This window comes from Aquamicrobium lusatiense (assembly GCF_014201615.1).
Classification (GTDB): Bacteria; Pseudomonadota; Alphaproteobacteria; order Rhizobiales; family Rhizobiaceae; genus Mesorhizobium; species Mesorhizobium lusatiense.
In genome coordinates, this window is sequence record NZ_JACHEU010000003.1 from 115,344 (window position 1) to 230,686 (window position 115,343).

Sequence of the window (115,343 nt, forward strand, 5' to 3'; positions counted from 1 at the left end):
TGAGGAACACGGTGACGACCGCGACGCCGACGACCGAGGCCGCGAGATTGCCGCGACCTCCGATCATGACCATGGCCCAGATGATGATGGTGACGGTGGGCAGGAAGTCGGCCGGCGAAATGAAGGTCAGGTAATGGGCATAAAGCGCGCCGGCGAGCCCGATCAGCAGGCCGCCGATGGCGAGCGCCCGCACCTTGATGGAGAACACGGGCTTGCCGAGCGACAGGGCCAGATCATTCTCCTCGCGCACCGCCTTGAGCACGCGCCCGAACGGCGAGGATACGAGAAGGCGCAGCGCCAGATAGCATGCGATCGCCAGCAGCCAGACCAGCCCGCAGAAGGCCGCCGTCTGATATCCGGCCGGCACGATGGCATCGAGCGGGCGCGGTATGCCGACCAGACCGAACGAGCCGCGCGTCAGCCAGTCCTCGTTGAGCAGGATGAGGCGGATGACCTCGGCCAGCCCCACTGTGGTGATCGCCCAGTAGTGGACGTTGAGACGCTGCGTCGGCAGCGCGATCAGTGCCGAAACCAGCCCCGCCATCAGCGCACCGGCGAGCAGGCCCGCCCAGACCGGCACCCCGGCAAGGGTGAGCAGGCCGGACGTGTAGGCGCCGATGGCGAAGAAGCCGACGACGCCGAAATTGATCAGCCCGGCGATGCCGTACTGGAAATTGAGGCCGATGGCGGCAATCGTGTAGATGCCGATCATGGTCGCGAAATAAAGAACTATATCGGTCATCAGTCGCCACTCGTTCCCTGGAAGAGGCCGCGCGGCCGCAGGATGAGCACCGCCACCATTACGAGGAAGGCGACGGCCAGCTTGTATCCGGTATCGATGTAGAGCGGTCCGGATGCGAAGGGCAGGAACGACCAGTCGATGGCCAGCACGATGTTCTCGGCCAGCCCGATGATCAGCGCGCCCAGCATCGCGCCATGCACCGAGCCGATGCCGCCCAGAACGGCGGCCGCGAAGGCGGGCAGGATGACGCTGTAGCCCAGCTCCAGCGAAATCACCGTTTCCAGCCCGATCAGCGCGCCGCCGAGGGCTGCATAGCTGCCGACGATGAACCAGACCCTGGAGATGATCGCCTCGACGCGGATGCCCCGCGCCCGCGCCAGCTCGCTGTCGTCGGCCAGCGCGCGCATCGCCCGGCCAAGCCGCGTATGCGAAAGCAGCAGGTGGAAGCACAGCATGGCGATGACGCTGACGACGAGGATGGTGACCTGCGTGGAGGTTATGAAGCCGCCGGCGAAGGAAAAGCTGCGCGCCAGCGAGCCCTCGAAGGAATAGGATTTCGTGCCCCAGATCGCGCCGACGATGTTCTTGAGAAACAGCGAAAGCCCCATGGATGCGACCAGCAGCACAAGGCCCGGCGCGGTGCGCACGCGGGCGAACAGCGCCTTGTCGATGGCGACCGCGATGAAACCGGTGGCCACTGCGCTGACCGGAATGGCCAGCCACAGGTCGAGCCCCGCAGCGGACAGCGCATAGGCGAGATAGGCGCCGATGAGGGCCAGCTCGCCATGCGCGAAATTGGCGAACCGCAACAACGAGAACACCAGGGTGACGCCCATGGCGATCAGCCCGAGTTCGCTGGCGCGCACCAGCGAATTGATGAGTATCTGGGTGAGATTCATGTCGACGTCATTTTCCCGTTACGTCTTCCCTGCGTCCGGCCCCTGCAGCAGGTTCCGGGCGGGCGGCCTTTGTGCAAGGCCGCCCGCAACCGTTCAGTGGGCCGTATAGGGTTCGAGCTTGCCGGCCTTGATGACGAAGCTGCCATACTCCTGATTGTGCTGGATACCGTCCGCGTCGACGGACATGTCCGCATCCGAGACGCCGCGATAGATCTCGAAAGCCTTCGGCAGCGCGGCGGAAATGGCCGCGGGTTCGGCGGAATTCGCCAGATCCACGGCAAGCGCGGTCACCCATACGGCATCGTAGCCCACGCCGATGAACCAGTCGATGACCACATCGGAGCCCACGCGGGTCTCAAGCGAGGTCCTGAGCTGCTGGAAGCGTTCGCCGCGATCGGCCGCGATATCGAGCCCCTTCACGTCCTCGCAGGCCTCGGCGATGCAGGCGTTCACGATCTCGGCCGGATAGGGCTGATACCATGCGCCCTGCACGGTCTGCATGAGGCCCATTTCATAGGCCTGCTTGGTCAGCAGGCGGGCATTGTCGCCCCAGCTCACCGCAAGCACGATCTCGGGCTTGGGCGAGAACAGGCGCTGCAGCTCGGCGCGGTAGTCCGGCTGGCCCGCCTCGTAGCGGACTTCGGAGACCACCTCGCCGCCATTGGCGGCGACCGCTTCCTGCATGCGCCTGGCAAGGCCGACGCCATAGGCGTCGTTGGCCACGATGATGCCGACCTTTTTCTTGCCGGTGTCTTCCATGGCGAATTTGGCAAGGGCCGCGCCCATCACCTCGTCCGTGGCGATGATCGAGAAGTAGCCCTTGCCGAGCGAACGCACATCCGGCGACGAGGCGGTGAGGCCGACATGCGGAATATTCTTCGACAGCGAGTAGGACGCGGTTGGAATGGTGGTGGCGCTGCCGACGGTTCCAAGCACGACCGGAACCTTGTCGACGTCGACAAGCTTGCGGATGCCGTCCATGGCGGCCTGCGGGCTGGACTCGTCGTCCTCGATGACGAGCCGGAACTGCCGCGAGGGCGACAGCGCGTTCACTTCTTCCAGCGCCGTCTGCATGCCGAGCACGACGTTGTTGCCGCCACGGCCGAGGCTGCCGGTCATGGACAGAAGCACGCCGATGTCGACCGTCTGCGCATCCTGCGCCTGAACGGCCGGTGTGGTCATAAGCATCGGCAGGGAGATGGCTGAGAAGGCCAGTGCCTTCAAAATGGATCGTCTGATCATGTCAGTGTTCCCTCATAGGTTCGATATCTGGCAGTGCGGTCCGTTGAGGACTTCTTGTTGCCTGCGCCTAGAGCACGCTCTCGGCAGTCAGGAAGTATTTCTTCTCGAAACGATCGAGCGAAAAATCCGCCCTTGGCAGCGAGCAGGCGCCGGTCTGCGCCAGTTCGGCCGCCATTTCGCCAAGCGCCGGGCCGGCGCCGAAGCCATGGCCGCTCAGGCCGGAGATCAGCACGATGCCGGGATGCTGCGGGAGCTGGTCGACGACCGGCAGGGCATCGGGCGTAACGTCGATCCGGCCCGCCCAGCGCCGCGCGATGCGCAGTTCCGCACCATAGCCGAAGCGCCGGCGCAAGGCGGCCATGCAGCGGTCGATGATGGCGGCGGTCGGTTCCGGCTCGGGCACGCGGATCGCATCGTAGCGCGAAGCGTCGTCGCCACGATAGGCGCTGCGCCGGCGCGGATCGTCGATGAAGTGACGGCCAAGGTTGATGCGCACGCCGGAGGGGCGCTTCAGCAGCGCCGGCACGAAGCGGGGCGCCAGCCTGATGCCGCGCGGGCTGATGTCGAAATCGAAAGGCCCGTCGGTGCCCGGACCGATGGTGAGCCCGCCATCCTTGCGCGGCCGCGCCAGCACGTCGGGCAGCCAGATCGGATGCGTCAGTCCATGATCGAAGGGCTCGGTGCTGGCAAGCGAAACGCGCAGATCGTTGAGCGGAAGCGAAACCCTGAACGGGGCGAGAAGGTCGGCGGCCCACACGCCGGCGGTCACGATCACACGCCCGGCCCCGATGAAACCGGCCTCCGTCTCGATGCCGCTGACATGCCCGCCCTGCGTGACGATACGCTTCGCGACGCAACGCTCATGGACGACGACGCCGCGCGACCGCACCAGCCCGGCCAGCGCCTCGGTGGCGAGGTCGGGCTCGGCCCAGGCGTCGTCTGCCGTGAACAGGCCGCCCTCGTAATTGCCGCGCAGCCGGGGCACGAAGGCCGACACCTCCTGCCGTGACATCACCTGCGAATGGAGCCCGGATTGCGCGGCAAGGGCTGCCCAGCGGCGCATCTTTTCAAGCTGTCCGGCGTCGGAGGTCGGGGCCAGAATGCCATCGTCGTGGAAGCCGATGTCGGTCGCGACCTCGGCGCTGATCTGCCGCCACAGCGCCAGCGCCCGCCGCGCCATCGGGATTTCCCGAAGATCGCGGCCCTGCTGGCGGATGAAGCCCGCGTTCCGGCTCGACTGCTCGCCGCCGATACGGCCCTTCTCAAGCACCGCCACGCGCAGGCCCTGCCGGTTGAGCAGCCACGCTGCCGAGCAGCCGACAATTCCTGCGCCAATGATTGCGACGTCGTAGTTCGACATGGGTGCTCTGTGACTTGTTGCTTGTTATAACAAATTGCAGGATGGGCGATTGCTGTCAACCCGGATTCCGCAGCGTCAGCTGTGCAGGATCAGAAAAACCGAAAACCGTGACAGGATCTGCCGGCAACCCAAGGGCTGTTCGCGGGGTCGAAACGCGGCGCAGGCTGCGTTCGTCCGCCGAACAGGAAGCCCGCTCAAGCATGCGACCACGCCATCGCGCATGCATTTGGCCGATGCGGGCCCGCACGGGCCAGGCTGAAAACAGCAACGGCCCGTCGCTTCATGCGCGACCGGATGTGCAGCTCCGCTTGTGATCGAGCAGGAAGCCCGGTGGGGGCACGGCGCACCGGCCGGGCTTGCCTGTCATGTCTCAGCCCGCTTCCCCTATCGATGCGCACAGGTCCGACAGGAACGCCGCCGCGGGGGCGCCGTCCACTGCCTGATGATCGAAGGTGAGCGACAGTCCCATGGATGTGCGCCAGATGAGCCTGTCATCCTCACCCCGGCAGGCGACTTCCTGCATGCGCCCGATGCCGAGTATGGCGATCTGCGGCGTGTTGAGGATGGGCGTGAAATAACGCACGCGCGACAGGCCGAGATTACTGACCGTGAAGGTGCCTTTCGTCATTTCGGGCACGGTCAGTCTGTTGGCCCTTGCCCGTTCCGCCAGATCGCGCCGCGCCGCGGCGCGCGCCTGCAGATCCATGGCCCCGGCATCGAAGATGGCCGGCGCCACCAGCAGGTTTCCCGGCAGCGCGATCGCCACGCCAAGGTGTATCGCCGCCGAAAGGTGCACCGCACCTTCCGACAGCGTGCCGTTCATATGCGGATGCCGCGCCAGCACCGTCACCACGGCATCGAGGATCAGATCCTCGACCGAGACCCGGACGCCATCCTTCTCCAGGGCGGCCTTGCGTGCCAGCAGAGCGTCGGCGAAGCAGTCCGCATGGTGGGTGAGCTGCGCCGTCTCGGCGAGGCTGCTGCGCATCTTCTGCGCGATCATGGCGCGCGCGCCGCGCAGCGGCACCACGCGGTCGGCGAGCCCGTGCGGATCGGATGACGTCTGCGTCATGGTCTTACCCGATCCTGCCTATGACATCGCCTTTGGAGACGATGTCATCGACCTTGCTGATGATGGTCAGGGGCCCGTCGGCCGGCGCCCTGACCTCATACTGGATCTTTGCCACCATGATCTCGGCCAGCAGCATGTCCTTCGTCACGGCGGCCCCGTCCGAGGCGAACCAGTTGGTCACCACGGCCTGCTCGTCGCCGTCCCACATGTCGTCGGCGATGGTGATGTCCGTTGCCATGCTCAGGCTCCTGCGATGGTGTCGAATGCGGCGACGATCTTGTCGGGGTTGGGCAGGCAGAACTGCTCCATCGGCCGCGAGAACGGGATCGGTACATCGGGATAGGCGACGCGGCGCGGCGCGGCCTTCAGCACCGAAACGTCGCGCTCGCACACCGAAGCAATGATTTCTCCCGAAACGCCGAAGCTGTGATAGTCCTCGTCCACGACGATCAGCCGGCCGGTCTTCTTCACCGAGTTGAAGACGGTGTCGCGGTCGAGCGGCACCAGCGTGCGCAGGTCCACCACTTCGGCGCTGACGCCCCTCTTCGCCAGCAGATCGGCCGCCTTGAGCGCATTGTGCACGCCCATGGCGAGCCCCACGATGGTCACATCCATGCCCTCGCGCACCACGGCCGCCTTGCCGAAGGGCACTTCGTAGCTCTCTTCGGGCACATTCACGGTGGCGCCCGGCTCGGTGCCCAGCCAGCCCATGCCCTGAAGGCCCTTGTGATACATGAAGATCACGGGGTTCTCGTCGCGGATCGCCGCCGTCATCATGCCCTTGGCGTCATAGGCGTTGGAGGGTGACACCACCTTCATGCCCGGCAGATGGGCGAAGGTGCCGTAGAGGCATTGCGAGTGCTGGCCGGCATCCGAATAGCCGCCGCCGGTCGAGGTCATCAGCACCAGCGGAACCTTGACGGACCCGCCGGAAAAATAGGTGTTCTTGGCCATCAGATTGTAGATGGCGTCCATGCACACGCCGAAGAAATCGACGAACATCAGCTCGACGATCGGCCGCATGCCGTCGGAGGCCGCGCCCACCGCCGCGCCGATGAAGCCCGTTTCGGAAATCGGCGTGTCGCGCACCCGCAGCTTGCCGAACTCCTCGACTAGGCCGCGCGTGTTGCCGAACACGCCGCCCAGCGTGCCGATGTCCTCGCCCATGACGAAGACGCGCTCGTCGACGCGCATTTCCTGCGCGATCGCCTCGGCCATGGCGCGCGCTATGGTCAGGCGCCGTTCATTGGTGGCGGAAACCTTGTCGTTCATTGTCTCTCTCCCGAAAAATCCGTGACTGGAAGCCGGACGCAGCCGGCGGTCATGCGAAAACCCGATCCAGCGCCTCTTCGGCGGCCGGATAGTCGCTGTTGCGGGCAAACTCGATCGCTGCATCGACGCGCGCCCGTGCCTTTGCGGCAAGCGCTGCATCGTCTTCTGCGATCAGGTCGCCGGCGGCGATCAGCCTTTCGCGCAGCCGCGGGATCGGATCCTTCGCGAACAGCGCGTCCTTCTCGCCCTTCGGACGGTAGCCTTCGGCATCGCCCATGAAATGGCCGGCGAGCCGCCAGGTCTCGATCTCGATCAGCGTCGGCCCGCCGCCCGCACGCGCACGCGCAATGGCCTCGCCGGCTGCCTCGAAGATGGCGAGGGGATCGTTGTCGGCCACATACACGCCCGGCATGCCGTAGGCGGCGGCGCGCACGTCGTTGCGCGGCACGGCGGTGGCGTCGGCCTTCGGCACGGAAATGCCCCAGGAATTGTCCTCGATCACGAAGATGACCGGCAGCTCCCACACCGCCGCAAGGTTGAGAGATTCATGGAAGGCGCCCTGATTGGCCGCGCCCTCGCCGAGAAAGGCGACCGCCACGCCCTCCCTGTTCGACATCTTGCGCGACAGGGCCGCACCGACGGCGGGCGCCATGCCCTGCGCGATGATGCCGGAACAGGAAAAGTTCACGGCCGGGTCGAAGATGTGCATGTGGCCGCCGCGTCCGCCGCTCAGGCCCGTCTTCTTGCCGAATATCTCGGCCGCCATGCGGTCGAGATCGACGCCCTTGGCGATGGCGACGTGATGCGGGCGATGCGTGGACGTGACGATGTCGCCGGCGTTCAGATGCGCGCATACGCCGACCGCACACGGCTCCTGTCCGTTCGACAGGTGCATCTCGCCCGGGATCGGGCCGTTGGCCATGTTGAAGGCCGGCGTCTTGCCCTCAAGATAGATCTTCTCGATGGTTTCCTCGAAATAGCGGCTGACGAGCATGTGCTCGTACATCCACAATTGCTGTTCCCTGTTCGGCTGCATATCGCTCTCCTCCAACAAACCGCACCCTGCCGCGGATGCGCTGCCTGTCGGAAAGCGAGATGCGTGCCAGTTCGAGAAAAGCCGGAAACCCTTGCGGTTTTTCTCCGGGCACCATCCATGGCAGGCGCAATCCTGCGACCTGTGTCGCGGAACTGAGACAGGACTGGCGCAACCGTGCGACGCGGGCCCGGAAGCGGCCCTGAACCTGAAGCGGTCAGCCGTTCGGGCGTGCCAGTTCGTATTCCTTCATGCGGCGATGCAGGGTCGCACGGCTGATGCCGAGGTGCCGTGCGGCCTTAGAAACCGCCCAGTTGCACTCGTGCAGCGCCTGCAGGATGCGCAGACGCTGAGCCATGTCGCTGGCGTTGCGCAGGCTGTCCCCGGTCGCGTCGGCCGCGTCGGCCGGGCCGTCCTCGTCCGGAGAGGCCGGCTGCCTTCCCGCCCGGATTTCTTCCGGCAGGTCGTGGACCCCGACGATCCCGTCGTCGCAGGTCAGCGCCAGCAGGCGCAGCACGTTGGACAATTGCCTGATATTGCCCGGCCAGGGGTGCGACACCAGCCATTCCAGAGCTTCGGCCGACAGCGACAATGGCCCGGCGGCGCACTTGTGCCCTGCCGCCAGCGACTGGATAAGCTCGCGCAGATCGCTTCGTTCGCGCAGCGGCGGCAGCGCGATGCGCACGCCGTGGATGCGGTAGTAGAGATCCTGCCGGAAGCTGCCTTCCGCGACCATGCGTTCCAGATCGCGGTGGGTGGCGCAGACGATGCTGAGCGCGACCGGAACAGGCTCGACCGCCCCCAGCGGCGTCACCTCGCGCTCGGACAGCACCCGCAGCAGGCGGGTCTGCAATTCCAGCGGCATGTCGCCGATCTCGTCGAGGAACAGCGTGCCGCCGCTCGAAGCCAGAACCTTGCCGGTCTTGCCCTGCTTCAGCCCGCCGGTGAAGGTGCCGGGCTCATATCCGAACAGCTCGCTGTCGAGCAGGGATTCGGGGATCGCCGCGCAGTTGACCGCCACGAACGGCCGCTCGCTACGCGCGGAATGCATGTGGATGGCGCGGGCGAAGGCCTCCTTGCCGGTGCCCGTCTCGCCCTGCAGCAGGATGGGCAGGTCGGCATCCGCGACCCGGCGCGCCAGTTCGACATTGCGCTGCATGCGCGGCTCACCGCCCGCGAGGCGCTCGAAGCCGGGCCCGGCCGCCGGCTGCCGGGCTGGCCCGCGCAGCCTGACGCCGGGCGCAGGCGGCTGGACGATGACGCTGCTGCGTCGGCCATTCGGAAACGCGTAGGCATATTGCGCATCGCCACCCTGGGCGTCGAGCCGTTGCAGGCGTCCGGCGCCACTTTCCAGCGCCCGCAGGGGAACGCCGAGCAACTCGCTGACGGGCTGGCGCAGCACATCGGCGCGCGCCGCGCTCAGAAGCCGCAGTGCGCTTTCGGACGCGCCCGCGACGAAGCCGCCGTCATCCACCGCCAGCAGGGACTGGAAAACCTCGCCATTGATGTCGGGCGCCTGTGCCAGCCCGATCAGGAAATGGCTGCGGAAGCGGTTGCGGAACAGGGCCGTCTCGGTCCATCCGGCCGAGTCCCTCACCAGCCGGTGCAGCAGCTTCGCCTCGCCCGGCTGGATGCCGGCATTGCCCGCCAGCGTCAGCACGCCGAGAATGTCGCCTTCGGGATCGACCATGGGCGTGGACACGCAGACGAACTTCTTGAGCCGGTTGTGATAGTGATCGGAGCCGATCACGAAGGTGCCGTGGCGCTCGACGAGCGTGGTGCCGATGCCATTGGTGCCGACGACGGATTCGTTCCACACCGACCCCTGCGCCAATCCCTTGTCGCGCAGGTGATGCGCGGTCTCGGAATCGCAGAAATCCTTGACGACGACGCCGAGCCGGTCCGCGAACAGTACGCTGTAGCCGGTGTCGCGGACCACCTTGCGCATGTGGATCATGGCGCCCGAGCCGAACTCCACCCGGTCGAGCGTGCGCTCGAACCGCTGGCGGATCTCGCTGTCGGTCAGCCGCGCGGGCGGGAACGCCCCGTTCGGATCGAGATTGTAGTCATCCCGGCAGCGTTGCCATGAGGCGGCAAGCGCCGAGGCGGTTTCCACCGAAGCCATGATGCCTCCCAACAACCAGCCTCCTCGTCCCCACAGTGTGCGCCACCCTTGCCGCATCGGCAAGAGGCCTGACGGCGGGAAGCGCAGTGCCCCGGTTCAGGAAGAGGTCTCGGGGGTGATGCCCTGCTTCAGCAGGCAACGGCTTCGATGCCGCCATGAGCGCCATGGATAAGGCGGAAGAGCGCTCGATGGAGCGCACTCTTCCATACCTCATGATCAGGGCTTGTCTCAGACCTTATAGGTCATGGTCCGCACGATATCCCGCGCGGGGCGCTTTTCGCCGGCCAGCACCTCGAAATCGAGCTGGTTCTCGGCAGGCGCCAGCGGGCAGGTGACGAAGTTGGTGAAGGCGCAGGGCAGGGCGACCGCATAGTTGAAGTCGATCCAGTCGATACGCGTCTTCGCCTCGTCGGCGAACTGCAGCTCGATCACCCGGCCCGCACCATAGGTCACCGGGCCGCTGGTCCTGTCGCGTATATGCGCCACCGGCTGCACGCCGGCCGGCGTATCCTTGCCGATCAGCACGAGGCTGTAGCTTTTGCCATTGTGCTGGAAGGTGAAGGTGCCGATGCGCGGGGTCGATTCACGCACCCCCGCTTCCACGGTTTCCGCTTCATATTCGGTCTTCGGGGTCGGCGTGTAGACGCCGGGAATGCGCCATGCGGGATCGTAGTCGAAAGCCGAGACGCCGGCGTCCTCAAGACGTGCCGCCTGGCGCGGATCGCGCACGCGCACGCCATAGAGCGGCTTGCCGTCCTGCGTGGTGCGCAGGATCGCCTCGACCTCGTTGAGGCCGAAATAGACCGGCAGGCTCTTGCCGTGGCCATAGGTCTGGTTGCGGCCGGGGATGATCTCGACCGGGGCGGCGGGATATTCGCCATTCACCGACAGGGTCGGGCCGGAGGTGGGCGGGGTGAACATGATGCGCCCGCCTTCGACCGACCAGAGGCCGGGCAGCATGTCGAAGCTGACATCCCTGTCACCCTCTTCCAGCCAGTACTGGGCAACCAGCGAGGTCCAGCCATAGGGGCGGAACATGGTGGCGACATGGGCATAGCGCCATTCGCGCCACTGGCCTTCCAGATGTTCTGTCGTGGGCATGTTGCTCTTCCTTTCCAGGGAATTCAGGTGTCGGCCGGGGCGTTGGGAAGCTTTCCGGTGGTGCCGGTGACTTCGCCCAGGAATTCGAGAACGCCGCGCCATGAGCCGACATCGGCCGCGGCATTGCCGGCCGGCGTGCCGCCATTGGTGTAGGGCACCTTCGAGACCGGATGCTCGCGGGTCAGCTGCGTCGACGGCACGACGGGAATGTTGATGGCGTGGCCGGCATCGTCGAAATCGAGATGGCGCACCAGATGCGGATGGTTGTGCCGGCGCAGCGTCGACACCACCATGCGCGAATAGAGGCTGGAGGGCCATGCGCGGTCGTCGCGGCCGGAAATCAGCAGCACCGGGCCGGCGATCTTTTCGACCGGAATGCGGGCGCGGGCCGCCAGCTCCGTATCCTTCAGGCCCTCGAAGAACACCGAATGATGGCGTGTCGGCGGCACCGCACCCGCCCATGGATGCCAGTGCACGGCGCTGTTGTTGTCCCACAGATGCGGCAGGGCCTCGCCGTTGCGGGTCCATGTCACGCCCTGCCAGCCGCCGCGCGCCGGATCGCCGGCCCCCTGCGCGCCATGGACCATGGCGCCGGGCACGAAGGCGATGACCGCCGACACAAGATTGGGGAAGGTGGCGCCAAGCAGCAGCGCCAGCTCGCCGCCGCGCGACTGTCCGCTCAGAGCGACGAAGCCGTCCTTTGGCGCGAGCTTCGCATGCGCATAGCGCAGGCCGGCTTCCAGATATTCGAGCGGCGTTTCGGTGATGTAGGGCGACAGGCCCGGCGCCTTGAAATAGCCGAGCGCGAAGGCGGTGTAGCCTCGCGAGGCAAGCAGGGCCGCGCGCGGTTCGTTGATGCCGCCGCCCGAGCCGTTCAGCACCACCACGACCGGATGCGGGCCGGGCTCGGCCGGGGTGAACAGGGTTCCCACCAGCCCGTCCTCGCGAATCTCGCGGCGGCCGATGCCGACAGACGCGAAACGCTGCAGAAGTTCTGCATCGGCGCTGGCCCCATCGACGGTTTCGACGGTGAGCAGGGTGCGCAGCGGCACCATGACATCGATGGGGAAGATTTCATTGCTGGTGCCGTCGACGGGTTGCTGGCTCCAGACCGGCCCCATCGGCGCGACGCGGGCATAGTCGCCGCCGACCGGGGCGTCGCGGCTGAGATCGACCACGCCATCGGCATCGGCCATGAAGCTTGCCTGGCTCATCCATTCGACGCCGTTGCCGCGCAGGGTGCGGGCGGAAATGGCGACGCGCTCATCGGGCACCAGACCGGAAACGACGATGCGGCGCGGCTCATCGATCAGCGCATCGACGGGTTCGATCGAAAAGACGGGTACGGAAACAGGTTTCGTCGTCATCGGGATCACCGTGTGTTCATGCGCGCGAGATGGGCGTCGAAGCGCCGGGCAAAGTCGTCGTCCAGAACGGTGTCCGGCAACACCGCGCCGCCGCGCGGCCAGTAGCCGCCGCCGCCGGTCCAGTCGCTTTTCAGGGCGGCGAGCTTGTCCTGCCAGCCGGTGCGTTCTTCCGCGGCTCCCGGATCGAAGGCGAGGAGGAAGACGCCGCGCCCCTTCGGATCGCCCCGCCCGGCACCGGCGACGCCGGCCATCAGTTCGACGACGAGGCCGAGCAGCGAGCCGATCTGGCCGCCGCGCGGCAGCAGCGCGGCCACCTCGGCGGCAATGGTCGTGGGCCTGCCTTCGCCGTCCACCGCGATGCCTTCGCGCACCGGCGTGCCATCGGTGCGGGCGTTGCGGATGTCGGCCATGGTGGCGGAACTGCTGGCAATGTCGATGATGACGCGGTCATCGCCGTGGCCCATGGCCAGCGCGAAAGGGTTGGTGCCGATCACCGGCCGCGCGCCGCCATGCGGGGCCACGAAAGGCGGGCCCTCGGCCCCCGCCATGCCGACAAGGCCGGCATCGGCCAGATGGCGCACGAACGGAGCGAGGCGGCCAAAACCCCGCACGCCGCGCAGGAAGATGGCAGCGATGCCCAGCCGGCGCGTGGCCTCGGCCAGATCTAGCGTCGCGCTGGCCACGGCGAGCGGCGCAAAGCAAGCGGAACAGTCGAGCCAGCTTACGGCCTGCGGCGCGACGGCTTCCGGCACGGCGGAGGCTTGCGCCGTCCACTCGTCGAGCATGGCGATGCCGAAGCGCGGCAGGCCGAGCGCATCGGCCTCGACCAGCGCCGAGGCTGCAAGCTTCGCGGCCGCACTGCCGCCCAGAGCCGCCGACAGGCGCTCCACCGCATCGTGAACCCGGATCATTCGCCTGCGCTCCGCCCGGTTCCGCCGGTCTGGATTTCGTTCCGGGAGAGATAGCCCAGCGTCATCAGGCGCTCGATCAGGAATTCCCGGCTGCTCCTGATATGGGCGGTCTCGATCGCGGCCGCGCGCTCGCCGTCACCGGCCTCGATGGCATCGACCAGCGCCGTATGCTCGTCGGAATGCTCGCCGGTCTTGACGGTGAAATCGATGGCGAAGCGCAAAAGCCGCTCCAGTTCGTCGAACAGGTTTTCCGAAAGCGCGACCACGCGCCGGTTGCGGCTGCAACGGGCGATGGCGATGTGGAAGCGGCGCGCGACCTGCTGCATGGCACCGATGTCGAGCGGGGCGGCATATTCCGAAACGATCCGGCGCAGCGTCGCGATGTCGGCGCTGGTGGCGTAGCGGGCCGCCTGCCTTGCCGCGTGCGGTCCGATCGCAGCGCGCAGGTCGAGGATTTCATGCACGGCCTGAAAGGTGATCGGGGCGACGCGATAGCCGCTGCGCGGCAGGATCGCGACCAGCCCGTCGGCGGCAAGCTTCTGCATGGCATCGCGCACCGGCGTCTTCGAGACCTCGTAGCGCTGGGCGATCGAAGCCGCATCGAGCGTCGTCCCCGGCGCGATCTCACAGCGCATGATCTCCTGCCGCAGCGCAGCATAGATGCGCTCCGAAACAGGTGCATTTGCGATGGGAGTGGGGTCAGCGGCGTCGATGGTCATGGGCTTGCGATCCTCAGCCCGTCAATGCCTGGCCCAGGGCACGAACCGCCGCTCCAGCGCCTCAAGCGCCAGAATGGTGAGGTAGCCCATGACCGAGATCACCACGATGCCAACGAACATGCGCGACACGGCGAAGGTCTGCCACGATGCCCAGATGAAGAAGCCGACGCCGCTGCGCGCGCCGAGGAACTCGGCGGCCGCGATGATGATGTAGGAGGAGCCGGCCGCGAGCTTCAGCCCGGTGAAGATGCTGGGCAGCGCGGCGGGAAAGGCGACGCGCCAGAAGGTCTGGAAGCGGGTTGCGCCGGCGTTCCTTGCCACATCCATGTAGATCTGCGGCGTCTGCATCACCCCGCCCATGGTGTTGTAGAACATCAGGAAGAACACGCCGATGGCGATGACCACGAACTTCGAGGCGTCGCCGACACCGAAGATCAGCAGGATCAGCGGCAGGATGGCGATTTTCGGCACGGGATAGAGCGCCGCGAAGATGGGGCCGAGCACGCGGCGCACCGGCTGCGACAGTCCCAGAATGAGCCCGATGACGATGCCGGGAACCGCGCCCATGAGGTAGCCGATGCCCACCCGGCGCAGCGTCGCGCCGATGTGCTGGAACAGCTCGAGGCTCACGATCATGCGCCATGCCGTATCGGCAATGGCGCTGGGTGCGGGAAAGAAGCGCCGGTCGATGAGGTTGAACTGGCTGGACAGCTCCCACAGCAGCAGGAGCAGCAGCGGGCTGAAATAGGAGGCGATGCGGAAGATCCGCTCGCGGCGGGCGGGCGCCTTGAGCCTGCGCCATTCATCTTCGGTCAGATGGACGGAGGTTTTGGTGGAAACAGCGCTCATCTTCATGCCTCCACGGGCGAGGCCAGCAGGCGCCAGACCTCATAGGTCAGATCCCAGAAGCGCTTGTCGCGGCGCATCTCGACGACATCGCGCGGGCGCTCGAACGGCACCGCAAGGTCGGCCACCAGCCGGCCGGGACGCGGCGACATGACCAGAACGCGGTCGGCCAGCGTCAGCGCCTCATCGACGCTGTGGGTAATGAAGACGACAGTCTTGCCGGTGGTTTCCCAGATGCGCAGCAGTTCCTGCTGGAGCACGAGACGGGTCTGCTCGTCGAGCGCGCCGAAGGGCTCGTCCATCAAAAGGATCTCGCGGTCGTCGACCAGCGCGCGCGCAACCGAGACGCGCTGCTTCATGCCGCCGGAAAGCTGGTGCGGGCGGGCCGTGGCGAATTCCGTGAGGCCGGTGAGCGCCAGCATGTCGCGCACGCGAGCTTCCTTTTCCGCGCGGGCAACGCCCTTGAGGCTCAAAGGAAAGGCGATGTTTTCCGACACCGTCAGCCACGGCAAAACCGAAGCTTCCTGAAACACCATGGCCGGCGGCGTGGCGCTGTGCAGCTTCACCGTTCCGCTGAGCTGCTCTTCAAGGCCGGCAAGAATGCGCAGCACCGTGGTCTTGCCGCAGCCGCTGGGGCCCACGATGCAGACGAACTCGCCGCGCTTGACGGAAAAGCTGACGTCGGAGACGGCCACGGTGACGCGGTCGCCTTCGCTGTCGTAGAAGGCCTTTGTCAGGTGGCTGACCTCGACGGCCGGTTTCGTTTCCTGCGCCGCCGCCGGGCGTGCTGCCTCATCCATCGCTGGCCTCACGGCTTGCTTGCGAGCAGGTCGTTGGCACGCTTGAGAAGATCGACGCGGTAGACGCTTTCGATGTCCACCGGACCGTCATATTCGAGCGCGCCGCGCTTGCGGAAGAATTCCTCCTGCTCGCGCACCGAGGCCATGTCGATGGCCCCGTCCTCCGAGCGCACGGTATAGGGAATGCCGCGCAGGGCGTCGGGCTCGGTGCCGGTGTATTTCGCCACGACGTCGAGGATCTTCGCGTCCTCCCATCCGCCATTGTCGAGCAGGCGGGCAGCCTTGAGATAGGCGGCCATGAACTTCACCACCGCATCCTCGTTTGCGGCGACGAAATCCTGATTGAAGGCGATCAGGCCGAGTTCGGTGCCGAAAGTGTGGTCCTCGACCAGACGGCGGCCGAGGCCCTGCTTTTCCAGCTGGCCGGCGAAAGGCTCGATGCTCCAGCCGGCATCCAGCGCGCCGTTGGCGAAGGCGGCGGCGGTCGCGGGCGGCGGCAGGAAGACCGGCTCGACGTCGTCGAAGGTCAGGCCGCCCTTTTCAAGCGCCTTGCCGACGGAGAACATGCCGAAGCCGCCGGGGCCGGGAATGCCGATGCGCTTGCCCTTGAGATCGGCGACGGAGCGAACGCCGGCGTCCCACGCGGTCTGCGAAACCATGAAAGGCGAGGGGGAAGGCACGGTCCAAGGCATGCGGGCCGAGGTGGCGATGATCGCGACGGTGGCGCCGCGATCCAGCGCGTTGAACAGGCTGGAGGCCCAGGTGGCGGCGCCGGCTTCGATGTTGCCGGAAGCGAGCATCTGGATGGTTTCGGCCGTGTCGCCCTTCGGCGAGAGCGTCACGTCGACACCGAAGTCGTCGAAGTAGCCAAGCTCCTCGGCGACGAAGAAGGGCGCATAGTCGGCATAGGGCGAATAGAGGAATTCGATCTTCGGCAGGTCCTGCGCGAAGGCCGGGACGGCGAACGAGCCTGCCAGAGCCGCTGCGGCAGCGGCTGCGATGAGATCACGACGGCTGATTGATGACATGCGCGAGACTTCCTTTCGTGCGCCAGTGCGTCCTTGCGGCGCCGGCATCCCACATCCCGTCACGGCCCGGAGGCGAAGACCTTTCGCGCGTGATCAGATGGTCCAACCGGACACTGTGATGTAACTCTGATGCATCAGTCTTGCAACCAGATATTCCAAAGCAACGGCTGCTTTGGTCTGGCATGCAGGATGAGCCGGCCTTGTTTTCGGGCCTGCTCTTGCAACAGGCTGCTATCTGGCTGGAAGAGTGCTTGCCACGGAAGGAAAAACCTTCTGTTCTTTTGCTCAGGGCGGAAATTTATTCCGGCCTGGGTGGGGAAGATTTTCACCCGATCGACAGTCAGACCTTAAGGGTTTGCGCGTATGGAAAGCGGCAACGGCCTGTTGTGCGATCTGTGCGGTGCCTGCGGCGGCAGGCGGCAGGCGCCGGCCACCCGCAATGATGTGAGGGGAACGTGAAGAAGCTTTATTCGGTCCAATATCTTCGCGCCTGCGCCGCGCTGCTGGTTCTGTTCGCGCATGCGTTTTCCCACCAGATTGGTGCGGACGATCCCGTGATCATCGCCGCGGGTCGTCTGGGCGTGATCCTGTTCTTTGTGATCAGCGGCTTCATCATGGTGTATATTTCGGGAAGCGGCCCCTTTTCTGCGCCGGTGTTTCTGAAGCGACGGGCCATAAGGATTGTGCCGCTTTACTGGATTTTCACCAGCCTTGCGGCGCTGCTTGCCGCCCTTGCGCCGGACCTTTTCCAGACAACTGTCTTTACGTGGTCCCATTATCTCCAGTCGCTCGCCTTCATTGTTCACGAAGCGCCCGAACGAGGCGGCGCGAGCCCGATTCTGTCTCTCGGATGGACCCTCAACTACGAAGTCTATTTCTATATCGTGTTCGCGGCGCTGGCGTTTCTTGGCCTGAGCGCGCGGGTCTATGCGCTGACGGTCTTTTTCGTCGCGATGTGGCTGGCGGGACTGCTGCTTGCGCCCTCCAGCCCTGTCCTTGAATTCTATCTGGGGGTATCGCCGCTGGCATTCGTCATCGGCGCATGGATTGGCCGGCGATATCTCGATGGCGGTTTTGCTTCCGAAGCGGGGCACGTCCGGCTGCTGGCATTGGTGGCCATAGCCGGCGTGGCACTTGTCTTCGTTGATGACGGCACACCGCTCCTGAAACAGATCGGCTTTGCCGGACAGGTTCTGTGGGCGGCAAGCCTGCTGTTGCTTGGCCTCATTCTGGAACCGAAGATCAGGCATCTGAAGCTGCTCGAACAGCTCGGCGATGCTTCCTACGCCCTTTACCTGTCGCATATCTTCGTGATCGGTGCCGTGGCCTATCTTGCAAAACGCTTCGTCGGCTATGAGCATCCCGCCACGGTGTTTCTGGTCTCGCTGGTCAGCATCGTGACAGCATGCATCGCCAGTCTGGTGATCCATGAGCTTGTCGAGAAGCCGGTGCTTCGCATCCTGAACGGCAGGAGAAAGGTGAAGGGCGCCGCCCATCCTCATGCCGCTACAGGCAACAGGTAGAGACGCTTCCGGGGCCTGCATTGCAGGGCCGGGGGGCTTGGCAGGGCAAAGGGCTTGTCCCGCTATGCTGCCGACAGCGCCCGCTCGACGGCTTCAGGTTCGTTGCGGATGATCGTGAGAAGGATACGCGAGGGAGCATCGACCGGCGAGCGGCCCTGCTCCCAGTCCCGGATGCGGCCGAAGGAAAATCCGTATCTGGCAGCAAATTCCTTCTGGGACAGCCCCGTTTGCCTGCGAATAGCGCGCACGTCCACCTGCGGAGGGATGTGTACCTTGTAGTCGCTGGCGCCGGCTTCGCCACTGGCAAAGGCAAGCGCTTCGCGTGCGCCCTGCAAAATTCGTGATCCGGCCTTGCTCATTTCCTGGCTCCTGTTCTTCTTTTGCCTGCGCAAGGAAGACGGACGTGGATTTTCCGGAGACGATCCGGCCCCGTCCCCTTTTCGTTCGCTGGCAAACAGGTTGCGGAAGGAGGAGCATGATGGCGGCGCTCTTCCTTCCGCTTTGCAGGCTCAGCGGGTCAGCAGCCCTGCATCGAGCACGAAGCCGGAACCGGTCACGAACCGGCTCTTTTCGCTGGCCAGAAACAGCACCGCTTCGGCCACGTCTTCCGGCTCGATCCACGGCACAGGCAGGAGATTGCCGGCCGAGCGCTCCGCGATTTCTTCCGGCGTCGCGCCTTCCATCGCCGCCAGCCCGTCATTCATCGGCGTGTTGACGCCGGTGGGGTGGACGGTGACCACGCGGATGTTGTCCGGTGCCAGTTCGATGGCCAGCGACTTCGCCAGCCCGACGAGACCGAACTTCGATGCCGAGTAATGCGACAGCCGGTTGAGGCCACGCAGGCCGGCAATCGAGGAATTGAACAGGATGACGCCGCTGCCGCGCGCCTTCAGGTGCGGTATGGCATGCTTGGCGACCAGCCAGTTGCCCTTGAGGTTGATGTCGAGAACGGCATCCCATTCGTCCTCGCTGAGTTCATGGGCGAGCCCATATGCCGCGATGCCCGCATTGCCGAACACGATGTCGAGGCCGCCGAAGGCCTCCACCGTGCGTTCGATCGCGGCACGCACGTCGTCCTCTCTGCGCACGTCGCCGGTGAGCGGCAGGAAGGCGCCGCCTTCGGCTGCGATTTCGCGCTGCACGCGGGCGAGCGCTTCCGATGCCTCCGTGACATAGGCAGGGTAAGCCGGTTTGCTGCCGAGGTCGAAACCTGCGACCCATGCGCCCTCGCGGGCGAAAGCGAGCGCTGCGGCCTTGCCCTGTCCGTTGGCCGCGCCGGTGATGAAGACGACCTTTCCGTCGAAGCTGCCGGCCATGTCAGGCTTTCCTGTAGGGTTCGAGTTCGGGATCGGGGCTGACCTCCACGACATTGTTGAAGATGTTGGTGGCGATCATCAGTCCGGCAAAGGCCACCAGATCGACCCGCGTCTTCTCGTCGTAGCGTTCGCTGATCCTCGCCCATATCTCCGGCGGCACCGCATTGGAGTTGCGCGCGATCGCCTGTCCGAAATCGATCAGCAGCTGTTCTTCCTCGTCCGGCTGGAACTCCTCGGGGGAGAAGCCCGCATCGATCAGCGCACGGCGGAAGAACAGCGTGCAGATCAGACAGTCGCTGGCCGCGGAAATGGCATGCGAGTAGAGCCAGAACGCCCGATCCGGCAGCGCTTTCGCAAGCTCGTCGCGCAGCGTGTACCATTCCATATAGGCCCGGTAGGCCGGCGGCGAATGCAGGAGCGTGCGCTTCATGTTGGTGACATGGCCGCGCGCGCGAACCTCCTCGTCATGCGCCTCCCGGATGTCGGGTGCGGCCGTCGTGTAATCGATCTGGCTGATATGTGGCATCGATGCTCTCTCCTTGTGCGAGGGCATTCTAGCCCCGGTGAGGGCCTCGCCCGAGCAAGCCACCGCTCGCTGCCTTGTCCGTTCGGAGAAAAATTCTCCGGGCGCGCGCACTTCCCCGCACGTCGTTTCCCCGCAGCGGAAAACGGATTTGCTTCGCCTTCGGGCGACGGCGGGTGAAATTTTCCCTTCTCGCCGGGTGCTTTGGTTTTCGCAGGCTTAAAAAGATGCGCTGCTTTGTGTGATCGTAATGCAAGTCAACGCAATGAGCATCCGACGATGAGCGGTTTTATTAAGCGAATATATTCTGCGATTGTAAGCAGTTTGGAAATTGAATCTTCAAAACGTGACGAATGTCGGTGCTCATTCGGTGATGAATTACATTCATCAGATATAAATTTTCTTATTTCCAGTCAGGACGGATCTCAGATCCTGCACACGTTTCTGGAGCCTGAGCCGATCATCTGGACGGTCAGCCCACGCTTTTCGCGACCTGCCTGAACTTTCCCATCCGAAAAATACGAAGAAGATCATGAGCATTGAAAATCTGAAGCCTGAGACTCTGGCCCTGCACGGCGGCACCTATCGGTCCGATTCCGCCACCGGCGCGGTTGCAGTGCCGATCTATCAGACCACGTCCTACCAGTTTCGGGACACCGATCATGCCGACAAGCTGTTCTCTCTGGATGAGGATGGCCATATCTACACCCGCGTTTCCAACCCCACGCAGGATGCCTTCGAGCAGCGGCTGGCGGCTCTGGAGGGTGGTGCTGCGGCGCTGGCGGTGGCGTCCGGCCAGACGGCCTCGGCCTACTCCATCCTCAATCTTGCCGGCGCCGGCGACAATGTGGTGAGCGCCACAGATCTCTATGGCGGCACATGGGCGCTGTTTGCCGCAACGCTGAAGCATTTCGGCGTCGAGGTTCGTTTCGTCGATCCCTCCGATCCGGAGAATTTCCGCCGGGCGACCGATGAGCGCACCAAAGCCTATTATGCGGAATCCCTGCCCAATCCGAAGCTCAACGTCTTCCCGATCCGCGAAGTGGCGGATATCGGGCGGGAACTCGGCGTGCCGCTGATCGTCGACAACACGGCCGCTCCGCTCATCATCCGGCCTCTGGAGCATGGTGCCGCGGCTGTCGTCTACTCGGCCACCAAATATATCGGCGGTCACGGCACCTCGATCGGCGGCGCCATCGTCGATGGCGGCAACTTTCCGTGGGAGGAGCATGCCGAACGCTTCCCCACGCTGAACCAGCCGGACCCCAGCTATCACGGCAAGGTGTGGGTGGAGGCGGCGAAGCCTCTCGGGCCGGTTGCCTATGTGCTGCGCGCCCGCACCGTGCTGCTGCGCGACGTGGGCGCCGCCATCAGCCCGTTCAACGCCTTCCAGCTCATTCAGGGGCTGGAGACGCTGCCGCTGCGCATCCGCCAGCACAATGAGAATGCCGTGAAGGTGGCCGAGTACCTGCAAGGCCACCCCAAGGTCTCGAAGGTCATCTTCCCGCGGTATGCGACCGGCGAGGAAAAACGGCGGGCCGAGGCCTATCTGAAGCCCGGAAGCTATGGCGCGCTGCTCGGCTTCGAGCTGAAGGGCGGGCGCGAGGCGGGGCGCGGCTTCATCAACGCGCTTCAGCTTTTCTATCACGTCGCCAATATCGGCGATGCGCGTTCGCTGGCCATCCACCCGTCCACCACCACGCATTCGCAGCTTTCGGAGGAAGACCAGCTCGCGACCGGCGTGACCCCCGGCTATGTGCGCCTGTCGATCGGCATCGAGGATGCGGACGATCTGATCCGCGATCTTTCGCAGGCTCTGGAACAGGCCTGAGCAGCTTCACAAAAATCGAGAGGGACGGCTATGAGCGGCACATCCGAAATCAGGGCGAAAGGCATCTCCCGCCGGAAATTCCTTGGCGCGGCGGGGGCGCTGGGCGCGGGCGTGGCAGCAGGTGGCGTGCTGTCGCGCCCGTCGCCGGGCTTCGCCACGGCGGGCAATCCCACCAGGATCAGGCTGTCGTGGACCGAGTTCGCGGCCTGCCATTCGCCTGTCGCCTATGGTGTGTCGGAAGGGGTTTATGCAAAGCACGGGCTCGACGTGGAGCTGTTCTATCAGGGGGCCAGCGGGCAGACGCTGATCCAGTCCATCGCCACCAACAAGACCGATGCCGGAGCGGGCCTGCTTTACGACTGGGTCAAGCCACTGGAGCAGGGGCTGGACGTAAAACTGTTCGTCGGCTCGCATGGCGGCTGCACGCGGCTGCTGGCCTCGAAATCTTCCGGCATCACAAGGCTGGAAGACCTGAAGGGAAAGAAGATCGCTTCCTACGATGTGGCGAGCCCGCCCAAGCACTCGTTTCAGGTGGCGCTGGCCAAGGCAGGGCTCGACCCCGAGCGCGACGTGGAATGGCTCAACGTGCCGTTCGATCTGGTCGGCGAGGTGGTGGGGCGCGGCGAGGCCGATGCGCTCGCCCATCTCGATCCATGGGCCTATGCGCACAAGAAGAAATTCGACCTGCATGAGGTCCACAACACCCAAAGCGGCGTGTTCGAGGGCGCGGTGTGCTGCGTTCTGGGCGTCAACTCGAATTTCCTTGAAGCCAATCGCGATGCCGTGCGCCGGCTGGCAGAGGCCAATATCGAGCTGCACGAATTCGCCGCCGCCAATCCCGACAAGGTGGCAGACTGGTTCGTGAAGAACCTCAATCCCGGTTTTCCGCTGGAAGACATTCACGACAACATCGCCTCGTGGGACCTGCACAATCACCCGGTCGGCAAGGAACTGGTGGAGCAGGTGAAGTGGGCGGCGGATGACCTTTCGCTGATCAAGGTGCTCGATCCGACCACCGACAGCCGCGAACTGGCCGATCGCGTCACCATCGACATTCTGGCCTGAGCAAGAGGCCGGGAAATTGAGCAGCGTGACGGAAAACGCGCGGTCCGACGGTTATGGAAGCGCTGTAAATGCCCGGCAGCTGTGGCGGCCGGGTTTCTATGCCGCCGCGGCCTGGCTGCTGGCGGCCGCGATCACCATCGGGCTCCCCGACGTCGTGCCATGGGGCAGCGCCAATGTCTTTGCCGGGCTGCTGGTCGGCGGGGCTGTAATTTTCGCCCTGCTCGGCTTCGGAATCGATCGGCTTGGCCGGGCGCGTGATCCGATCGCCTGGTATGGCCCATGGGCGATCGCGCTGGGGATCTGGTTCGCGCTCTGGGAACTGATCACCGCCAAGCTCGGCTGGATGCCCAAGCCGTTCTTCTCGCCGCCGCACGGCCTGCTGCACGTCTATATCGTGGACTGGGAGCGTATCCTGATCTGCATCGCCTATACGGCGCGGCTGTGGTCGATCGGCTTCTTCTCAGGGATTGCCGTCGGCTTTGTGATCGGTGTCTCCCTTGGCTGGTCGAAGAGCTTTTCCTACTGGGGCATGCCGGTGCTCAAGCTGATCGGCCCGGTGCCCGCCAGCGCGTGGATCCCGGCGACCTTCTTCCTGTTCCCGACGACCTTTCAGGCCAGCATCTTCCTCGTCGCGCTGGCGTCCGGAATCCCGGTGGCGATCCTCACCGCTTCAGGCGTCGGTCAGGTCAACCGGGCCTATTACGACGTCGCCCGCACGCTGGGTGCGGACAGCCGCTTTCTGGTGTTGTGGGTGGCCATCCCGGCGGCCCTGCCGAATGTCTTCGTCGGCCTGTTCATGGGGCTCTACTACTCGTTCGCCGTGCTGGTGGTGGCCGAGATGCTCGGCGCGAAATACGGCCTCGGCTGGTATCTCCAGTTCCAGACCGCCTATTCGGCCTATGCCAATGTCTACGCCATGCTGATCATCATGGCGCTGCTGTGCTCAGGTCTGGTCAAGCTGCTGTTCGTGGTGCGCGACAGGGTGCTCGACTGGCAGAAAGGGGTGGTGCAATGGTAGCGGCCGCGACTGCCGCCAGTGCAGCCGAAACCGTGTCCGGTCTTGCGCTGAGCTTCCGTGGCATTTTCCATGAATTCAGGCTGGATGGAAAGCCGCTGCCGGTGCTGGCCGGCATCGATCTGGAAATCACGGCGGGTGATTTCGTGGCGCTGCTCGGGCCTTCCGGCTGCGGCAAGTCCACCTTGCTGCGTCTGGCCGCCGGTCTTGATATCCCTGCATCGGGTGTGGTGCTCGCCGACGGGGACGCTATCACCGGGCCTGATCCGGCGCGTGTTCTGGTGTTTCAGGACCCGACCTTGTTTCCATGGCGCAGCGTGCGCGACAATGTCGCCATCGGACCGCAGGCGAGAGGCATCGTGCGGGAAGCACAGGCGCGCATCGATGCGGCGGTGGATCTGGTCGGGCTTTCCGACTTCGCCGGCGCCTATCCGCATCAGCTTTCGGGCGGCATGGCGCAGCGCGCGGCGCTTGCCCGCGCGCTGGTCAACGATCCGCGCCTGCTGCTGCTCGACGAGCCGCTCGGCAAGCTCGATTCGCTCACGCGCCTTGCCATGCAGGATGAGCTGCTTCGGCTCTGGCAGAGTGCGGGCTATACCGCGCTGCTCGTGACCCACGATGTCGAGGAAGCTCTGCTGCTCGCCAACCGGGTGATCGTGCTGAGCGACCGTCCAGCCGCGATCAGGGCGGATATCGCCATCGATCTGCCGCATCCGCGCCGGCGCGACGATGCCGGCATCGTGCGCCTGCGTCACGATATTCTCTCCATCATGGGATATGGCGCATGAGGCTGTTCGTTCTGCCCGGCAGGCTGGTCAAGCTGCTGGAAGTCCTCGGGCCCGCGCTGATTGGGCTTGCGATCGTGTGGTGGGGCGTCGTCTACGGACAGGTGATCGCCAATACCGGCATGGCGCCGCAGCGCACTCTGCCATGCCTGCTCCAGACCTCGGACCTGTGTTCGCTGGCCATGTCGCTGTGCAAGGAGTGGCATTTCCTCGGCATCAAACGCTACTCGGCCGAACTTCTGTGGATCGGCACCGGCATCAGCTTGCTGGCGCTGGCTGCCGGAACGAGGAAAGATGGCGGCGGGCAAAATGCCGGCCTGAGCGATCACGCGCACGACTAGCCGGACTTGCCATTACAGGAGGCAAGGGGACGGCCTTGTTTCTGCCGTTCGTTCGATACGCTCACGAAAATTCCATGTCCTGAATCCGGTGCGGGGCCATGATGTTCCGACCGGAAACCATAGGGCTGATGCAGGTGCAGGACGTCTGAAGGCAGACAGAAATGGCGCATCCGCGACATTTCCAGGGCGCCTGAGGTGTCGGTGCGCATGCGTGCATCCGGTCGCCCGATGCTCATCCGCAGGTCTTCCGGGTGCGGATTTTTCGTTTGGGTACAGGTCGCGCCAATAGCCACGCGGTAACGGGTTTGCGTCCGGCCCGGCATAGCGGGCTATCCTATCTATCCCCGCCTCCGCCGGCGACATTTGTCGCCGATACCGTCGCTCCGTTTTCACTTTCCACAGGCTTGAGGCTGGCAGAGTGGGGCGGGTTTTCCTGTCTGCAGCGTTCGCCATGTTTGCATCGGCAGCACCCAACGCCGGATCTCTTCGCTGCACCGGTTGCCGCAGTCTGCCGCAGCTCTTTTCGGGTGAGCATTTTTTCCCTTGACAAAACAAGCCGAAACCTCCTGAATATTCATTATTAGGGAAGAGGATCTGGATCATGCTCTGGCGGCTGTCGCATCCGGTTTTGTTGGCGCGGGCTCTCCGCGGCTGTGCCTTTGTGGGTTTTGCCGGCAAAGCAGCGGCGGCTGGCAGGTTCGGAACTTCGGCATGACGTGGGAAATGCAGACCGCACTGCGGTTCAGGGATTTCGATTATCTGGGCCATATGACGGCGACGTCCTATCTCGCCTTCGTCGAGGAGGCGCGGGTCGCGTGGCTGAGCCAGGCCACCAACGGCGAGCCGCCCGCCTATGTGGTGGCGACGCAGACGCTTGATTTTCATCGGGAGATTTTGCCCGCCGACGGTCCGATCCGTATAATGATCGACGCGCAGCTGATCTCGCCTCGGAAGGTCTCAGTCTCGGAGAAGCTTGTCGGAGTTGATGGGCATCTCCATGCCAGTTCCAGCGCCATACTTGTGGGATGGGATACTGCGGGCAGGTGTCCGAGACCTTTTACCGAAGCCGAGAAACTGCTTTTTTGTGACGTTGCTGACGGTGACCGCTCGGTAACAGAAGCCGGGGATGATAAAGGCGTATAAAGCGCCAATCATGAGGGGAAAATCCATGAACGCCTCCAACCGGCCCGACAGCGAAACGCGCGAGATGATCCTGCGTACGGCCGCGACCCTGTTTTTTGAACGTGGCTATGCCAAAACCAAGGTGATGGACATCGCCAGGGCCGTGGGCATCACGCCTGCCGCGCTCTACTGGCACTTCGCATCCAAGGAAGATGTTCTGTTTGAATATCTGCAGGGTGCCATCGAGACCTTTAACGAGCGCATCCGGGAGGCGATTGAGGGTATCGAAGACCCCGTGGACCGCCTCAGGACGCTGGCGATTGCGCACACCACGCTTCAGCTTGAGTTCCGCGATCAGGCGCAGGCCGTCCACTCGCTCACCTATGCCTCGGCCGAGCTTCTGTCGGCGCTCTCGCCCGAGCGGACGACTTTGGTGAACCAGCGGATCCGCGTCCATGTGGACCGGATAAAGGAGATCGTTGTCGCGGGAATGGCCGCGGGGCTGTTTCACGCCAGGGATGCAAGCACCCTGACGTTCGCCGTGCTGAATGTGTGCGAATATTCGGCCTTGTGGTTCCGTCCGGAAGGCGCGCTGTCGATCCGCGACGTGGCGCTTGCAAATGGCGAGTTCGCCGTACGCATGGCGACTGGCTCCATGAGCCCTGAGCAGGACGGGGAGGCGGTCTGACTGCTCTGGCCGGTTTCCCCTGTGCGCGCCGCTGGCCAGCCGACAATTCGCCTGTTCTGATCTGTCCGGCCCTTTGCGTGTGTGCCGGCACAAGCCCGATGGCGAAGCGCAAAGAGGAGCGCGCGATGTAATCCGCGCTCATAATCACCAGGAAAGGTAATCCATGAAGATCGTAGTTGTTGGCGGCGCCGGGCGCGTCGGTGGCCGTGTTGTGTCTGAATTTGCGCCGCACAAGCACGTTTCCGTCATTGTCGCGGACCGGGTTAAGCCTCAGGACCCGGCCCGGCAGTTCATCGCCATCGATCTTGCGGACCCGGCATCCCTGCGGGCTGCCTTTGCCGGTTCCGATGTCGTCATCAACACCTCCGGGCCGTTCGACCGCTGGGGCTCGGTGGTGCTGGATGCGGCCATCGATACCGGCACCAACTACATCGACGTGTGCGATGATCCCGAACCGACACTTGAAATGATAGGGCGCGACGCCGCCGCGAAGAAGGCAGGCATTCGCGCGGTCATCGGTCTGGGCGTCAGCCCCGGCCTCACCAACTATCTGGCCATGGTGGCCGCGCAAGATCTCGACACCGTCGATCTTCTGACGACCTTCTGGGGCGATTCAGCCGAAGGCCGCTCGCGTGAGGAGGCGGTCGAGCGCGCGCTCGGGCTTGCCCACTCGTTCGAGGAAGGTCGGGCCGCCTACACCCACCTCATCGTCCAGACCTCGTCCGAAGTTCAGGTGTGGCGCGATCATGCCCCGGTGAAGGAACGCGCCTGGCGCAAGGCCTATCGCGTGACCACCTCGCGTGGCGAAACCGGCATCTACCGGGTCATCGGCCATCCCGAGCCCGTCACCCTGCCCAACACCGTCAGGACCCGCGATTGCCTCAATATCGGCACCGTCGACGCCGGCGCGGACCGGCTGATGCTGCCTGTGCTCGATCGCGTTATCGCCGGTGAAATCGATGCCGGGCAGGCGCTTCTGGAAATGGCGCGTCAGTTGCGCGAGAAGCCCGAAAGCATCATGACCGAGCGGCGTGGCGAACAGCTGCCGCGCAAGATCGGGGCTGCCGCGGTCGGCGAACGCAATGGCGGGCGCGATGGCGTGGTGGTCTTCCCGGGCGGGCCGATCCCCGGCTCGATGAGCCTGATCACGGCGCGCCCCGCAGTGGTAGGAGCGTTGCACATCGACGAAGTGCCGGTCGGCGTGCATTCGCCGGAAGACGCATTCGATGCCCGAACCTATCTTGAGCACTACGCCCGCCTGTACTGGGGTGCCGGAACGGAGCCTTTCGTCCTCGACCGTGCCGGTGCTTCCGCTGTCGTCGAAGCCGACTCCTGAATCCGTTGCGAGGAAGGCCCCGTCGCTGAAAGGGAGGGACAAGACCATGACGGCCAGTGCGAAAGCGTCTGAAGGAAACCCGATTGTCGGCCTTGCGGGCTGGCTCAATCATTGGGCCCGGCTGCAGCCGGAGCGGCCCTTCATGACGTGGCAGGGCACCTGCATCACCTACGCGCAGGCCGATCGCCTCGTGCGGACGGCGGCGGCCTCGCTTGCCCGCCTTGACAGGCAGAACGGCGCCACCGGGCGGATCGTGCTTTATTCCCAGAACTGCCCCGCAGCCATCATCGTGTGGCTCGCCGCTCAGGCTGCGGGGCTGGTTCCGGTGACGCTGAACAGGGCGCACCGGGGCACGATACTGGCCGATGTCGTGAGCCGCTCGGCTCCGTCCGTGGTGGTCTGCGATCCCGAGGGCGTGGACATACTGAAGGAGAGCACCGGCGAGGGGAAGTTGCACATCGTTTCTCTCGGCATGTCCACGGCCGACGAGCTGGGCGAGCTGCTGACGGAAGCAGGCAGGGCCATCGACGTTCCGTTGCGGCCCGATCCCGGCAGCGACGGCACCATCATGTTCAGCTCGGGAACCACGGGCCGCTCCAAGGGCGTCGTCATCCCCCATGGCATGTTCGATGCCGGGCCGAAGCAGTTGCAGGAAGCGTGGGCGGTAACGGAAACGGATGTGTTCCATTGCTGGGCGCCGTGGTTTCACATCGCTGCGCAGCTCGACGTGTTCGCGCTCGCATTGCGCAGCGGCGCCAGCGTTGCCCTTTTCCAAAGCTTTTCGCTGTCCCGCTTCTGGGAGCAGATCAGGGATTCCGGGGCGACCATCTTCGGCGGCTTTGTCTCCATTCTGGAGATGCTCTACGCACAGGAGCCCGACCCCCGCGATCGCGACCACCGGCTCCGGTTCGGCATTGCGGGCCACATTCCGGCGGCACTTCGCAGCAATTTCCAGAACAGGTTCGGGGTGCCGATGCTCGATGCCTACGGCATGTCGGAAGCGGAGCCGCTGAGCATCCCCCGGCCCGACCGTCCCGTCCCGGATGGCAGTTGCGGCCGCGCGAACCCGGACTTCCGTGTCGAGATACAGGACGAGGAAGGGCGCACCTGTCCCGCGGGCGAGGAAGGGGAAATCGTTTTCCGGCCGCTGTCCGATCACGTCATGATGAGCGGCTATCTGGACGAGCCGGAACGCTCCCGCGCAGCCTGGCGCAACGGATGGTTTCTGACCGGCGATCTGGGCACCATGGACAGCGACGGCAACATCTTCTTCCGCGACCGCAAGTCGGAGTTCATCCGGGTCAAGGGCGAGAACGTGTCGCCTCAGGAAGTGGAGTCCGTGCTGATGGGCCATCCGGGCATCGCCGAAGTGGCGGTGGTGGGGGTGGCTTCCGAACTTGGCGAGCATGAGATCCTCGCCATCGTCGTTCCGCGCGCCGATCTCTGCGCTGCCGATCTTCAGGAATGGTGCGCATCGCGCATGGCAAAATTCATGGTTCCGCGCCATATCCGCATCGTGGCGGAACTGCCGCGCACCCCGACCAGCAAGGTTCAGCGTTCGGAGCTGCACAAGCTGCTGGAAACCAGCCCTTCGGCAAGCTGACCGACAGGTCATGCCCTGCATGGCGCGCGCGATTTGCGCGCGCTGCCGTTTCAGTGGCTGTAAGATCAGCCAACGTCTGCGCTGCCGGCAGGTGCGTCAGTCTTTTCAGAAAGTCTGAAATCAGCCGCGTTGTTCAACCCCCACATCCAGCACTTTGAAAGCGATAGCAAAGGACAAGCGGACAGGCGATAATTCTCGCTGTCCGCCTGCCTTGCCATCGCTACGCTGGCTTGTACGCGGTCAGAAGGAGCGGCGGAAGCGCAACCAGCCGCCCATGGAATCGGAATTGCTGGTCTTGAAATTGTCCTTGTAGGAAATTTCCGGCTGGATGTAGAAGCCCGGCGTCACGTTATAGAGGACGTTGGCCACCAGCGCGAAATTCTCATTCTCATCGTAGCCGAGGGCTATGTTGGCGCCCAGTTTCGATGAGAGCCTGGCGCTTCCGCCACCCCATGCGGCCCAGTTGCCGCCCCACGGCTTGTAGACGCTGTTGGCGATGTGGTCGTCGGTGCCGTAACCCACCATCGCCCACAGAGCGATGCTGTCGGTGGGCTGAAGATCGACACGAATCTTGCCGGCCCATTCCTCATAATTGGAATCATAGCCGACAACGCCGCGAATGGATCCCCATTTCTGCTGGAAGGCAGCGCCCGCGACCATGTGGGGCACATAGGAATCGATTGTGTGAACCAGCCCGTCGCCATGCTCCAGCGACATCGCTGCCGTGAAGCCGTTTCCTGCTTCATATGTATAGGAGATCAGGTTAGTCGATCGCGGTCCGAAGGGAACCAGTTCTTCCTGAATGACCCTGCCTGCATGCAGCGTCATCGTCTTGTACAGCGAGTGCGTATAGCCTGCGCGCCAGCCGCCCAGGTCCATGAAGGCTTGCTTCATCTCATAATAATGCTCTTTGCCGCTGTAGGGCGGCACGTTGGTGGAACGATGATCGAACCAGATTTCGGTATAGCCCCGCAGGGTCCCGAGGTCGGTTTCGGAGCGGGCGTCGGCCTGCAGGGCGAAGCGCGCACGCGAGTAGTAAGTCTCGTTCTTTTCCAGACCTGTCTTCTTGTCCAGCGAGGTGCGTCCCAGAAGCTCGCCGGCGGCCACGTCATACTGGACGAAACCTGAAATCCTCAGGCAGTGCTCGGTGCCGGGAATGTAAAAAAAGCCGACGCCGTAGGCATCGCAGACGCGAACATATTCCGCAGGCTCGGGCTCGGCCACGACGATGGCGTCGGCCGCGTAGGACAGCGATGCCGACGTCACGAGCAACGTGGACATGATTGCGGTTGTTGAGATAGTTTTCAAAACGAGTTCCCCCACTTGTTGATTTTCCGATCCGGTTGAAAGACAAAATTCCTCCCCTCCCGGGTCGGAACCGATCCGGGTCTGGCTTTTCACAGGACATAGTTCGGGTGTTCAGACGATCGCTACATCTCGTCCTCCTGAGTTAAGACTATGATTTATCGAGTATTTTTATGAGGCGATCATCGGCGGCAGGCGTTTGTGCCAGTTGCTGATCCGCTCGTAGAGCAGGGTCGCTTCAAGAACACTGCGGTCGCCGCGCGGGCGCCCCATGATCTGGAAACCCATCGGCAGGCCGTTTTCGTTGAAGCCGGCGGGAACGCTGATGGCCGGGCAGCCGGACATGGTTGAGCCGATGACGACTTCCATCCAGCGGTGATAGCTGTCCATTTTGCGGCCGCCGACTTCCTGCGGCCAGTCGATGCCGGCCCTGAAGGGAAACACCTGCGCCGAGGGCAGAACCAGAAAATCGTAGCGCTCGTAAAGGCGCAGCAGCGCCAGATACCAGGACGTGCGCACGACGCTCGCATTGTAGACATCGAGGCCCGACTGTCCGAGGCTGCGCTCCACTTCCCAGATCGCCTCCGGCTTGAGCAGGCTTCTGGTTTTCGGGTTCTGATAGGCCGCATGCAGCTTGCCGCCGACGCGCTGGCTGCGCAGCGTCATGAAGGCCTCCCAGAGCTGGGCCATGTCGAAGAAGGGCTCGACATCCTCGACCACGGCGCCTTCTTCGGCAAACAGGCTGACGGCCTTTCTGGTCAGTTCCAGAACGCCCGGCTCGAAGGGAAGATGGCCGCCGAAATCGCCGAGCCAGCCGATGCGCAGCTTCTTCGGATCGGCAGGGGCCAGTCCGGAGAGCCAGCCCTGCGGGTTGTCCAGCGAAAGGGCGGCGCGCGCATCATAGCCGGCCTGCACCGACAGCAGCATGGCCAGATCTTCGACCGAGCGCCCCATTGGCCCGACGACGGGCATCTGGCTGTAAAAAACATCGACGCCTTCGATCGGGATCAGATCCTGCGAAACCCGGAAGCCGTAGACATTGTTGAAGGCGGCGGGATTCCTGAGGGACCCGCCCATGTCGCTGCCGTCGGCCACGGGCAGCATGCGCAGCGCCAGCGCCACGCCGGCGCCACCGCTCGATCCGCCTCCCACATGGTCGGGATCATAGGCGTTGCGGGTCAGCCCGAAGATCGGGTTGTAGCTGTTGGAGCCAAGGCCGAGTTCGGGAACATTGGTTTTTCCCATGATGATGGCACCGGCTTTGCGCATGCGCGCAACGAAGATGGAATCTTCCTCGGGAATGTGGTTTTCAAACAGCAGGCAGCCGAGCGTGGTGCGCAGGCCCCTGGTCTGCGCAAGGTCCTTGATCGCCTGCGGAATGCCGTGCAGCGGGCCAACCTCCTCGTTTCTCGCCAATGCCAGATCGGCCTGCTCCGCCTCCGCCAGCAGGTCCTCCCGCGGCCGCAGCGAGACGATGGCGTTGACGGCCGGGTTCACGGCGTCGATGTGGTCCAGATAGGTCTTCATCACCTCGACGGCCGAGACTTCCTTTCTGCGCAGCATGGCCGCCAGAGGCACGGCCTCGAATTTGCAGAGTTCGGGAAGCGTGTAGTCCTGTTTCATGGTGCTCTCACTCATTTCCACTTTGCCTCATAGAAACGGGGCAGTTCGTCGGGTTGCGCCTGGAATTCGAGATCGGCGCTGAAGGCATAGTTCATGACCGAAGTGTACAGCGGTACGATATAGGCCATTTCCATGGCCCGGTTGAGCACCTTGCTGTAAAGGGCTGCCCGCTCATCGTCATCGATGGCGCCCTTTGCCTCCGTCAGATATTTCAGGATTTCCTCGTCCCGCGCATAGTCGTCGGGATCGCCGCTGAACAGCTTGTTCAGCGATGCGGAAACATCCATAACCGAATAGCTGCCCCAGCTTGCCAGATAGAGGGGTGTCTCGCCCTGAGCGTTCTTCTGGATGGCCGCGGCGGCCAGCAGAAACTCCACCTCCAGTTTGATGCCCACCTTGCCGAGAAAGCCCTGTATGGCGGCGAGAATGTTCGGCGAAAGGAAGCTGACCAGCTTTGTCGAAAATCCGTCCGGATAGCCCGCTTCGGCAAGCAGTGCGCGCGCCTTGTCGGGATCGTAGGGATAATCGACCGCATCGTCGGTGTTGCAGCCCTTCTGCAGCGGGAAGCAGGTCGCGCGCGGCACTTCGGCGGCGGGGCTGATGAGCTGGCGGGCAAGCGTCGGCCGGTCGATCGCGTGGAAGATCGCCTGCCGCACCTTGATATTGGTCAGCGGATTGTCCTTGCCGGTCACGCCGGCTGCATCCATGCGCAGATAGGCTATGCGCATCGAGGGCGTGCGCAGCACGTTGAAGCGCGGCACGCGGGCGAGGTTCTCGATCTGGTCGTTGGAGACGTCCCAGATCCAGTCCGCATTGCCGGACAGGAGCTCGGTGAGCTGGGTGCCCGCATCGGTGACGAATTTGAGGCTGATCCTGCCGATGGCGGGACGGCCCTTGGCGCTGCCTTCATAATAACCGTCGAACAGTTCCATATCGGCGGCCACGCCGGGCTCCACCCGGGTCAGCCGGTACGGTCCGCAGCCGATCGGTTCCTGCGAGAATTTCGTATCGCCGACGGCTTCCATATAGGCTTTGGGCAGGATCGGAACCGCAAGCGCAAGGTAGTCCAGCGCCGCCGGAAGCGGGTATTTCAGGTTGATGCGCACCACATGGTCGCTCACCTTCTCCGCCCCCGCCATCCAGCGCACATTGGAGGGAACCGAGACCTTGGCATCGGGGTGCGAAACCTTGTTCACGGTGAAGACGACGTCATCGGCCGAGAACTTGTCGCCGTTGTGGAAGATGACGTCGTCCCGAAGCTTCAGCTCCAGCACGGTTGGCGATATCCACTCCCAGGATTTCGCCAGCAGCGGCTCGTGCTCATAGGTGCTGGAATTGCGGTGAACCAGCGTGTCCCACACGTGATGGGAAACGGTCAGCCCGGTGCGCTGCAGGTTCATATAGGGATTGATGTCGGGAATGATCTGGCTGAACAGCACCCGCAACTGGTTGTTGCCCGACTGGGCGAAAGCCGGCAGGGCGGGCAGCGCCACTGCAGAGCCAAGTATCCTGATGACGTCTCTTCGGTTCATGCCCGTTCTCCTCCGGTTGTTCTGGCCCTGTTGTTCTGGCCCTGTTGTTCTGGCCATGTCGGCGCTTATGCGAAATGACACTCGGCGCTGCCGATGCCCGACAGGCGCTCAGGCGCGCTGACCCGGCAACTGTCCTGCGCGGCCGCACAGCGGGGCCGGAAGCGGCAGCCTGCGGGAATGTTGGACGGGTCCGGCGGCTCACCCAGAATGTTGAGGGGTATTCCCTTGCCGGTTTCCGGCGTCAGCACCGAATTGAGCAGCGCCTTGCTGTAGGGATGGCGGGAACTGCGGAACAGGTCGTCAGCGGTGGCGTATTCGACGATGCGGCCAAGATACATCACCGCCACCTCCGTCGAGACATATTCGACGACCGACAGGTTGTGGCTGATGAACACCAGAGTGAGGTTCAGCTCCCGCTGCAATTTCGCCAGCAGATTGAGGATTTGCGCCTGAACCGAGACGTCGAGTGCGGAGGTCGGCTCGTCGCACACCACCACGCGCGGGTCGTTGACCAGAGCGCGCGCGATCGCCACCCGCTGGCGCTGGCCGCCCGACAGTTCGGCCGGATACCGGTCGCCCATGTCGGCGCGCAGCCCCACGCGCTCCATCATCTCGCGGACGCGCTCCATCTGCGCCTTTCCGGGCAGTTCAGCCTGCGTCGTCAGAGGCAGGGCGATGTTGTCCCTGATCCGCCGCTTCGGATTCAGGGAGGAGAAGGGGTCCTGCGGAACGAGCTGGATCAGCTTCGCCCGCTTCCTGCGGTCCATGGCGGCAAGAGACTGGCCGTCCACCAGGATGCGCCCGCTGGTGGGCGCAAGCAGGCCGACGATCATCTGGGCAAGGGTGGATTTGCCGCATCCGGATTCGCCCACGATGCCGAGCGTGCTGCCCGCCCTCACCGAGAGGCTGATATCGTCGACGGCGACGAGGTTGCGGGTGGGGCGCGCAAACCCTGCCGAAACGGCATAGCTTCGCGTGACGTTCTCTATCAGGATCGCTGCATCCGGGTTCATTGGCGCACTCCCCCTTCCGGCTGGTTGAGGTGCCAGCCCGCCGGCAGGGTGCAGCGCACGCCCTGACCTCCCGGTGCCTGCCTGATGTCGACGGGCCGGGCGCAGATTTCGGAGGCGAGGCGGCAGCGGTCGCGAAAGCCGCATCCCTCGAATTTCGGCGACAGGCGCGGCACTGTGCCGGGAATGCTGCCCAGCTCTTCGCCTTTGATCCGCTTTTCGGGGCGGGGGATGCAGTCCAGCAGGCCGCGCGTATAGGGATGGGAGGGATTGTCGAACACCGCTTCGACCGGGCCGGTCTCGACCACTTCGCCCGCATACATCACATCGATGTAGTCGGCGATGCGGGCAACGATGCCGAGATCATGGGTGATGAGCAGAATGGACAGGCCAAGGTCCTTCTGAAGGTCTTTCAGCAGACGCAGAATCTGGGCCTGAACGGTGACGTCCAGAGCGGTGGTGGGCTCGTCCGCGATCAGCAGCTTCGGTTCGCACATCAGCGCCATGGCGATCATGACGCGCTGGCGCAATCCGCCGGAAAGCTGGTGCGGGAACTGGCCAAGCCGCATGCCCGCCGCCGTCACGCCGACACGGCCCAGAAGATCTTCCGCGCGCGCCATGGCCTGTGCCCGCGTGCCGCCGCGATGGCGAAGATAGCCTTCGGTCATCTGCGAGCCGATGGTGTAGGCCGGATTGAGGCTGGTCATCGGGTCCTGAAAGATCATCGCGATCTCATTGCCCGACAGCCGCCTGATCTCGCGGTCCGGCGCGCGGATGAGGTCGACGTCGCGATATGTCAGCCGGTCGGCCGAAACGCTCGCATTTCGGGTCAGCAGCCTGAGGATCGAGAGCGCGGTGATCGATTTTCCGCAGCCGGATTCGCCGACGAGGCAATGGATGGTGCCTTCATGAATCTGGAGCGACAGCCCGCGAACGGCGGCGATCTCCGGGCCGAAGGAGATTTTGAGGCGGGAAATGTCAACGAGTGGAGCCATTACCATTCCAATCCGAGAGCCTGGCCACACCGTCGCCAACGAGATTGACCGCCACGACCACGAGCATGAGAGCGATGCCGGGAAGGGTCACGATCCATGCGTTGAAGTACATCTGGTCCTTGCCTTCGGCGATCATCAGCCCCCAGGACGGCAGCGGCGGCGGAACGCCCAGTCCGAGAAATGACAGCGAGGCTTCGACGAGGATGGCGAGCGTGATTTCCAGCGTGGCGACCACGATCAGCTGCTCGGAAATGTTGGGAAGAACCTCCCGCCACAAAATCCATGAGGTGGAGCAGCCCGAAACGCGCGCCGACTTGATGAAGTCGAGATGGCGGATCTGCATCGTCGTGGTTCTGGCGACCACGGCGAAGCGGTCCCACAGCAAAAGGGCGAGAATGGAGACCACGATGGCGAGGCTGCTGCCGACCATGCCCACCACCGCCAGCGCCACCAGAACGGTGGGCAGCGACAGGCGCACGGTGATCAGGAACAGCACGATGCTGTCGACAATCCCGCCGAAATAGCCGCCCAGCACGCCGAGCGTGATGCCGATCACCCCGGCAAACAGCGTCGCCCCCACGCCGATCAGCAGCACGATGCGCGCGCCATAGAGCAGCCGCGCCAGATAGTCCCGGCCGAGCTGGTCGGTGCCCAGAAAATGCTCCGGGTCATGGCCGTCCATCCAGAAGGGCGGCAGCATGCGTTTCATCAGGTCCTGGGAGAACGGGTCGTGACCCGATATCTGGTGGGAGAATATGGCCGCGATGGCGACCAGCGACAGTATCAGCGCGCCGATCAGGAAGTCGGCCCGACCCCGGTTCAGATGCATGTCCGGAACGCCCTCATGAAAGCCTGATGCGGGGATCGAGCATGGCGTTCATCACATCGGAGATGAAGGTGATCACCACGTAGATGATGGAGAACATCAGCACGCTCGCCTGAATGACGGCGACGTCGGACTTGATGATGCTCTCCCATGCCAGATGGCCGACGCCATGCAATGCGAACACGCTCTCGATGACCACGGATCCGCCCAGCGCATTGCCGAACTGGACGGCGGCGATCGCAACGATGGGGATCGCGGCGTTGCGCAGCGCATGCTTGACGATGATGGAGAAGCTGGAGAGACCCTTCGCGCGGGCGGTGCGCACGTAATCCGATGCCAGCGCCTTGATCATGCCCGAGCGCGCCAGCCGCGCCAGCGCCGGCAGCACCGAGAGCCCCAGCACGAGCGTCGGCATGATGAAGTGGCGCCAGCTGTCGGCGCCGGTGGTCGGCAGCCAGCCAAGATGAACCCCGAACACGATGATGAGCATCAGCGCCAGCCAGAAGCTCGGCACAGCCTGATTGGCGCTTATCAGGAGCTGGATCGCGCGGTCGATGAAACGCCCTTCATAAAGGGCGGCGAGGATACCGAGCGGAAGGGCCAGCGCCAGACCGACCAGCATGCCGAAGACGCCAAGCCGGAAGGTGGTGGGCATGCGCTCGACAATGAGAGAGGAGACATCCTTCTTGAAGTAGAAGCTTTCGCCAAAATCCCCCCGCACCGCATGCCCGGCCCAGTCGGCGAGCTGAACCGCAAGCGGCCTGTCCAGACCGTAAGCCCGGCGCACCTGCTCGATATCGGCCTGAGTGGCTTCCGGCCCGGCGATGGTCGTGGCCACGTCGCCGCTCATCCGGGTAAGCGAAAAGCTGATGAGAAGGACGCAAAGGCACACACATATGGATATGAGGATTCTTCGCAGAACAAAGAAAAGCACGTGATCTCCCCCGACGCGTCATCACCCTGCAGAGCGCTTTGCAGCGGCCGGGTCTGTTGAACCCCTGGCTGCCCTCACGGAAATCTCATCATCGGAACCAGCAGAGAAATTGGCCTCCAATGATTTTCCAAGCGACCGATATTTTGAGTGTGAACTCTTGTTATTGCTCCAGAATAACGGATATTCAGGACTTTGGAGCGCGGATTGTCAAGGAGAAAAATTGATTTGCCAGTGCGGCCGGATTTTTCTCCCGCGCAGCGACGGCGGGAAGCCGGCTCATGCGGCGCGCTCCCATGCGCGGCAGCTTTGAGGCCTTACGCGTACGGAATCTTCGCGGATCAAGGCGTTGCTGCCGATAGCCTCTTTCCGTCGCGTCGCGCGAGCTGCAATTGTGACGCGGTCACGCGAGCCACGCGGCAGCCGAGCCTGCGCCGGGTGTTACTCTCATCCCCGTGACAGGGAGATGTCATGCCACGCTCCCGGGCGATGTATTTTCCGGCAGGGGCCGGACAGCCGGTCATCAGGCGCGGGATCCTTGCCGGCGTCGGAAACTCCGGAAAAATGAGAAACGCGCGTGGCGTTCATCTGCCGGTCGTCATGGCTGCGTAGTTTCAGGTTTCACTTGATGTCCGGGAAGGGGGCCTGCGCTGTGCCAGTGCGGTATCGGGTGACGCGGGCTGGCCGCGGAGCGCGAGTGATACGCGCTGCCGGTTGCATGTTTCGCGGTTCCCGCAGCAGACCGCCATCGCGCTCTTCATGTCAGGCCGGAAACGATGATAGTTGTAACGGATGGTGGACGGGGCCGCCCGCCTTCTTTAACACCCATTGGCTTCAGGCGCGCTGACCCGACATCACGACCCGGGGCGCTGCGCCAGCCGCAGATCACAGACCAGTAAGGGAAGACAAGATCATGACCTCCGCACCTTTTCCCGCCGCGATGGAAGCCACGCTGGCGGAGATTCTTCCCGCGCTTCGTGACATCCGTCAGGATCTGCATCGCCATCCCGAGATCGGTTTTAAGGAAGTGCGCACCGCCGCCATGGTGGCTGAGAAGCTGCGCGCTCTGGGGCTGGAGGTCACCGAAGGCGTTGGCGGCACCGGTGTTGTGGGCACGCTGCGCGCCGGCACCGGCAACCGCGCCATCGGCTTTCGCGCCGACATGGATGCGCTGGCGATGACGGAGGCGACCGGGCTGCCGCATGCCTCCACCATCGATGGCATGATGCATGGCTGCGGCCATGACGGCCACACCACCATGCTTCTGGGCGCGGCCGAGGTTCTGGCCCGCAATCCCGAATTTTCCGGCACCATCCATTTCATCTTCCAGCCGGCTGAGGAAGGGCTGGGCGGTGCGCCGGCCATGATGCGCGACGGTCTGTTCGAGCGCTTCCCTGTCGATGCGGTCTATGGGTTGCACAACAAGCCGAACCTTCCCGAAGGCTCGTTCAATGTCGCGATTGGCCCGATGCTCGCCGCCGCCGACATCTACACCGTGACCTTCGGCGGGCAGGGCGGCCATGGTGGTTCCGGCCCGCATCTGTCGATCGATCCGACGCTGGCCGCCGCGCAGTTCGTCATGAACCTCCAGTCGATCGTCGGCCGCAACCTGTCGCCCTTCGATCAGGGCGTGGTCAGCGTCGGCCATATCGGCGGCGGCAACTACGATGCGCCCAACGTCATCCCCTCGAAGGTGGTTATCCGCGGCACCACGCGCTCCTTCAAACCCGAGACGCGCGACCTGATCGAGCGCCGGCTGAACGAAATGGCGAAGGCTGCCGCCGACGCCTACGGCACCACGCTGGAGGTGGATTACAACCGCATGTTCCCCTCGCTGCACAATCCGGAGGAATCGACAAACCGTATTTCTGAGGCGCTGCGTCAGCGCTTCGGCGATGCGCGCGTCGATGACCGCGCATCGCCGGGCATGGGCGCGGAAGACTTCGCCTATATGCTGGAGCAGTCGACCGGCTGCTTCTTCTTCCTCGGCGCCGGCGACGGTCCGGCCCTGCATTCGGACCGCTATGATTTCAACGACCGGCTGATCGGCGACGGCGTGCGCTACTGGCTGACCGTGGCGCTCGAAGAGCTGCGTGCATGAACCAGCGTCAGCTGATGGCGTTTCGGGCCGCAATGATGCACGGCTCGATCACGGCGGCTGCGAAACGTCTCAACGTCTCGCAGCCGGCTGTCAGCCGGCTGATCGCGGATCTGGAATTCAGCCTCGGTTTTACGCTGTTCACGCGCCAGACCGGGGGCATCGTGCCGACGCGCGAGGCGCAGGAATTCTTCCGCGAAGTGGACATGATGTTTTACGGCCTCGACCGCCTGACCATGGTGGCCGAGGAAATCCGCACCCTGTCGCGGGCGACGGTGCGCTTCGCCACCCTGCCGATGCTGAGCTTCGAGGTGGTTCCGCAGGCGCTGATGCGGTTCCGCGCGCGCCATCCTCAGGTGCATATGCTCCAGGATGTCTACACATCCGCCCGGGTTCTCGAACTGGTCGCCTCGCGGCAGGTCGAGCTTGGCGTGGCGCAGACCCACAAGCGCCGCGACGACATCGAAATCCTGCACACCTATCACGCGCGCTGCGTGTGCGTCATGCAGCCCGGCCACCGGCTGGCCTCGCGGGAGCTGATCACGCCGGAGGATCTGGAGAACGAGCCGCTGATCATGCTGGCGCGCCACACCATCTCGGCAAGCTATATCGCCAACGCCTTTGCCGACCACGGCATTTCGCCGACCATTGCTGCCGAAAGCCAGCCCTCCTTCGCCGCCGGTTCGCTGGCTGCGGCGGGCTGCGGAATCGCATTTGTGGATGAGCTGACCGCCATGGCGCTGCGCGGCAGGGTTTCCGCCGTTGCCTTCGAGCCGGAAGTGCCGTTCGATATCTGCATTCTCAAGCCGCGTGAGACGCCGCTTTCCCGTGCGGCGGCGGGCTTTCTGGCGGAACTTGTCGCGGGAATCGAAACCGCGCTGGCCGCCCGTACGACCCCATAATATTCAGTTATGGGGTCCTGCACTTATTCTATTTGCCCTGTGCCAGCCGCGCCGCCACAGTTAGCCAACTCTGGTGGTTTGAAGCGGAATTCCGTGTTGGGAGGCAGAAATGGCGCATAAGAAACCCGAAGGCTCGTTCGTCGCGCTCGTCACGCCGATGAATGGCGATGGCAGCATCGATTTCGAGGGCTTTCGCACGCTGCTCGACTGGCATCAGTCGCATGGCACGTCCGCCGTGCTGATCATGGGCTCGACCGGCGAAGTGTCGATGCTGTCGCCGCAGGAGCGCCGCGAGATCGTCGAGAAGACGGTGGCGATGAAGCCGGGCGACATGCAGATGTATTATGGCTGCACCGGCAACAACACCGAAACCACCATCGATTATGTGCGCCATGCCAGGGCCGCCGGCGCGGATGGCGCGATCGTTGCGGCCCCCGCCTATATCGGCGCCGACAACGATGCCATCACCGATTTCATGTTCGAGGTTCTCGACAGCGCCGATCTGGCGATGGGCTTCTACAACAACCCGCCGCGCGTCAAGACGGACCTCCACTGGAGCGATCTGCTGAAGCTCGCCCGCCACGACAACATGGTGGTGCTGAAGGAATCGACCACGCGCGTGGGACAGGTGGCGCAGGTCTGCGCGGCGAAGCCCGACATGTCGATCATGTGCTGCTGCTCGCCCAATCTCGGCCTCGTCGTGCCGACCATGTCTCTGGGCGGCCATGGCACGGCCAACATGACCGGCAACATCATTCCCGCCGAAATGGTGACGATCTCGACGCCATGGCGCGCGGAAGGCGATGCGGCTGCGTTCCGCGAAGCCTATCTTCGCAACCTGCCGATCCTGCATTTCGTCTATTCGGCCATCAATCCGGTGGCGACCAAGACCATCATGCGCGCGCTCGGCCTGCCTTCCGGCCCGCTGCGCAAGCCGCTCCAGCCGCTGGCGCCGGCGGCGCTTCAGGCCGGTCTCGACGCTTACCGGGCGCTCGGCCTGGACAAGAAGTACGGCCTCTCGATCAGTCCGGCTGCGATCGCGGCCGAATAACCGCACACCGGCCGCTGCGCGCCGGGAAGGGGAGCACGACATGGAACTCGGACTGGCTGGCAGGAAGGCGCTGCTGTCGGGAGCGAGCAAGGGTATGGGCAAGGCCTGTGCGCTGGCCGTCGCCCGCGAGGGCGTCGATGTCACCATGGTGGCGCGCACCGCCGGGACGCTGGAAGCCGCCGCCGCCGAAATCCGTGCCGCGACCGGCGCGAAGGTGACCACCGTCGTTGCCGACATCACCACCGAGGAAGGCAGGGCGGCAGCGCTTGCCGCCTGCCCCGAGCCGGATATCCTTCTCAACAATGCCGGCGGCATGCCGCCCGGCGATTTTCGCGAGTGGAACCGCGACGACTGGATCAGGGCGGTGGACATGATGATGCTGCCGCCCATCTTCATGATGAAGGCGACGGTCGACGGCATGATGGAGCGCGGCTTCGGCCGCATCGTCAACATCGCCTCGCGCAGCGTCAAGATCGCCCATGCCGAGCTTGGCCTGTCCAATGGCGCGCGCTCCGGCCTCGTCGGTTTTTCCGCCGGCCTCGCGCGCCAGACCGTGGGCCGCAACGTGACCATCAACACGCTTCTGCCCGGCATTTTCGACAGCGACGGCCAGCGCGCGCATGTGGCGCGCATGGCCGAGACCAGCGGTCGTGCCTATGACGATATCTGGGCATCGCGGGCCGCGGGAAATCCGGCCGGACGCTTCGGGCGGCCGGAAGAGATCGGCGCCTATTTCGCTTTCCTCGTCAGCGCGCATGCCGGTTTCATCACCGGCCAGAACCTGCTGATCGACGGCGGCGAGTATCCGGGAACCTACTGACCATGCGGCGCGGGGCAGGGTCATGAGGATTGCGGTCGCCGGTTTCCAGCACGAAACCAACAGCTTTGCCGGCACGGTTGCCACGCGCGCCGATTTCGACCGGCCGGGCGGCTGGCCGCCCTTCTGCACAGGCGCGGACATGGCGGCGATCATCGCGCCTTCCGGCACCCCGGCAGCAGGGGCGATGGCGGAGGCAGCACAGTCCGGCGTCGGGGTCGTACCGCTTTTGTGGTGCATCGGCCTGCCCTCCGGCCCGGTCGAGGACGCCGCCTTCGAGGATATTGCCGCCGACATCTGCGCGCGCTTTCGCGGGGCGCTGGATCAGGGGCTGGACGCGCTTTATCTCGATCTGCACGGCGCCATGGTCACGCCGTCTTTCCCCGATGCGGAAGGCGAGCTTCTGGCGCGGTTGCGGCGCATCGCGCCGGCGCCGTTCCCCATCGCAGCCTCTTTCGATCTGCATGGCAACATTTCCGAAAAGATGGTGCGCGACTGCACCCTGCTGGAGTGCTACCGCACCTATCCGCATATCGACCTGCGCGAAACCGGGGCGATGACCATGCGCCGGCTGATCGGCGTGCTGAAAGGCGCGCCCGTGCCTGCCATGGCCTACCGCGCCGTGCCTTTCCTTGCCTCCATCAACGATCAGTGCAGCTTCGTCGAGCCGGTGCGCAGCCTGCTTGAGCGCGGTGCGCAGTTCGAGAAGGCCGGCAAAGTCGACCGGGTCAGCCAGTTCTTCGGCTTTCCGCTGGCCGACATCGCCATCTCCGGCCCGTCCATCGTGATTCAGGGGCCGGATGCGGCAAAGGCGGAAGCCGTTGCCGACGCCATGCTGGCGGCGTGGATGCAGGCCGAGGCGCGTTTCGCCACGCGCCTGCCTCAGGCGTCTGAGGCGGTCGCGGAAGCAAAGCGTCTGGCCGCCTTGCCCGGCACAGGCCCGGTGGTTATTGCCGATACGCAGGACAATCCCGGCGGCGGCGGCACCGGCGACACCACAGGAATGCTGCGGGCGCTGATCGAAGGCGGGGCGCAGGGTGCCGTGCTGGTTCATATCGCAGACGCGGATGCCGCCGAGGCCGCCCATGCGGCGGGCGAGGGCGCTGTCGTGGATATCGCCGTCGGTGCATCGCTGTCGGCCCGTTTCGGCGCGCCGGTTGCGGGTCCATGGCGGGTTGTGAAGCTTGGCAGCGGCAGTTTCACCGGCGTCGGCCCCATGTACAAGGGCAACGCCATCGCGCTCGGCAAGGTGGCGCTTTTGGAGCGGCGGAGCGTGCGCGTCATCGTCGCGCCGCGCAAGATGCAGGCCTCGGAGCCCGGCCTGCTCCTGCATCTCGGCCTCGATCCGCAAACGCTTCCCATTCTGGTGGTGAAAAGCTCGGTGCATTTTCGTGGCGCCTATCAGACGATGGCGCGCGCCATTTTGCCGGCACTGGCGCCCGGCGCAGTCGAGGCCGACCTGTCGCGGCTCGATTATCACAACGTCCTGCGTCCCCCGGCGCGCAATCACAGTCACTCAACAGAAGAGGTCAGCCCGCTATGACGATTTTTCGCAGCTTCACCCGCGCCCTTGGCCTCTGCACCGTGCTGGTTGCAGGCGCTGCCGTGACCGCTCCGGCACAGGCAGGCCCGGAAGACAAATCCATCACCATCGGCATGGGCGAGGATTTCCCGACCCTCGACGGCTATGTGAACACCTCGCGCGATGGCGTGGTCATCACCATGCATCTCTATGACGGCCTCATCTATCGCAATCCGAAGACCTTCGCCTATGAGCCGCTGATCGCTACCTCCTGGGAGCGCATCGACGATCTGACATGGGAATTCAAGCTCCGCGAAGGCGTGACCTTCCATGACGGTTCGCCGCTGACCGCCGAAGACGTCGTCTTCACCCTGAACTACTGGGCAGACCCCGCCCATGGCGCGCGCTCGCAAGGCTCGGTGTCGTGGATCGACCGCGCCGAGGCGGTCGACGACCTGACTGTCCGGCTGATCTCCAAGACGCCGTTCCCGGCCGCGCTCGAATTCGTGGCCGGTTCGCTGCCCATCTATCCGTCGGATTATTTCCAGTCCGTGGGCCCGGAGGTTTTCGGGCAGAAGCCGATTGGCGCCGGCCCCTACAAGCTGGCTTCCAACGAAGGCGGCACCATCAGGCTGGTGGCGCATGAGGGCTACTACGAAGGCGGCGCCAAGCGCACGCCGTCCATCACCACCGTCAACTGGCGTATCATTCCCGACACCGCAACGCGCATCGCCGAAGTGATCAGCGGCGGCGTCGACTGGATCTGGAACGTGCCGTCCGATCAGGTCGAGCAGCTGGAAGTCGTGCCGACGCTAGACGTGGCGCTCGCCTCCACGATGCGCATTTCGATGGTAGCGCTGGATGCGGCCGGGCGCACCGGCGATACGCCGCTCAAGGATGTGCGCGTGCGTCAGGCGATCAACCACGCCATCGACCGCAAGACCATCGTCGAAAACCTCGTCGGCGGCGATGGTGAACTGCTCAACGCGCCGTGCCACCCTTCGCAGTTCGGCTGCGACCAGTCGGCGGCGGTGGTCTATGACTACGATCCGGAGAAGGCGAAGGCGCTGCTGGCCGAAGCCGGCTTCGCCGACGGCATTACGGTCAAGCTCGGCAGCTACCGCGACCGTGCGCGCGCCGAGGCGGTGCAGTCCTATCTGGCGGCTGTCGGCGTCAGGGCCGAACTCGAAATGCTGCAGGCGAGCCCCTCCTTCTCAAGCTGGCGCGAGGGCAAGGTAGGCATGTGGTATGGCGACTGGGGTTCGTTCTCGATGGCCGACAGCTCTGCCTCCATCGGCTCCATGTTCGACGGATCGAGCAATGACGGCGCCCGCGACGAGAAGGTGATCTCGCTGGTCAAGGAAGCGTCGTCGGAGCTTGATGAGGACGCCCGCAAGGCGAAATATGCCGAGGCGATCCGCATCATCACCGAGCAGGCCTACTGGGTGCCGATGCACACCATCGTCATGGGCTATGCCTATACCAACACGCTTGCATTCGAGCCGACGCTGGATGAACTGCCGCGTTTCTTCGACGCAAGCTGGAAATAGGCGCTGACAAGGGCGCATGGCCGCGCCATAGGGCTTCGGGCGTGCGCAGCGCGTGCGCCCGATTGACCATCTGGCCAGACCGGCAGGGGCAACGCCTCTGACCCTGCCAGAGCATCGGGCCGACGCGCGGTGATTGCGTCGAAGCATAAGGCCTGAACGTTTCTGCGTTTCGAGTGAAATCAGAAAGTCCAGGCGGCGTGATTGCGGCCCCAGGCAAGAGGAGACGGCAAGCGGGATGCTGACCTATCTGATGAGGCGGGCCACCATGGCGGCGGTGGTGATGGTGATCGTATCGGTCATCTGCTTCGTGCTGAGCAACGTGGCTTCGGACCCGGCGGTCGGCATTGCCGGCGCGCAGGCGACCGATGCCGACCTTGCGGTGGTGCGCCAGACCTACGGCCTCGACCGGCCTTTGCCGGTTCGCTATGCCGAGTATATCGGCAATCTTTTGCAGGGCGATTTCGGCACCTCCTATCTCGCCAAGCGGCCGGTGCTGGAGATGATCCTTGAGCGGCTGCCGGTGACGGCGCTGCTGGCCTTCCTGTCGATGGCGCTGGCGCTGGCCATCGCGCTGCCGCTCGGCTGCGCGGCGGCGCTGTGGCCGAACACGCTGGTCGACCGGCTGTCGCAGGTTCTGGCCGTGACCGGCCAGGCCATTCCCAATTTCTGGGCCGGCCTGCTGCTCATCGTCGTGTTCGGCGTGCAGCTGCGCTGGCTGCCCATTTCCGGCTCCGACACGCTGGCGCATTTCGTGCTGCCGGCGATCACCCTCGGCACCTTCGCCATGCCACCGCTGATGCGGCTGATCCGGGCCGGCATGATCGAGGTTCTGGCTTCCGACTATATCCGCACCGCCCGTGCCATGGGCATCCGGCCCTTCGCGCTGACTTTCAAATATGCGCTGAAGAATGCCGTTTTGCCGGTCATCTCGCTGGCGGCGGTTCAGCTCGGCTTCATGCTCGGCGGCTCGATCGTGGTGGAATCGATCTTCGCCCTCAACGGCGTCGGCTATCTGGCGTGGCAGTCCATGTCGCGCTCCGACATGCCGGTGATCCAGGCGATCGTTCTGCTGATCTCGATGATCTACATCGTGCTGACGCTGGCCGCCGATCTGCTCAACGGCATCATGGATCCCAGACTGCGGGGAGCGCGCAAATGACGGCGCTGTCCGCGGCACCGGCCCTGCCGGAAGAAGAGCTTGTCCGCCGGCCGGGTTTCTGGGCGAAGGCGCGGCGTCATCGCACCTTCGTTTTTTCCGGCATCATCCTGCTCGCCATCCTGCTGATCGCGGTCTTCGCGCCGCTGCTTGCGCCGCATGATCCCTTCATGCAGGGCATCGCGCTGCGGCTGAAGCCGCCCTTCTGGCATGACAAGACGGTAGCGGAGCATTTGCTCGGCACCGATCAGCTTGGCCGCGATTATCTCAGCCGCCTGATCTATGGGGCGCGCATTTCGATGGCCATCGGCATTGGCGCGACGCTGATGTCGGCGCTCATCGGCATCACGCTCGGGCTTCTGGCCGGCTATTATGGCGGCTGGATCGACACCGCGATCTCCACCGTCATCACCACGCGCCTGTCGATGCCGATCATTCTGATCGCGCTGGCGGTGGTCGCCATCGTCGGGCCTTCGCTCACGGTCGTCATCGTGGTGCTGGGGCTGCTTTTGTGGGACCAGTTCGCGGTGGTGACGCGCGTGGCCACCCAGCAGGTGTGCACGCGTGACTATGTCACCTCCGCCCGCGTTCTGGGCTGTTCCGTCGGCCATATATTGTTTCGCGAAATCCTGCCCAATATCCGCGCCCCGCTGATGGTGGTGGCGACGGTGGAAATGGCGCATGCCGTGCTGCTGGAGGCGGCGCTGTCCTTCCTCGGCCTCGGTGTTCAGGCGCCGCTGCCCTCATGGGGGCTGATGCTGTCGGAAGCCAAGACGGCGATGTTCTTCAGCCCGTGGCTGATCGTGCTGCCCGGCGCATGCCTGTTCATTCTGGCGCTGGCCATCAATCTGATGGGCGATGCCATGCGTGACCTGACGGCGGGAGGGCGCGGCTGATGCTGCTCGATGTGCACGACCTTCACGTCACCCTGCCCGATCAGGGCCGCAAGCTGCGGGCGGTGCGCGGCGTCGACCTTTCGGTGGCGGCGGGCGAAACGCTGTGCCTCGTCGGCGAATCCGGGTGCGGCAAATCGATGACGGCGCTCGCCCTGATGGGGCTCCTGCCGCGCAGGGCCGAACGGCGCGCGGCGCGTCTGCGGCTTGGGCTGACCGATCTCGGCGGCCTGTCGGACGGCGCCATGTCGGCGCTGCGCGGACGGCGCATGTCGATGATCTTTCAGGAGCCGATGACGGCGCTCAATCCGGTCTTCACCATCGGCGACCAGCTCTGCTCCGTCTACCGGCGGCACACCCGCGCCAGCGGAGCCGCGGCGCGGGCGCGCGCCATCGACGTGCTGGAAAGCGTTGGGCTGACCAATGCGGCGCTGCGCATGCGGCAATATCCGCACCAGCTTTCGGGAGGGCTGCGCCAGCGCGTGCTGATCGCCATGGCGTTGATCTGCGAGCCCGAGCTGATGATCTGCGACGAGCCGACCACGGCGCTCGACGTGACCACGCAGGCCCAGATCCTGCACATTCTGAAAGAGGCGCAGGCCGCCCGCAACATGGGCATGATCTTCATCACTCATGACCTTGGCGTCGTTGCCCGCATCGCCGACCGGGTTGCCGTCATGTATGCCGGGCGCGTGGTGGAGGAAGGCACTCGCGAAGCGGTGCTGCGCCATCCGGCCCATCCCTATACGCGCGGGCTCATCGCCTCGGTGCCGAAACCGGGCGGCGGGGAGCCGGGCCAGACGCGTCTGGCCAGCATTGCCGGCAATGTGCCCGCCTTCCATCAGGAGGATGCGCGCTGCCCCTTCCTGTCGCGCTGTTTGCAGCGCATGGATGTGTGCGCCGAAACGCCGCCTCCGGTCCGGCAGGCGCCGGCGGGCCAGAGCTTTGCCTGTCATCTGCTTCCCGGATGGGTGGAAAGCCGGGCGGCAGGCGTGGAGAAGCGCGCATGACCATGCTTCTCGAAGCCCGCGACCTGACCCATGTCTACACGATCCGGCAGGGGCTGCTCGGCAGGCCGGCTCCGCTGCGCGCGCTCAACAACGTATCGCTCAGCATAAAGCGGGGCGAAATCCTCGGCATCGTCGGCGAATCCGGCTGTGGCAAGAGCACCCTGGCCCGCATTCTTCTGGGCCTTGAGGCGCCGACCTCCGGCACGGTTCTGCTCGAAGGGCGGCCGGTCGGCGACTATCCGCGCCGCGAGCGCGCGCTGGCGGTGCAGCCGGTGTTCCAGGATCCCTATGGCTCGCTCAATCCGTCCATGTCTGTGGAGGAGCTGATCGCCCTGCCTCTGCATGTGCATGGCATCGGCAGCCGCTCAGAGCGGCGCAGGCGCACCGCCACCATGGCCGATCAGGTCGGCCTGCCGCGCCGCGCTCTGGCAGCGCGCCCGGGCGAGCTTTCCGGCGGCCAGCGCCAGCGCGTCGCCATCGCGCGCGCTCTTGTCGCCGGGCCGAGGCTGGTGATCTGCGATGAGCCGACATCGGCCCTCGACGTCTCGGTGCAGGCGCAGATCCTCAACCTGCTGCTCGACCTGCGCGCCGAGCACGATGTCGCCATGCTGTTCATTTCGCATAACCTGTCGGTCATCGAGCACATGGCAGACCGCATGATGGTGATGTATCTGGGCCGGGTGGTGGAAACCGGGCCGACGCGGGCCATCTTCGCGCGCCCTCACCACCCCTACACGACCGTTCTGCGCGATGCGGTGTTCAGCCCGCAGGATGATGGCGGCGTGCCCGATCTCGGCCTGCGCGGCAATTTCCCCAATGCGATGGATGTGCCGTCGGGCTGCGTGTTTCATCCGCGCTGCGGCTTCGCGCATCAAAATTGCAGCGAGGTGGAACCGATGCTGAAAACCCATGGCGGCGATGACCGGGCCTGCGCCTGTCATTATCCCCTGACTGCCGGCCCCTGATCCGCCGGCCCTTGATCCGCCGGCCCTTGATCAACGGGGTAGTGCTTCAGGCAGACTGCGCTGCGGATCGGCTCAGGCTTGCCGGCAGGCGCTGCCGCAACCGCGCATCGACGCTTTGAACAGAGGCAGGACGGCCGTTTCGTCGCCTGCCGCAAACGGGTTTTTGCATGATCGACATGGTTCTCAGTTGGCCGGGTCTGGCGGCGGCAATCGCCTTGCTTGCAGCCGGCGCCATTCAGGGCTCGACCGGCTTCGGCTTCAACATGCTGGCCGCACCGCTTCTGGCCCTGATCGACCCCGCTCTCGTTCCCGGCCCCATGCTGATGCTTGCCACCATCGTCAGCATCGGCGGCGCATGGCGCGAGTTCGATGACGTCAACCGGCGCGACCTCGGCTATTCGCTGAGCGGCCGGGTTGTGGCGGCGTCGCTGGCCGCTTTCTGCATCGGCCTGATGTCGCCGCAGGTGTTTTCGGCGCTGTTCGGGCTGGCGGTGCTGGCCGCAGTGGTGCTGAGCCTGAGCGGGCTGAACATCTATCCCACCCCGCGCAATCTTTTCACCGCGGGCACCGTGTCCGGTTTCATGGGCACGCTGACCTCGATTGGTTCGGCGCCGATGGCGCTGGTCTACCAGAATGCCGAAGGCGCGCGGATGCGCGCCACGCTCAACGCCTTCTTCGTCGTGGGCGGGCTGATCTCGATTGCAGCACTTGCGCTGGCCGGACGCTTCTCATGGCATGATGCGGGCATCGCCCTGCTGCTGACGCCGCCTGCCATGCTGGGTTTCCTGTTTTCGGGCTGGACCCGGCGGCTGGTCGACAAGGGGCAGGTGAAGCGGCTGGTGCTGGCCGTGTCCACGCTGTCCGCCGCAGTCCTTCTGTGGCGGGCGATTTTCTGAAGCACGCCGCAAACAGCCGGAATTTTGCTCAAATGCAGCATTCGCGAAGGTCCGTTGGTTGCCTGAAGGCTTCGCAGCCGCATGCCGGCTATGGCTGTCGTCGTCCGTCGGCACACACCTCGCGCACGATGCCGCGCAGCCAGCGGTGGGCGGGATCGGCGTCGAGGCGCGGATGCCAGGCGAGCGAAATCGCCAGCGCATCGGTTTTTACCGGCAGATCGAACGTATGAAGGCCGATCCGGGCCGGCGTGGTCAGCCGTGCAGGCACCGCCGCCACATGGTCGGAGGTGCGCGCGATGGCCAGCGCATCGGCGAAGTTCGCGACGGCGATGGTCACGCGGCGGCTGAGGCCGAGCGCTTCAAGCGCCGTATCGATAGGCCCTGAAAAGCGTCCGCGCCGGGAGACGGAGATATGGGGAAAGCCAGCGAAAAGCTCCGGCGTCACCGTGTCGGTCAAGGGATGGCCGGAGCGCACCACGCCGACGAAACGGTCGTGAAACAGCGCCTGAAGGCGGATTTCCGGCCCCGCCGCGCCGATCACGCCAATGTCGACATCGACGCGCCCTTCACGCAGGGCTTCTATATCCTCCTTGTCCTGAGGAGCGAAGCGCAACCGTACGCAGGGCGCTTCGCGGGCAACGCGGGCGGCGAGCCCGGCGCCGAAACTCAGCACGAAACTGTCGCTGGTGCGGATGACGAAACTGCGCTCCAGCCGCGCGAGATCGAGCTCGTCCTCACCGCGCACCAGCGCCTCGGCCTCGGCGACCAGCATGCGCAGCCGTTCGCGCAGGGCTTGCGCGCGCGGCGTCGGCACCAGCCCGCGGCCGGCCCGCACCAGAACCGGATCGCCCAGCAAATGGCGGATGCGGGCAAGCTGGCGGCTCATCGCGGGCGATGAGAGGTTGAGCCGCTGCGCCGCGCCGGTGACGCTGCCCTCGGAAAGCAGGGCATCCAGCGTCACCAGCAAATTCATGTCGGGCGGCGCGCTGCGGCGTGCTGAACCGGCTTTCGTTGGCATGGCGGGCACCGTCAATTCATGCGTGTTGCGCAATTTTATAGCGGAGGGATTGCGTGCTGCGCAATTGGGGCTATGCGACTGACACAGGAAGATCTTAGCCGTCTTGCATGCGTTTCCGCCACTGGCGGGGTTTTCAGAACGCGGGGTCAGGAAAATGAAATTGCCTGTGCAGAAAACAATCTGGAAACTGGGCAGGCCTTGGGGAGGAGGCAGCGCCTGTTCTCCTGTGGTCGCATTCTTCGCTGCCTGGGCGAGGATCTGCGTTGCCTAAGGGGAGGATAGACATGTCCGCAAAAGAACCGGCTCAGGCCGTGGCTCTGCATCGCTTCAGGCTGACTCAGGAAGGCGTGGTCTCGCTGATCGCGCTGACTTTGTTCGTCGCCTTTGCGCTGTTCCTCAACAATTTCCTCACCCAGGGCAATCTTCTGACCCTGCTGAAGAATGTCGCCATTCTCGGCACGCTGGCTGTCGGCATGGGCTTCGTGGTGGTCGGGCGCGGCATCGACCTGACCATGGTTGCCGTGATGGTGGTGGGCGTTGCGTTCGCCATCTGGCTGACAAGTCAGGGTTTCGGCTTTGGCCAGGCGGTGCTGATCGGCGCCGTGCTGGTCGCCTGCTGCGGGCTGATCACCGGCATCCTGATCGCCATCGCCGAAGTGCCGCCGATCTTCGCCACCCTTGCCATGGCGTCCATCGTCTATGGCGGCGGCCGCGTCGCCTTCAGTTCGGACGTGCTTTATGCGCCGGGCGGGATCGGCTGGCTGATGGCCATCGGCTCGGGCACCTTTCTCGGCATTCCCTATTCCATCCTGATCCTTGCCGGCATCGCGGCGCTGATTGCGCTGTTCCTCAGCCTCACCCGCTTCGGCCGCTTCATCTACGCCACCGGCGACAATCCCCACGCCGCGCGCACCATGGGCCTGCCGACGCGCCCCGTGCAGATCAGCCAGTATGTGGTGGCGGCGCTCATCGCCTATGCCGCCGGCATTCTGATGACCGGCCTCGTCTCGGGCATCAACACGCGGCTCTACAATTCAACCCTGATCTACGATGTGCTGCTGGTGGTGGTGCTGGGCGGCATCAGCCTCTCGGGCGGTCAGGGCGGCGTGCGCAACGTTCTGGTCGGCACGGTTCTGGTCGGCATTCTGATCAACGGCATGACGATCATGAATTTCAGCTACACCAGCCAGAACCTGATCAAGAGCGTGATCCTGCTGGCGGCGCTGGCACTGGATGCGGTGATCAATCCCCGTGATGAGCAGACGTCGCAGAGCGGCGACATCTGACCGCAATCTGACCGCACGGGCCTTTCAAGACAAAATCAGTGAGGAGAAAAAGCATGTCTGTTCTGAAGAAAACCGCGCTTGCCGGTCTGGCCGCCGCTGCGCTGTTTATGGGAATTCCCGCCAAGGCCGCCGAAATCGAGCAGGTCGGCCGCGCCGCCTATCTGGAGGCCATGGCAGGCAAGAAGGTGATCTTCGTGCCGCTGTCGCAGGGCATGGACCTCAACCAGGCCTGGACCGCGGTCTGGCAGCGTCACGCCGCCCGCTACGGCTTCAGCTTTGAAGTGCGCGATCCGAACATGGACACCGCCGCCGGCATCCGCGCGCTGCAGGGCGCGGTCGCGGAGAAGCCGGACGTGCTGATCGTGCAGAACCCCGACGTGCAGACCTATGCGCGGGCGCTGAAGCAGGCGCAGGATGCCGGCATTAAGATCCTGCAGATCAACATGCAGTCGATCACCCAGACCGACAGCTATGTCGGCAATGACTGGATCGAGATGGGGCGTCTGGAAGCCGGCGAGCTGGCCCGCACCTGCCTCGCGCCCGGTGCGCCTTCGGGCAAGATCGTCTGGCTGGCCGGCGTCCAGACCGGCGCAGCCAACATCTATATGCGCGAGGGCCTGAACCAGATCCTGGCCGAGAATCCGGGCCTTGAACTGGTGTCCGACCAGCCTGCCGATTACGACAGCGAAAAGGCCCGCCAGATCACCGAAACCGTGTTGCAGCAGCATCCGGACCTGTGCGGCATCATGGGCATCTGGGACAATGCCGAGGTGGGCGCCGGCGCTGCCGTGCTGGCGGCCGGCAAGCAGGATCAGGTGACCATCGTCACCAATGGCGCGGGCGCGCACACCGCTTGCGAGAGCATCGAAAAGGGCCTGCTCGACGTCGTCTACAACTTCAACGCACCGATCCAGGCCGAGATCGCGGCGCAGCAGATCTCCGAGTTCCTGCAGAACCCGGATCGTGTCGCCGGCTCGGAAAAGACCGTCTTCTTCGGTCCGATCACCCGTGTCGACAAGTCGAACGCCAGCGGCCGCAACTGCTGGACCATCGATCAGCTGAAGTAAGGACGAGGGCAGAATGAGCCTCAGCGAAAGCCTTGTCCGGTTGCGTTACCGGGTGTTTCCCGATCACGTTCTGGGCGAGATTCTCACCAAGAAATGGGTGGACAGCGCAATCCCCTTCGCCGCTCTGGTGCTGGTGATTGCGATCTTCGGTCCGATCGTGCCGCGCTTCTTTCAGTTCGGCACGATTTCCCTGCTCTCGGGCGAGATGGCCGAGCTGGGGCTCATCGTCCTTGGCCTGACCGTCGTGATGATTTCGGGCGGCATCGACCTGTCGGTCGGTTCCACCTTCGCGCTGTGCGTCACCACCGCGCTCTACATGATGAACGTGCAGGGGCTCAGCCTCGGCGGCGGGCTGGCTGCCACGCTTGCCGTCGGCGCGGTCTGCGGCGCGATCAACGGCTTCATGGTCGGCATCCTGAGAATGCGGGCGTTTCTCACCACGCTGGTGACGCTGATCATCTTCCGGTCGGTGTTCGATATCGTCTTTCCGCAGATCTCGACCGACATCGTGATGAACTATCCGCAGTCGCCCGCCTATGACGCGCTTGGCATGGGGCATCTGCTCGGCCTGCCGATCTCGTTCTGGGTGATGGTCGCCGTGGCGCTGGTGCTGCACATCGTGCTGTCGCGCGGCCGGTATGGCTGGCGTCTTCTGGCGGTGGGCGGGGCGCGCCGCTCCGCGCATAATGCCGGCATCAATGTGCGGTGGACGGTGTTTTCCGCCTATGTGCTGTGCTCGGTGCTGGTGGCGCTGGGGGCCTACCATTTCTCGGCGCGCATCGGCTCCGCCGCCTCCGACATCGGCGCGGGAATGGAGCTTCAGGCGCTGACCGCCACGGTGCTTGGCGGCATCTCGCTCGGCGGCGGCCGCGGCTCGGTGTCCAAGGCGCTGATGGGCGCGCTGTTCGTGCTGATCCTGTCGACCTCGCTGCTGGCGCTGGCCATTCCGGGACCGGTGAACGCGCTGATCCTCGGACTGGTGCTGGTGAGCGCGGTGTTCCTCGACGTGCGCTGGGTCAAGAACCGCCACAAGCTTCTGCGCGCGGTCTATATCTCGCCGACCTTCAACAAGCTGCCGCCGGCGATCTCGACCACGGTCGGCCCGCTGGTGCCCAACGACCGGCTGCGCGCTTCCGAGCCGATCGGCCTTGGCATCATGGATGGTGCGGAGGATGCGATCTTCGACCGCGACGGCAATCTCTACACCGGCTCGCGACATGGCGACATCATGCGCTGGTTCGGGCCCGACTACACACGCTATGAAATCTTCGCCCATACCGGCGGCGCGCCGCAGGGCATGGCCTTCGACGCGACGGGCAATCTCGTCGTGTGCGTGGGCGGCATGGGGCTCTATCAGGTCTCGCCCGAGGGCGAGGTCAGGCTGCTGACGGCCGAGACCAACCGCAGCTGGACCTCCATTGCCGATGACTCGGTGATGAAGCTGGCCGACGACTGCGACATCCTCCCCGATGGCCGCATCATCTTCTCCGAAGCCACCGTGCGCTTCGAGATGCATGACTGGTACGCCGATGCGCTGGAAAGCCGGGGCAATGGCCGCCTCATCGTCTACGATCCGAACACCGGCACCACCCGCACCATTCTGAGCGATCTGATTTTCCCCAACGGGGTGTGCACCTCCTATGACGGCGAGTCGGTGCTGTTTGCCGAAAGCTGGGCCTGCCGCATCAACCGCTATTACTATGCCGGGCCGAAGAAGGGCCGGCTGGAGCGTGTGATCGAGGGTCTGCCGGGCTATCCCGACAACATCAACCGCGCTTCGGACGGCACCTACTGGCTGGCGCTGATGGGCTCGCGCACGCCGGCGCTCGACCTGTCGCTGGAAATGCCGGGCTTCCGCCGCCGCATGGCGCGCCGGGTCTCGCAGGACGCCTGGCTGATGCCGAACCTGAACACCGGCTGCGTGCTGAAGTTCAACGAAAAGGGCGAGATCCTCGAAAGCTTCTGGGATCTGGGCGGCACCCGCCACCCGATGATCACCTCGATGCGCGAGCATCGCGGCACGCTCTATCTGTGCGGCATCTTCAACAACCGCATGGGTGCGCTCAAACTGCCCGATGCCGATCAGAACTGGTGCGGCGTCGACAGCTACTGGGGGAAGCCGGCATGAACGCGATCCGCCGTTTCATCGACCGTCGTCTTGGCCGGGGCGAAGCCGCGATCACCGTGCCGGTGCTCGACGGGCCGCTGATGCCCAATGCGGCGCTGGACGAGGCCGGAATTTTCGCCGAGCTGGCTGGCGCCGACAACATCGTGCTGTGCGGCAAGGGGCTCGTGGCCTCCTCGGGCGGGCGCGTGCTGCGGCTGGGTCCGGCCGGGCAGGAGGGCGAAGAGCTTTTCGCGTTCGACAACGACGTGTCGGCGCTTGCCTGCGGCAAGGGCATGCTCGCCATCGGGCTCGACGGCAAGGGCGTGACCATTCGCGGCGGCAGCCATGACGGCAGGACCTACGACATGGCCGAAGGGCCGCGCCATCCGACCTCGCTGGCCTTTCTCGACGCCGACACGCTGCTGGTGACGGAGGGCGCCTCATCGCGCCGCGCCCGCGACTGGCGTCGCGACCTGATGGAAAAAGGCGCTTCGGGCAGCCTGTGGCTGCTCAGCCTTGCCAGCGGTGAAGCCACGAAAATTCTCGGCGGGCTGCGCTGGGCCGGCGGCGTCGCCGCCACCGGCTCGCAAAAGGTGTGGCTGGCCGAAAGCTGGCGTCACCGCATACTGTCGGTCGATCTCAGCAGCGGACGCATGGAGCCTGCCCTCGAACATCTGCCCGCCTATCCGGCGCGGATTGCGCCAGCGGTGGATGCCGGCTTCTGGCTGAGCTTCTTTTCCGTGCGCAACCAGCTTGTCGAATTCATCCTGCGCGAACCGGCCTATTGCAGGCGGATGCTGGCCGAGGTTCCCGAGCCGTTCTGGATGGCCCCGGCGCTGGCTTCGGGCCTGTCCTTCTCAGAGCCGATGCAGGGCAGCCAGCTGCGCCGCATGGGCGTGACCAAGCCTTTCGCCGAAACGCGCTCCTACGGGCTGGTGGTGCACTGCTCTGCGCAGATGAAACCGCTGCGCAGCTTCCATTCGCGCGCCGACGGTTCCGCCCATGGCTGCGTTGCGGCGGTCGAGCATGGCGACGATCTGTTCGTCGCCTCGAAAGGTCATGGCAAGGTGCTGCGCCTTGCCGGCGCGGCGCGGGAGGCCTGAAGATGGAAACCGTGGTCGAACTCACGAATGCCACGAAAAGCTTCGGCGGGATCGCGGCCTTCCGGTCGATGGATTTCACCCTGCGCCGTGGCGAGGTTCACGCGCTTCTGGGCGAGAACGGCGCCGGAAAATCGACGCTGACCAAGGTGATCGCCGGTGTCTACCGGCTGAGCGAGGGGGTGATGACCCTCGACGGGCGCGAGGTGAATTTTTCCTCGCCGGCCGAGGCGCTGAAGAACGGCGTGGTGATGGTGTTCCAGGAAACCAATCTGGTGCCGGCGATGACGGTCGCGCAGAACATCTATCTGGGCGACGAAAAGATGTTCAACCGCCTGCGCGGCCTCTACATCGAGGCGCGCCAGTTTCTGGTCGGCATGGGGTTTCAGGTCGATCCGACCGCGCAGGTCTCGACGCTTGGCGCGGCGCAGAAACAGATGGTCGAAATCGCGCGCGCCGTTCACCACAATGCCCGTGTCATCATCTTCGACGAGCCGACCGCCACGCTGACGCCGGAGGAAAAACGGCATTTCTTCATGCTGGTGGAACGGCTGAAGGCAAAGGGCGTCGCCATCGTCTTCATCACCCACGCGCTGGAGGAGGCGCTTGAGGTTTCCGACCGCATCACCATCCTGCGCGACGGCTTGCTGGCGGCCACCGGCGCGGCCAGCGAATTCACGCGTGAGAGCATCGTTCACGCCATGGTCGGGCGCAATCTCTCGGCCAGCCTCCACGGCAGCGGCAGGCGCAAACCCCGGCCGTATGGCGAGAAGGTGCTGAGCGTGGAGAACCTGTCCTGCGGGGCCATGGTGCGCAACTCCTCCTTCTCGGTGTTCGGCGGTCAGGTGACGGGCATTTTCGGCCTCGTCGGTGCCGGGCGCTCCGAAATGGCCAAGGTGGTGGCAGGCGTCCTCAAGCGCGACTTCATGCATGGCGGCGAAGTGCGTCTGAACGGCCGGCCGGTGCGCTACCGCGTTCCGCGCCCGGCCATGCGCGACGGCATCGTCTACGTCACCGAGGACCGCAAGTTCGACGGTTTCTTCGAAACCATGACGGCCGGGCAAAACATCCTGCTTGGCGAGCTGTCGAAGAAGTCCAATCCGCTGTCGGTGGTGTCGCCGCGCCGGGCGATGGAGCTGGCGAAGGAATGGGGCGAGCGGCTGCAACTGAAGCAGATTTCCGACCGTGCGCGCATGATCGAGCTGTCCGGCGGCAACCAGCAGAAAGTGGTGATCGCCAAGTCGCTGATCCAGGAGCCGAAGCTGATCATCTTCGACGAGCCGACGCGCGGCGTCGATGTCGGCGCCATCGTCGAGATCCACCAGCTGATCCATGATCTCGCCGATCAGGGTCTGGCCGTGGTGGTGATTTCCTCCTATCTGCCGGAGATCATGGCGGTGTCCGACCGCATTCTGGTGGCCAAGCGCGGCAAGATCGTCGAGGAAATGATGGCCCTTGACGCGGATGAGGAAAAGATCATGTTCGCGGCCGTTCACTGAGCGGTCCTGCATACGGGCTGCCGGCGGTCGGATTTCGTGATCCCGGCCTGAAGACAGGGAGCCCGCCATGGCCGCGAATAACGTCAATCTGAAGCTGCTGCAGACCTTTCTGCTGGCCGCCGAACATGGCAGCTTCCGCCGCGCCGCCGAGGAGAGCAACCGCTCCCCGTCGGCCGTCTCCATGCAGATCCGCGATCTGGAGGCGCAGGTGGGCATGAGCCTGTTCATCCGCACGCCGCAGCGCGCCAATCTGACGCCCGAGGGCAGGGTGCTCTACGAGCAGGTCAGCAACGCCATGGCCGAAGTGCAGGCGGGGCTGGCGCGGCTGTCGGAAGTGGCGGCGCAGCGGCGCGGCCATGTGAAGATCGCCTGCGCGCCCACCCTTGCCTCGACGCGGCTCGGGCGCATTCTGGCGACCTTCAAGCTGCGCTATCCCCGCAGTCTGGTCGACGTGAAGGAAACGCCGCCCACCGCCGCCCTGACGCTGCTGCAGGAGCAGGAGGTGGAGCTTTATATCGGGCCGGAAGTGCCCGGCCTCAGCGATTTCCAGTTCGAGCCGATCCTCGAAGATCATCTGGTCGCCTGCGTGCCCGCCGATTTCGATGACGGCGCGCAGAGCTTTCTTCTGTCGGAAGTGGCGAACTATCCGCTCATCCTGCTGGACCGGCAGACCGCCAGCCGCGCCCTCATCGATCGCATCAGCGCCGATCAGAACCTGACGCTCAACATGCAGTATGAGGTGCAGAACGCCTACACGGCGATCGCGCTCGCCTCGGCCGGGCTCGGCGTGGCGCTGGTGCCGGAAATCGCGGTGCCGATGTTGCCGGCGGCCGAATTCCGGGTCGTGCGGATCGCCGATCCGCAATCCAGCCGCTCGGTCGGCATCCTGACCGCCAAAGGCTATGTACAGCACAGCTATTCGGAACAGCTTATCGAGCTGATCCGCACCGAGCTTTGCCGGCCCTGATGGCGGCAGCGACGTCCGCGCGCTGGCAGCGTTCGCGGCTCAGTCGGTGTTGATCCAGATCGCCTTGGTCTGGAGATATTCATACATGTGCTCCAGCCCGCCCTCGCGGCCATAGCCGGACATCTTCATGCCGCCGAAGGGCACTGCCGGGTCGATGGCGTGGTACATGTTCACCCACACCGAGCCGGCGCGGATGCGCCGCGACAGCTTGTGCGCGGTGCCCAGATGGTTGGTGAAGATGCCGGCGGCGAGACCGTAGGGCGTCGCATTGGCGCGCTCCACCACCTCGTCCAGCGTGTCGAACGGCATGGCGGAGATCACGGGGCCGAAGATTTCCTCGCGCGCGATGGTCATCGCATCGGTAACGCCGCCGAACACGGTCGGGGCGATGTAATGGCCGCCCTCCAGCCCCGGTGCTTCATGGCGCGCACCGCCGGTGAAGGCGCGCGCGCCTTCCTCGATGCCGAGGCCCAGAAACCCTTCGATGCGCTGGCTCTGGCGGGCCGAGATGATCGGGCCGATCTCGGTGTCAGGGTCGATGCCATGGCCTATGCGCAGCCTGCCCGCAAAGTCGGCGACGCGGGCGACGAATTCGTCATGGATCTCGCGGGCGACGAAAAGCCGTGAACCGGCGATGCAGATCTGGCCGGAATTGGCGAACACCGCCATGGCGGCTACGGGCACGGCCTTGTCCATATCGGCATCGCGGCAGACGATGACCGGGGATTTGCCGCCCAGTTCCAGCGAAACATGCTTCAGCGTGCCGGTGGCGGCGCGGGCGATGGCCTGACCGGTGGCGGTGGAGCCGGTAAACACGATCTTGTCGACGCCCGGATGCGCGGCCAGCGCCGCGCCCGCATCGGCGCCATGGCCGGTCACCACATTCAGCACGCCGTCCGGCAGGCCGGCCTCGGCCATCAGCCGGGCGATCAGCAGCACCGTCAGCGAGGCTTCTTCCGACGGCTTGAGAACCACGGTGCAGCCGGTGGCGATCGCCGGAGCGATCTTCCAGACCGAGCCGGCGATCGGCGCATTCCACGGGATGATGGCGCCGACCACGCCGATCGGCTCCTTCACCGTCTGCGACAGGATTTCGCCGGGGAACGAGTTCGGGATGGTCTGGCCGTGGATGGCCACCGCCTGTCCGGCATAGAAGCGCAGCATGCCGAGAACCCGGCGGGAATTGGCGAGCGTGCGCGCAATCGGCATGCCCATGTCGAGCGTGTCCGACAGGCACAGCGTTTCCCATTCCGCCTCGAAACGCTCCGCGATGCGCAGCAGAAGGGCCTGCCGCTCAAAGGGGGTGAACTTTGACCACGGGCCATCGAAGGCGCGCCGCGCGGCCGCGACGGCGGCGTCGATGTCGGCGGCGGCCCCTTTCGGCACCGTTGCCAGCAACTCGCCATTGGCGGGGTTGCGGGCATCCATCACCTCGCCGGAAGCCGCCGGCACCCATTTCCCGTCGATGAACATCGGACGGAAGCCGCCATCGTAAAGGGCGGCGGCGCGGCTTTTCCAGTCAGTCATGTTTTTCCCCGGAGCACGGCATTATCGGTGCAACATGAGCCACGCGGGCGCGCATCTCAAGGAAGGAAACCTGATTGCGCGTTCAGATAATGCGACTGTTACCGGCCATGGCTTTCCAGCATTCTGAAGGTCGGTTTTTTGCGTGAAGACGACCCGCAGGAGTGAGGATGCGACTGACAGGAAAAATTGCCGTGATCACCGGTGGGGGATCGGGCTTCGGCGAAGGGATCGTGCGCAAGTTCGTCGCCGAAGGCGCGAAGGTCGTGCTGATGGACCGCGATCAGGCCAATGCCGAGCGGGTCGCGCAAAGCCTCGGCGATGATTGCCGGCCGCTCGTCGGCGATGTGGCGACGGCGCAGGGCATGGAAGCGGCCCGCGATCTGGCGCTGTCCGCCTTCGGCGGGCTGAACGTGCTGGTCAACAATGCCGGCGTCGGCCATGTGCCGACACCCCTCGACGATATCGACGAGGCGACCTTCGACCGTATCGCCAACGTGAACATGCGCTCGATCTATTACGGCGCGCGCGCCATGGTCCCGCATTTCAAGGCGCAGAAAGCCGGGGCGATCCTCAATGTGGCTTCCACCGGCGGCGTTTCGCCCCGGCCGAACCTGACCTGGTACAACGCTTCCAAGGGCTGGGTCATCACCGCCACCCGCGCCATGGCGGTGGAGCTTGCGCCTTTCGGCATCCGCGTGAACGCGATCAACCCGGTGGCCGGCGACACGCCGCTTCTGTCGACCTTCATGGGCGCGGACACCCCGGAAATCCGCGCCAAGTTTCTTGCCTCCATCCCCATCGGCCGTTTCTCGACGCCCGAGGACATGGGCAATGCCGCCGCTTTCCTCTGCTCGGAGGAAGCCTCGATGATCACCGGCATCGCCATGGAAGTCGATGGCGGACGCTGCATCTGAGGCCGGGACCATGAAAGATACATATGAAATTGCCGTCGTACCCGGCGATGGCATCGGCCCGGAAGTGGCCGATGCGGCTGTGCGGGTGCTGCGCGGGGCTTTCGGCAATGATTGCCCGCTGCGCTTTTGCGATCACCCGGCCGGGGCGGAGCTTTACCGCCAGACCGGAGAGAGCTTTCCGCAAGCCACGTTCCGCGCCTGCGCGCAGGCCGATGCGGTTCTGCACGGGGCGGCCGGCATTCCCGGCGTCGTGCATCCCGACGGCACCGAGGCGGGTCTGGATTTCACCCTGCGGCTGCGCTTCGAGCTGGATCTCTACGCCAATATCCGCCCGATCCGCCTGTATCCGGGCATCCGCTCGCCGCTGGCCGATGTGAAGGCAGGCGAGATCGACTACATCATCCTGCGTGAAAACAGCGAAGGCCTGTATGCGGCGCGCGGCGCCGGCGCGCAGCTGCGGGGCGAAATGGCGGTCGACACGCTGGTTCAGACCCGCAAGGGCGTGGAACGGATCGTGCGCAAGGCGTTCGAGCTGGCGCGAGCCTCAAATGGCGCGCCAGCCGACGGCGTTCGCCGTGTCACCTGCGTCGACAAGGCGAACGTGCTGCGCAGCTACGCCTTCTTCCGCTCGATTTTCGATGAGGTGGCCGCGGATTATCCCGATATCGAGGCCGAGCATGGCCTGATCGACGCGATGGCGATGTATCTCGTCACCCGTCCGGGTCATTACAATGTGATCGTCACCGAAAACATGTTCGGCGATATCCTGTCCGATCTGGCCGCCGCCACCATCGGCGGCATGGGGCTCGCCCCTTCGGCCGAGGTGGGGGAAAGGCAGGGCCTGTTCCAGGCTGCCCACGGCTCCGCTCCCGACATTGCCGGCAAGGGCATCGCCAATCCCTATGGCACGGTGTTGTCGGCCGCCTCGATGCTGGAATGGCTGGCTGCAAACCATGACGACGATCGTCTGGCGCGGGCCGCATCGCGCATCCGGGAGGCGGTGAGCGCGGCGATAGAGGCCGGGCTGATCAGCCGCGACCTTGGCGGCGACAGCGGCAGCGCACTGATCACCCAAGGGTTGTGCGAGCGCTTGCGCTGATCCCGCTGTGACCACCACCCTGCGGGAATCTCGCAGGGCAGCGAAACAGGGGCCGGGGGTAAAACCCTGTCAGCAATGCAACATGCCGGCAGGGTAAGCCGCCGGCATGATCGTTGGGAACGGAAGACGCTGCTTTCGTCAGAACCCGATGCGCACCACGCTCTCGGCGCCCTTTTCGCCATGGCCCTTCTTGACCGTGACGAACAGCGCGTTGCGTTCGCGGTCGAGCGCCAGGCTGTTGGGGTGGACCGGCAGGGCGATCTTCTCCAGAAGCTCATAGCTCTTGGTGTCGAAGACGCTGACCGTGCCGTCATCCCTGTTGGTGACATAGAGCCGCTCACCGCCGACCAGCGGCGCCACCGGGCCGGCTCCCGTCGGCAGGTGGCGGATCGTCCTGCCTTCGCCATCCATCACCACGACGCGGTTTCCCTCGCCCCTCAGCTTGTAATTGGGCAGAACGTCTGCGCGCATCTTGTCGATGAATTCATTGCCCTGATCGGTCGCGAAGATGCGTTCTCCGGCGGCATCGAGAGCAAGGTTCAGAAGCTGGTCGCCCTCCACCTCGGCGGTGGCGAGCAGTTCGGGGCCTGCGGTGTTCAGAACGAAGAGCTGTCCCTGAAGGTTCGAGACGTAGAGCCTGTCACGCGCGGCATCGAGCACGGCGCCTGCTACCCCGGCCCCGAAGCCGGGGATCACCTTTTCCACCCTGAGGGCCGCCGTATCGACGACGTAGAGCGCGCTGTCCTTCGCCGCCAGACCGGGGGCATAGAGGCGGTTGTTCTCAGGATCGAGCACCAGTTCGCGGAAATTGTGGGGGTATTCCGGCTTGCCCTTGTCGGTGGTCACCTTTTCAGCCAGCTGCACGGTGCCGACCACGGCATCCGTTCTGGTGTCGATGACGGTGATCGAGGCGCTGGTGGTGTCGCCGACATAGAGGCGGCCGGCAGCATCGTCGAGTGCGAGGCCGAAAGCCCGGCCGGACAGGACGATTTCGCCCTTTTTCTCAAGGCTGCGTGGATCGAGCCGCAGGATGCGGCCGGCCTCGGCCCCTTCGCCGAAGCCGCCGGCGGAAGCCACGAAAACGGCGTCCTGCGCGGGCGAATAGACCAGCTCGTAGAGAGCCGGCGCGACCTCCATGCGCAGGATGCGGGCCGAAGGTTCCGCAACCGTGGCCGCGGCCGCGCCGGCCGCGAAGGCGGATGTCGCCAGGAATGTGGCTGCCAGCAGTGCCGACAGGCCGAGGGTCAGTCTTTTCATCGGGTCTTCTCCTTGGGTCAGAAGTCCATCGTGGCTGAGAACAGGAAGGTGCGGGGTGCGCCATAACCACCGGAAAGATCACCGCCGGCCCAGTAGGATTCGTTGGTCACGTTCTGCACCATGGCGCGAAGGGTCAGCGGATTGTCGCCGATCCGCGTGGTGTAGCGCGCGCCCAGATCCAGCGTTGTGAAGTCCGGCACCGTCAGGGTGTTGGTGTTGTTGGCATAGCGCTTGCCGGTATAGCTGATATTGCCGAGCAGGGTCAGGCCCTCAATCGTCCCGACATCATATTCCAGACCGAGCTTGGCCATCACCGAAGGCACGCCGGTGGCGTGTCTGCCCTGCGTCTCCGCCTTGTCCGACTTCGTCACCTTCGCATCGGTATAGGCAATGCCGCCCAGAAGGCGCAGGCCAGACCTTATTTCACCATAGACGCTGAGCTCGACGCCCCGGTTGCGCTGTTCGCCATAGACATCGTAGATCTGGGTGGCCGGATCGATATAGGCGCTGGGCTTCTCGATCTGGAACAGGGCGAGCGACGTGGTGACGCTGCCCATATCCCACTTGGCCCCGACCTCATATTGCGTGGTCTTGTAAGGCTTGAGAATGTCGCCGGAATTGGCTGCGTTGAGCGGCGCGGTGGAGCCCGGGCTCAGACCCTCGATGTAATTGGCGTAAAGCGAAATGCTGTCGGTCGCCTTGTAGACGATGCCGATGCCGGGGGTGAGCCGGCTGGACTCATAGCTGGAAGCAAGCTGTCCGTTCGGCAGATAAAACTGTTCGCGCTTCACGTTCTGGTATCTTGCGCCCACCGTGACCTGCAAACGGTCGTCGAAGGCCTTCATCGTGTCGGAGAAGGCATAGCTGGAGAGATGCTGTTCGATCGCTCCATTCGGCAGAAGCGGCAGGTCGGGCGCCGGCCCGAAATCCAGATCGTTATAATTGGTGTTCCAGAAATTCCGTTTGGCGTTCGTTTCAAACTCGATCCTGGATTTGAAGCCGCTGGCGGACAGGTTCCATTCATGCGTAACGCCGCCCAGCGCAAAATTGCCACGCAGACCCGCCTCGCCGGAATATTGCGTGCCATCCGTCTTCTGGCGGGTGGCCGAAACCGAGATGTCGCCGGCATTGTTCAGCAGCGTCTGAGAGGTGATCAGCGCATCGTAGCCGCCCGAGCGGCGGCCGACGGCGGCATAGGCGGTGATGGAGTCGGTGAGATCGACCTCGCCGCGCAGCACCACGGCATCGGTCTCCGTCGAGTTGAACGCCCATGGAGCGGCCAGCGAATGCTTGCCGTTGCGCGCAGACGGGATTTGGGTGACGGCCGGCGACAGGGAAAGGCCGAAATAGTTGACCCCGTCCATATCTTCCTTCTGCTTGTAGTAGTCGACCGAGAAGCGGGCACGCTCGCCGCGCCAGTCGAGGCCGACCGAGCCGATCTTCATGCCGTGCTTCTCGTCATCGACAGCCGTGTGGCCGTCCCTCAGCACGCCGTTGACGCGGATGCCCCATTCCTTGTTCTCGCCGAAGCGGCGGCCGATATCGGCATGCACGCCCCACAGGCTGTCGGACGAATAGCTGGTCGTCAGCCGGGTCAGCGGCGTGTCCTCGGCCCGCTTCGGAACCAGCGAGACGATGCCGCCGACGCTGCCGGCCGGCGGCATGCCATAGAGGAAGGTGGAGGGGCCTTTCAGGACCTCGATCCTGTCGGCGAATTCGGTCGAGCCGCGCATGTTGGGCGCCATGCCCGCCAGACCGTTGAAGAGCACGTCATCGGCCGAGCTTGAGAAGCCGCGGATGTAGAAGGTCTCGAATATGGTGCGCTTGCTCGGCACATAGACGGAAGGGTCGGTGGCGCCGATCGCCGCTCCGATGTCCTGCGCCTCGCGGTTCTTCACATGGTCGGATGTGTAGGAAACGGTGCTGAAGGGCGTGTCCATGACGTCCTTGTTGCCGAGCAGGCCGACGCCGCTGCCGGTGGCCACCTGCCCGCCCGCATAGGCCGGCGGCTTGCCGCCCTTGCCGTGGATGAGAACGGTGTCGAGGTTGATGGTGCCGTCCTCGTTCTCCTGCTGCTTTTTCGGCGTCTTCTCCGTCTTTTCCCCGGCAGCGGGTTTTGCAGTCCGGCTTTGCGCCATGCCCGGGCCGGTGGTGATGCCGATGGCAAAGGATGAGGCGAACGCCGTGGTCAGAAGCAGCCGCGCGGTGCGCGCGCCAAGAGAGTGTCGTGCAGTCAGGCAGTACATTATGGGGGTCCCCGCGAGAATTAGTTCATACCCATTAACTTAATTGACAAAACCAGTCAACTTTTCCGGCATCAAAACGCAACACACAGAAATCATTGTGAAAATTTGTTTTTCTGGTATATCCGGCTCAAGTGCCCGTGCTTTTTGCTCAGGCACTCAGGTGGGGAAAGGAGAGCCATGATCGGGAGCCATCCTGTAACCGCGAGAGGTCGTCCAAGGACCATCACGCGGGAGCGCCTGAGCGATGCCGGCATCGAGATCACGCTTCCCAATGTCACCATTCTGGGCATTGCCGCGCATCTCGGCGTCAGCGCCAAAGCGCTCTACAAGCATGTCTCCGGCCTTGAGGAGCTGAAGCAGCAGATTGCGGAGGATTTGTTCCTGCGCTGGGAGCTTCCGCCGCCCGCACCCGATGGCGGGGAGGGGCTTGAAAGCTTCATGCTGTCGTTCAGCCAGTCCATGTGGATGCTGGTCGAGCAGCATCCCGGCATCGCGCCCTATATCCTTCGCGAGGACCTGATAACGCCGGCGATGATGCAGAAGATGGAAGAGCACCAGCAAGGTGTCGCGCGCATCTTCGGCATTCCCTTTACGCGGGCGAACTGGCTGTTGTTCATTGTTGCCTATTTCTGCGTTTCGGTCGCCGATACGGTGCTGCCCATCAAGGACGGGCAGGAGGTTCTCCCGCACAGGGGCGGAATGAGGAGAGCAGACTGGACCAAGGCCCAGTACGACCTCGGCGCAAGGGCGCTTATCGTCGGTTCGCTGGCGACCATGGACCAGATTCCGGAAGGCTGACCGGCAGCCGCGCCGACATGCTCACCGCTTCCAGGCCACACATCCCCTGTTGAGTGTCGACACCTCTTGTGCCAACCTGAAGGCGGAGGAGAAAGATCATGGTGTCGGCGCTGTCGCACATCAGGGAGATCGAGCGCGTTGCCATGGGCAGGCCCTCGAACCGGGATCGCCCTGTCATTCAGTCATGGCTGCGTTGCCTCAACGACTACCAGCTCAATCCCGCGCGCCCGCAGGAAGCCTATATCGTGCCCGCCACCCAGTTGCGGGAACATCGCGAGCAGTCGGAAGAGCTGATCCGCATCGGGCGAACCGGGCTCGAAGGGCTGTTCAGGCAGGTGGCAGACCAGAACTACGTGCTTTTGCTGTCCGATGCGCGCGGCGTCACCGTCGAGTTCATGGGCGATCCCACCTTCGACAACCAGCTGCGCAAGGCGGGGCTGTATCTCGGTTCCGAATGGTCGGAGGACCGGGCGGGAACCTGCGCAGTCGGCGCCTGCATCGTCTCGGAAAAGCCCGTCATTATCCATCAGGATGATCATTTCGATGCCTGCCATATCGGCCTGACCTGCACGGCCGCGCCGATCTTCGATACGTTCGGGGACCTGTCGGCGGTGCTCGACATTTCGCAGCTGCGCTCTCCGACCGAGAAGGCCAGCCAGCAGCTCGCGCTGCATCTGGTCGCCTCCACAGCGCGCCGCATCGAGCTTGCGAACCTGATGACGCGGGCGCGGGAAGACTGGGTTCTGCGGCTGGCGCGGCTGCCCGATTTTCTCGATGTCGATCCCGATGCCGCGATCACTATCGACGGCAACGGCATGATCACGGGCATGACCCATGGCGGCTTCGGCGCGGTCGCGCGCTCCATGAACCAGAATACGGTGCCCACGCGGGATTTCATCGGCAAGCCGGTCTCCGACATCTTCGACATCGACATCGACCAGCTTCCCGCCCTGATGCGGGGCAGGCCGAATGGCGAGCGCATGGTGCGGGCGCGCAACGGGCTGGCGCTGTTCGCCAGCGCCATCGCCCCCGTCAGCAGCTTCCGCACTCCCTCGACGATCATCCCGGCACGGCTGCCCGCCGCCCTGCGGCATCTGAGTTTCGGCGATCCGGCCATGGAGGCGTTGCAGGCGCGGGCGGCGAAACTGGCGGACCGCAACCTGCCCATCCTCATCCGGGGCGAAACCGGCAGCGGCAAGGAATATCTGGCCCGCGCCATTCATGACAGCAGCGCGCGATCCGGTCCCTTCGTCGCCGTCAACTGCGCGGCCATCCCCGAGCAGCTCATCGAATCCGAACTGTTCGGCTATGCGCCCGGCGCCTTCACCGGCGCTATGCAGAAGGGCAAGATGGGCCTGATCGAGGCGGCAAACGGCGGAACGCTGTTTCTGGACGAGATCGGCGACATGCCGCTTGCCCTGCAAAGCCGGCTTTTGCGGGTGCTTTCCGAAAACGAAGTGCAGCCGGTGGGAGCGCTCAGGCCGAAGCCGGTCCGGTTCCGGCTGCTTTCGGCATCGCACCGCGATCTTGCCGCCATGGCTGCCGAAGGGCGCTTCCGGGAGGATCTGCTCTACCGGCTGAACGCCGCGACGCTGACGATTCCGCCCCTGCGCCAGAGGCGCGATTTCGACGGGCTCGTCGATCATCTCCTGCGCCGTCACGGCGAGGAGGAGGGCGAGACCATCACCATCGACCTCGCCGCCCGGCGGGCTCTGGCGCGCCATGACTGGCCGGGCAACCTGCGGGAGCTGGACAACACCTTGCGGGTGGCGGCGGCGATGGCGACGGATGCGGCCATCACCGCCGAGTGTCTGCCGGAGCATTTTCAGGCCGAAGCTCTCCCCGGCGGCGGGCAGGTAGACAATGAGGCATTGCGCCGCCAGCTCGGCGAATGCGGCAACAATGTCTCCGAGCTGGCGCGCCGGCTGGGCGTCAACCGCTCCACCATCCATCGCCGGCTGAAACGCCTGCACTGACCCTGCAACAGGTGCAACACCTGTTGCAGCCGGCCTGTTGCATCGTGCGCGCGGGCAATTTTCTGGTTGTTGAGAATATAGAGAAAACAATCGTTTAGGTGTTGGCCTGCATCTGGCACGGCCCTTGCTAACTCTTCCATGGGAGAAAATGGAGGAGACATGCATGCGTGCGTTGCGCTTTTATGCGGCGAAGGATCTGCGGGTGGAGGAGGTAGCCGCGCCGCCCGATCCCGGCCCGGATCAGGTGCTGATCGAAAACCGCTTCTGCGGCATCTGCGGCACCGATCTGCATGAATATGCCTATGGGCCGATCTTCATCCCCACCGAGCCGCATCCGTTCACCGGGGCAAGCGGCCCGCAGGTTCTGGGGCATGAGTTCGGCGGCGTGGTCAAGGCCGTCGGCGCGGATGTGACACATGTGAAGGTGGGCGACCGCGTCTCCGTGCAGCCGCTGATCATGCCGCGGGCGGGAGACTATTTCGCCGATCGCGGGCTTTATCACCTGAGCACCAGCCTCGCGCTGGCCGGTCTCTCCTGGCATTCGGGCGGCATGTCCGGTCAGGCGCTGCTCAACGGCTACAATGTGCAGCCGATCCCTGACGATCTGAGCGACGAGGAGGCGGCACTCATAGAGCCGACGGCCGTGGCGGTCTATGCCTGCGACCGCGGCGGCGTCACCGCCGGCAACAGCGTGCTGGTCACCGGCGCCGGCCCCATCGGCATCCTGACCGCGATGGCGGCAAGGGCGGCCGGCGCATCACAGATCTTCCTGTCCGACCTCAACGACACCCGCCTGCAGCTTGCGCGCGAGAAACTGGGCGAGGTCCGCACCATCAATCCGAAAACCGAGAATGTCGGCGATGTGGTTCGGGCCGAAACGGAAGGGAACGTCGGCTGCGACGTCGCCATAGAATGCGTCGGCAACGAGCACGCGCTGAAGAACTGCACCGATGCCGTGCGCAAGCAGGGCGTCGTGGTGCAGACCGGCCTGCACCCGCATGAGAACCCGCTCAACTGGTTCGATGTCACCTTCAAGGACATCGATATAAGGGGCTCGTGGGCCTATCCCACGCATTACTGGCCGCGTGTGGCGCGGCTGATCGCCAGCGGCCAGATACCGGCGGCCAGAATCGTGACCGCCACGATCGCATTGGAGGATGCGGTCGCGGAAGGGTTCGACCGGCTGCTCGACCCGGCCGGCACCCAGCTCAAGATCCTGATCGATCTGAACAGATAGACACATTTCACGGCCGGTTCCGGGAGGGCCGGCACAACTTTGCATGGGAGGAAATTGCAATGCTTGAGAAAACCCCGACAGTGCGCGTGCAGGCCGTTCTCGACAAGTTCGGCGCGGCGCTGGAAGGCGGCCGCATCGATGAAGCCGTCTCGTTGTTCGCCGACGAATGCTACTGGCGCGATCTCGTCGCCTTCACCTGGAACATCAAAACCGTTGAAGGCCATGACGAGGTGCGCGACATGCTGCAATCCCAGTTGCAGCAGGTGAAGCCAACCAACTGGCAGGTAGCGGAAGGCGAAACCGCGACCGAAGCCGACGGCGTCACCGAAAGCTGGATCTCGTTCGAGACCGAAGTTGCGCGCGGCTATGGTCTCATTCGCCTGAAAAATGGCAGGATCTGGACACTTCTCACCGTCATGTCGGAGCTGAAGGGGCATGAGGAAAAGGCCGGTTTCACCCGGCCGCTCGGTGCCAAGCACGGGCAGAACCTCGGTACGAAAACATGGAAGGAAGAGCGCGAGGAGGAAGAGCGCATGCTGGGCTACGAAAAGCAGCCCTATGTGCTGGTCATCGGCGGCGGGCAGGGCGGCATCGCGCTGGGTGCGCGGCTGCGCCAGCTTGGCGTTCCGACGATCATCGTCGAACGCAACGACCGGCCGGGCGATTCCTGGCGCAAGCGCTACAAGTCGCTCTGCCTGCACGATCCGGTCTGGTACGACCACCTGCCCTATATCGACTTTCCGAAGAACTGGCCCGTCTTCGCGCCCAAGGACAAGATCGGCGACTGGCTGGAATTCTACACCAAAGTCATGGAGCTGAATTACTGGACGCGCTCCACCGTCAAGTCCGCCAAATGGAATGAGGCAGACAAGGAGTGGACGGTCGTCATCGACCGCGATGGCGAGGAAATCGTGGTGCGACCGAAGCAGCTCGTGTTCGCCACGGGCATGTCCGGCAAGCCGAACATCCCGACCGTGAAGGGACAGGACCGCTTCAAAGGCGAGCAGCATCATTCGTCCCGCCATCCGGGCCCGGATGGCTACAAGGGCAAGAAGGTGGTGGTCATCGGCTCCAACAATTCCGCCCATGACATCTGTGCCGCCCTTTATGAGGCCGGCGTCGACGTCACCATGGTGCAGCGATCCTCTACCCATATCGTGCGGTCAGAACCGCTGATGGAACATGGGCTCGGGGCGCTTTACTCAGAGCAGGCGCTGCAAAATGGCGTGACCACCGCCAAGGCGGACCTGATCTTCGCCTCGCTGCCCTATCGCATCATGAACGAGTTCCAGAAACCCATCTACGACAAGATCCGCGAGATCGACGCCGACTTCTACGCGGCGCTCGAAAAGGCCGGCTTCCAGCTCGATTTCGGCGCCGACGGGTCGGGCCTGTTCCTCAAATATCTGCGGCGCGGCTCGGGATACTACATCGACATCGGCGCTTCGCAGCTCATCATCGACGGCAAGATCAGGCTCGCATCCGGCCAGATCGAGGAGATCACCGAGAATTCGGTGAAGCTCGCCAATGGCACGGAGCTGCCCGCCGACGTCATCGTCTATGCCACAGGCTACGGTTCGATGAACGGCTGGGTCGCCGACATCATCGACGCGGAGACGGCGGACAAGGTCGGCAAGGTGTGGGGGCTGGGTTCGGACACGCCCAAGGACCCCGGCCCGTGGGAAGGCGAGCAGCGCAACATGTGGAAGCCGACGCAGCAGGAAGCGCTGTGGTTCCACGGCGGCAACCTGCACCAGTCGCGCCACTACTCGCAATATCTGTCCCTGCAACTGAAGGCGCGCATGGAAGGCATACAGACGCCTGTCTACGGCCTGCAGGAAGTGCATCACACGAAGTGATGTCTTTGGCCGGCGCATGGGTTCAGCCGAACCCGTGCGCCGGTTTCCCGCCCGGCCAGCAGCCATGGGCGGGAGCTTTGTCCTTCTGGGGAGAACTTCCCTGTCGGTACGGATGCGGGGAACGGTCCGCAAGCCTGACTGGCCTGCGGACCGTTCCGTTATCTTCCGAACGGGTTTTATGCCCAGTGGCGGCGCAGCGGCGCGGCTTGCGGCAGTTCGCGCGGCAGGTCTTCGGCCGCCACCACTTCCGCATCCAGTTCGCGGGCGAAGCGATGGCCCCAGTAGGTCGCGGCCTGAATGGTGGAGGGAGCATAGACGTCGCCGATGCGGCGCAGCGTCGAGATGCCGGCTTCCTCCAGTTTTTCGGGCGCTGCCGCCAGTTCCTCGTAAAGCCCTTCGCGCGGCAGGCGCGCGGTGACGGTCACGATGCCGCCGGCCTTCAGCCTGCGCGTGGTGCCGGGCAGATAATCGAGGATCTCGACGCTGTCGGTGCCGAAGGAGGTGACCGTCGCCGAGGTGACGACGGCAATGCCCTGACGCGCCAGCCGTTTGGCGATGTGACCCTGCTCCAGCGTGTTCACGGTCCAGGCGGAGGGAATGTTGGCGGGGGTGACCAGCGTCACCTCCAGCCCCCATGAGCGGCACAGTTCCGCCAGCACGCCGCCCATATAGTAGTGGTCGTCGTCGAACACCACGACCGGACCTTCGGGGCGCTTGCCGTTCATCAGGTCGTCTGGCGTGAACACGCGCGGATCGTCGAAGCCGGGAATGGGCGCGCCATGGTCGCGGCCGACGCCGTCGCGACGCCATTCGGCGCCGGTGGCGATGGCGACATGGCCGGCGCCGAAGGCCAGCACGTCTTCAGCGGTCAGCGGGCTGTCGCGGTAGATATGCACATTGGGCATGACGGAAAGCTGGGTGACGCGCCAGTCGCGCACGCGGCCCCATTCGGAAAGGCCGGGCAGGCGCGCTTCGCGGCTCACCCGCCCGCCAAGCTCGGTGCCGGCTTCGGCCAGATGCACCTCATAGCCGCGGCGGCCGGCGGCAAGGGCCGCCTCAAGACCGGCAGGGCCGGCGCCCACCACCAGCACGGTGTGGTCCGATCCCTTCGGCGCGATGCGTTCCGGGTGCCAGCCGCGCCGCCATTCCTCGCCCATGGTAGGGTTCTGGGTGCAGCGCAGATTGGTGTTGGTGTAGTCCGACGACACGCACATGTTGCAGCCGATGCATTCGCGGATTTCGTCGAAGCGGCCTTCCTCGATCTTCTTCGGCAGGAAGGGATCTGCAATCGAAGGACGCGCCGCGCCGATGAAATCGAGCACGCCGGACTTCACCAGGCTGACCATGCGGTCGGGCGAGGTGTAGCGGCCGACGCCGACCACCGGCTTCGTGGTCACCGACTTCACCCAGCGGGTGAAATCCTCCTGATAGCCTTCCTTCTGGAAGCGCGAGGTGGCGCTGTCGTTCGACCATGTCGAGACGTTGACGTCCCACAAATCCGGCAGTTCGGCCAGCCGCTCGACCACGTCGCGGCCTTCGCCGTCGCTGGTGATGCCGTCGGCGCCGATCATCTCGTCCACGGCGAAGCGCAACGCCACCGCGCAGCGGTCGCCGACCGCTTCCCTGGTGTCTTCCAGCACCTCGCGCAGCAGGCGCACGCGGTTTTCGAAATTGCCGCCATATTCGTCGATGCGGTCGTTCTTGCGGGCCTGCAGGAAGTGCATCGGCAGGCTGAGATCATGCGAGGCATAGACATAGATCACGTCGAAATCCGCCTTCTTCGCCCGCAGCGCCGCCTCGCGGTGCCAGCGGCGGAAATCGGCGATGTCGGATTTGTCCATGCGCCGCGCCTGCACCGGCGCGTAGTAGATGATCGGCCGGTGCGACGGGGCCAGCGGCATCTCGCGCGACGACCAGTTGGCCGAGGATGCGCCGTGATGCATGATCTCCACGGCGGCCAGCGAATTGTGCGCATGCACCGCCTCGGCCATCAGCGCCAGCGCCGGCACATCGGCATCCGACCACAGGCGGCCCTCGTGGAATGGCTCGCAATCGCCGGTCGGGTGGATCTCCACCTCTTCCGTGCTGACCACCGCCCAGCCGCCTTCGGCCTTCACGCCGCGCAATTCCGCCAGCGCCTGCGGCTGCGTCCATCCCATGCCGTTGCAATGCGGCACCTGATAGAAGCGGTTGCGGGCGGTGACGGGTCCGATGCGGACGGGTTCAAACAGGATATCGTAGCGGGGATCACGCGCCATCTTACTACCTTGTGTAATACTGGGTTTCAGTTCACTGCCGCGAGTGCGGCGTCCACGGCCTCGCCGAGGCGCGAGACGATCTCTTCAATGTCAGAGGTGGTGACGATGTAGGGGGGAGCCAGCAGGATGTGGTCGCCCGCGCGGCCGTCGACGCAGCCGGCGCCGGGATAGACCATCAGCCCGCGTGCAAAGGCTTCCGCCCTGATGCGCTGGTTGAGCTTCAGGGCGGGGTCGAAAGGCGACTTTTCCGCCCGGTCGCGCACCAGCTCGATGGCCTGAATGAGGCCGCGCCCGCGAATGTCGCCGACATGGTGGTTGTTGCCGAAACGGCCATGCAGGGCGCGGTTCAGGTCTTCGCCGCGTGCGCGCACATTGGCCAGAAGATCGTCGCGCAGGATCACCTCCTGCACGGCCAGCGAGGCGGCGCAGGCCACAGGATGCGCGGAATAGGTCAGGCCGTGCTGGAATACGCCCGAGCCGTTGTAGAAGCCCTCATAGACCTTGTCGGAGCAGATGACGGCGGCGATCGCCTGATAGCCGCCGCCCAGACCCTTGGCGAGGGTGACGATGTCGGCGGCGACGCCCTCGGCATGGGCGGCGAGGAAGGTGCCGGTGCGTCCGGCCCCGCACATCACCTCGTCGAGGATGAGCAGCACGCCATGACGGTCGCAGATCTCGCGGATGCGCTTCAGATAGCCGGGTGCGGGCGCAACCGCGCCGGTGGTGGCGCCGACGACCGTTTCGGCGATGAAGGCCATCACCGTTTCGGGACCCAGTTCGACGATCTGCTTTTCAAGGGCTGCGGCGGCGCGTGCGCCATAGGCTTCCGGCGTCTCGCCGGGTCCCGCGTGGCGGTAGAAGAAGCAGGGCTCGATGAAGGAGGCATCGGCCAGCAGCGGCGCATAGGGCTCGCGCCGCCAGCGGTTGCCGCTCACCGAGAGCGCGCCCAGCGTGTTGCCGTGGTAGCTGAAATGGCGGGAGATGACCTTCGTGCGCTGCGGCTGGCCGCGTTCCAGCCAGTACTGGCGCGCCATCTTCAGCGCGGTCTCGGTGGCTTCCGAGCCGCTGTCGACGAAATAGACGTGGTTGAGGTCGCCGCCGCAGTTTTCCGCCACGCGCGCGGCCAGCTTTTCGGCGGCTTCCGTGGTGAAGAAGGAGGTGTGGATATAGGCCGCCTGCTTCGCCTGCGCGGCCATGGCCTCCAGAACCGCCGGATGGCCGTGGCCGAGGCAGGAAACGGCAGCGCCGCCGCAGGCGTCGATATAGGTCCGGCCCTCCGCATCCCTGAGCGTGATGCCGTCACCACCCGCCACATAGGGCAGGGCGGATTTCAGGGCGCGGTGAAAGACATGCGTGGTCATGAGTTATTTCCGGTGGTGGGGGGAGGACTTGATTTCGATGCAATGCCGGGAGTGGGGCTGCGGGCGTTGGCCGCCACATAAGTGTCGGCGGCGTAGAGGCTTTCCTCCACCCGGGTCAGATGCTCGGTCGCCCTGACGCCCAGATGGCGCATCATGCCGGCGGTCAGCGATTCAGCCAGTGCGGTGGCTGCGGTGATGGTGGGGAAGAAGGAGGGGCTTGCCGTCTCGAACAGCAGAACATGCTCGGCCACATCGCTCAGCGGCGTGACGCGGCTGTCGGCCAGCGAGATCAGCCCCGCGCCCGAGCGCTTCACGGCACCCGCCACCAGCAGGGAATCGCGCGAATAGGGGCTGAAATTGATCGACAGCACCACGTCCTTCTCGTTGAGCGTGGCCAGCTCGGTGACCAGCGAGGAGCCGGACGCTTCGCTCAGATGCACACCGTCGCGGAACAGGCGCGAAATATAGGTGAAGGTCAGCCCCGGCGCGCGGCAGGACAGGAAGGCGGCGACATAGATGCGCGGCGCTTCGGCCAGCCGGCGCACCGCCGCATCGAAGGTGGCCGCGTCGTTGATCAGGCCAAGGCGCGTCGTATCCACTGCCAGCGTGCTGGCCATGCGGCCAAGCAGGCTTTCCTCGTCGGCGCCTTCGACCAGCGCCGAGGCGCCGCGCGCATAAAGCCCCGGCGAGCCGCGATAGGAGGCGACATAGATTTCGCGCAGCGACGACCAGTCCGGGAAGCCGAGCGCCCGGGCAAGGCGCACCAGCGTTGCCGGGGCCACGCCGATCGACATGGCGATGTCGCGCATCGAGGATGTCACCACCACGTCGGGGTGATCGAGAATGAAGCGGGCGCCGGCGGCAAGCTGTGCCGGCATGGCCGGTATCTGCTCGTGGATGGTCGCGGTCAGCTCGTCCATCGACATGGTTGCCGAAAGGTCGCGCTCGTTGTTGTCTTTTGCCATGTTGCGCCTGCTCCTCGTCATGCTGCGCCGGGGAGGTGGCGGGACAGGTGTCTTTCCAGATAACCGAACAGACGCGCCATGATGGCCACGACGATGAGATAGATCACCGCGATCGCGATATAGGCCGTGACGTCGTAAGTGCGGGAAAAGATCCTGTTGCCCACTCCCATCAGGTCGAGCAGGGTAACGGTGGAAGCAATCGCAGTCGCCTTGAAAGTGAAGATCACCTCGTTGAACAGCGAAGGCAGCGCCTGACGGAAGGCAAGCGGCAGGACGATGCGGCGCTGTAACGGCCAGTAGCCCATGCCCTGCGCCAGCGCGGCCTCCTGCAGGCCGCGCGGCACCGACTGCAGGCCGCCGCGCAGGTCCTCGGCCATGTAGGCGGCATTGTTGAGGGTGAACGCGACCAGCACCAGCAGGAAAGGCGATGACAAAAGCGGCCACCACATGCTCTGCCTGAGCGCGCCGACATTGCCGCCGTAAAGCTCCAGCAGCGCCGCCGGCAGGCCGAAATAGACGAGGAACACCTGCACGTAGAGCGGCGAGCCGCGAAACACCACCGAGAAGGCCTGCGCTGGCCAGCGCAGCCAGCTGTTTTCAGACGAGCAGGCGAGCGAGATCGGCAGCGCCGCCAGAAAGCCGAGACCGCAGGAGGCGGCGACCAGCGCGAGCGCCAGCCACAGGCCGTTGAGAAGTTCGCGCCAGTGCTCGCCATACATGCCGGCAAGGGTGGAGAAGAATGTCATGGCCGTTTCCTCCCTATGCCGCCAGGCCGCGCCGCGAGCGGCGCTCCATCGCCTGCAGGCCGGCGGAAGAGACGACTGAGATCACCACGTAGAGCAGGGCCGCCGCGCCGTAGAAGGTGAACGGGTCCTTGGTCACCGAGGTCGCCATCTGCGCCTTGCGCATCAGCTCCTGCAGGCCGATCACCGCCACCAGCGAGGTGTCCTTCAACAGCACCAGCCACAGATTGCCGAGGCTGGGCAGGGACAGGCGCACGATCTGCGGAAACCGGATGCGGCGCAGGATCAGCCATGGGCCCATGCCGCTGGCCATCGCTGCCTCCACCTGTCCTTTGGGAATGCCGCGCCATGCGCCGCGGAACACTTCCGACGAGTAGGCGCAGAAGATCAGCGACAGGGCGATGACGCCGGCCATGAACGGACCGACCTCGATGCGCTGTCCGCTCAGCGCCATCAGCAGCTGCGGCAGGCCGAAATAGACGATCAGGATGACGAGCAGTTCGGGCAGGGCCCGGAACAGATTGGCGAAGCCGAAGCCGGCAGCGCGCAGCAGGCGGCTGTCGGAAACTTTTGCCAGCATCGTCGCGAAACCCAGCGCGCTGCCCAGCAGCGAGGCGCAGACGGCAAGCTGAATGGTCAGCCACGCGCCGGCGAGAAGCTGCGCGCCGAAGCCCTGCAAATCCATTCGAAGCCTCCTTGCCTGCTGTGGTCCTGCGGCCATGGCCCCGCACGTGCGATGCGCCGTGCCTGTCGGGACAGATGGTCACGTGATGCGGTGGGCGATGCGGGAGACGGCCGAGCCAGTGATGGCCGCCCCCGCTTCGCTTTCCTCCCGGCTGTCAGCGCAGCGGGAAGTCGAAATATTTCTGGCTGAGGGTGGCGAATGTGCCGTCTGCGACAATGGCGTCGAGCGCCTTGTTCAGGTCTGCCAGCAGCGCGCTGTCGCCCTTGCGCACGCCGATGCCGATGCCTTCGCCCAGCAGCTGATCGCTGACCGTTTCGCCGATCTGCACGAATTCGTCGCCTCCATGATCCTTCAGCCATGGGCTGAGTTCCGTCGCATCGCCGAAGGCGGCGTCGAGGCGGCCGTTCTTCAGATCGAGGAACAGGTCGTCGGAAGACACATAGGTCTGGATGGTGGCGACATCGGCGAACTTGGCGTCGACATAGATGGCGTTGACCGTCTCGCGCACCGCGCCCAGCATCTTGCCCTTCAGGCCCTCGGGGCTGAATTCAAGACCGGCATCGGCCCGGCCGATCAGCATGCCCTTGGACATGTAGTAAGGCTCGGTGAAGTCGATCTGCTGGCGGCGGGCCTCGGTGATGGTCATCGACGACATCAGCACGTCGAACTTGCCGCCCTGAAGGGCGGGGATGATTCCCTGCCAGTCCTGCGTGGTCCATTCGCAGCTGCGGTTCATCTTCTCGCAAAGCGCATTGCCGATATCGACATCGAAGCCGGCGACCTTGCCATCGGCCCCGACATAGTTGAACGGCGCATAGGCGCCCTCGGTGCCCATTCGCAGCACGTCCTGCGCGTGCGCGGCACTGGCAATAAGGCTGGCCATGGCCAGCAAAATCAGTCTTTTCATGTTTTTCCTCTCCCAAAAAAACGTTATGCGGAAACGCGGGCCAGAAACTGCGCCAGACGCTCCGAACGCGGTCCGCCGAACAGTTCGGCCGGCGCACCCTCCTCCTCCACAAGGCCCTGACTGAAGAACATGACCTTGCTGGAAACCTCGCGGGCGAAGGCCATTTCATGGGTCACGACGATCATCGTGCGCCCTTCCTCCGCCAGCATGCGCATGACGCGCAGCACCTCGCCCACCAGTTCCGGATCGAGAGCCGAGGTCGGCTCGTCGAACAAAAGAACCTCCGGGTCCACGCACAGCGTGCGGGCAATCGCCACGCGCTGCTGCTGTCCGCCCGAAAGCTGCGAGGGGTAGTGGCCGTGCTTGTCGGCCAGCCCCACCCGCTCCAGCAGCGCCATGCCCTTGTCGATCGTCTCGGCGCGGGGGCGCTTCAGCACATGGATCGAAGCCTCGATGACGTTTTGCAGAACCGTCATGTGCGGCCACAGGTTGAAGTTCTGGAACACCATGCCGACGCGGGTGCGCATGCGCCGCAACTGCGCCTTGTCGGCCGGCTCCGCGCCGCGTGCCGTCCGCTTCAGCCGCACCGGCTCGCCAAACAGGCTGATTTCACCGGCAGAAGGCGTTTCCAGAAAATTGATGCAGCGCAGGAAGGTGCTCTTGCCCGAGCCCGACCCGCCGATGATGGCGACGACATCGCCCTTATTGGCGGTCAGGCTGACACCCTTGAGCACTTCAAGGCTGGCATAGCTCTTGCGCAGATCGCGGACGACCAGAGGTGTGGCGGAGATCATCGCGGGATCAGGCGTTTGCCGGCTGGCCGAACACGGTCAGGCTCTGCTCGCGCATGAACTGCGGCAGATACCAGCTTCCGAGACCGCCCTTGCCGGTGGTGCCCGAACCCTTCCAGCCGCAGAAGGTCTGGATGCCCGGCCATGCGCCGGTAGTCGCGCCGGTTGCACGGTTGGCATAGAGCACGCCCGCCTGAATGGTGTTCAGGAAGGTTTCCAGCGTGGCCTTGCTTTGCGTATAGATGCCGCTGGTCAGGCCATAGGCGTCGCGGTTGGCATCGGCGATGGCGGCGTCGAGCGAGGTGAATTCCTGCAAAGACATGAACGGCAGGAACAGTTCCTCGCGGTTGATGGCGTGGTCGGCGTCAAGGTCGGCCACCAGCGTCGGCTCCACAAACAGGCCGCGCGCCATGAAACCTTTGGTCAGGCGCTTGCCGCCGGCCAGCAGTTTGCCGTCGCGGGCGGCGTCGGCCGCCGCCTTTTCAAAGCGGGCGATGGCCTTGTCGTTGATCACCGGCCCCATATAGACATCGGCCCGGCGCGGATCGCCGATGACGATGGTCGCCATCTGGGCCAGCAGCTTTTCAACGAAAGCCGCGCGCACCGCACTGGCCACATAGACCTTGGAGAGTGCGCTGCATTTCTGTCCCTGAAGGCCGAAGGCGGAACGCATGACGCCGGCGGCGGCGACATCGAGATCGGCGTCGGCGGCCACGAAGGTGGAGTTCTTGCCGCCCATCTCGGCCAGCACCGGCCTGGCCGCGCGGCCTGAGGTGTAGCGGCGCAGCAGTTCCATGCCGACGCCGTTGGAGCCGGTGAAGGCGATGCCATCGACGCCCGGATGCTCCGCCAGCGCCTTGCCGACCTCGGCGCCGCCATAGACGAGGTTGAACGCACCTGCCGGCAGGCCGGCCTCAAGGAAGCATTCGGCCAGCAGGCGGCCGGTCAGCGCGCTCATTTCATTGGGCTTGAACACCACCGCATTGCCGCCGAGAAGGGCAGCGGTGGACATGCCGATGGACAAGGCCACGGGGAAATTGAACGGCGCGATGACGGCGAACACGCCATAGGGGCGCAGGCGCGACCAGCTGCGCTCCTGCGGCAGGGCCTTGTTGCCCTCTGCCTCGTAGCCATTGTTGCGCTCCAGTTCGCCGCTGTAATAGCGGATCAGGTCGATGGCTTCCTCGACCTCGCCGACGGCCTCCATGCGCGACTTGCCCACTTCGACCAGACAGGCGGCGGAGATCGGATATTTGCGCTCTTCGACAAGATCGGCGGCCCGGCGCAGCCGTGCCACGCGCTCCTGCCATGCAAGGGCCGACCATTCGGCAGCGCCGGAGCGGGCGGCAGCAACCGCGCGGTCCACCGTGGCAGTGTCGCAGGCCGCAAAACGGCCAAGCACGATGTCTCTGTCGATCGGCGAGGCGATGGAGAAGGTTTCGGTGCCCGCCACATCCTGCCCACCGATGGAGGCAGCGTGGCTGCGGCCCAGCGTTTCCGCGGCCAGATGTTCAAGCTCGGCATCGAGGCGCGCATGAACGCCGGAAAAATCCTCACCCAGATTCGTGTAGGTAACGCGTGGCAATGACATCAATGCCCTCCTCCCTGCAGTTTTCCGCCAGCCGGCCGTCGCCGGATGTGCGTGGAACAATTGTTTTTCTGATAGCACTGAAAAAACAATTGTTCAACATCTGTTGTGGACGGTGCATCTGTTTCGTGGGGAGAAGCGAGGGGAGAGGCATTAGAAAATGCCTCGGAAACGTACAAAGGCGCCGCAGGATGCAGCGCCTTTGCTTCGGCCAGCCGGTGCCTGCTCAGTAGCGGGCATCATTTGGCTTCTTGCCGTTCGGCCAGTCGTTCACCTTCGGGGCGAAGTCGGGGCGCGGCATGTGGGTGAAATATTCCGACACGTCGATCGCTTCCTGATCGCTCAGCACGCCGCCTTGTCCAAGCTGGCCATCCAGATGCATGGAGGGCGGCATCGCCCATTTCACGAACTGGGCGGCCTTGTAGGTGCGGGCGAGACCCGCGCCGATGTTGAAGCTTTCCTCGCCCCACAGCGGCGGGAAGATGATGTCGCCAAACTGGTCGCGCATGCCCTGGCCATCGGTGCCGTGGCAGGCTGCGCATTTCAGCGCATAGATCGCCTTGCCTTTATCCGGATCGGGAACGAGGCTTTCGTCGATCGCGCCGGCATTGACGATATCGACGCGGTGGTCTTTCGCCACGCCCTGCCGCAGCCAGTCCATATAGGCGATCATCGCCTTCATTTCCCGGCCATCGCGATCGAGCGGCTTGCCGTTCATCGAGCGCTGGAAGCACCCGTTGATGCGCATTTCCAGATCCACCTCCTTGCCCGCGCGCGGCATCACGCGCGGGTAGAAGTTGACGGTGTTGATATAGCCGTTGGCGGCATCGATCTTGCCGTCGAGCAGGTGGCAGGAGTTGCAGTTCATCGCGGCACCGACATTGTCGGGCAGAAGGCGCGCCGTATCCGCCAGCAGCCGCTTGCCATAGATGATCTCGTCGGCATTGGGCTGGGCGAGGATGGCCTTGTCGGCCGGCACCACATAGCGTCCAACCTCATTGTTGTCGGCATCGAGCACGGCGAAGCTCGCCGGTGGCGGCGCGTCCGTGTTCGGGCGGCTGGCAATCCATCCGGCGGCGCTGGCGGCGATGGCGAGCAGGGCGGCACCGGCAATCAGGAACGACTTTCTCATTGCGCAGCCTCCGGTGCGTAGTGAACGGGCTTGTGGGCGATTTCCTTACGCATGCGGGCAATGTCGGCCTCGCTCACCGCGCTGGCATGGTTGCCCCAGGAATTGCGGATGAAGGTCATCAGCTCGGCCAGATCGGCATTGGACAGATGCGCGAAGCCCGGCATGGTGAAAGCCATGCTGTGTTCGGGCGTCGAGGGCATGCGCCCGCCCGCCAGCGTCACCTGAATGAGCGAGCTTGGATCATCGGCGAACACCATGGAGTTGCCGGCAAGGGCGGGATAGACCTCAGGCGCGCCCTTGCCGTCCAGCCTGTGGCATGCGGTGCAGTGCTCGACATAGGTCATGGCGCCCGGAGCCGAAAAATCGCCGTTGCGCAGCGCTGCCGTGGTGACGTCTTCCTTCGGCGCCCATTGCTCGCGCCCCGGCCGGGGCGGCAGGGATTTCAGGTAGCGCGCGATTGCCGTGAGATCCTCGTCGCCGAGATATTGCAGCGAGTGCTCGACCACATCGGACATGGAGCCGAACGCGGCGGTGCGTTTGTTGCGCCCGGTCCTCAGGAAGGTCACCAGCTCGTCCTCGGTCCACGTTACGAGGCCGGTGTCTTCATTGCGCAGGTTCTTGGCGTACCAGCCTTCCAGAACCGAGCCGGAGAGGAACCGGCCGGAGCCGTCGTCCTTCAGCGCCTTTTCTTCATAGGCAAGGCCGCGGGGCGTGTGGCAGGCGCCGCAATGCGCCAGCCCTTCGACCAGATAGGCGCCGCGCGCCACCAGCGGATCGTCGCTCTCAGGCGCCTGGAAAGCGCGGGGCTGCGCGAACAGCAACTGCCACCACGCCAGCGGCCAGCGCATCGAGGCCGGCCATGGAATGGTGGTCGGCTGGTTCTGCTTGGCGACCGGCTTCACCGCGCTCATGAAATAGGCGTACATCGCCTCGATGTCGGCATCCGACACCACCTGATAGGAGGCGAAGGGCATGGCCGGGTAAAGGTGCACGCCGTCCGGGCGCATGCCCTTGCGCACCGCGCGCTCGAAATCGCCATAGTCGTAAGCGCCGATGCCGGTTTTACGGTCGGGCGTGATGTTGGTGGCGTAGATGGTGCCGAGCGGGGTCTGCAGCCCGAGGCCGCCCGCATAGGGCGCGCCGCCGGGTGCGGTGTGGCAGGCCACGCAATCGCCCGCCCGGGCCAGATATTCGCCGCGCGCAATCAGGTCGGGATCGGCGATATCGACCTTGCGGTCCTGTTTCGGTGCGAACCAGGTGGGGGTGGAAGCTGCCACGCCCCACCCGATCGCCAGAGCCGACAATCCGGCAAGAAGGGCAAGTTTTACGACTCTCATGATGTCCTCGTCTGATGAGACGGGGCCATGATGAGCCTTCACCCTTCAGGGGCGTTGATTCAGGTCAACGATTTCGGAATTTATCTTTTAATTTCAATAAGTTATATGATGGAACGACAAATCGGCAGGGCGCAGACGCACCCCGCTCAGAACCTGCGGCTCCTCCCTGTTGTCGTAAAATTCAAGGCAGCTCCCCCGCTGCCTGTCCGGGCTGGAAATGCCGGACATGGACCCGGTTCGCCCCGAGGCTTAAGGCAACCTTAAGGGTGCAGAAATTTCCGGCGCGGGGCAGGGAAAAGACGGGCAGCCTCCCTCCGGAGCAGGGGCTCGCCGCACCGGAGGGAGGCTGACGGATTACGGGGTGTCTTCCCTGTCGCGGAAATCGGTCTCGCCCTTTTTCCAGTAGCCGGCCATGGCCATCCGGGAGCGTTCAAGGCCACGGTCCAACAGGAAGTGGCGGCGCAGCGTGCGCACGACACCGGCTTCGGCGGCAAACCAGACGAAGCTGTTTTCCTGCGGCAGGCTGGCCGCCATCATGGCTTCGGCCAGCGCGGTGGTCGTTCCCGGTTCCGAACCGTTGCGCGGCAGCCATGTAAACTCCACATCGGCCCTGGTGCTGATGAGCTGGGCGTCGGCATCCTCGGGGATTTCCACGAAGACATCGGCGCTTGCGCCGGCCGGCAGGGCTTCGAGGATCGAGCCGATAGCCGGCAGCGCGGTCTCGTCCCCGCCGATCAGCAGGTGGGACAGGTCCGGGTCGGGCTGGAAGCCGGCGCGGGGGCCGGCGATTTGCGCCACGTCGCCCGGTCTGGCCGCCTCCGCCCATGTCGAGCAGGGGCCGTCACCGTGCAGGACGAAGTCGACGTCCATCTCGCAGAGGCCTTCGCGGAATTCGCGGATGGTGTAGGCGCGACCGCTAGGCTTTTCGTTGTCGGGCGTCGGCACGAACAGCTTGACCCACTGGGCGGGGCGGCGAACCGGAAAATCGATGAAAGCTGCCGAAGCAAGGGTTATCCGCTGCATGTGAGGCGTGATCCGCTGCGTCTTGCGGACCTCGGCGACCCTCAGCCGCCGTTCGGGAGGAATGGGGCGGGAAACGCCGGGCGATGATGCGGTGTGCATGTGCATTTTGGTAATCCTTCAGGGACGGGGTCAGCGGTTGCGCCGGCCTCCGCGAAGCGTGGTGAGAGAAAGGAGGAAGGCGGCCATGGTCATGATTGCCGCGATGCGGAAGGCGTGGCTGGTGGCATCCGCCACCATGAGGGGCGTCGCGACGGCGGGATCGCCCAGCGCATTGGCAAACAGCGCGCCCATCAGCGAAGCGCCGGTGATCAGGCCGAGATTGCGGGCGAGCGCCAGCAGCCCCGATACCAGACCGCGCGTTTCGGGCCGCGCGTCGGCCATCACGGCGGTGTTGTTCGGCGTCTGGAAAAAAGCCAGCCCGACGCTGACGAACAGCATCGCAACGATGTAGGTCGTCACGCCGCTGTCGGCCGAAATCCACGACATCGTGAAGGTGCCGAAGGTGAGCAGGGCAACGCCGATGACCATGGCCAGCCGGGCGCCGATGCGGTCGGCAACCGTGCCGGCAGGCACGCCCATGAGTGCCGCCATCAGCGGACCGGTGGTCATGACGAGGCCAACCATGCGGGTGTCGAGGCCGAGCCCCTTCGACAGGTAGAACGGCCCGATCACCAGCGTCGCCATCATCACCGCATAGATGAGCACGCTCATCACCATGCTGGTCGAGAGAAGGGCATTGCGGAACATGGAGAGCCTGAGCAGGGGCGCCCGTGCCCGGATCTGAACGGCAAGGAACAATGCCAGTCCGATGATCGCCGCGAAGCCGAGCTGGAGCACCGGCTGCGCCGCAAAGCCCTGCTTGCCGGAGAAGGTCATGGCCAGCGAATAGGCGCCGAGCGTCAGCGCCAGCAGGAGCGTGCCGACCCAGTCGAAACGGGCGGAGGCAGGCGGATGCTGCGGGGCATCCACCGCATCCGGCAGATAGCGGCTGATCAGCAGAAATGCCAGCAGGCCGAAGGGCAGGTTCAGCCAGAACATGGCCTGCCAGCCGAAGGCCGCCAGCGTCAGCGCCCCCAGCGACGGCCCGAGCGCAATGCCGAAGGACACCATGGTGGACAGGACACCCATGGCAAAGCCGGTGCGTTCCTTCGGAAACACCTCGCCGACGAAGGCAAAGGACAGCGCCATCAGGATGGCGCCGCCAAGCCCTTGCCCGGCGCGGCCGGCGATCAGCACCGGCAGGCTGGTCGAAAGCGCGCACAGCACCGAGGCCGCCATGAAGATGGCGAGGCCCCACAGATAGAGGCGTTTCTTGCCAAGCTGGTCGCCAAGGCGGCCGACACCGACGATGAGGGCAGTGACGACGAGCAGGTAGCTGACGACAACCCATTGCACGGCGCTGAATTCAACGCCGAGATCGTCCACCAGCGTCGGCAGCGCCACATTGATGATGTTGGTGCCAAGCTGCGAGAGCAGAATGGCGAGCGAGAGCCCCGCAAGCACCATCCCGGAATGCAGGGGTGGGTCGGAACGCAGGGGTGGGCCGGAACGAATGGGCGGATGATGGGGAGCGTGAGCAGGCGTGGCCGCCTGCGGCGGAGATACGGATAGTTGAGACATGGAAGAAAGGTCCGATCGAAAGTGTACCGTTCGGGATTGCTGAAGTTGGTCTTTCGATACAGCGGAGCCTGAATTGCATATAGTGCAATGTCGTTATTATATGATTGCATGATATGCATCTATTAGGTGCGAAAAGCCTGCGGGCAGGGAGCCGGCAGCAGGCGCTGCCGCCGCAGCCTGCACCTTCTTCCTGTCCCAGCTTGCGATGCGGGCGCGATCGCAGGAGCGACCGGCCGAAGCCGGGCGTTTCCGCAGCATCGTCAATCTTCGCAGCACGCTTGGTCTTGAGACAGGCGGGCGCTTTCGCTGCCTCGGCTGTTCTCCGAACCGTTGTCCTGCGGGGGTCAGGCGATTTCGTCTGACGGCAAGATATCCTGTCGGATCAGGAGCGGAGCCTGCCAGTGCCGCCGCTCTCGTCCCCCACCGGCCTGACCGGGGCGAGGGAGCCGGCCAGCGCGACCAGATCGGATTGCCGGTGCAGCCCGGTCTTCTCATAGATGCGCAGCGTGTGGGTCTTTATGGTGCTGGGGGCAGCGCCGAGCTCCTCGGCGATCCGGCCAGACGAGACCCCGGCGCACAACAGCCGGAACACCCGCGTTTCCGCAACCGTCAGATCATAGAGCAGCGCCAGCGCTTCCAGACTTGCGGCGGAATCGGCAGGCGAGGGGCCGGAAAGCAACAGCGCGAATATCTGGTCGCCGCCTGAGCCGATGTGCCCCGCAACCCTGCTGCTCAGCGGCAGAAGATGCACGACCCAGGGCTTGTGCTCCTGATCCCTGAAGGCGGTTCCGAACGGTTCTTCGGATTTGTTCACGGGCTCCTGCATGAAGGATTGCATCAGCGCTGCCAGCCTGCGCTGCGCCTGCGCATTGTCAAACCGCGCACAGCCACCCTGAATGCTGACGATTTTCTTTTGCGTGGCCAGCGCTTCGCCGGAATCGTTGGCGAAGCGAAGCTGGAAGCCGGAGCCGACCACGAACACCGGCACGCTGAGCGAATTCAGGACGAGCCTGATGGCGTCGGTTTCGATCCGCCGTATCTCCAGCACACGGCTTATCGCCACGCTGCGCTGAAGATGGGGCAGCAGCAGCCGCATGACCTCCGTTTCGCGCGGCCCGATGAGCCCGAAATCCTCGTGGCGGTTGAAGCCAATTGTGCCCAGCATGGTGTCGTCGCGGGTCAGGCCGACGGCTATCGCATCGACAAAGCCCTGCGGGCGATTGAAGCCGAGGTGAAAACCGTCTTCGCTGTCCTGGCTCACGCCGGAGGGGTTGACCCGGGACAGCACGGCCGGCTCTTCCAGCGGCAGATTGCGCACGGCCCGTTCACCGCCCCACAGCCCGATGAGACCGTCGGAGAATTCCGGCAGACGTTCCAGCCATTGAGGTGAAAAGCCGGTCGTCGATGCCAGCAGGGGCTCACCGCGCATCATGTCGATGATGCTGATGACGCCGGTGCGCAGGTTCAGTTCCTCGCAGATCGCCTGCATGGCCTGCGGCCATCGCTCCGGATCAAGCGCGCAATCGTAGATCTGGCCGATCAGTCCGGAGAGTTTTTCAGGCGAGATATAAGGAGACATGGAATTTCCGCCGCACCGCATATCCACCATTTGGTGGACCGCTTAAGGTGCGCGCGCAAGCGAAAATCCCGGCCCGAGAGGGTCTGGAATCACTTTTACACGGCAGGCCGTGCTGAAACCCTATTGCAGCTTCAGCTCAACGCGCCGGTTTTTTGCCTTGCCATCCGCCGTCGCGTTGCTGGCAACGGGTGCATCCATGCCCCGGCCGGAGGAGGTGAGGCGGCCGGCTTCGATGTCGAAGCCATTGGCGAGTGCATCGACCACGGCGGCGGCACGGCGTTCCGACAGGCCCTGATTATGCTCGCGCCCGCCATCACTGTCGGTATGGCCGATGATCTGAAGCTTCAGGGCAGGGTTCTCGCGCAGCATCATGGCGATTTCGAAGAGCTGGTCGCGCGAGGGCGGCAGAAGGATCGCGCTGTCGGTGTCGAACAGCAGATTGTCGAGAGAAACGCTTTCACCGGCAAGCAGCTTCGAATGCATGGACGAAGCCTTGCTCAGCTCTGGCGGCGTGCCGGTAATCACGGATTTGGTGACCGCCATAACGCCCTTTTCCGGCGTATCTGCAAACGCCACCTGCATATGAGTGACGCTCGACCCCTCGTCCTTTGTCACATAGGTGAGCCTTGCCCCGCCGACATAGAAGTAATTGCGCACGATGCCGAGTGGCTCAAGCGCCGGCATGTCGGTTGGCTTGTCCAGCAATATTCCGAGCGATACGCCGGACAGCGGCTTGCCTTCACTGAAGCAATCTCCCTTCTGGGTGCTGCACGAGAAGCTGACCGCATAGCCGGCCTCCTCCGCCGCTTTTTCAAAGGCGCGCTGCACCTGCAATGCATTGTCGCCGGGCTGGAAACGGTAATAGGCGTAGACCACCTTTCCTTCCAGCTGAAGCCAGCTCGGCCCCTTCATGATATTTGAGGTGAACTCCGAAATCGGGCCGGTGATCAGCCACGTCTCATCGAAATTGTCGATGCGCGGCGTGCTTTGCGTCGGCGTTGCGATCGAGAAGAAATCGAGCAGGGCGGGGGTGGCAAAAGTGGGTGTGGCCAAAGTGGGGGTGGGTTGCGACCAGGCAGGCAGCGCAAGGTTCGCCAGAAGGCCGGCGGTCAGGACCATGGAACGTAAGGCTGCCTTCATGTCGGTCTCATCCCGTATTGCTGTGCGCCGTATCAGGGAGATAGCGGCTGACAGGAAAAACGCGTCCACCTTTTGGTGGATGCCAGCCACGCCGGATTGCGTTTTCCATGCGGCCCGAACGCGATTCACCGGGAGAAGGAAAATCAATCACCATGCTGAGGGCTGTAAAGCACTGTTCTTTGACCGCTTTTGCGCTGCTGTCATGGCTGGGGACGGCGCAGGCTACCCTTTATCCGGCGGAAACGAAGAACCTGAGACCGGACAGCGCGCGTAGTTTGTGCATGGATCTTTCAGGCGATGCGAAGCTGGCAAAGTGCAACGGCTCGAATGCCCAGAAGATCACGCTTGAGCGCCGTGAAAACGGCGAGCGCAGGATGCGCGTGGGTTCGCAATGTCTCGAAGGCAACCGCGAAGGGGAGGCGCTTTTTCTGGCGCCATGCCGCAATGTCGTCACCCAGACATGGACCTACAACAACACCGGCCGGATCAAAAACGGCAACGGGCTTTGCGTCGACGTCGAGCAGAACCGCAAAACCGCCGGAACGCCGGTGATCACCTATCGCTGCAATGGCACCATCAACCAGCGCTGGGCGCGCTACGATCTGCCAAAGCCGGAAACGCCGGCGGGTGCGGGCGGCAGCGCGATCCTTCGGCCGGCCCACGCACGCGACAAATGCCTCGACGCCACGGCGCAGGGCGAACTCATCCTGTGGACGTGTCATCATGGCAGGAACCAGCAGTTTGTTTTCAGGGACAACCAGAAGACGATGATCCGTGTGAACGCGGGTTGCCTCACCGCAATCCGGCAGGATGGGCCGGTGTATATAAAGAGCTGCGCCGGCGGAGCGCGTCAGATGTGGACCGTCGAAAAGAGCGGCCGCATCGTGAATGCCTCCGGCGCCTGTCTGGATGTGCGTATGGCCGCCAATGCAAACGGCACGCCGGTGCTGAGCTACAAATGTACGGGGCAGCCCAACCAGAGGTTCCTCGTCATCAGATGAGCCGGAAGCTTATGTTTGCCCCGGCTGGCCGTGACTTTCGGCTGAAAAAGCTGACAGCTATCGCGTGAGAGCCTGTCATGCGCTTGGCGCTGCATGGTTGGCGATGACATGCCGCCCGCTTCTGTTTCGGGGCGGCACTTGCGGCGGAAAACGCCATGGAACAACCGGGCATGTTGTTTCCACGCCGCATAAGCGTTTGGCGCTATTGCGCCTGCGCTGGCCGAAGGTGGGTTCCCGGCCCGCTCGTGCAGCAACCTGCCTGCCTGAAAGTTTCAGAAGGCAGGTTGCGGCGTAGTTCCTGCCGGTTGCGTCAGCCGGGCTGCTGGATGGCGGAGAGCTTCCAGTCCTGCCCGTTTTCGCGCACGAAGGTCCACAGCTCCACCGTCTCGCTCGGGGTGTCGGCATCGCCTTCGACGACCTTGCCGCTGGTCCTGTCGCGCATCAGTTCGATGGCTTCATAGCGCAGGGCGGCGGTGGCGTAGTCGCGGTTGCCCTCGCTCCAGCTCTCGGCGATGTCGGCTTCCAGAAGCCGCACGTCGCTGACCTCGTTGCGCAGGCCGTTATGCGTATTCTGGGCCAGTTCCTCCGACAGGTAGGACACCATTTCCGGCGTGACCAGCGCGCGCAGGCCCGCGTAGTCTTCACGCGAGAACGCATCCTGCACTTCGCTCAGAAGCGCCTCGAAACGGTTGAGGTCGTCCTGATCGGGCGCCATGTCGCGCATTGCGGGCGTCTGCGTGGCTGCCTGCTGCCCGCCGAAGGACGGAACGGTGAAGCCGGCACCCTTGTTGTTGTCGCCTGCCGGGTGCGCCTGACGGCCGAAGCCGTTGCCGCCAAAGCCGCTGCCGTTGGGCGCGCTTCCTGCCCCGGCACCCACCATGGCGGGCTGCGCGGCATTGCGGCTGCGGAAGAAGCGCAGGGCGAGCATCACCGCGCCGGCGATCAGCAGGCCCTGCAGCAGCAGGCCGAACACGCCGGCAAGGCCACCAAATCCCTGTCCGAGCAGCAGGCCGATCAGACCGCCGATCAGCAGGCCGCGCATGAGCGAGCCGCCGAGCCCGTTCATGAAGCCCGGCCGCTGCTGGCCGGCCGCAGGCTGGCGCGCTGCATTGGGCGCGGTGTTGGGCGTCATGGAGCGCTCGACGGGAGCCGCCTGGTTGGGCGCGGTGCGGGTGGCCGGCGCGCTCTGGTGGGTGCGCAGGCCACGGCTGCCGAAGCTGCCGCCACGCCTTGCCTCGGCGTAGTCCACCGATACCATCGAAAAGGCGAGCATCAGCCCGGCAAACAGCGCGAACAGTCCGGTGCGGCGTGGTGTGAACATGTCTGGTCTCTCCCCAATTGGTGCGGTCACCTCAGGGTCTTGTTTCCGTTGCCGGAAACCTGGCCCCTGAAGAGGTGGCTGCCCGGAAAAGAACCCGGACGGGGCTGATGTAGAGGCGCAAGGGGCCGCGCACAAGATGTACAGGGCCATCTTCCCACAATGGTGCCTTTGAACACCGGTAACGCCTTCGTTACCTGAAGAAAATGGTGCGCGCCGGCTTCATGTCCCGAATTGACGGGCCGGTGTCCCATTTGTCCCGGTACGCGCAACCGGCGCTGTGGCAGGATCACCGGCGGATCGCAGGGGGAGCGCGGTCCGATGCGGGAGGAGTGCTGTTTGCCGTTTCCGGGCGGCCGGGCCTTTCCCGCATCTTGCATAGTCGCGGGCGGAAGAGAGGAGACGCCATGTATGCGGTTATCGGTGCCGGCCCCATGGGTCTGGCCGTGGCGCGCAATCTCGACAGGCAGGGCATCGCCTTCACCGGCTTCGAGCTGCATTCGGATGTGGGCGGGTTGTGGGACATCGATAACCCGCACAGCACCATGTACGAGACCGCCCACCTGATCTCGTCGAAGACGACGACCGAATTCGCCGAATTCCCCATGCCGCGTGGCGTTGCGACCTATCCGCGCCATGACGCCATGTGCCGGTATTTCCGCAGCTACGCCCGCCACTTCGACCTTATGCGTCACTATGAGTTCTCGACCCGCGTGATCGGGATGAAGCGGGATGGCGATGGCTGGCTGGTGACGACGGAAAGCGGCGGGCGGCAGCAGACCCGCCGCTTCGCCGGCGTGCTGATTGCCAGCGGCACGCTGCATCATCCCAACATGCCGCGCTTCGAGGGTGCCTTTTCCGGCACGCTGATGCATGCTGCCGACTACCGCTCGCCCTCGCAGCTCACGGGCAAGCGGGTGCTGGTCGTCGGCTGCGGCAATTCGGGGGCCGACATCGCGGTCGATGCGGTCCATCATGCAGCCAGCGTCGATATTTCGGTCCGGCGCGGCTATTACTTCATTCCGAAATTCATCTTCGGCAAGCCGACCGACACGCTTGGCGGCAAGCTCAAACTTCCGCGTCGCCTCAAGCAGGTCCTCGATTCGTTGCTGGTGCGGGCGGTGATGGGCAAGCCCTCGCAATATGGCCTGCCTGATCCCGACTACCGCATGTATGAATCGCATCCGGTGATGAACTCGCTGATCCTGCACCATATCGGGCAGGGCGATATCGGCCCGCGCGGCGACATCGCCCGGCTGGACGGGTCCGGCGTCGTCTTCACCGACGGCAGGCGCGGCGAGTACGACCTGATCCTGCTGGCCACCGGCTACAAGCTCGACTATCCGTTCATCGACAGGTCGGAACTCAACTGGCCGCAGCAGGCCGGCGCGCCCCGGCTTTACCTGAACGTCTTTCATCCCGACCACGACAATTTGTTCATGATGGGCATGATCGAGGCCGCCGGCCTCGGCTGGGAAGGGCGCAACAAGCAGGCGGAGCTGGCCGCGCTCTACATTCGCGGGCTGGCAGAAGGCGTGCCGGCTGCCGCGCGGCTGAAGGAAGTCAAGGCACGGCTTGCCACCGAACGCATCGACGGCGGCTATGCCTATCTCGATCTCGAACGCATGGCCTACTACGTTCACAAGGACAGCTACCGGGCAGCCGTCGCATCCCATGCGGATGAGCTGCGCCGGCAACTGGGATCGGTAACGCCGGGTGCAGCCCGCATCAACCACAGGGTCGAGGTGCAGCCATGAGCGGTCCGGTTCCCATCGAGTTCAATCCCGCCAGCCTCGTCATCCTCAACCTGCTTCTGGCGCTGATGATGTTCGGCGTGTCGCTGACGCTGAGGCCCGCCGATTTCCGGCTGGTGGTGACGCAGCCCCGAACGGTGTTCGCCGGCCTGTTCGCGCAGTTCCTGCTTTTGCCGGCGGCGACCTGTTTCGCGACATGGTTCTTCGGCATCGACCCGGAACTGTCGCTCGGCATGATCCTCGTCGCCGCCTGTCCGGGCGGGGCGTTCTCCAACATCATGACCTGGCTGGCGCGCGGCAATGTGGCGGTTTCGGTTTCCATGACGGCGGTGTCCAGCCTCGCGGCCACGGTGCTGACGCCCTTCAACTTCGCGCTCTATGGCTGGCTCAATCCCAACACGCGCGACCTGCTCGTTTCCATCGCCGTGGACGGCAAGGACATCGTGCTTCTGGTGCTCGTCGTGCTCGGCCTGCCTCTGGTCATCGGCATGGCGGTCGGCCGGCGCTTTCCGGGTCTTGCGGCAAAGGTCGAGCCGCCGCTGCGCATCTTCGCGCTGCTGATTTTCCTTGCCTTCGTCGCCATCGCCTTCAGCAACAATTACACCCTGTTCGTGGAGCGCTTCCACACCTTCTTCTGGCTGGTCGTCGCCCACAACACCATGGCGCTTTTGCTGGGTGCCGCGATGGCGCGGCTGATGCGGCTGAACACGCCCGACACCCGCGCCGTGACGCTTGAGGTGGGCATCCAGAATTCCGGCCTCGGGCTGGTCATTCTGTTCACCTTCATGCCCAATGCCGGCGGCATGATGCTGATCACCGCCTTCTGGGGCGTGTGGCATCTGGTTTCGGGGCTGACGCTGGCCTGCATCTGGTCGCGCATCCCCATCCGCGATGCGCCGGCACCGGCAGGGCAACAGTGATGCAGCCAAAAATTCTCATTACCGGGGTGGCCGGCTATGTCGGCGGCCTGCTCGGCAGCCGGCTGGCGCGGGATTTCACCGTCATCGGCACTGACATCCGCCCCCGCCCGGAGGCGCCCTTTGCGGTGCACCGGATGGATGTGCGCGATGCGGCGCTGTCCGACTTGTTGAAGGCGCAGGCCATCACCCATGTGGTGCATCTGGCCTCGGTGCTCGATTCCGGAACCGACCGCGCCCGCGAGTTCGACATCGACGTCAACGGCACCCGCAATGTGGTGGAGTGCTGCCTGGAGGCGGGCGTCGGGCACGTCACCGTCACAAGCTCCGGCGCGGCCTACGGCTATCACGCCGACAATCCCGAATGGATCGACGAGGACCAGCCCCTGCGCGGCAATCCGGAGATCGCCTATTCCGATCATAAGCGCCGGGTCGAGGAAATGCTGGCGCAATACCGGCAAAGCCATCCGCAACTGCGCCAGCTCGTGCTGCGCCCCGGCACCATTCTGGGGGCCTCGACGCAGAACCTCATCACCAATCTGTTCCGGGCAAAGCGCATTCTGGCGATCCGCGGCAGCAAATCGCCCTTCGTCTTCATCTGGGACGAGGATGTGGTGGCAGCCATCGAGCACGGGCTGCGCGGCGACCGCTGCGGCATCTACAACATGGCGGGCGACGGTGCGCTGAGCGTGCACGAGATCGCCGCCATCCTCGGCAAGCCGGTGCTCACTTTGCCGGCCGGCCTCGTCAGCGCGGCCTTGCGGGCAGCCCGGCTTCTGGGCAAGGGCCGGTACGGGCCGGAGCAGGTGAAGTTCCTGCGCTACAGGCCGGTCCTGTCCAACACGCGGCTGAAGCAGGAGTTCGGCTACCGGCCGCAGAAGACATCGGAAGAAACCTTCCGTTTCTACGTGCAGCACGCACGCGCGAGGGGGGACCTGTGAGCAGCGTTCTGATCACGGGGGCCGGGGGAGGGCTCGGGCAGGCACTTGCCCGAGCCTTCTGGCGGCGCGGCCACAATCTCGTTCTGGCCGATCTCGACATGGAATTGCTGCGCAAGCTGGCCGGTGAGCTTGGCGATGTCACGCGCATCGTCTGCGTGGCGGGCGACATCACCGATGCGGCCCATCAGGCGGAGCTGCTGGCGCGGGCGCAGGCGCGTTTCGGCGGCGTCGGCGTGCTGGTCAACAATGCCGGCATCACCCATCGCTCGCCGGTGGCGAAGACCGATCCGCGGGTGCTGCGCAAGGTGATGCAGGTCGACTGGCAGGCGCCGCTGGAGCTGGCGCTTGCCGCCCTGCCGCAATTGCAGGCGCATCGCGGCAGCATCGTCAACATTGGTTCGATGGCGGGCTGGATGCCGGTGCTCGGCCGCGCAGCCTATTGCGGGGCGAAGGCTGCGCTGTCGCAATCCTTCGAGGTGCTGCGCTGCGAGCAGAAGCAGCACGGCGTGCATGTGCTGATGGCCTATCCGAGCTTTCTCGACACGCCGATCGAGGCCAATGCGCTCGGCCATGATGGCAGGCCGGCACGCCATGCGCGCTCCACCATGGGCAAGCCGAAGGATGCCGGCTGGATGGCGGAGCGCATCGTTTCGGCGCTGGAACAGCGCAGGCGGCGCGTCTATTCCGACCGCGCCAGCGTGGCGGCAAGCTTCCTGTGGCGGGTCGCGCCGGATCTCTATCAGCGGCTGATGATGCGCAAATTCGCGGTCGAGCTGCGGCAGTAGAGCATCTTGCAGCCAGATGGAAACATCTGGCGTTGCATAAATGCTCCAGCCGCAAATCGGCTGAAGGGTCTGATCTTTCGTCGCGCGGGCTGGCCGTCGGCTGCCCGCTGGCCTCGCCTTGCCATATGCTCTACAAATCCCGGATCGCCGGTGAACACCGGCCTTATGGCTTTGTCGGCAGGGGAGGCGGCAATCCGGGAATGAGCGAGCATTTGTTCAGCGTCAACCGGCTCTATGCGCGGGCGGTGATCCAGAGCGCGGACCGGCTGGCGCTGGTTTTGCCGGCAGAGCTGCGCAAGGCGGTGGAGAACAATGCAAGGCTGCCGCTGACGACGCTCGATGCGCTGTGGGAAGCCTATTGCAGCGCCAGCGCCGATCCGCTGGCGGGCCTGCGCCTCGGCCTCGAACTGCATGCCGGCCATCTGGATTGCGCGGGCATGCTGCTGGTGTCCTGCGATACGCTGGGCGAAGCTCTGGAAGAGCTTGGCGAGGTCGCGCCCATCGTCGGCGAGGGCGGCGAATTCCTGATCGACAGCGAGGGCGATATGGTGACTGTGCGTTACCAGTCGCATCTGGCGCTGCGGCAGGCCGAGCGGGTGGAAGCGGTTCTGGCCGGCCTGTTGCAGATCAGCACATGGGCAACGGGCGGTGCGTTTCGCCCGGCGGGGCTCAGCTTCACGCATCAGCCGCTGGCGGCGCAGGCGGATTATCGTGCGCTGCTGAGCATTCCCGTCAGCTTCGGCCAGCCCTCCAATGCGCTCAGGTTCAGCGCGTCCGCACTGGGCCTGCCGCTCATTCAGGCCAACAGCACCCTGCGCGAGCATCTGCGCGGCCTGACCGACAAGGTGCTGGCCGAGCTTGGTCACGCCAGCCTTGCGGCCGAGGTGCAGCGCATGATCCGCACCCATCCGCGCTGGGGCAAGGAGCGTGTGGCCGAGCGGCTGAATGTCAGCGGCCGGCATCTCAACCGCCGGCTGGCGGAGGAGGGCACATCGTTCAAGCTGCTGCGCGATGCCAGCCTGCATGCGGTCGCGGTGGAGCAGCTTCGCGGCGACAGCCCGTTGCGCGATGTGGCCGAAAGGCTTGGCTTTTCCGATGAAAGCGCCTTCACCAGAGCCTTCCGCCGCTGGACCGGCCAGACCCCGGCGAATTTCCGCCGGCAACGGGAATCCACTCCCCGCACCTCCGGCTTTTTTGTTTCCGGCAGCAGTCCTGCACCGGACTGAAATAGTGCCGCCATCCGGAAACTTCGCGAGAAATCGGCAAGTGCCACAGCATCGCACCGAAAGGTGGAAACCGCTTTTTAAGCCGATGCTCCGGCTATAGATCGGATCGTCCCCTGTGTCTTCTGATGGCCCCCGAGCGGCTCCATGTCCCGAGATCGCATCGCCCGCCGCGATTTTCGCGGCTGCAACCGGCAACCCCATGTCCCGCAACGCTTCGTGAAGACATATGCCGGTCTGCGGGAACCACCGCACAGCACCGGATCGGCTGCGACGGTCTCCTCGCTTTCCGTTTTGATCTCCGAAAAGCATGTGACCAGCACACTGGCATGCAGTTTTGCGCTTGACTTAACGTTAAACCTAACCGTATCAAGTCGGCCATGCCGGTGCTGTGGGAGGAAAGACTCATGGGCGGCTGCGAAATTTTCCTCATGTCATGAAAGCCGATACCATGCCGGATACTCTGCAAAGCACCGTTGACCGTCAGCGCCAGTACATTGCTGGTGGAACGATGTCGCTGAACCGGGCTATCACGCCCTCGAAGCTGTTCGTGCGGGCGAAGGGCGCTTATCTCTACGATGCCGATGGCAACGAATATATCGACTACCATGCCGGCTTCGCGCCCTATCTGTTCGGCCATGGCGATGCGGAGGTGGACGAGGCGGTGATCGCCATGATCCGCTCGGGCGCCTCGCTGATCGGCGCCGGCACCATGCCGTGGGAGGCCGAGGTCGCCGAGTTGCTGGTCGACTGCGTGCCGGGCATCGAGCAGCTGCAGCTGACCAGCACCGGCTCGGAGGCGGTGGGCTATGCCCTGCGTCTGGCGCGCGCCCACACCGGCCGCGATGTCGTGGTGGTCATGCAGGGCGGCTACAATGGCTGCTTCGACTATGTCAGCTACAATCTGATGGACCCGCGCTCCTTCGTCGAGGATCACCGCGAGGGCGATGAATACCCGCTGTCGGTGACCACGGCGGGCGTGCCGAAGGTGATCGACCAGACCGTGCGCGCCATCGAGTTCAACGATCTGGCGGCGGCCGAGAAGGTGCTGGCGAAGGGCGACGTGGCGGCCATCATCCTGGAGCCGATCCTGCAGAACATCGGGATCGTCAAGCCGCAGCCCGGCTATCTGGAGGGCCTGCGGGCGCTGTGCGACAAGTATGGCACGGTTCTGATCTTCGACGAGGTCAAGACCGGCTTCCGCCACGCGCTTGGCGGCTATCAGGCGCTGTCGGGCGTGACGCCCGATCTGTGCACCTTCGGCAAGGCGGTGGCCAATGGCTATCCGATGGGCGTCATCGGCGGCAGGCGCGAGATCATGAGCCTGTGCGCGCATCCCGATCCGAAGAAGCGGGTTTCGGTTGCCGGCACCTACAACGGCCATCCGGTCAACGTGGCGGCGGCGCTGGCCTGCCTGACGCGGCTGAAGACCCGGGAGGCGGAGGTCTATGGCGGGCTGGAGCGTCTGGGCGCGCGGCTTGAGGCGGGCCTGAAGAGCATCTTCGAAAAACGCAACTACCCGACGACCATCGTGCGTCAGGGCTCTGCCTTTGCCGTCTACTTCATGGACCATGCGCCGGTGAACTGGCGCGATGTGGTGATGAACAACGACATGGAGCGCGACATCGCCTATCGCCGTGCGCTGATCGACAATGGCGTGTTCCATTTCCCGGTGGTGACCAAGCAGGGCTCGATCTCGCTCGCCCACACCGACGCCGACATCGACCGCACCATCGAGATCACCGAAAAGGTCGTCAACTCTCTCGCTTGAGATGACAGCCTGAAGACGTCGAAAAACCCGGCCGGATCATCCGGCCGGGTTTTTGTTTGCGGGGCAGGATTTCCCGGAACCCTCTGGCAGGCCCTGTCTTATTCGCGCACCATCGCCCCCGATGTTGCCTGTCCGCGATTGCGGCGCAGGGCGTCGGAGGCCCGCATGACGAGGCTTTCCAGCCCGTTGGGCAGGAACAGGATGGCGAGGATCAGGATGCCGCCATAGAGCAGGGGCCGCACCTGATCGGCGCCGATGCCGCGCAGAATGACCTCGTCGATGATGGTCAGCGTCACCACGCCGAGGATCGGGCCATACCAGCGTGTGGTGCCGCCCACGATGGTCCAGATCAGCACATAGACCATGGTGTTGACGTCGAACTGGTTCGGATTGACGGTGCTCAGGTAATGCGCATAGAGCGCGCCGGCGAGACCCGCGAAGAAGGCGGCGACGACGAAGGCAAGCATCCGGTAGCGGAAGGCGTCGACGCCGACCGATTCCGACAGCTTGTCCTGCCAGTGGATGGCATGGAAGGTCAGCCCGATGCGCGATTTCTCGATCCGGTAGAGAACCCACAGCGACACCAGCACCACCGCCAGCACCAGATAGTAGTAGTTGGCGGGGTCGTAGAAATCGATGTGGATGAAGCCGAGGTCGATCTCGGGAAAACCCGGAATGCGCTGGATGCCCTTCGGCCCGCCGAACGGATTGGTGAAGCGCTTCCAGATCAGCCGCAGGATCTCGCCGGCCGCGAAGGAGCCGATGAGGAAGTAAAATCCCTTCATGCGAAACAGCGGAAAGCTCATCAGCGCCGCCACCAGCCCGGCGACGATGGCGCCTGCTATCATCGCCAGCGGCACTGGAAAGCCGAAGCTCTTGGCGAACAGCGCGCTGGCATAGGCGCCGGAGCCCATCATCACCACATGGGCCAGCGACCATTCGCCGGTCAGCGTCTGCAACCGGTAGCTCGCCACGACGAGCACGTTGATGGTGAGCAGCACGAGCAGTTCCTGCTGCGAGAAGCTGACGACATGCGGGGCCGCGATGAGCAGGGCCGCGAGGATCACGATGCCGGCGATGCCGGCGGCTCCGATGGTGTTTTTCTCAGGCACGTTCGCGCACTCCAAAAAGGCCCTGCGGCTTGACGACCAGCACGGCCAGCATCAGCAGCAGGCCGACGATGTTGGCGATGACGCCATCGAAGAAGGTCGTGACGAAGGTGTGGACGAAGGCATAGAGCACCGCGGCCAGCACCGCGCCTTCCAGACTGCCGATGCCGCCCACGATGATGATGATGAAGGCGGTGACGATGATGCCGTGGCCCATGAAGGGGGAGGGCGCGACCAGCGGCGCGGTCATGGCGCCCGCGACGCCGGCAAGGGCCGCGCCGATGAACATGGCGTAGCGCGCTGTCTGGTTGATCGAAATGCCCTGCAGCGCTGCCGCCTCGCGATCCTGCGCGCAGGCCCTGAGCGCCCAGCCGAATTTGCTGCGCCTGAGAAACAGCCACAGCACGGCTAGCAGCACCACGGTCGCGATGATCACATAGAGCCGCTCATAGGTCAGGATCGCGCCGCCGATGGTGAGGCGTCCCTGCGACACCGGCGGCACGGTCTGGTTGCGCAGGCCGAAGCCGAGCACGGCCAGCGTCTGCAGGATGAGCAGGAAGCCTATCGAGGCGATGAGCCCGCCGAGCGGATTGGTTCGCAGCGGCCGAAACAGCGCAAGCTCCATCAGCACGCCCAGACATCCGGCGAAGCACAGCCCAAGCCCCACGGCCACCACGAAGGGCAGGCCAAGCCAGGCATAGAAGAAGACGATGGCATAGGCGCCTGCCATGTAAAGCTCGCCATGCGCGAAGTTGATCACGCCCATGACGCCGAAGATGAGCACCAGTCCGACGGCGACCAGCGCCATGTAGCTTGCGGCGTAGGAGGCGTTGAACACGGTCTGCAGGAGGAAGTCCGGCATAGTGTATCCCGTTCTGTCATTCGGTTTCAGGTGAGAGGCTGCCGGGCCGGCGCGCGGCCCGGCTCAGCACTCAGGTCCGCTGGTTCCACAACAGGCCGAGATCGGACATGTGCTTGAGCAGCAATTCGCTGTTCTTGTCCCACCACTCCGGTATCGAACGGAATTCGGCGATCGTGGCCTTGCCGTCGCGGATCACCACGACCGGCCAGTCGCCGACGAGCGCATTGTCGATGCCGAACAGCTCCTTGCCCCACCAGCGCGCCTCGCCAAAGGCGTGCTTGCCGGTGCCGCCATCCTTCATGGCCGACAGCACCGCATCGGGCTCGATGCTGCCGGCGCGCTGGGCGGCGTCCGCCCACAGATCGAGGATCGAGGAATATTCCCACGACACCGCCGACCACTCGTTCGCCCCGTAGCGCTTCACATATTCGGCATAGAACTCGTTCGGCTTCCTGAAGTTGATGCGCGGATCGTTCAGCGCCTGATCGTCGAAATCGGGGAACTGGAAGATGACGCCTTCCATGAATTCCTTCGAGGTGCGCTCCACGATGCGCTGGTAGAAATCGAGCGTGCAGGAGATGATCTGCCCCTTGTAGCCTTGCTGGAAGGCCTGCTCGCACAGCGGCTGGACATAGTCGGCATAACAGGTGTCGAGGCACAATATGTCGGGATTGTTGGCCAGAAGCTGCGTCATGACCGGGGCGAAATCGGTGGTGGCCGGGTCAAAGAACAATGGCGGGCTCGCCATCTGGATGCCTGCCGCCTCGAATGCGGCGAGATAGGTGGCGACGGAAGGCTTGCCCAGCGCATCGTCCTGCGCGCAGACCACCGCCGTCTTCAGCTCCGGCCGGTTGGCCGCCAGCCAGTCGACGCCGGTGACGTTGTAGATCGGATGCACCTCGCAGGGCGCGATCAGCGTCTCGGTGTCGGGCGTGAGATCGCTCGGCAGCAGGGTGGACACCATCATGCCCTGCCGTGCGGCGATTTCCTCGACGCCCGGCCACGAGTTGCCGCCGAGCATCATGATGAACTTGACGTCGTTCTCGCGGATGAGCTGCGTTGCGCCGGTGCGCGCCTTGCCGGCGTCGTCCTCGTCGTCATAGGAGACGAGCTCGACCTTGTAGGATTGTCCGCCGACCTCGATGCCGCCGGCTTCGTTGACCCAGTCGGCCCAGATCCTGCAGCCGTCGAGGCCGGGCTTGCCCCATGCCGCCACGGCGCCCGTCAGCGGGGCCAGAAAGCCGATTTTGACGACGTTGTCCTGTGCGAAGCTGGCTTTCGGCATGCCGACCACGGGCAGCAGCGCGGCGCTGGCCGCGCCGGTCAGCAAGGTTCGTCTGTTCAGTGTGATGCTCGATGCAGGCTTCATTGCAGTCTCCTCCGCTTTGCGTTCTGAAAAATAGCTACCGCGTTAGAATCCGGCCGATGCCCGGAAGACGGGCAAAGCCGGTCATGCTGGCGCGCGATGGCATCGCGCACCCTGTTCCCCTGTCAGAATTCACTCTTGTTTATTGGAGGCTGTTTGCCCCGGTATGCGCCTGGGTATGCACTTGCTCCATGCCCGTGCCTTGCGCCTTGCGGCGGAAACCGAGCAGGATCATCGCTGCCATGAACTTTCGTGGGTCGCTCATCCCTGCGGGGCGTTCACGATCCCATTGCAGAAGACGTTGTGCCGCTGCGTCGCGGTCGAGCAGTTCGAGGCCGTCCATTGCGCCATGGTCGCGGCGCAGGGCTTCAAGCATGTCGCGGGCCTTCATGCGCCAGCGCTCTTCGTAGGCGGGCCGATGCAGGCGCTCCATGCGCAGATGAAAGAGCGAGGAGCGCGCCGTGCGCGGCGCGGTCATCGTGTCGATCCAGCGGCCACATGAAGCCCAGGCCTGCGCGGCCGACGCCTCGATCCGGCCGCTGGACACGGGCTGCACGACGGCCTGATTGCTCAGGCTGGCGGCGAGCCTGGGGTCGTTAGGCGGAAATTCCGTGCGCGCCACACGCAGCGCCTGCGCATAGAGTTCGCGCGCCGGTTCCACCTGTCCCTCGGCCAGAGCGGCAAGGGCGGCTTCCGACAGTTTCTCCCATTGCAGATCGGCTTCGCTCCAGCCGGCGGTGACGAGTTCGGCCAGGGTCCGGGTCTCATGCACCGAGATAGGCCCTCCGCACATGGTCGTTGGTCTTCAGGTCGGTCGCAGCGCCCTCCACGGCCACCGTGCCGATTTCGAGCACATAGGCATAGGAGGCGAGCCGCAGCGCCAGCCCCGCATTCTGCTCCACCAGCACCACCGGCACGCCGGTCTCGGCAATGTCGGAAACGATGCGCGCCATTTCCTGCACCATCACCGGCGACAGGCCCATGGAGGGCTCGTCGAGCAGAAGCAGCTTCGGGCCCGACATCAGCGCCCGCCCGATGGCGACCATTTGCTGCTCGCCGCCGGAGAGGGTGCGGGCCCATTGCGTGCGCCGCTCCTTCAGGCGCGGAAAGCGCTCGAAGATGTCTTCGATGTCGCGTTCGATCTTCGCCGTGTCCTTGCGCAGGAAGGCGCCGATGCGCAGGTTTTCCTCGACGGTGAGGTCGGGGAAAATCCGGCGGCCTTCCGGCACATGGGCAATGCCGCGCGCCACGATCTTTTCGGCCGGCATGGTGTCGATGCGCTCGCCCTCGAAATGGATTTCTCCACCGGAAGGCCGGGCAAGGCCCGAAATGCTGCGCAAGGTGGTGCTCTTGCCGGCGCCATTGGCGCCGATGATGGTGACGATGCCGCCGGAAGGGACCTGAAGGCTGATGCCTTTCAGGGCCGCCACCTTCTGGTAGTGGACGTGGAGATTGCGGACTTCAAGCAGCATCTTCGTTACGCCCCAGATAAGCTTCGATGACGCGCGGATCGTTGGCGACCTCCTGCGGAGCGCCTTCGGTCAGGAACTGGCCGAAATTCATGACGGTGATGCGCTCGCACAGGCCCATGACGGCCTGCATGTCGTGCTCGACCAGCATGATGGTGATGTCGCGCTCGGCGCGGATGCGCCGCACATGCTCCATCATCCGCCGTGTTTCCTCCGGATTCATGCCTGTGAACGGCTCGTCCAGAAGGATCAGCGTCGGATCGGCGGCCAGCGCCACCGCCATGCCCAGCGCCCGCTGGTGGCCGTGCGGCAGGCTGGAGGCCGGCTCGTTGGCCAGCGCGCCGAGGTCGAACAGCTCCAGCGCTTCATGCGCCTTGCGATCGGCCTCCCTTTCGGTCGGGGCATCAGCGCCCGTTATGCGTGAGAAGAAGCCGGCGCCGGCGCTGCGATGGCAGCCGACCCGCACATTGTCGATGACGCTGAACTCATGAAACAGGGTGGTGCCCTGAAACGTCCTGATCAGGCCGCGCTGAGCCAGCCGGCTGGTCTTCAGCCCGGAAACGTCCTCACCCTGATATAGGATCCTGCCGCTCGTTGGCCGGTAATAGCCGCTGATGAGGCTGAACGTCGTGGTTTTACCGGCCCCGTTGGGGCCGATCAGTCCGTGAATGCTGTTGCGCTTTACGGAAAAGGACAGGTCGTTGACGGCTGTAAGCCCTCCGAACTTCCTTATGACATTGCGCAGTTCGAGAATAGGTTCGTCGGACAGTGGACCCTCCCATTGGTTACTGTCGTTAAATGCATGCCAGCGTGGGTTTTCCCATTCGCCGGCATGCCCCGATTTTATTCTGCTGCGGCGGGCGTGGCCTCCGTTCCCAGATAGGCTTCAAGTGAATCGTCGAGTGCGTCTTTCCACGGCGTGTGGTGCGGGGGCGCCATGGTGCCGGTGATGACGGAACGATAGGAGTTGTTGCGGAACTCCATGATGTTCTTCTTCTTGTGCTTCTTCCATTCGAAGAAGGCTTCGTTGGCCCCGTCGACGTCGAAACTCGGATAGTCGGTCTCGGCGATCAGTTCCTTGACGTATTCGCCCTGATAGCGGATCGCGTCGTAGTCGTCCTTGCCGGCATCTTCGGCGGCAACGCGCGCCTCGACATCGGCGATCATTTCGTCCTTGCTCGCGGGCAGGCCGATGCGCCCCAGCATGACGTCGCGCGCCCACCAGGCCTGGGCATCGAACATGTTGAAGGTGAACCACTGGTCCTGCATGCCGATGTAGAACAGCGCCGGATTGTGGACATAGGCGACGCCCTTGTAGAGATCGGCGGTGGCCAGCCGGTTGGCCGTCCTCAGGCGCAGATCGTCCGGCAGAAACGGGAAATGGTGCTTGTAGCCGGTGCACAGGATGATGGTGTCGATGTGCTTCGTCGAACCGTCCCTGAAGGTTGCTGTGTTGATGTGCACCTTCTCCAGCAGCGGCTTTTCTTCCCAGTTGTCCGGCCAGTCGAACCCCATCGGTTTGGTGCGGTAGCAGTTGGTGATGGATTTTGCGCCGTATTTCCAGCACTGCGAGCCGATGTCCTCGGCCGAATAGCTGGTGCCGATGAGCAGGATGTCCTTGCCGGCGAATTCGCGCGCGTCGCGGAAGTCATGGGCATGCAGGATGCGGCCGTTGAAGCGGTCGAAGCCGGGGAATTCGGGCACGTTCGGCGTCGAGAAATGGCCCGAGGCGACGACGACATTGTCGAATTCTTCCGAATAGCAATGGTCGTTCGGCAGGTCCTGAACCGTCACCGTGAATTTTCTGGTGTCCGGGTTCCACTCCACCAGACGCACTACGTTTTCGAAGCGGATCCAGTCGCGCACACCGGCTTTGTTCACGCGCCCTTCGATATAGTCGAACAGAACCGCGCGCGGCGGATAGGATGCGATCTGCTTGCCGAAATGCTCCTCGAATGAATAGTCGGCAAACTCAAGCCCTTCCTTGGGGCCGTTCGACCAGAGGTAGCGGTACATGGAGCCGTGAACGGGTTCGCCATACTGGTCGAGGCCGGTGCGCCACGTGTAGTTCCACAGCCCGCCCCAGTTTGCCTGTTTCTCGAAACAGACAATTTCCGGGATTTCAGCTCCGTTGCTCGCTGCCGATTGAAATGCCCGTAATTGTGCAAGGCCAGACGGCCCGGCGCCGATAACGGCGACCCTCCTGTTCATTCGCGTCCTCCCCATATTGTTTTCTTGGACGAAAATTATTTCACCATCAGTATGGTATTTGGTTTCATCCTGCTGTCAATGCATTGTGTGACATTCGTTTATTCCTGGCAGGAAAAGCGGCAGCCGCAAACGTTCCGGACTTGCCATGCAGTTCCGTGTGGATTATTCTTCTGATTTAATAAAGTTGACAAGCAAGAAAATTCGCTGGGAGGCAAACTTGCAGGAAACAGTCTATCCGGACGTCGTTCCGGGTCCGCCTCGTCCGAGCGGAATCCGGCTTCCTTCTGGCCTTGCGCTTCCTGCCGGCACCGAGCGATACGAGGTGCGGGGCGCCGGCGCGATTTTCGTGTCCGTGGAGGCAGGAGATGTCGTCACGGTGCGCGATATGGAAGGCGGGCAGGCCTGCGAGCTGGTCGCCGCCGATGCCTCGGGCCGCACCGATGCCTCCATTCTGGGCGTGAAGTCCAACTCCAATGCCTCAGGTCTTCAGGCTCTGCTCTCCGGCGACAATGAAAGCCTGAACGCCTTCCGCGCCGGCCTTGCCCGCCGCAGGATCGATCTCGCTCATGCCGATGCCGTGCGGGTGTTCGGCAATGACAGCCCGGCCGGCGACGAAGAGGCCTTCACCATTACCCGTGACGGCAGCCTTGTGGTTGCGGCCCCCGGCGGGCCGATGGCCATCGACGGCCATGACACGGTCACGCCCATTCAGGTTATGGTGCGCCGCGCGCGCGTGCAGAAAAAGGTCAAGGGTGCCGAACTGCCCGAGCCGCTGGCCGATCCGGTGCTTGATCTGAGGGTAAAATCGGCCACCGCGCAGTCCTTCTTCGTGCGCGCCGGCGAGTTCATCCAGATCATCGATGTCGACGGGCGCCAGTGCACCGACTTCCAGTGCTTTTCGGCGCGCAAGCTCGACAAGGGCATCGACAATCCCCTCGACGTCACCGCCACCCGCTCGGTGCTCGGCCATGCCTATGCCATGCCCGGCCTGCACGCCAAATATTACGATCAGGACTTTGAGCCGCTGGTGGAAGTGGTGCAGGACACCTGCGGCCGCCACGATGCCTTCGCGCTGGCCTGCTATGCCAAATATTACGACGACATCGGCTATCCCGGCCATGCCAACTGCTCGGAGAACTTCAACCGGGCGCTGGCCGACAAGGGCGTTCGCCCCCGCGCCGGCTGGATGGCGGCGAACTTCTTCTTCAACACCGGCGTCGATGCCCATGGGGTGATGTTCTCCGACGAGCCGTGGTCGCGGCCCGGCGACTATGTGCTGCTGCGCGCGCTGACCGACATCGTGTGCGTGTCGTCGGCCTGTCCTGACGATACCTCGCCGGCCAATGGCTGGAACCTCTCCGACATTCATGTGCGCACCTATTCCGACAAGAACAGGTTCTCACGTGCCATCGCCCGCCGCGTAACTCCGGATTCCGAGCCGAAAATGACAACAGAAACTGCCTTCCATTCGCGCTTTGCCCAGCACACCCGCAATTTCGTGGAATACAAGGGCTACTGGCTCGCCAACTCCTTCGCCAGGGAAGGGCCGATCGAGGAATACTGGGCCTGCCGCCAGAAGGCGGTGATCATGGACCTCTCGGCGTTGCGCAAGTTCGAGGTGACCGGCCCGGATGCCGAAGCGCTGCTGCAATACACGCTCACCCGCGACGTCAAGAAGCTCGGCGTCGGACAGGTGGTCTACACCGCCATGTGCTACGAGCATGGCGGCATGATCGACGACGGCACGCTGCTGCGTCTGGGGCTCGACAATTTCCGCTGGATCGGCGGCGACGATTACTCGGGCGTTTGGCTGCGCGAGGTTGCCGAGAAACTCGGGCTGAAGGTGATGGTGCGCTCGTCGACCGACCAGATGCACAACGTCGCCGTGCAGGGCCCCAACAGCCGCGCCATCCTGAAAGAGGTGATCTGGACGCCGCCGCACCAGCCGAAGCTCGAAGAGGTTGAGTGGTTCCGTTTCACCATCGGCCGCATCGGGGGCGAGAACGGTCCGCCGGTCGTGGTGTCGCGCACCGGCTATACGGGCGAGCTTGGCTATGAGGTGTGGTGCCATCCGCGCGATGCCGGTGCCGTGTTCGATGCGGTCTGGGAGGCGGGCCAGCCGCACGGCCTGAAGCCGATGGGCCTGCTGGCGCTCGACATGCTGCGCATCGAAGCCGGCCTGATCTTCGCCGGCTACGAGTTCTCCGACCAGACCGATCCGTTCGAGGCGGGCATCGGCTTCACCGTGCCGCTCAAGTCGAAGACCGACGACTTCATCGGCCGCGAGGCGCTGATCCGGCGCAAGGATCATCCGGTGCGCAAGCTGGTCGGCCTCGACATCGACAGCAATGTTGCCGTCGGCCATGGCGACTGCATCCATATCGGCCGTGCCCAGATCGGCGAGGTCACCTCTTCGACGCGTTCGCCGCTTCTGAAGAAGAACATCGCGCTGGCACGGGTGGACGCCACCCACGCCGCCGTCGGCACCGAGGTCGAGATCGGCAAGCTCGACGGACACCAGAAGCGCCTGCCCGCGACAATTGTCGCATTCGCGCATTACGATCCGAAGAAGGAAAGGCCAAGGTCCTGAGCTAAGGCATGCCGCCCGAAAGTAGGTACATGTTTCGGGCAAACGACATGCGTGAATACAAGAGCTTAAAGCGTAGCGAGCGATCTGAAGGATCGCGACACGCTTCAGGGCCTGAACCGAAAGTCAGGGAGAAGGCGTGAGGAGAGGCGATGGCTGGAGAGGGCTCCAATCCGACACCAGACCGGCCTGACGGGCCACCGCCGGAACTTTCCAGGGAAGTTTCGCAGTGGCGCGTGGCGGAGCGCAAGCGTCTGATCGATCAGCGCCTCGCCATGAGCGCGGACGAACGCACCGCCAGAACCCGAACGATCGCCGAAGGGCTCGATCGTCTGATCGGCGCTCCGCAGGGGCGCATCGTCTCGCTCTACTGGCCGTTCCGGGGCGAACCGGATCTGCGCCAATGGTCTGAGAAGGTCATTGCCGCAGGCGGCCGGATCGCGCTGCCGGTGGTGATCGCAAAGGCGCAGCCACTGGAATTCCGGCTATGGGCGCCCGGCGAGCCGCTGGAGCGCGGGGTGTGGAACATTCTGGTTCCGTCCGGCGGGCGGGTGGTGGAGCCGGATATCGTCGTCTCCCCGGTCGTCGGCTTCGACAGCGCCAATTACCGGCTCGGCTATGGCGGCGGGTTCTACGACCGCACCCTTGCGGCGATGCGCAAGCGGCCCCTCAAGCTCGGGGTCGGCTATGCCGGCGCAAGACTTGCGACCATCCATCCGCATTCCCTGGACATTCCCATGGATGCAATCGTGACAGATGAATGAGGCTCCCATGAGCACTGACGAACTGCTTCTCGACCCCGCCATTGCCGGCACCTCCGCTCCCGGAGGACGGATTTTCCGCCGCAACACCACCGGCACGACCTACAGGATCACGATGAAGAACTGCGCGTTCTTCGCAAGGCACGGCCTGCTCGATGAGGAAGAGCGGCTCGGCCAGCGCTTCTATGTCGATGCCGAGCTCGATGTGCGGCCCTCCGTGGGGATCGAGGAGGATTGCATCGAAGCGACCGTGGATTATGGGCTGGCTTTCGCGGAGATCGAAAAAATCGTCACCGGCCGCCGCCGCTTCCTCATCGAAACGCTGGCCCTCGACATCAGCCGCACCCTTTGCGAGGTGTTCCCGCAGATCATGCGCGCCCGCATCACGGTGCGCAAACCAAATGCTCCGGTGCGGGGCGTGCTCGATCATGTCGAGGTCACGATCGTCTGGCCGCAGGGTCCGGCCGCCGGTCTTTGAAGCGCGTCACTGTGTGACCGGATAAAAATATAGCGATGCATTTTCAATAAGATGACAGAAAGTGTCATCTTATTTGAAAAAGCCGGTGCAGAACCGCCGCCCCCGTTTCGTCCTTGATGTGAGGGCCAGCCAAGATCACATCACAAAGCGCCAGCCACGCCCTCCTCGTTTTCAGGATTGCAAGACAGGCGGATGGGGCATGCGCGAAGCGGCGGTTACGGCGGACGGAGTTTCTTTTTCACGATTTCTGATGAGGGCAGCCCTGCTGGGCTCCATTGCCCTGACGACGGTGACCGGGACCGGGCCGGTCACGGCTGCGCACGCGCAGGGCACGCAAACCCTGTCGCTGAACATCCGCGCCCAGAATCTGGGTTCGGCCCTGACCGCCTTTGCCGACAAGGCCGGGATCCGGCTTCTGTTTCCCTCGCAGCTTGTGGCCGGCAAGACGAGCCCTGCCCTTTCCGGCACCTTCAGCCGCGAACAGGCGCTGTCGCAGCTGCTGGCCGGCAGCGGCCTCGTCTATCAGTTCACCGACGCCGGCACGGTCACCATCTCCGATCCCGCTTCGGCATCGCGTGCGCCGCTCGATGCCAGCGGCGCGGTGGTTCTTGGAACCATCAATGTGAGCGGCTTGCAAAACGCCAGCCCGGCCGATGCGCCTTTCAGCACGCCGGCGCCTACGGCCTACATCAGCGGCGAGCGCATCGAGCGCTTCCGGGGAACCACCCCGTCCGACATGTTCACCGGCACTCCGGGCGTCCTGTCGGGCGAGGCGCGCAATGGCAGCGCCATAGATGTCAACATAAGAGGCATGCAGGGAATGGGGCGGGTGCCGGTCAGCGTCGATGGCAGCCTTTCCTCGGCAACCGTATATCAGGGCTATCAGGGCGTCGGTAACCGCTCCTATATCGATCCGGACCTGATCGGCGGGATCAGCATCCAGAAAGGGCCGGGCACCGGCGCCTATGGCGGCATTGCCGGTTCCGTCAGCATGGAAACGCTCAATGCCTCCGACATTCTTCTGGATGGCCGCAATTATGGCGTGCGCCTGAAAGGCGGCTTTGGCAGCAACAGTTCCGGCGTACCGGCACTGAACACGGTAGGCGGGATGTTCTTTTCGCGGTCGAAGCCCGGAAGCGTTCTGGGGCCTGCCGATATGGGGCGACCGGCCCTGCTGGAGCCGACACGCGGCTTTGGCAGCATCGCCGGCGCGGCGCGCGGAGAAGGCTATGAATTCGTCGCGGCCTATGCCGGACGGCGCAACGGCAATTATCATGCCGGCCGAAACGGCCCCTCCGCCGCGAGTTCGGAGGATGTCGGCCCCCGCTCCGTCTGCCGGGATTTCGGCGGCGGTTTTCTGTCCTGCACGAACTATCCAAGCTATTACGAGAACACCGGCGTTTCGCTCTACCGGGGTGGCGAGAAGGTGCTCAACACCTCCAGCGACACCGATTCATGGCTGTTGAAGGCAAAGCTCGATCTGCTTGAAGATCATTCCCTGGAATTGTCCCACACGGGATTCCGGAGCGATCACGGCGATATCCGCGCCTCCATCCTCTCCAGCCTGACGGCCGTGCAGGCCACGCAGCGCTGGACCTCCACCGCGGCCGTGGACCGCTATTCGGCCCGGCATCGCTGGAACCCGGATGACAACGATCTGGTGGACCTGCGCTCGGGCCTGTGGCTGACCTCGCTCGATATCCGCAATCCCACCTCTGCCAGCAGCCGGACGGTGATCCAGATGGGGTTGCCCGATCCGCTCAGGACACGCGTTCTCGTCGGCACCGATACGCGGCAGTGGGGAGCCGATGTCTCCAACACCTCGCGATTTGGAACGGCTTTAGGAGACATATCGCTGAACTATGGGCTGTCCTATCTTCACGAAGACACCAGACCCACGGAACTCAGCCGCTTGCTGGAGGAGTTCCTGCCGCCCAACGGCGTGCGCCACGAATGGCAGGGCTTCATGAACGCAAACTGGAAGCCGCTGGACTGGCTGACCATCGACGGCAGCCTGCGCTATCAGGATTTCTCGGCGCGCGATCGCAGCACGAAGGAAGACAGCGTTGCCAATTCCTTCGCCGGGCAGCAGCGGGGAAGAAGCGCCAGCGGCATCAGCCCGACCCTCGGCGTTTCGGTCGAGCCTGTCGAGGGCCTCCAGCTTTTCGCCCGCTATTCGGAAGCGCTGCGCATGCCGGCGCTGGCGGAATCATCGGCTCTGGCTGCGACCTACGTCGCCCCCGGTGTGCGGCCGGAGCGTGCCCACAACTGGGATGTCGGCGTCAATTATCAGGCCGGCGACGTGTTGTTTGCCGACGACGATCTGAAGCTGAAACTGGGCTGGTTTCACAATGACGTCGACGACTATATCGCCCGGCGCATCGTCAATGTGACCACGAGTTTCGGCACCAGTTATGACGGGCCGGCGGTGGGCAATATCGCCCGGGCAAAGTTCGAGGGCATCGAGTTCTCCGGGCACTATGCGCTCGGGGGCCTGAAGCTCGAACTGGGCGCTTCCTATTACACCGACATGGCGTTCTGCCCGGAATCGGGAGCCTGCCAGAGGAGTTCGCTGTATGGCGACTATGCAACCAACCATGTACCGCCGAAATACACGACCTCGCTGACGGCATCGCATAAATTCCTCGACGATGCGCTGACGCTGGGGGCACGGGCGACGCATGTGGGCCCGCGCACCATCAAGGCGGATCAGCCGACGGTGCAGGGTGCTTCACCCTTCATCGTGCCGGTGGACTGGCGGCCCTATGTGCTGGTCGATGTTTTCGCCTCCTATGAATTCAGCGAAAGCCTGAAGGCCGATTTCAGGATCGACAATGTGGGAGACGTTCACTACGTGGACCCGCTGGGGCTGGCCAATATTCCGGGGCCGGGCCGCACCTTCTGGGCCTCGCTGAGCGCCAAATTCTGACAGGCTTGGCCGGGACAGGTGACTCCGGGCCTGTTGAAGATTGCCCGGGACGCTGCCATTTTCGACCGTCAGGTGGTTGACGCTGCGGGATAAGCAGCGTTTGTGCCTGTCTGGCGCGATCAGGATGGCAGCAGGGAATGATGACGCAGGCGCGGATTGCGGGCTCACCGCCGCGGGTGGACACGGGGGTGGACAAGGGGGCTGACACTGGGTCGGAGAACGGGGCGGATGTTTCCACCCCGGCCCTGTTGCCAGAAATGCAATATGATCAGGCGCTTGCGCATGAGCGGTCCATGCTGGCGGCGGCGGATGGCAGCCCCGGCATGGTCTGGTCGCTGTGGCAGACCGGAACCTGCATCGTCGTGCCGCGCAGCCATACGGTGCGTCCCGGCTTCGGGGAAGCCGTCGCCGCCTCCGCCGCGCGCGGCTTTCCCGTTCATGTGCGCGATACCGGCGGCGGGGCCGTGGTTCAGGGTGCTGGCGTGGTCAACCTGTCCATGGTGTTTTCGATCGGGCCGCAGGTGCGCGAACGCATCGGAACCAGCTATCGGGTGCTGTGCGAGCCGGTCATGGCCATGCTGCGCGCAAGGGGCATCGAGGGCGCGTTCCGCTCCATCCCCGGCACCATGTGCGACGGCATCTACAACATCGTCGTCGGCACCCGCAAGCTCGCCGGAACGGCGCAGCGCTGGCGCAATCTGGGGCGCGGGCGGCCGGGCGAACATGCGGTTCTCGCCCATATGGCGCTGTTTTCCGATCTCGATCATGTCACTGCCGCAGCCGCGATCAACGCGCTCTATGCCGATATCGGCATCGACAGCGGGATCGAGGCCCCGACCCACATCAACTGGGCCGAGATCGAAACCCGGCCCGGCAAGGCGGTGGCGGTTGCCCTGGCCGAAGAGCTCAACCGCGCCTGCCGGGCGATCGATCTGGAAGCGCTGCTTGACCGCCTCGCGAAAGCGCACGCCGCCGACTGAACGCACATTCCGGGACCGAACAACCTCCCGGCCGATGCTGGCGGGACAAGGACCTGTCGGTGGCCGCGCGGTTGCGATCATGATAGGGACGAACGCAGGAATCGTCGAAAGCCAGTTACTGATAAGAAAGACGTCAAAATGGGTGAAAGCGTGAATCTGAGCGTCGAGGCACTGAAAGGCCGGGTGGAGACTATTTTCCGCAAGGCCGGACTTTCGCAGGATCACGCTTCCACGCTTGCCGCGGTGATCGTTGCGGGCGAACGGGATGGCTGCAAGTCGCACGGCGTCTACCGCATCGAGGGCTGCCTGCGTACGGTGAAGGCCGGCAAGGTGGTGCCCGACGTCAAGCCCGTGCTGCGCGACGACGGATCGGCGGTGGTGCGCGTCGAGGCCGGCGGCGGCTATTCCTGCGCCGGCTTCGAACTGGGCGCGCCGGTCCTTGCCGAACGCGCTAAGAAGCTCGGCATCGCAGCGCTCGTCATCAACGATTGCACGCATTTCTCGGCCCTGTGGCCGGAGGTGGAAAGGCTCGCCGCGCTGGGTGTGGCGGCGATCGCCATGTGCCCGAGCTATGCCACGGTCGCGCCTTCAGGCGGCAAGGAGCCTCTGCTCGGCACCAACCCGTTCGCCTTCGGCTGGCCGCGCGTCGATCCGGCCCAGCCCTATGTGTTCGATTTTGCGACCAGTGTCGCGGCGCGCGGCGAGATCGAGCTTTACCGGCGTGAAGGCCGGCAACTGCCCGAAGGCTGGGCGGTCGACAGCGAGGGCAGGCCGACCACCGATCCGGAGGCTGCGCTGGCTGGCGCCATGCTGCCCTTCGGCGGCCACAAGGGCTCCGCCATCTCGACCATGATCGAATTGCTGGCCGGCACCATGATCGGCGATTTCACCAGCAGCGAGGCGCTTGATTTTCTCGGCACCACCACGCTTGCCCCGCGTCACGGCGAGCTGATCATCGCCATGAGCCCGCAGCGTTTTGCCGCCGGGCGTCCGGGCGATCCGTTCGCCCGCGCCGAGGTGTTGCTGGAGGCCATCGCCGGACAGGGCG

99 protein-coding genes (2 of these 99 cut by a window edge) are annotated in these 115,343 nt (G+C 64.4%); 46 read left to right on the top strand and 53 right to left on the bottom strand.

Annotation, left to right across the window (positions count from 1 at the left end; genetic code table 11):
- The 16 genes from HNR59_RS16215 to HNR59_RS16290 all read right to left on the bottom strand — a co-directional run.
- Positions 1-742, bottom strand: the 5' portion of a protein-coding gene (locus tag HNR59_RS16215) for a branched-chain amino acid ABC transporter permease (protein WP_183832077.1). It extends 173 nt beyond the left edge of the window; only the first 742 of its 915 coding nucleotides appear in the window; its start codon is at positions 740-742; its stop codon lies off the left edge, out of view.
- Positions 742-1,641 (bottom strand): branched-chain amino acid ABC transporter permease, encoded by a 900-nt coding sequence (locus HNR59_RS16220; RefSeq protein ID WP_183832078.1) that lies wholly within the window; start codon positions 1,639-1,641, stop codon positions 742-744. The genes HNR59_RS16215 and HNR59_RS16220 overlap by 1 nt, the downstream gene beginning before the upstream one ends.
- Before the next feature lie 93 nt (positions 1,642-1,734).
- Entirely contained in the window at positions 1,735-2,883 is a 1,149-nt protein-coding gene (locus HNR59_RS16225; protein ID WP_183832079.1) for an ABC transporter substrate-binding protein, read from the bottom strand.
- Between the two features lie 67 nt (positions 2,884-2,950).
- Entirely contained in the window at positions 2,951-4,243 is a 1,293-nt protein-coding gene (locus HNR59_RS16230; protein WP_183832080.1) for an NAD(P)/FAD-dependent oxidoreductase, read from the bottom strand.
- A gap of 370 nt (positions 4,244-4,613) precedes the next feature.
- Positions 4,614-5,315, bottom strand: coding sequence for a 2-oxo acid dehydrogenase subunit E2 (locus HNR59_RS16235; RefSeq protein WP_183832081.1), 702 nt, complete (start codon positions 5,313-5,315; stop codon positions 4,614-4,616).
- A gap of 4 nt (positions 5,316-5,319) precedes the next feature.
- Entirely contained in the window at positions 5,320-5,553 is a 234-nt protein-coding gene (locus tag HNR59_RS16240) for a biotin/lipoyl-containing protein (protein ID WP_183832082.1), read from the bottom strand.
- A gap of 2 nt (positions 5,554-5,555) precedes the next feature.
- Positions 5,556-6,587 (bottom strand): alpha-ketoacid dehydrogenase subunit beta, encoded by a 1,032-nt coding sequence (locus HNR59_RS16245; RefSeq protein ID WP_183832083.1) that lies wholly within the window; start codon positions 6,585-6,587, stop codon positions 5,556-5,558.
- 49 nt (positions 6,588-6,636) lie between these two features.
- Positions 6,637-7,623, bottom strand: coding sequence for a thiamine pyrophosphate-dependent dehydrogenase E1 component subunit alpha (locus tag HNR59_RS16250; protein ID WP_183832084.1), 987 nt, complete (start codon positions 7,621-7,623; stop codon positions 6,637-6,639).
- Positions 7,624-7,837: 214 nt separating this feature from the next.
- Positions 7,838-9,745, bottom strand: a complete 1,908-nt coding sequence (locus HNR59_RS16255) for a sigma-54-dependent Fis family transcriptional regulator (protein ID WP_183832085.1) — start codon at positions 9,743-9,745, stop codon at positions 7,838-7,840.
- A gap of 228 nt (positions 9,746-9,973) precedes the next feature.
- Positions 9,974-10,846, bottom strand: coding sequence for a DUF1684 domain-containing protein (locus HNR59_RS16260; protein WP_183832086.1), 873 nt, complete (start codon positions 10,844-10,846; stop codon positions 9,974-9,976).
- Between the two features lie 23 nt (positions 10,847-10,869).
- Positions 10,870-12,213: an acyl-CoA thioester hydrolase/BAAT C-terminal domain-containing protein gene (locus HNR59_RS16265; protein WP_183832087.1), complete on the bottom strand. Its 1,344-nt coding sequence runs from the start codon at positions 12,211-12,213 to the stop codon at positions 10,870-10,872.
- Between the two features lie 5 nt (positions 12,214-12,218).
- Complete coding sequence (locus tag HNR59_RS16270; RefSeq protein WP_183832088.1) at positions 12,219-13,124, bottom strand: Ldh family oxidoreductase; 906 nt, start codon at positions 13,122-13,124, stop codon at positions 12,219-12,221.
- Positions 13,121-13,843, bottom strand: a complete 723-nt coding sequence (locus HNR59_RS16275; RefSeq protein ID WP_183832089.1) for a GntR family transcriptional regulator — start codon at positions 13,841-13,843, stop codon at positions 13,121-13,123. Before HNR59_RS16275 ends, HNR59_RS16270 begins: the two co-directional genes overlap by 4 nt.
- A gap of 21 nt (positions 13,844-13,864) precedes the next feature.
- On the bottom strand, positions 13,865-14,692 hold the full coding sequence (locus HNR59_RS16280; RefSeq protein ID WP_183832090.1) for an ABC transporter permease: 828 nt from the start codon (positions 14,690-14,692) through the stop codon (positions 13,865-13,867).
- Between the two features lie 2 nt (positions 14,693-14,694).
- Positions 14,695-15,489, bottom strand: a complete 795-nt coding sequence (locus HNR59_RS16285; protein ID WP_183832091.1) for an ABC transporter ATP-binding protein — start codon at positions 15,487-15,489, stop codon at positions 14,695-14,697.
- A gap of 8 nt (positions 15,490-15,497) precedes the next feature.
- Positions 15,498-16,517 carry an ABC transporter substrate-binding protein gene (locus tag HNR59_RS16290; protein WP_183832092.1) on the bottom strand — a complete coding sequence of 340 codons (1,020 nt, stop codon included), beginning with the start codon at positions 16,515-16,517 and terminating at the stop codon, positions 15,498-15,500.
- A gap of 455 nt (positions 16,518-16,972) precedes the next feature.
- Here HNR59_RS16290 and HNR59_RS16295 point away from each other — a divergent pair, with 455 nt between their 5' ends.
- The gene (locus HNR59_RS16295; protein WP_183832093.1) at positions 16,973-18,040 is read left to right on the top strand and encodes an acyltransferase family protein; all 1,068 of its coding nucleotides are present in this window, start codon (positions 16,973-16,975) and stop codon (positions 18,038-18,040) included.
- Between the two features lie 62 nt (positions 18,041-18,102).
- Here the strand turns inward: HNR59_RS16295 and HNR59_RS16300 are convergent, their stop codons facing one another.
- From HNR59_RS16300 to HNR59_RS16310, 3 genes are all read right to left on the bottom strand, one after another.
- Entirely contained in the window at positions 18,103-18,399 is a 297-nt protein-coding gene (locus tag HNR59_RS16300) for a helix-turn-helix domain-containing protein (RefSeq protein WP_183832094.1), read from the bottom strand.
- Positions 18,400-18,549: 150 nt separating this feature from the next.
- Positions 18,550-19,356: an SDR family oxidoreductase gene (locus HNR59_RS16305; RefSeq protein ID WP_183832095.1), complete on the bottom strand. Its 807-nt coding sequence runs from the start codon at positions 19,354-19,356 to the stop codon at positions 18,550-18,552.
- A gap of 1 nt (position 19,357) precedes the next feature.
- A complete protein-coding gene (locus HNR59_RS16310) occupies positions 19,358-19,882 on the bottom strand; it encodes a carboxymuconolactone decarboxylase family protein (protein ID WP_183832096.1) in 525 nt (174 codons plus the stop codon).
- 529 nt (positions 19,883-20,411) lie between these two features.
- On the opposite strand from HNR59_RS16310, the gene HNR59_RS16315 reads away from it, so the two are divergent.
- From HNR59_RS16315 to HNR59_RS16335, 5 genes are read left to right on the top strand one after another with little or no spacing between them, the layout of a single operon-like run.
- On the top strand, positions 20,412-21,710 hold the full coding sequence (locus HNR59_RS16315) for an O-acetylhomoserine aminocarboxypropyltransferase/cysteine synthase family protein (protein WP_183832097.1): 1,299 nt from the start codon (positions 20,412-20,414) through the stop codon (positions 21,708-21,710).
- Positions 21,711-21,740: 30 nt separating this feature from the next.
- Positions 21,741-22,775: an ABC transporter substrate-binding protein gene (locus HNR59_RS16320; protein ID WP_183832098.1), complete on the top strand. Its 1,035-nt coding sequence runs from the start codon at positions 21,741-21,743 to the stop codon at positions 22,773-22,775.
- A 25-nt stretch (positions 22,776-22,800) separates the two neighbouring features.
- Positions 22,801-23,793: an ABC transporter permease gene (locus tag HNR59_RS16325; RefSeq protein WP_343060852.1), complete on the top strand. Its 993-nt coding sequence runs from the start codon at positions 22,801-22,803 to the stop codon at positions 23,791-23,793.
- Positions 23,787-24,578, top strand: a complete 792-nt coding sequence (locus HNR59_RS16330; RefSeq protein WP_183832100.1) for an ABC transporter ATP-binding protein — start codon at positions 23,787-23,789, stop codon at positions 24,576-24,578. The genes HNR59_RS16325 and HNR59_RS16330 overlap by 7 nt, the downstream gene beginning before the upstream one ends.
- Complete coding sequence (locus HNR59_RS16335) at positions 24,575-24,916, top strand: hypothetical protein (RefSeq protein WP_183832101.1); 342 nt, start codon at positions 24,575-24,577, stop codon at positions 24,914-24,916. The genes HNR59_RS16330 and HNR59_RS16335 overlap by 4 nt, the downstream gene beginning before the upstream one ends.
- On the opposite strand, the gene HNR59_RS16340 is transcribed toward HNR59_RS16335, so the two are convergent.
- On the bottom strand, positions 24,913-25,125 hold the full coding sequence (locus HNR59_RS16340) for a hypothetical protein (RefSeq protein ID WP_183832102.1): 213 nt from the start codon (positions 25,123-25,125) through the stop codon (positions 24,913-24,915). The genes HNR59_RS16335 and HNR59_RS16340 overlap by 4 nt on opposite strands.
- A gap of 502 nt (positions 25,126-25,627) precedes the next feature.
- Between HNR59_RS16340 and HNR59_RS16345 the strand changes: the two genes are divergently transcribed.
- The 4 genes from HNR59_RS16345 (at position 25,628) to HNR59_RS16360 (ending at position 29,665) form a co-directional block, all read left to right on the top strand.
- Complete coding sequence (locus HNR59_RS16345; RefSeq protein ID WP_183832103.1) at positions 25,628-26,059, top strand: acyl-CoA thioesterase; 432 nt, start codon at positions 25,628-25,630, stop codon at positions 26,057-26,059.
- A gap of 25 nt (positions 26,060-26,084) precedes the next feature.
- Positions 26,085-26,726, top strand: coding sequence for a TetR/AcrR family transcriptional regulator (locus HNR59_RS16350; RefSeq protein WP_183832104.1), 642 nt, complete (start codon positions 26,085-26,087; stop codon positions 26,724-26,726).
- Between the two features lie 163 nt (positions 26,727-26,889).
- Positions 26,890-28,062 (top strand): saccharopine dehydrogenase family protein, encoded by a 1,173-nt coding sequence (locus tag HNR59_RS16355; RefSeq protein WP_183832105.1) that lies wholly within the window; start codon positions 26,890-26,892, stop codon positions 28,060-28,062.
- Positions 28,063-28,108: 46 nt separating this feature from the next.
- Positions 28,109-29,665 (top strand): class I adenylate-forming enzyme family protein, encoded by a 1,557-nt coding sequence (locus HNR59_RS16360; protein WP_183832106.1) that lies wholly within the window; start codon positions 28,109-28,111, stop codon positions 29,663-29,665.
- A 240-nt stretch (positions 29,666-29,905) separates the two neighbouring features.
- On the opposite strand, the gene HNR59_RS16365 is transcribed toward HNR59_RS16360, so the two are convergent.
- The 7 genes from HNR59_RS16365 to HNR59_RS16395 form a co-directional block, all read right to left on the bottom strand.
- Positions 29,906-30,946, bottom strand: coding sequence for a porin (locus HNR59_RS16365; protein ID WP_183832107.1), 1,041 nt, complete (start codon positions 30,944-30,946; stop codon positions 29,906-29,908).
- 195 nt (positions 30,947-31,141) lie between these two features.
- A complete protein-coding gene (locus tag HNR59_RS16370) occupies positions 31,142-32,608 on the bottom strand; it encodes an amidase (protein ID WP_210307387.1) in 1,467 nt (488 codons plus the stop codon).
- Complete coding sequence (locus HNR59_RS16375) at positions 32,605-34,125, bottom strand: ABC transporter substrate-binding protein (RefSeq protein ID WP_183832108.1); 1,521 nt, start codon at positions 34,123-34,125, stop codon at positions 32,605-32,607. Before HNR59_RS16375 ends, HNR59_RS16370 begins: the two co-directional genes overlap by 4 nt.
- 65 nt (positions 34,126-34,190) lie before the next feature.
- Positions 34,191-35,138: an ABC transporter ATP-binding protein gene (locus tag HNR59_RS16380; RefSeq protein WP_183832109.1), complete on the bottom strand. Its 948-nt coding sequence runs from the start codon at positions 35,136-35,138 to the stop codon at positions 34,191-34,193.
- Entirely contained in the window at positions 35,135-36,130 is a 996-nt protein-coding gene (locus tag HNR59_RS16385; RefSeq protein ID WP_246374773.1) for an ABC transporter ATP-binding protein, read from the bottom strand. Before HNR59_RS16385 ends, HNR59_RS16380 begins: the two co-directional genes overlap by 4 nt.
- Complete coding sequence (locus HNR59_RS16390) at positions 36,114-36,959, bottom strand: ABC transporter permease (protein WP_183832111.1); 846 nt, start codon at positions 36,957-36,959, stop codon at positions 36,114-36,116. Before HNR59_RS16390 ends, HNR59_RS16385 begins: the two co-directional genes overlap by 17 nt.
- A 13-nt stretch (positions 36,960-36,972) precedes the next feature.
- On the bottom strand, positions 36,973-37,890 hold the full coding sequence (locus tag HNR59_RS16395) for an ABC transporter permease subunit (RefSeq protein WP_183832112.1): 918 nt from the start codon (positions 37,888-37,890) through the stop codon (positions 36,973-36,975).
- Positions 37,891-38,800: 910 nt separating this feature from the next.
- Between HNR59_RS16395 and HNR59_RS16400 the strand changes: the two genes are divergently transcribed.
- The 11 genes from HNR59_RS16400 (at position 38,801) to HNR59_RS16450 (ending at position 50,747) form a co-directional block, all read left to right on the top strand.
- Positions 38,801-39,988: an amidohydrolase gene (locus HNR59_RS16400; protein WP_246374775.1), complete on the top strand. Its 1,188-nt coding sequence runs from the start codon at positions 38,801-38,803 to the stop codon at positions 39,986-39,988.
- Positions 39,985-40,887, top strand: coding sequence for a LysR family transcriptional regulator (locus HNR59_RS16405; protein WP_183832113.1), 903 nt, complete (start codon positions 39,985-39,987; stop codon positions 40,885-40,887). Before HNR59_RS16400 ends, HNR59_RS16405 begins: the two co-directional genes overlap by 4 nt.
- Positions 40,888-40,996: 109 nt before the next feature.
- On the top strand, positions 40,997-41,938 hold the full coding sequence (locus HNR59_RS16410; RefSeq protein ID WP_183832114.1) for a dihydrodipicolinate synthase family protein: 942 nt from the start codon (positions 40,997-40,999) through the stop codon (positions 41,936-41,938).
- A 40-nt stretch (positions 41,939-41,978) separates the two neighbouring features.
- Entirely contained in the window at positions 41,979-42,758 is a 780-nt protein-coding gene (locus tag HNR59_RS16415; RefSeq protein ID WP_183832115.1) for an SDR family oxidoreductase, read from the top strand.
- 22 nt (positions 42,759-42,780) lie between these two features.
- Positions 42,781-44,298 carry a M81 family metallopeptidase gene (locus tag HNR59_RS16420; RefSeq protein ID WP_183832116.1) on the top strand — a complete coding sequence of 506 codons (1,518 nt, stop codon included), beginning with the start codon at positions 42,781-42,783 and terminating at the stop codon, positions 44,296-44,298.
- Positions 44,295-45,827: an ABC transporter substrate-binding protein gene (locus HNR59_RS16425; protein ID WP_183832117.1), complete on the top strand. Its 1,533-nt coding sequence runs from the start codon at positions 44,295-44,297 to the stop codon at positions 45,825-45,827. The genes HNR59_RS16420 and HNR59_RS16425 overlap by 4 nt, the downstream gene beginning before the upstream one ends.
- Positions 45,828-46,062: 235 nt before the next feature.
- Positions 46,063-46,986 (top strand): ABC transporter permease, encoded by a 924-nt coding sequence (locus tag HNR59_RS16430; protein WP_183832118.1) that lies wholly within the window; start codon positions 46,063-46,065, stop codon positions 46,984-46,986.
- The gene (locus HNR59_RS16435) at positions 46,983-47,879 is read left to right on the top strand and encodes an ABC transporter permease (protein ID WP_183832119.1); all 897 of its coding nucleotides are present in this window, start codon (positions 46,983-46,985) and stop codon (positions 47,877-47,879) included. Before HNR59_RS16430 ends, HNR59_RS16435 begins: the two co-directional genes overlap by 4 nt.
- Positions 47,879-48,886, top strand: a complete 1,008-nt coding sequence (locus tag HNR59_RS16440) for an ABC transporter ATP-binding protein (protein ID WP_183832120.1) — start codon at positions 47,879-47,881, stop codon at positions 48,884-48,886. The genes HNR59_RS16435 and HNR59_RS16440 overlap by 1 nt, the downstream gene beginning before the upstream one ends.
- Entirely contained in the window at positions 48,883-49,851 is a 969-nt protein-coding gene (locus tag HNR59_RS16445; protein ID WP_183832121.1) for an ABC transporter ATP-binding protein, read from the top strand. The genes HNR59_RS16440 and HNR59_RS16445 overlap by 4 nt, the downstream gene beginning before the upstream one ends.
- Positions 49,852-50,018: 167 nt before the next feature.
- A complete protein-coding gene (locus HNR59_RS16450) occupies positions 50,019-50,747 on the top strand; it encodes a sulfite exporter TauE/SafE family protein (protein ID WP_183832122.1) in 729 nt (242 codons plus the stop codon).
- Positions 50,748-50,835: 88 nt separating this feature from the next.
- Here the strand turns inward: HNR59_RS16450 and HNR59_RS16455 are convergent, their stop codons facing one another.
- Complete coding sequence (locus tag HNR59_RS16455; protein WP_183832123.1) at positions 50,836-51,765, bottom strand: LysR family transcriptional regulator; 930 nt, start codon at positions 51,763-51,765, stop codon at positions 50,836-50,838.
- Between the two features lie 284 nt (positions 51,766-52,049).
- Between HNR59_RS16455 and HNR59_RS16460 the strand changes: the two genes are divergently transcribed.
- From HNR59_RS16460 to HNR59_RS16485, 6 genes are all read left to right on the top strand, one after another.
- Entirely contained in the window at positions 52,050-53,051 is a 1,002-nt protein-coding gene (locus tag HNR59_RS16460; protein WP_183832124.1) for an ABC transporter permease, read from the top strand.
- Positions 53,052-53,104: 53 nt separating this feature from the next.
- A complete protein-coding gene (locus tag HNR59_RS16465) occupies positions 53,105-54,118 on the top strand; it encodes a sugar ABC transporter substrate-binding protein (protein WP_183832125.1) in 1,014 nt (337 codons plus the stop codon).
- A 13-nt stretch (positions 54,119-54,131) separates the two neighbouring features.
- Complete coding sequence (locus tag HNR59_RS16470) at positions 54,132-56,246, top strand: ABC transporter permease (protein WP_183832126.1); 2,115 nt, start codon at positions 54,132-54,134, stop codon at positions 56,244-56,246.
- Positions 56,243-57,328, top strand: a complete 1,086-nt coding sequence (locus tag HNR59_RS16475) for a hypothetical protein (RefSeq protein ID WP_183832127.1) — start codon at positions 56,243-56,245, stop codon at positions 57,326-57,328. Before HNR59_RS16470 ends, HNR59_RS16475 begins: the two co-directional genes overlap by 4 nt.
- Positions 57,329-57,330: 2 nt before the next feature.
- On the top strand, positions 57,331-58,824 hold the full coding sequence (locus HNR59_RS16480) for a sugar ABC transporter ATP-binding protein (RefSeq protein WP_183832128.1): 1,494 nt from the start codon (positions 57,331-57,333) through the stop codon (positions 58,822-58,824).
- Positions 58,825-58,891: 67 nt separating this feature from the next.
- Positions 58,892-59,791 carry a LysR family transcriptional regulator gene (locus HNR59_RS16485; RefSeq protein ID WP_183832129.1) on the top strand — a complete coding sequence of 300 codons (900 nt, stop codon included), beginning with the start codon at positions 58,892-58,894 and terminating at the stop codon, positions 59,789-59,791.
- A gap of 39 nt (positions 59,792-59,830) precedes the next feature.
- Here the strand turns inward: HNR59_RS16485 and HNR59_RS16490 are convergent, their stop codons facing one another.
- A complete protein-coding gene (locus tag HNR59_RS16490; protein WP_183832130.1) occupies positions 59,831-61,318 on the bottom strand; it encodes an aldehyde dehydrogenase family protein in 1,488 nt (495 codons plus the stop codon).
- 167 nt (positions 61,319-61,485) lie between these two features.
- On the opposite strand from HNR59_RS16490, the gene HNR59_RS16495 reads away from it, so the two are divergent.
- Together HNR59_RS16495 and HNR59_RS16500 are read left to right on the top strand one after the other, a co-directional pair.
- Complete coding sequence (locus HNR59_RS16495) at positions 61,486-62,232, top strand: glucose 1-dehydrogenase (RefSeq protein ID WP_183832131.1); 747 nt, start codon at positions 61,486-61,488, stop codon at positions 62,230-62,232.
- Between the two features lie 10 nt (positions 62,233-62,242).
- On the top strand, positions 62,243-63,331 hold the full coding sequence (locus HNR59_RS16500; protein ID WP_183832132.1) for an isocitrate/isopropylmalate dehydrogenase family protein: 1,089 nt from the start codon (positions 62,243-62,245) through the stop codon (positions 63,329-63,331).
- Positions 63,332-63,469: 138 nt separating this feature from the next.
- Here the strand turns inward: HNR59_RS16500 and HNR59_RS16505 are convergent, their stop codons facing one another.
- Positions 63,470-64,588, bottom strand: coding sequence for a YncE family protein (locus HNR59_RS16505; RefSeq protein ID WP_183832133.1), 1,119 nt, complete (start codon positions 64,586-64,588; stop codon positions 63,470-63,472).
- 17 nt (positions 64,589-64,605) lie between these two features.
- The gene (locus HNR59_RS16510; RefSeq protein ID WP_210307389.1) at positions 64,606-66,834 is read right to left on the bottom strand and encodes a TonB-dependent receptor; all 2,229 of its coding nucleotides are present in this window, start codon (positions 66,832-66,834) and stop codon (positions 64,606-64,608) included.
- A gap of 177 nt (positions 66,835-67,011) precedes the next feature.
- Here HNR59_RS16510 and HNR59_RS16515 point away from each other — a divergent pair, with 177 nt between their 5' ends.
- From HNR59_RS16515 to HNR59_RS16530, 4 genes are all read left to right on the top strand, one after another.
- The gene (locus HNR59_RS16515; RefSeq protein WP_183832134.1) at positions 67,012-67,632 is read left to right on the top strand and encodes a TetR/AcrR family transcriptional regulator; all 621 of its coding nucleotides are present in this window, start codon (positions 67,012-67,014) and stop codon (positions 67,630-67,632) included.
- 98 nt (positions 67,633-67,730) lie between these two features.
- Positions 67,731-69,608: a sigma-54-dependent Fis family transcriptional regulator gene (locus tag HNR59_RS16520; protein WP_183832135.1), complete on the top strand. Its 1,878-nt coding sequence runs from the start codon at positions 67,731-67,733 to the stop codon at positions 69,606-69,608.
- 163 nt (positions 69,609-69,771) lie between these two features.
- A complete protein-coding gene (locus HNR59_RS16525) occupies positions 69,772-70,845 on the top strand; it encodes a 2,3-butanediol dehydrogenase (protein ID WP_183832136.1) in 1,074 nt (357 codons plus the stop codon).
- Between the two features lie 59 nt (positions 70,846-70,904).
- On the top strand, positions 70,905-72,704 hold the full coding sequence (locus HNR59_RS16530) for an NAD(P)/FAD-dependent oxidoreductase (RefSeq protein WP_183832137.1): 1,800 nt from the start codon (positions 70,905-70,907) through the stop codon (positions 72,702-72,704).
- A gap of 176 nt (positions 72,705-72,880) precedes the next feature.
- Here the strand turns inward: HNR59_RS16530 and HNR59_RS16535 are convergent, their stop codons facing one another.
- The 14 genes from HNR59_RS16535 to HNR59_RS16600 all read right to left on the bottom strand — a co-directional run bounded on the left by HNR59_RS16535 (position 72,881) and on the right by HNR59_RS16600 (position 89,833).
- Entirely contained in the window at positions 72,881-74,962 is a 2,082-nt protein-coding gene (locus tag HNR59_RS16535; protein ID WP_183832138.1) for an oxidoreductase, read from the bottom strand.
- Positions 74,963-74,988: 26 nt separating this feature from the next.
- Positions 74,989-76,323 (bottom strand): aspartate aminotransferase family protein, encoded by a 1,335-nt coding sequence (locus HNR59_RS16540; RefSeq protein ID WP_183832139.1) that lies wholly within the window; start codon positions 76,321-76,323, stop codon positions 74,989-74,991.
- Positions 76,320-77,288: a MurR/RpiR family transcriptional regulator gene (locus tag HNR59_RS16545; protein WP_183832140.1), complete on the bottom strand. Its 969-nt coding sequence runs from the start codon at positions 77,286-77,288 to the stop codon at positions 76,320-76,322. Before HNR59_RS16545 ends, HNR59_RS16540 begins: the two co-directional genes overlap by 4 nt.
- Before the next feature lie 17 nt (positions 77,289-77,305).
- Entirely contained in the window at positions 77,306-78,034 is a 729-nt protein-coding gene (locus HNR59_RS16550) for an ABC transporter permease (protein WP_183832141.1), read from the bottom strand.
- 13 nt (positions 78,035-78,047) lie between these two features.
- On the bottom strand, positions 78,048-78,716 hold the full coding sequence (locus HNR59_RS16555) for an ABC transporter permease (RefSeq protein ID WP_183832142.1): 669 nt from the start codon (positions 78,714-78,716) through the stop codon (positions 78,048-78,050).
- Positions 78,717-78,870: 154 nt separating this feature from the next.
- Complete coding sequence (locus HNR59_RS16560) at positions 78,871-79,623, bottom strand: transporter substrate-binding domain-containing protein (protein WP_246374777.1); 753 nt, start codon at positions 79,621-79,623, stop codon at positions 78,871-78,873.
- A gap of 23 nt (positions 79,624-79,646) precedes the next feature.
- Positions 79,647-80,417: an ABC transporter ATP-binding protein gene (locus HNR59_RS16565; protein ID WP_183832143.1), complete on the bottom strand. Its 771-nt coding sequence runs from the start codon at positions 80,415-80,417 to the stop codon at positions 79,647-79,649.
- Between the two features lie 7 nt (positions 80,418-80,424).
- Positions 80,425-82,005 (bottom strand): aldehyde dehydrogenase family protein, encoded by a 1,581-nt coding sequence (locus HNR59_RS16570; RefSeq protein ID WP_183832144.1) that lies wholly within the window; start codon positions 82,003-82,005, stop codon positions 80,425-80,427.
- A 223-nt stretch (positions 82,006-82,228) separates the two neighbouring features.
- Positions 82,229-83,134: a c-type cytochrome gene (locus tag HNR59_RS16575; protein WP_183832145.1), complete on the bottom strand. Its 906-nt coding sequence runs from the start codon at positions 83,132-83,134 to the stop codon at positions 82,229-82,231.
- Complete coding sequence (locus HNR59_RS16580) at positions 83,131-84,471, bottom strand: cytochrome c (RefSeq protein WP_183832146.1); 1,341 nt, start codon at positions 84,469-84,471, stop codon at positions 83,131-83,133. Before HNR59_RS16580 ends, HNR59_RS16575 begins: the two co-directional genes overlap by 4 nt.
- 354 nt (positions 84,472-84,825) lie before the next feature.
- On the bottom strand, positions 84,826-85,599 hold the full coding sequence (locus tag HNR59_RS16585; RefSeq protein WP_183832147.1) for a siderophore-interacting protein: 774 nt from the start codon (positions 85,597-85,599) through the stop codon (positions 84,826-84,828).
- 24 nt (positions 85,600-85,623) lie between these two features.
- Complete coding sequence (locus tag HNR59_RS16590; RefSeq protein WP_183832148.1) at positions 85,624-87,114, bottom strand: MFS transporter; 1,491 nt, start codon at positions 87,112-87,114, stop codon at positions 85,624-85,626.
- 382 nt (positions 87,115-87,496) lie between these two features.
- Positions 87,497-88,693: a helix-turn-helix transcriptional regulator gene (locus HNR59_RS16595; RefSeq protein WP_183832149.1), complete on the bottom strand. Its 1,197-nt coding sequence runs from the start codon at positions 88,691-88,693 to the stop codon at positions 87,497-87,499.
- 120 nt (positions 88,694-88,813) lie between these two features.
- Positions 88,814-89,833: an OmpA family protein gene (locus tag HNR59_RS16600; protein WP_183832150.1), complete on the bottom strand. Its 1,020-nt coding sequence runs from the start codon at positions 89,831-89,833 to the stop codon at positions 88,814-88,816.
- A 152-nt stretch (positions 89,834-89,985) separates the two neighbouring features.
- Here HNR59_RS16600 and HNR59_RS16605 point away from each other — a divergent pair, with 152 nt between their 5' ends.
- Positions 89,986-90,834 (top strand): RICIN domain-containing protein, encoded by an 849-nt coding sequence (locus tag HNR59_RS16605; RefSeq protein ID WP_183832151.1) that lies wholly within the window; start codon positions 89,986-89,988, stop codon positions 90,832-90,834.
- 310 nt (positions 90,835-91,144) lie between these two features.
- Here HNR59_RS16605 and HNR59_RS16610 read toward each other — a convergent pair whose 3' ends face one another.
- Entirely contained in the window at positions 91,145-92,155 is a 1,011-nt protein-coding gene (locus HNR59_RS16610) for a Tim44 domain-containing protein (protein WP_183832152.1), read from the bottom strand.
- Between the two features lie 404 nt (positions 92,156-92,559).
- Here HNR59_RS16610 and HNR59_RS16615 point away from each other — a divergent pair, with 404 nt between their 5' ends.
- The 6 genes from HNR59_RS16615 (at position 92,560) to HNR59_RS16640 (ending at position 99,543) form a co-directional block, all read left to right on the top strand.
- A complete protein-coding gene (locus HNR59_RS16615) occupies positions 92,560-93,909 on the top strand; it encodes a flavin-containing monooxygenase (protein ID WP_183832153.1) in 1,350 nt (449 codons plus the stop codon).
- On the top strand, positions 93,906-94,826 hold the full coding sequence (locus HNR59_RS16620) for a bile acid:sodium symporter family protein (RefSeq protein WP_183832154.1): 921 nt from the start codon (positions 93,906-93,908) through the stop codon (positions 94,824-94,826). Before HNR59_RS16615 ends, HNR59_RS16620 begins: the two co-directional genes overlap by 4 nt.
- Positions 94,826-95,764: an SDR family oxidoreductase gene (locus tag HNR59_RS16625; RefSeq protein WP_183832155.1), complete on the top strand. Its 939-nt coding sequence runs from the start codon at positions 94,826-94,828 to the stop codon at positions 95,762-95,764. Before HNR59_RS16620 ends, HNR59_RS16625 begins: the two co-directional genes overlap by 1 nt.
- Positions 95,761-96,549, top strand: coding sequence for an SDR family NAD(P)-dependent oxidoreductase (locus HNR59_RS16630; protein WP_183832156.1), 789 nt, complete (start codon positions 95,761-95,763; stop codon positions 96,547-96,549). The genes HNR59_RS16625 and HNR59_RS16630 overlap by 4 nt, the downstream gene beginning before the upstream one ends.
- A 200-nt stretch (positions 96,550-96,749) precedes the next feature.
- On the top strand, positions 96,750-97,775 hold the full coding sequence (locus HNR59_RS16635) for an AraC family transcriptional regulator (protein WP_183832157.1): 1,026 nt from the start codon (positions 96,750-96,752) through the stop codon (positions 97,773-97,775).
- Between the two features lie 448 nt (positions 97,776-98,223).
- Entirely contained in the window at positions 98,224-99,543 is a 1,320-nt protein-coding gene (locus HNR59_RS16640; protein ID WP_183832158.1) for an aspartate aminotransferase family protein, read from the top strand.
- 98 nt (positions 99,544-99,641) lie between these two features.
- Here HNR59_RS16640 and HNR59_RS16645 read toward each other — a convergent pair whose 3' ends face one another.
- From HNR59_RS16645 to HNR59_RS16675, 7 genes are all read right to left on the bottom strand, one after another.
- Positions 99,642-100,655 (bottom strand): ABC transporter permease subunit, encoded by a 1,014-nt coding sequence (locus tag HNR59_RS16645; protein ID WP_210307390.1) that lies wholly within the window; start codon positions 100,653-100,655, stop codon positions 99,642-99,644.
- Positions 100,648-101,514 (bottom strand): branched-chain amino acid ABC transporter permease, encoded by an 867-nt coding sequence (locus HNR59_RS16650; protein WP_183832159.1) that lies wholly within the window; start codon positions 101,512-101,514, stop codon positions 100,648-100,650. Before HNR59_RS16650 ends, HNR59_RS16645 begins: the two co-directional genes overlap by 8 nt.
- A gap of 70 nt (positions 101,515-101,584) precedes the next feature.
- A complete protein-coding gene (locus tag HNR59_RS16655) occupies positions 101,585-102,883 on the bottom strand; it encodes an ABC transporter substrate-binding protein (RefSeq protein WP_246374778.1) in 1,299 nt (432 codons plus the stop codon).
- Between the two features lie 139 nt (positions 102,884-103,022).
- Entirely contained in the window at positions 103,023-103,652 is a 630-nt protein-coding gene (locus HNR59_RS16660; protein ID WP_183832160.1) for a hypothetical protein, read from the bottom strand.
- Complete coding sequence (locus tag HNR59_RS16665; protein ID WP_183832161.1) at positions 103,645-104,352, bottom strand: ABC transporter ATP-binding protein; 708 nt, start codon at positions 104,350-104,352, stop codon at positions 103,645-103,647. The genes HNR59_RS16660 and HNR59_RS16665 overlap by 8 nt, the downstream gene beginning before the upstream one ends.
- A complete protein-coding gene (locus HNR59_RS16670; protein WP_343060853.1) occupies positions 104,342-105,196 on the bottom strand; it encodes an ABC transporter ATP-binding protein in 855 nt (284 codons plus the stop codon). The genes HNR59_RS16665 and HNR59_RS16670 overlap by 11 nt, the downstream gene beginning before the upstream one ends.
- Complete coding sequence (locus HNR59_RS16675; protein WP_183832162.1) at positions 105,193-106,560, bottom strand: NAD(P)-binding domain-containing protein; 1,368 nt, start codon at positions 106,558-106,560, stop codon at positions 105,193-105,195. The genes HNR59_RS16670 and HNR59_RS16675 overlap by 4 nt, the downstream gene beginning before the upstream one ends.
- A gap of 217 nt (positions 106,561-106,777) precedes the next feature.
- On the opposite strand from HNR59_RS16675, the gene HNR59_RS16680 reads away from it, so the two are divergent.
- From HNR59_RS16680 to HNR59_RS16705, 6 genes are all read left to right on the top strand, one after another.
- Complete coding sequence (locus HNR59_RS16680) at positions 106,778-109,150, top strand: trimethylamine N-oxide demethylase (RefSeq protein WP_183832163.1); 2,373 nt, start codon at positions 106,778-106,780, stop codon at positions 109,148-109,150.
- A 149-nt stretch (positions 109,151-109,299) separates the two neighbouring features.
- Positions 109,300-109,911, top strand: a complete 612-nt coding sequence (locus HNR59_RS16685) for a 5-formyltetrahydrofolate cyclo-ligase (RefSeq protein WP_183832164.1) — start codon at positions 109,300-109,302, stop codon at positions 109,909-109,911.
- Between the two features lie 112 nt (positions 109,912-110,023).
- Positions 110,024-110,386, top strand: coding sequence for a dihydroneopterin aldolase (gene folB / locus HNR59_RS16690; protein WP_183832255.1), 363 nt, complete (start codon positions 110,024-110,026; stop codon positions 110,384-110,386).
- A gap of 250 nt (positions 110,387-110,636) precedes the next feature.
- The gene (locus HNR59_RS16695) at positions 110,637-113,315 is read left to right on the top strand and encodes a TonB-dependent receptor (RefSeq protein ID WP_183832165.1); all 2,679 of its coding nucleotides are present in this window, start codon (positions 110,637-110,639) and stop codon (positions 113,313-113,315) included.
- Between the two features lie 137 nt (positions 113,316-113,452).
- Positions 113,453-114,295, top strand: a complete 843-nt coding sequence (locus HNR59_RS16700) for a lipoyl protein ligase domain-containing protein (RefSeq protein WP_183832166.1) — start codon at positions 113,453-113,455, stop codon at positions 114,293-114,295.
- Positions 114,296-114,433: 138 nt separating this feature from the next.
- Positions 114,434-115,343, top strand: the 5' portion of a protein-coding gene (locus HNR59_RS16705; RefSeq protein ID WP_183832167.1) for an Ldh family oxidoreductase. It continues 128 nt past the right edge of the window; the window shows 910 of its 1,038 coding nt (coding positions 1-910); its start codon is at positions 114,434-114,436; the stop codon falls past the right edge of the window.

Bases quoted from the DNA above. Each gene is read 5' to 3' on its own strand.
- HNR59_RS16250 (WP_183832084.1), bottom strand. From the start codon at position 7,623: ATGCAGCCGAACAGGGAACAGCAATTGTGGATGTACGAGCACATGCTC.
- HNR59_RS16420 (WP_183832116.1), top strand. From the start codon at position 42,781: ATGAGGATTGCGGTCGCCGGTTTCCAGCACGAAACCAACAGCTTTGCC.
- HNR59_RS16490 (WP_183832130.1), bottom strand. From the start codon at position 61,318: ATGACTGACTGGAAAAGCCGCGCCGCCGCCCTTTACGATGGCGGCTTC.
- HNR59_RS16555 (WP_183832142.1), bottom strand. From the start codon at position 78,716: ATGGATTTGCAGGGCTTCGGCGCGCAGCTTCTCGCCGGCGCGTGGCTG.
- HNR59_RS16245 (WP_183832083.1), bottom strand. From the start codon at position 6,587: ATGAACGACAAGGTTTCCGCCACCAATGAACGGCGCCTGACCATAGCG.
- HNR59_RS16385 (WP_246374773.1), bottom strand. From the start codon at position 36,130: ATGGCTCCACTCGTTGACATTTCCCGCCTCAAAATCTCCTTCGGCCCG.
- HNR59_RS16560 (WP_246374777.1), bottom strand. From the start codon at position 79,623: ATGAAAAGACTGATTTTGCTGGCCATGGCCAGCCTTATTGCCAGTGCC.
- HNR59_RS16655 (WP_246374778.1), bottom strand. From the start codon at position 102,883: ATGAAGCCTGCATCGAGCATCACACTGAACAGACGAACCTTGCTGACC.
- HNR59_RS16585 (WP_183832147.1), bottom strand. From the start codon at position 85,599: ATGCACATGCACACCGCATCATCGCCCGGCGTTTCCCGCCCCATTCCT.
- HNR59_RS16280 (WP_183832090.1), bottom strand. From the start codon at position 14,692: ATGAGCGCTGTTTCCACCAAAACCTCCGTCCATCTGACCGAAGATGAA.
- HNR59_RS16300 (WP_183832094.1), bottom strand. From the start codon at position 18,399: ATGAGCAAGGCCGGATCACGAATTTTGCAGGGCGCACGCGAAGCGCTT.
- HNR59_RS16275 (WP_183832089.1), bottom strand. From the start codon at position 13,843: ATGACCATCGACGCCGCTGACCCCACTCCCATCGCAAATGCACCTGTT.
- HNR59_RS16450 (WP_183832122.1), top strand. From the start codon at position 50,019: ATGATCGACATGGTTCTCAGTTGGCCGGGTCTGGCGGCGGCAATCGCC.
- HNR59_RS16380 (WP_183832109.1), bottom strand. From the start codon at position 35,138: ATGAACCCGGATGCAGCGATCCTGATAGAGAACGTCACGCGAAGCTAT.
- HNR59_RS16305 (WP_183832095.1), bottom strand. From the start codon at position 19,356: ATGGCCGGCAGCTTCGACGGAAAGGTCGTCTTCATCACCGGCGCGGCC.
- HNR59_RS16530 (WP_183832137.1), top strand. From the start codon at position 70,905: ATGCTTGAGAAAACCCCGACAGTGCGCGTGCAGGCCGTTCTCGACAAG.
- HNR59_RS16595 (WP_183832149.1), bottom strand. From the start codon at position 88,693: ATGTCTCCTTATATCTCGCCTGAAAAACTCTCCGGACTGATCGGCCAG.
- HNR59_RS16220 (WP_183832078.1), bottom strand. From the start codon at position 1,641: ATGAATCTCACCCAGATACTCATCAATTCGCTGGTGCGCGCCAGCGAA.
- HNR59_RS16650 (WP_183832159.1), bottom strand. From the start codon at position 101,514: ATGCCGGACTTCCTCCTGCAGACCGTGTTCAACGCCTCCTACGCCGCA.
- HNR59_RS16255 (WP_183832085.1), bottom strand. From the start codon at position 9,745: ATGGCTTCGGTGGAAACCGCCTCGGCGCTTGCCGCCTCATGGCAACGC.
- HNR59_RS16695 (WP_183832165.1), top strand. From the start codon at position 110,637: ATGAGGGCAGCCCTGCTGGGCTCCATTGCCCTGACGACGGTGACCGGG.
- HNR59_RS16435 (WP_183832119.1), top strand. From the start codon at position 46,983: ATGACGGCGCTGTCCGCGGCACCGGCCCTGCCGGAAGAAGAGCTTGTC.
- HNR59_RS16335 (WP_183832101.1), top strand. From the start codon at position 24,575: ATGAGGCTGTTCGTTCTGCCCGGCAGGCTGGTCAAGCTGCTGGAAGTC.
- HNR59_RS16415 (WP_183832115.1), top strand. From the start codon at position 41,979: ATGGAACTCGGACTGGCTGGCAGGAAGGCGCTGCTGTCGGGAGCGAGC.
- HNR59_RS16590 (WP_183832148.1), bottom strand. From the start codon at position 87,114: ATGTCTCAACTATCCGTATCTCCGCCGCAGGCGGCCACGCCTGCTCAC.
- HNR59_RS16370 (WP_210307387.1), bottom strand. From the start codon at position 32,608: ATGAGTGAGAGCACCATGAAACAGGACTACACGCTTCCCGAACTCTGC.
- HNR59_RS16260 (WP_183832086.1), bottom strand. From the start codon at position 10,846: ATGCCCACGACAGAACATCTGGAAGGCCAGTGGCGCGAATGGCGCTAT.
- HNR59_RS16625 (WP_183832155.1), top strand. From the start codon at position 94,826: ATGCAGCCAAAAATTCTCATTACCGGGGTGGCCGGCTATGTCGGCGGC.
- HNR59_RS16410 (WP_183832114.1), top strand. From the start codon at position 40,997: ATGGCGCATAAGAAACCCGAAGGCTCGTTCGTCGCGCTCGTCACGCCG.
- HNR59_RS16230 (WP_183832080.1), bottom strand. From the start codon at position 4,243: ATGTCGAACTACGACGTCGCAATCATTGGCGCAGGAATTGTCGGCTGC.
- HNR59_RS16665 (WP_183832161.1), bottom strand. From the start codon at position 104,352: ATGCTGCTTGAAGTCCGCAATCTCCACGTCCACTACCAGAAGGTGGCG.
- HNR59_RS16640 (WP_183832158.1), top strand. From the start codon at position 98,224: ATGCCGGATACTCTGCAAAGCACCGTTGACCGTCAGCGCCAGTACATT.
- HNR59_RS16455 (WP_183832123.1), bottom strand. From the start codon at position 51,765: ATGCCAACGAAAGCCGGTTCAGCACGCCGCAGCGCGCCGCCCGACATG.
- HNR59_RS16320 (WP_183832098.1), top strand. From the start codon at position 21,741: ATGAGCGGCACATCCGAAATCAGGGCGAAAGGCATCTCCCGCCGGAAA.
- HNR59_RS16390 (WP_183832111.1), bottom strand. From the start codon at position 36,959: ATGCATCTGAACCGGGGTCGGGCCGACTTCCTGATCGGCGCGCTGATA.
- HNR59_RS16615 (WP_183832153.1), top strand. From the start codon at position 92,560: ATGTATGCGGTTATCGGTGCCGGCCCCATGGGTCTGGCCGTGGCGCGC.
- HNR59_RS16310 (WP_183832096.1), bottom strand. From the start codon at position 19,882: ATGCCACATATCAGCCAGATCGATTACACGACGGCCGCACCCGACATC.
- HNR59_RS16535 (WP_183832138.1), bottom strand. From the start codon at position 74,962: ATGGCGCGTGATCCCCGCTACGATATCCTGTTTGAACCCGTCCGCATC.
- HNR59_RS16330 (WP_183832100.1), top strand. From the start codon at position 23,787: ATGGTAGCGGCCGCGACTGCCGCCAGTGCAGCCGAAACCGTGTCCGGT.
- HNR59_RS16240 (WP_183832082.1), bottom strand. From the start codon at position 5,553: ATGGCAACGGACATCACCATCGCCGACGACATGTGGGACGGCGACGAG.
- HNR59_RS16400 (WP_246374775.1), top strand. From the start codon at position 38,801: ATGACCTCCGCACCTTTTCCCGCCGCGATGGAAGCCACGCTGGCGGAG.
- HNR59_RS16575 (WP_183832145.1), bottom strand. From the start codon at position 83,134: ATGAGAAAGTCGTTCCTGATTGCCGGTGCCGCCCTGCTCGCCATCGCC.
- HNR59_RS16510 (WP_210307389.1), bottom strand. From the start codon at position 66,834: ATGTACTGCCTGACTGCACGACACTCTCTTGGCGCGCGCACCGCGCGG.
- HNR59_RS16565 (WP_183832143.1), bottom strand. From the start codon at position 80,417: ATGATCTCCGCCACACCTCTGGTCGTCCGCGATCTGCGCAAGAGCTAT.
- HNR59_RS16270 (WP_183832088.1), bottom strand. From the start codon at position 13,124: ATGATCCGGGTTCACGATGCGGTGGAGCGCCTGTCGGCGGCTCTGGGC.
- HNR59_RS16545 (WP_183832140.1), bottom strand. From the start codon at position 77,288: ATGGCAAAAGACAACAACGAGCGCGACCTTTCGGCAACCATGTCGATG.
- HNR59_RS16685 (WP_183832164.1), top strand. From the start codon at position 109,300: ATGGCTGGAGAGGGCTCCAATCCGACACCAGACCGGCCTGACGGGCCA.
- HNR59_RS16405 (WP_183832113.1), top strand. From the start codon at position 39,985: ATGAACCAGCGTCAGCTGATGGCGTTTCGGGCCGCAATGATGCACGGC.
- HNR59_RS16700 (WP_183832166.1), top strand. From the start codon at position 113,453: ATGATGACGCAGGCGCGGATTGCGGGCTCACCGCCGCGGGTGGACACG.
- HNR59_RS16480 (WP_183832128.1), top strand. From the start codon at position 57,331: ATGGAAACCGTGGTCGAACTCACGAATGCCACGAAAAGCTTCGGCGGG.
- HNR59_RS16525 (WP_183832136.1), top strand. From the start codon at position 69,772: ATGCGTGCGTTGCGCTTTTATGCGGCGAAGGATCTGCGGGTGGAGGAG.
- HNR59_RS16600 (WP_183832150.1), bottom strand. From the start codon at position 89,833: ATGAAGGCAGCCTTACGTTCCATGGTCCTGACCGCCGGCCTTCTGGCG.
- HNR59_RS16290 (WP_183832092.1), bottom strand. From the start codon at position 16,517: ATGTCATCAATCAGCCGTCGTGATCTCATCGCAGCCGCTGCCGCAGCG.
- HNR59_RS16350 (WP_183832104.1), top strand. From the start codon at position 26,085: ATGAACGCCTCCAACCGGCCCGACAGCGAAACGCGCGAGATGATCCTG.
- HNR59_RS16500 (WP_183832132.1), top strand. From the start codon at position 62,243: ATGAAAGATACATATGAAATTGCCGTCGTACCCGGCGATGGCATCGGC.
- HNR59_RS16675 (WP_183832162.1), bottom strand. From the start codon at position 106,560: ATGAACAGGAGGGTCGCCGTTATCGGCGCCGGGCCGTCTGGCCTTGCA.
- HNR59_RS16620 (WP_183832154.1), top strand. From the start codon at position 93,906: ATGAGCGGTCCGGTTCCCATCGAGTTCAATCCCGCCAGCCTCGTCATC.
- HNR59_RS16580 (WP_183832146.1), bottom strand. From the start codon at position 84,471: ATGAGAGTCGTAAAACTTGCCCTTCTTGCCGGATTGTCGGCTCTGGCG.
- HNR59_RS16605 (WP_183832151.1), top strand. From the start codon at position 89,986: ATGCTGAGGGCTGTAAAGCACTGTTCTTTGACCGCTTTTGCGCTGCTG.
- HNR59_RS16540 (WP_183832139.1), bottom strand. From the start codon at position 76,323: ATGACCACGCATGTCTTTCACCGCGCCCTGAAATCCGCCCTGCCCTAT.
- HNR59_RS16340 (WP_183832102.1), bottom strand. From the start codon at position 25,125: ATGCGCACCGACACCTCAGGCGCCCTGGAAATGTCGCGGATGCGCCAT.
- HNR59_RS16460 (WP_183832124.1), top strand. From the start codon at position 52,050: ATGTCCGCAAAAGAACCGGCTCAGGCCGTGGCTCTGCATCGCTTCAGG.
- HNR59_RS16635 (WP_183832157.1), top strand. From the start codon at position 96,750: ATGAGCGAGCATTTGTTCAGCGTCAACCGGCTCTATGCGCGGGCGGTG.
- HNR59_RS16225 (WP_183832079.1), bottom strand. From the start codon at position 2,883: ATGATCAGACGATCCATTTTGAAGGCACTGGCCTTCTCAGCCATCTCC.
- HNR59_RS16610 (WP_183832152.1), bottom strand. From the start codon at position 92,155: ATGTTCACACCACGCCGCACCGGACTGTTCGCGCTGTTTGCCGGGCTG.
- HNR59_RS16365 (WP_183832107.1), bottom strand. From the start codon at position 30,946: ATGTCCACGTTGCTCGTGACGTCGGCATCGCTGTCCTACGCGGCCGAC.
- HNR59_RS16375 (WP_183832108.1), bottom strand. From the start codon at position 34,125: ATGAACCGAAGAGACGTCATCAGGATACTTGGCTCTGCAGTGGCGCTG.
- HNR59_RS16550 (WP_183832141.1), bottom strand. From the start codon at position 78,034: ATGACATTCTTCTCCACCCTTGCCGGCATGTATGGCGAGCACTGGCGC.
- HNR59_RS16475 (WP_183832127.1), top strand. From the start codon at position 56,243: ATGAACGCGATCCGCCGTTTCATCGACCGTCGTCTTGGCCGGGGCGAA.
- HNR59_RS16430 (WP_183832118.1), top strand. From the start codon at position 46,063: ATGCTGACCTATCTGATGAGGCGGGCCACCATGGCGGCGGTGGTGATG.
- HNR59_RS16440 (WP_183832120.1), top strand. From the start codon at position 47,879: ATGCTGCTCGATGTGCACGACCTTCACGTCACCCTGCCCGATCAGGGC.
- HNR59_RS16315 (WP_183832097.1), top strand. From the start codon at position 20,412: ATGAGCATTGAAAATCTGAAGCCTGAGACTCTGGCCCTGCACGGCGGC.
- HNR59_RS16570 (WP_183832144.1), bottom strand. From the start codon at position 82,005: ATGTCATTGCCACGCGTTACCTACACGAATCTGGGTGAGGATTTTTCC.
- HNR59_RS16345 (WP_183832103.1), top strand. From the start codon at position 25,628: ATGACGTGGGAAATGCAGACCGCACTGCGGTTCAGGGATTTCGATTAT.
- HNR59_RS16265 (WP_183832087.1), bottom strand. From the start codon at position 12,213: ATGACGACGAAACCTGTTTCCGTACCCGTCTTTTCGATCGAACCCGTC.
- folB (WP_183832255.1), top strand. From the start codon at position 110,024: ATGAAGAACTGCGCGTTCTTCGCAAGGCACGGCCTGCTCGATGAGGAA.
- HNR59_RS16355 (WP_183832105.1), top strand. From the start codon at position 26,890: ATGAAGATCGTAGTTGTTGGCGGCGCCGGGCGCGTCGGTGGCCGTGTT.
- HNR59_RS16465 (WP_183832125.1), top strand. From the start codon at position 53,105: ATGTCTGTTCTGAAGAAAACCGCGCTTGCCGGTCTGGCCGCCGCTGCG.
- HNR59_RS16520 (WP_183832135.1), top strand. From the start codon at position 67,731: ATGGTGTCGGCGCTGTCGCACATCAGGGAGATCGAGCGCGTTGCCATG.
- HNR59_RS16495 (WP_183832131.1), top strand. From the start codon at position 61,486: ATGCGACTGACAGGAAAAATTGCCGTGATCACCGGTGGGGGATCGGGC.
- HNR59_RS16470 (WP_183832126.1), top strand. From the start codon at position 54,132: ATGAGCCTCAGCGAAAGCCTTGTCCGGTTGCGTTACCGGGTGTTTCCC.
- HNR59_RS16235 (WP_183832081.1), bottom strand. From the start codon at position 5,315: ATGACGCAGACGTCATCCGATCCGCACGGGCTCGCCGACCGCGTGGTG.
- HNR59_RS16425 (WP_183832117.1), top strand. From the start codon at position 44,295: ATGACGATTTTTCGCAGCTTCACCCGCGCCCTTGGCCTCTGCACCGTG.
- HNR59_RS16485 (WP_183832129.1), top strand. From the start codon at position 58,892: ATGGCCGCGAATAACGTCAATCTGAAGCTGCTGCAGACCTTTCTGCTG.
- HNR59_RS16515 (WP_183832134.1), top strand. From the start codon at position 67,012: ATGATCGGGAGCCATCCTGTAACCGCGAGAGGTCGTCCAAGGACCATC.
- HNR59_RS16505 (WP_183832133.1), bottom strand. From the start codon at position 64,588: ATGAAAAGACTGACCCTCGGCCTGTCGGCACTGCTGGCAGCCACATTC.
- HNR59_RS16285 (WP_183832091.1), bottom strand. From the start codon at position 15,489: ATGGATGAGGCAGCACGCCCGGCGGCGGCGCAGGAAACGAAACCGGCC.
- HNR59_RS16445 (WP_183832121.1), top strand. From the start codon at position 48,883: ATGACCATGCTTCTCGAAGCCCGCGACCTGACCCATGTCTACACGATC.
- HNR59_RS16360 (WP_183832106.1), top strand. From the start codon at position 28,109: ATGACGGCCAGTGCGAAAGCGTCTGAAGGAAACCCGATTGTCGGCCTT.